Consider the following 115,343-nt stretch of genomic DNA (forward strand, 5'->3'; position numbering starts at 1 on the left):
ATCAGGATCGCCACCGGCTCGCCGCTGCCCAGCACCGCGGCGACGTCGGAGACGGCCTGTGCGTCGGGGGCGGCCGCGGGAACCGGTTCGACCGGTCCGGCCGCCTGCGCCCCGTCTTCCCAGGAGATGTCGGCGGGCAGAATCAGGTTGGCCACCTGCGCCGGGCTGGCCATCGACTCTGCGACCGCTTCGGCGGCATCGCGCCCGAGGTCGTCACCGGAGTTGGTGCGGCGCACCCAGCCGTGAGTCCAGTCGGTCAGGGGCTCGATGTCGGATTCCAGCGGTGCGTCGTACTTCTTGTGGTAGGTGGCGTGGTCCCCGATGACGTTGACCACCGGCACGTGCGCGCGGCGGGCGTTGTGCAGGTTGGCCAGGCCATTACCCAGGCCGGGCCCCAGGTGCAGCAGGGTGGCGGCCGGCTTTGCGGCCACCCGGGCGTACCCGTCAGCGGCTCCGGTCACCACACCTTCGAACAGGCACAGCACCCCGCGCATCTGCGGCACCGAGTCCAGGGCGGCCACGAAATGCATCTCCGAGGTACCGGGGTTGGCGAAGCAGACCTGCACTCCGCTGTCGACCAGGGTGGCGATCAGGGCCTGTGCTCCGTTAGTCATGTGGTTGCCTTTCTTCATGGGCACCGAAGTACGCGGGATGGGCGCGATCTTCCGCCTATAGAAGCACGCCCGGATTGAGGATCCCGGCGGGGTCGAAGGCCTCCTTGATCCGGCGCATCAGCGCAATCTTTGTCGGGTCCTCCAGCTCCAGGAAATGCTGCGTCTTGACGCGTCCCAGACCGTGCTCACCGGAGATGGCACCGCCGAGGTCCATCGCGGCCGCGAAGATGTCGTGCAGCAGCCGGTGGCGGACCTCGTCGTCTGCGCAGAACACCGCCAGGTGGACGTTGCCGTCACCGGCATGCCCGCAGCCGACCACACCGGCCCCGGCCGCCTGGGCGAATCCCTGTGCCTTGGTGAGGAACTGGTGCATCTCGGCCCGCGGGACCACCACGTCGATGACGTCGTGGGCACCGGCGGCCTTGGCCGTCCAGAACGCCTTCTCGCGGGCCTCGATCAGGGCATGCGCTGAATTGCCCTCCAGCACATAGACATCCTCGGCGCCGAGCGTGGCGAGCAGTTCGCCCAGCATGGCCACGTCGTCGTCGAGGCGCTCACGGTCTCGGTTCTCCACCCCCACCACCAGGTAGGCCTCGGCGCTCTCACGCACCGCGTCGGGGATCCCCAGGTTCAGGTTCTGCGAGTAGCTGATCGCCGCCAGGGTGAGCTTGTCGACGTATTCGAGGATCACCGGGTCCACTCCGCTGCGCACCACCGCGGGAACGGCGCGCATCACCGCGGGCAGATCGCGGAACGGCGCCAACAATGTGGCGGAGTGCCCGAGCCGAGGGTAGAGCCGCACGGTGACCTCGGTAGCCAGCGCGCAGGTGCCCTCCGAGCCGACGATCAGCTGAGTCAGGTCATAACCGGTGGACAGCTTCGTGATTCGCCCACCGGTGCGGATCAGCTCGCCGGTCGGCAACGCGGCCTGCAGGCCGAGCACATTATGCCGCGTCACCCCGTATTTGACCGCGCGCATACCGCCGGCGTTGGTACCTACGTTGCCTCCAACGCTGGCGGACAGCTCCCCGGGGAAGACGGTGTACATCAGCCCCGCCTCTGCCGTGGCGGTGTCGAGGTCGGCCAACGTGACGCCGGGTTGCACCACCGCAACCTGATTGTCGGTGTCGATCTCCAGGATCGCGTTCATCTGCTCGAAGGAGATCAGCAGTCCGTCGGGGCACGGCCGCGCGCCGGCCGACATGCCGGTGCCCGAACCGCGGGCGGTCACCGGAACTTTCGCCTCGGTTGCCGCGGCGAGCAACGCCGCAACCTGCTCGGCGGTCTGCGGGCGGGCGACGTAGCTCGGTGTCACCGGTGCTCCGACCAGCGCCTCGTCGTGGGCGTAGTCGGGGGCGATCTGCTCGCCGGTCAGCAGTGCGCCGGCCCCGACGATGTCGGCGAACTTGCGCGCGGCCGCAAGGGATGAGCTGTCTACCGTGGCCATCCGTCCCTACTTTCCAAATCCGGCGTCACGCAACGCCTGAGCCATCGACCCGCCTGCCGGTGCCGCATCCCGACGCCCGGCGCTGTTGCCGGGACGCCGCCCACGATTCTGCTTGGCGTTGTCACTGCGCGCAGCCGGTTTGGCACCTGGGCCCCCGGAGGATGCGGCGGGCTTGTCCGCCGGCTTGTCCCCCAGTCGCAGGGTCAGCCCGATGCGCTGGCGTTCGACGTCGACATCGACGACTTTGACCTTCACCACCTGGCCGGAGCGCACCACCTCGTGCGGGTCGGAGACGAAGCGGTCGGCCATGGCCGATACGTGCACCAGACCGTCCTGGTGCACCCCGACATCGACGAAAGCTCCGAAGGCCGCGACATTGGTGACCACCCCTTCCAGCACCATGCCCACCTTGAGGTCGGCCACCTTCTCCACGCCCGCGGCGAACGTCGCGGTGGAGAACGCCGGCCGCGGGTCCCGACCGGGCTTCTCCAGTTCAGCGAGGATGTCGGTGACGGTCGGTACCCCGAACCGGTCGTCGGCGAAGTCGCCGGGTTGCAGCGATCGCAGCGTTCGTTCGTCGCCGATGATCTCGGCCAGCGAGACGCCCGAGCGGTCCAGGATGCGCCGGACCACCGGGTAGGCCTCGGGATGCACCCCCGAGGAATCCAGCGGGTCGTCGCCGTCGCGGATGCGCAGGAACCCGGCGCACTGCTCGAATGCCTTGGGGCCCAACCGTGGCACGTCGAGCAGGGCGGCCCGGTTGCGGAAGGGCCCGGCCTGGTCGCGGTGCGCCACGATCGCTTCGGCCAGCGACTCCGACACCCCTGACACCTTGGCCAGCAGCGGGGCCGAGGCGGTGTTGAGGTCCACACCCACGGCGTTCACCGCGTCCTCGACCACCGCATCGAGGCTGCGCGCCAGGGTTCCCGGTGTCACGTCGTGCTGGTACTGGCCGACGCCGATCGACTTCGGTTCGATCTTGACCAGTTCGGCCAACGGATCCTGCAACCGTCGCGCGATCGACACCGCCCCGCGCAGCGTCACGTCCAGGTCGGGAAGCTCATGGGCGGCATAGGCCGACGCCGAGTACACCGACGCGCCGGCCTCACTGACCATCGCCTTGACCGGTGCCGGGGCGCCGGCCGCCTTGAGGTCGGCGATCAACTCGGCGGCCAAGGCGTCGGTCTCGCGCGACGCGGTGCCGTTGCCGACCGCGATCAGGTCCACACCATGGCGGGCCACCAGTGCGGCCAGCGCCGCCTTGGCCTGATCCCACTGCTTCTGCGGTTGGTGCGGGAAGATCGCGCAGGTGTCGACGACCTTGCCGGTGCCGTCGACGACGGCGACCTTCACCCCGGTACGAAAGCCCGGGTCGAGACCGAGTGTGGTGCGGTTGCCCGCCGGCGCCGCCAACAACAGGTCTTTGAGGTTCTTGGCGAACACCGCCACCGCGTCCTGCTCGGCACGCTGGCGCAACCGCATCCGGGCCTCGACGGCCGCCGAGAACGCCAGTCGGGTGTCCCATGCCCACCGCACGGTGTCGGCCAGCCAGGGCGTGGCCGGGCCGGGCGCGGTCATGTTCACGCCCAGCGATTTGGCGACCATCGCCTGGTAGGGCTCGTTGTCGCCACCGTCGAAGGCCAGCGCCAGGGCGTCTTCCTTCTCGCCGCGCAACACGGCCAGCACCCGGTGCGACGGCATGGTCTCCAACGCTTCACTGAACTCGAAGTAGTCCCGGAATTTTTGTGCCGCAGCACTTTTCGCTGCCTCTTCGGAGCGCGGCATGGTCCGCAGCGACCCTGCCGACCAGAACTTCTCCCGGACCGCGCCCACCAATTCGGCGTCCTCGGCGGCACGTTCGACCAGAATCGCGCGCGCACCCTCCAGTGCGGCCGCGGTGTCGGCGACCGCCTCTCCGGTGTACTCCGCAGCGAGCTGCTGGGGGTCCAGGGTGGGGTCGGCGAGCAGCCGGTCGGCCAAGGGCTCCAGGCCCGCCTCGCGCGCGATCTGCGCCTTGGTGCGGCGCTTGGGCTTGTAGGGCAGGTAGATGTCTTCCACGCGGGCCTTGGTGTCGGCCGACAACAGCGCGGCCCTGAGCTCGTCGGTGAGCTTGCCCTGCTCCTCGATTGAGGACAGCACCGCGGCCCGACGGTCGTCGAGCTCACGCAGGTAGCGCAGCCGCTCTTCCAGGGTGCGCAGCTGCCCGTCGGTGAGGCTGCCGGTGACCTCTTTGCGGTAGCGGGCGATGAACGGCACCGTCGCCCCCTCGTCGAGTAGCGCGACGGCCGCCGCGACCTGCCGTTCGGCTACTTCCAGTTCGTCGGCAAGGCGGGCATTCACCGGTTTGAGGGTCACGTTCGCGGTCACGCCGACGGACCCTACCGAACGCCGCTGACAGTTCCTGGGTGCGGCACGGCGCGACTTTTCACTGCGCGAAGGGCGGCTACGATGCCGTCCACGTCGGCCTCGGCCGAACATCGGTACCGACAGGATTACAACCGGTGAAGCACTCGACGGCCGGCTCTATCCACAGTTGCCCGATTCATCCACAGACAACAATTTGACCTCCGATATTCGAACATCTGTTCGATACATTGGAGACATGTCCGATCAGGTCCTTCCTCCCGCCGCAGCCGCCCGTGCGGCCATCCGCGCGGACCTGGCTCTGATCGACGACGCCCAGGCCCGGCTCCGTGGCGCTGACACCGACCTGGTCGGCAATGCGTTTCGCGTGGAAGTCGCCGAACACCTCGAAACTCAGCACCGCGTCAATCGCGGCTTGTCCTACCGCATCTTCGGCGAGATCGCCGACCCCGCCGACGGCGCCGAGGACCCCCGACTGCCCGCTGACACCAAGATCACGGACCTGCTGTGGTCGCGCCTGCGTATCACCCGGGCCGAGGTCCGACGCCGATTCCGCGTCGCCGCCCGGATCCGGCCGCGGCGCAACCTGACCGGACCGCCGGCCCCGCCGGAGCTTGCCGAAGTCGCCGCCGCTGTCGAGGACGGCCGTATCGGTGACGACCACATCAAGGCGGTCACCAAGGCCCTCGACGAACTGCCCGCGAAGGTCGCACCGGCCGATCGCGCGGCCGCCGAACGCACCCTGGTGCGCCACGCCTCCGAGCAGGACGCCGCCTTCGTGACCGCGATAGGGCACGCGATCGCCGATCACCTCAATCCCGACGGCAACTTCACCGACGAAGACCGGGCACGGCGGCGCAATCTCGTCCTGGGCCGCCAAGGCCCCGACGGGATGAGCTCACTGTCCGGCTGTATCGACCCCGAAACCCGCGCCTACCTCGAGGCAGTCACCGCCGCGGTTCGCCCCGGCCACCGCCAGCCCGAGGGCGCTCAAGAACGCGATACCCGCTCGTCGGGGCAACGCGACCACGACGCACTGAAGCTGGCCCTGCGCCATGGCATCGAGTCCGGTGCGATGGGCACTCACCGCGGTGTACCGGTGACGGTCATCGTCACCACCAAACTCGCCGACCTCGACCAGGCGGCCCGCGCCATGGCCAACCCGGAGATCCCGATGCCGGGACCTGCCCGCACCGGTGGCGGCAGCCGCCTACCGATGCGTGATCTGATCCGCATGGCAGCCAACTCGATTCACTACCTGGCGGTCTTCGACAACCACTCCGAGCGGCCGCTGTATCTGGGCCGCAGTAAACGGATCGCCACCCTGGATCACCGGATCATCTGCCACGCCCGCGACCGCGGTTGCACCAGACCGAACTGTCCGGAGCCCGGCTACCACTGCGAGGTTCACCATTCGACCGACTGGGCACGCGGCGGGCGCACCAACGCCGACGAGCTCTACTTCGCCTGCGGCGGCGACCACGGCGGTGCCACCCGTGGCGATCTAGAGACCGTGGTCACCGAGCAAGGTCGACTGGCCTGGACCGACGGCACCAGCCCACCACGCATCAACCACCTGCATCACCCGGAGGAACTGCTCGACGACGATCTCGACGACGGCCCAGATCCATAGCCGCGACCTCAGGTATCGCGGCCCGAACCGCGAGAAGATGGCACCGTGACGACCTACGCCGAGATCCGTAACAACGCACCGCTGTGGCCGGGCGTGATGGACCGCTCGCTGCTGGGCAACCGGCAGGCGCAAGCCGCGTTGTATCTGGCCGACATGGCCAAGCGGGGCAAGTGGAGCACGGTGATCCGGGAACTCGACCGCGGTGATCACGTGGTCGATACCAAGTCGTGGCGGCCCGGCGGCAAGACCTGGTTGACGGTGCTGCATCAGGCCGGCTGGCATGGCGCGTCTCCCGACGTGGCGACCTGGCTGATCGAGCAGGGTGCGCTGCGCTCGCAACCGGATGCCGCCGGTCGGACCGCCTATGACCTGGCCGTCGAGCACCAACGGTCGGCCGAACTGCTGGAGGTGCTCAAGCCTCCCCCGGCCGCCCTCGACCACGACCGGATCGCCGCGCTCAACACCCAGCTCACCACCGTGCTCGACGACCTGATCCAACACCTGTTTCGCGGCGGCGACCTGCGCCAGATGCTCCGCTATCCCCCGGTCGAGGTGCTGCACGAGCTGCCCGGAAAGCAACTGTGGTTCCCGGTGCCCTACCTGTGGGGCGGGTTTCGGATCGGTCTGCACGATAACGACATCGAAGTGATCGGCGGTTATCGAGAACTCGACCCGGTCGGCGATGTGCACGTCGCGACGGTCGGCTACCTCATCACACCCGAGGGGCCGTCGCAGGTTTACGAAGGCTACGAGTGACCGCTGATCTCGCGCAACTGTCCCTTGGCGATCTTGCCGCCGGATGAGCGCGGCAACTCGTCGATGACGACAAGGCGTTCCGGCAACAGCTCTTTGGACACCCCGAGCGCCAGCAGGTGTTCGACAAGCTCGGCCAATTCCAAGGTGCCGGCGCCCGCGCGCGCCACCTCCGCGAGTTCGGCGTAGACGCACACCTTCTCGCCGAACACCTCGTCGCGCATCGGCACCGCGGCGGCCACCGCGATCGCCGGATGGGTCATCACCGCGTCTTCGACCTGGGCGGCGCTGATGTTCTTGCCGCCGCGCAGAATGAAATCCGACGTCCGGCCGGTGACGCTGAGATAGCCGTCGGCGTCGATCTCGCAGATGTCGCCCATCCGCATCCAGCCGTCGGCGGTGAACAGCTTGTCGTGATCAACTCCGTTGAGATAGCCGAGGCTGGTGGCCGGGCCACGGCAGGCGGGCTGCCCCCGGCCGGTGTCGGTCACGTCGGTGTTGCCGTCCTCGCCGCCGAACAACCGGACCGCCATCTCGGGCACGATGCGCCCACCGGTGCGCAACCGCCGCTGCAACGTGTCGTCGAGCGTGGTGGCGCTGAGCACGCCGGTCTCATTGGATCCGTAGAACTGCAGGATTTTCGCGCCGGTCAGCTCCTCGAACTCCGCGGCCGGCCGGTAGGGCAACGCCTCGCCGCCGGTGAACACCACCCGCAACGAGCTCAAGTCGAACTCGCGGCTGGCCGGATCCGCCATCATCATGGTCAATTGAGTGCTGACACAGCACAATACGGTGACCCGATGACGAGCTATCGCGGCACAGGTCGCGGCTGCGGTGAAGCGGTCCAACAGGATTGCCGTGGCGCCGAGGTGGATCGGAGTGGTGTGGCTGGTCCAGAGCCCGAAGCCGAACGGCGTGGGAATGACGGGCAGGAAGACGTCGTCGTGACTCAACCGCCCGTTGGCGACGGCCAGCTGGTGAAAGTAGTGCCAACGGTTCTGGGTGTGCACCACACACTTGGGCAGCCCGGTGGTACCGGAGGTGGAGTTGATCAAGAAGACGTCATCGGCGCCGAGTTGCGGACCCGGTACGCCGATTTCGGCGGCAGCCTGCAGCTCATCGATGCTCAGCGTCGCGATCTCGAGTCCTGCCGCGGCGGCGTGCCGCTGCTCATCGGTGATCAGTAGCCGGGCCTGCGAAGCGGCCAGAATCGCAGCCACCTCACGAGTTCCGGCCCGGGCACCGATACCGACCACGATCGCCCCGCAGCGCTCGATCGCCACGAACAGCACATGGATGGCCACGGCATCGCGATGCCATACCGCGATCCGGTCTCCGGTGCGCACTCCGGCTCCGGCCAGCCGCGCCGCCAATGCGTCTGCCGCGGTGTCGAATTCCTGCCACGTCAAGCCCGCGCCGAGATAGTCCAGATAAGCGTCCCGGGCAGGGAATCGTCGGGCGTTGCGGCGCACCGCATCCGACAGCGTGGTCTGCGACCACCAGCCGACGGCGTGATACCGGGCGGCCTCGACGGCGGTGTAAGCCGGTGTATCCCAGTGAGGCACGGGCCGCCTCCGATCAGTCAGTAGATGTAGTCTTCGCCGCTCGCTCGCACGGTGATGTCACTGATACTGATGCCCCAGGGCTGGTCGATGACGTGCACCACCGCCTCGGCGAGGTCTTCGGGGGTGATCAGCCAGTACTTCACCGAGTCGATGTCGGTCTGCTCAGGCTCCAAGGTGCCCTCGGCGAACGCGGTGACCGACCGCATGTAGCTCTCACCGCGTGATCCCACGATGCCCATGATCGCGGAGCCGTTGACCACGCCGCTGCCGAGATTGGTGCCCAGCACACCGGTCGGCTTGACCGTGGTCACCTTGATCTTCCCCTTCGCCTCGCTGCGCAGCGAGTCCGACAGGACGGCGACCGCGGCCTTGGTCGCGCTGTAGACCCCCGAGCCGGCCACACCGGCGTTGCCGTAGATCGACGAGATGTTGACGACGTGGCCGCGGCCTTGGGCGATCATCTGGTCGTAGACGGCCGAAATGCCGTTCACCACGCCCTTGATGTTGATGTCGATCGCCCGGTGCCAGTGCTGCCAGGCCTTGTCGTGATCGGCGAAATAGGCCAGCGGCATCACGCCGGCATTGTTGACGATCACGTCCACCGCGCCGAAGGTCTGCACCGCGTGCTGCACGGCGGCCTTCATCTGCTCGATGTCGGTGACGTCGGCGACCTGATGGGTGCCCGACAGGCCGGCCGCGCGAATCCCGTCGAAGACGGCCGCAAGGTTCTCGGCGCCGATGTCGACGCCGACCACGTGGGCTCCGGCGGCGGCGCACTTCTCGGCGATCAGTTTGCCGAATCCACCGCCGGCACCGGTGATGACGACGACTTTATCCTTCAGGTGCTGCGACATAGTCGGCCAGTTTAGGTGGCCGCTGTCGCCCCGGGTGTCACCGCCCGATTTGCTCGGCGACAGGCCGGGCGTTCGAACGCCCGCCGACGGGATTGGAAGCTATGGTCACTTCGTGAAGCGTCGAACGGCACTGGGGCTCCCCCTTCTGCTGGCGGCGGGTCCCACTTTGAGCCGGCTCCCGCTCGCCGGCGCGGACCCCGGCCGGTGGTCGATCGACCGGGTTAATCGCTGGTATCAGGCGCAGGGTTGGCCGGTCGGCTCCAACTACATCACCTCCACCGCGGTCAATCAGCTCGAGATGTTTCAGCCGGGCACCTTCGATCTGCGGCGGATCGACTCCGAGTTGGGCTGGGCCCGATCGGCGGGGTTCAACACGGTGCGGGTGTTCCTGCACGACCAGCTGTGGGCCGCCGATCAGCGGGGCTTCCAGTACCGTCTGGGCCAGTTCGTGGCGGTCGCGGCCCGCCACCGCATCAAGCCGATGTTCGTGCTGTTCGATTCCTGCTGGGACCCGCACCCCAAGGCTGGGCCACAGTTGGCCCCGCGAGTCGGCATCCACAATTCGCGATGGGTGCAAAGCCCCGGTGCCGACCGACTGGGTGACCGCAACTACTACCGCACCCTGCGGGACTACGTCACCGGCGTGATGACCCAGTTCCGGTACGACGAACGGATCCTGGCCTGGGACCTGTGGAACGAGCCGGACAACATGGCCCGCGAATACAGCGCCGTCGAACGGTCGGACAAGCTGGATTACATCAGCGACCTGCTGCCGCAGGTGTTCAGTTGGGCCCGGTCCGTCGATGCGCGTCAGCCGCTGACCAGTGGGATCTGGGAGGGCTCGCGTCAGGGCAGCACGATCGTCAACACCCAACTGGGCAGCTCCGACGTCATCACGTTCCACTCCTACGACAAGCCGGCCACATTCAGTGACCGCATCGCCGAATTGGCGCCCCTGGGCCGGCCGATAATGTGCACCGAGTATCTGGCTCGTACCCGCGGCAACACCATCGACGGGATTCTGCCGATCATGAAGCGCCACAATGTGGGCGCCTACAACTGGGGCTTCGTCGCCGGGCGAACCCAGACCTACCTGCCGTGGGACTCCTGGGACAATCCCTACACCGCCGAGCCGCAGGTCTGGTTCCACGATCTGGTGCAACCAACCGGGCGCGCATACCGGAATCTGGAGATCCTGACGATCAGCAACCTCACCGGCCGCTGACCGGCAACGTACCCGGCACGCCACCAGGGAATCGGGCGATGTTGGCGCTACCGGCTGATAGCGGCGCGGTTCAGTGATGAAATCATGGGCGGCAATGTCGTGGTGAGGAGTCGGTGATGAGCGAGACCGCGTCGGGTCCGCGGGCTGGGTCACGGGTGGGGCGTTATCTTCTCAAACAACTGCTGGGACGCGGCACCACCGGTTCGGTCTACGAGGCGGTCGACACACACAAGGACCGCACCGCCGCGCTCAAACTGCTGGCGCCGGCGTTGGGCGGGAATCCGGCGTTCCGCGAGTGGCTGCAGCGCGAGGTGCTGGTCGTCGGTCGGGTGCAGGAACCGCACGTGGTGCCGGTTCGCGACTACGGCGAACTCGACGGCCAGGTGTTCATCGATATGCCGCTGGTGGCCGGTGACGACCTGGCCGCGGTGCTGAAGCGCAACGGGGTGCTGCCTCCCTCACGTGCGGTGAACGTGGTGTGGCAGGCGGCCTCGGCCCTGGATGCCGCGCACAGCGCCGGGGTCATCCACCGCGGCATCAAGCCGCGCAACATCCTGCTGACCAGTGATGATTTCGTCTATCTGGTGGATTTCGGATTGGCCGGCGCCCCCGGTGCCGAGGCGGCCGATGCCGAGAACGCCGGTGCCCGCTGGAAGTACGCGGCGCCGGAGCTGTTCTCCGGCAGTGATTTCGGGCCGGCCGTCGACGTCTATGCGCTGGCATGTGTGCTCTACCAGTGCTTGACGGGTTCTCCGCCGTACCGCGCCGACAGCCTCAAGATGCTGGCCAACGCGCATCAGAACAAACCGATTCCGCGGCCCAGCCTTGCCGGCGCCACCATCCCGGCCGGCTTGGACGAGGTCGTCGCCAAAGGCATGGCCAAGGACCCGCAGGAGCGTTATGCCAGCGCCGCGGAGCTGGCGACCGCGGCCTATCAGGCGCTCAGCGCGCCCGACCAGCACCGGACGCTGCAGATCTATGAGACCAGCCAGCAGTCCACCCCGCCGCTGATCGAACCGTCACAGCCGAGCGCGCCGCCGGTGGCGGCGACCGAGGTGGCGGCGACCGAGGTGGCGGCGGCCGAGGTGGCGGCGGCCACCCCGCCGGTGCCCCCCGCTGCGGCGGCCGAGGATCCCCCGGCCCCGGTGCGCGAGGTGCCGGCGGTACCCGAGGTGCCGTCGACCACGCCGCCGGTCCCGCCCGCCCCGATTCCCGAACCTGTGACCGCGGGCCGTCCCGCCGGGCAGCCCGGCCTGCCGCGCGTCTCGACGGCCGCCGACGACTGGTTCAGTTCGTCACGACGACTGCGCCTGTACCCCGAGCCCGCCAAACGCAGGCTGCTGCTGCGGATCGGGGCGGCGCTGATCGTGGTCGTCGGGTTGATCGCCTGGATGACGAACCGATCGGGTTCTGACGAACTGGCCGCCGACGCCGACACCTCGCAAACCGCCGCGGGAGCGAGTCAGCCCACGACGACGGTGTCCTCGGCCGAGGCGCAGGCTCGCCTGCTCAAGCTGCTGCCGTCGGGCTATCCCCAGGATGCCTGTACGGCATCCGCGCCGTCGGGCGGGGCCATCGCCGAGGTGACGTGTGGCCGCAACACCGACCCCGGCGGTCCGCCGGCTGCGACCTACACCTTGTTCTCCGACGCCACTGCGCTGCGCCAGAGCTTCGACAACACCGTGCAGGCCACCACCGTCGTCAACTGCCCGGGCCGGATCCAGTCGCCGGGCGCCTGGCATCGCACCGCCACACCGGACAAGACCGCCGGAACACTGCTGTGTGGCATGCGGCAGGGGTCTCCCGTGCTGGTCTGGACCAATGACACCAACCTGGTGATCGGCTCACTGCGGACTGAGCGAAACACGCCCACCCTGGAGCAGTTCTACACCTGGTGGAGTTCGCACTCCTGACCGTCGATCCTGCAGAGGCCAATAAACGCGGCTGTCAAATCCGTTAGGATTTTCGACTTGGAGTCACTGCATCACCCGGCGGTTCAGCGAGGCTCGACGAAGGAGAGGCGAAGCGCCAACCGCCGCAGGAAGCCCGAGATCCAGTCGAACCGAGGAGTCAGCCAATAATGAAGTTCTTCACTACTGCCGTGGCAGCCGCAGGCGCGTTGGCCGCAGCCGGAGCCGTGACCGCCGCAACCGCCAGTGCGGACGGCGACGCCGCCCCCTCGACCCACCCGATCGGCACCCAGGGCACCGTGGAGAACGGCGGTGTCATCCAGGGCTGGACCGTCAGTGACCTGCGGCCCAGCTCCGACGCCATCCCCTACCAGCCGCGCGGCACCCTGTGGGAGGCCACCGCCACCGACGTGGCCATCCAGGGCAACGTCACCCCGGTGATCGCCAACCTCGGCGCGCGCTCAGCGAGCGGTCAGACCTACCCCGCGTTGTTCGGGGTGGCCACCGCGCAGGGCGTGAACCCGGCCAACCTGACGCAAGGCCAGAAGACCACCGGCAAGGTCTACTTCGACGTCACCGGCGACGCGCCCAACAGCGCGGTCTACCAGGGTGCCGGCCAAGACCTGCTGGTCTGGACCCCCGCCGCGCCGACCACACCGGCCGGCGGTTCGTCGGGCCCGGCGGCCACCGGTTCACAGCGGGCCTCCGGTCCGGCGGCCACCGGAACCAAGCCCGGCGCCGAGGGCGCCGCGGCCGCTACCGAGACCACGCCGGCTGCCGCCGGTAGCCAGGGAACCCCGCTGCCCGCGAGCAGCCAGGGCACCCCACTGCCGGCCGAGGCCGGCGGCACTTCCGCCGCGGCCAGCGACTCGGAGGTTCCGGCCGCCACGGGCACCTCGGGGTCACAGACCCAGGCCGGCGCGGGCAGCGCGGAAGCGGCGGCTCCCGCCAGCGGCCCGGCGCCGTCCTCGCAACAGACCCCGGGTACGCCGGCCCAGTCCGAGGCGTCGGCTGCCGCCGGCAGCTCGGGTACGCCGCTCCCCGCGGAGGCGCCCGGCGCGTCGACGACGGAAGCGACCGGCACGGCTGGTACCGCGGGTACCGGTTCGGAAGGCACCACGTCGGCCGGCGCCGGAAACCAGGGCACGCCGATTCCGGCCGCCACCGCCGGTACTCCGGCAGCCAACGGCGCGAACGGCTCGACCACGTCGAACTGACCGAAGTTCATCGCCAGTGCGGCCCGGCCTCGCTACCGCGAGCCGGGCCGCACTCGTTCCTGGGTAGCCTGGTCCCCAGCCCGTTACGATGCAGTACTTGAGTACCAATTTGTCGGCATGCAGCCGATTTGAGGAGACAGTCCCATGAAGTCCATCTCGACCGCCCTGGCCGCGGGAGCACTGGCCGCCGCGGGCGCCCTCAGCATCGGGATCGCCGGCGCGGACCCTGACCCGGCGCCCGCCCCTGTCACCCACCCGATCGGCACCCAGGGCACCGTTCCCGAAGGCCCCGGGGTGCATGGCTGGACGATCACCGATCTGCGCCCCAGCTCGGACGCTATCCCCTACCAGCCCCGCGGCGCCCTGTGGGAGGCCACCGCCACCGACGAGGCGATCCAGGGCACCGTTTTCCCGATCGTCGCCAACCTCAGCGCCCGTTCGGCCAGCGGCCAGAACTACCAGGCTTTGTTCACCGTGCCCACCGCGCAGGGCATCGCTCCGGCCGCCCTGACTCAAGGCCAAAAGACCAGCGGCAAGGTCTATTTCGACGTCACCGGCGACGCCCCGAACACCCTGGTGTACCAAACCGGCGGCGCGGACCTGATTCGCTGGGTGACCCCGGCTCCGCAGGCACCGGCGCCCGCCGGCGGCGCTCAACTCCCGGCGAGCGGTGGCAGCAACCGGGCCCCCGCTGCACCGGCTCGCCCCCCGGCGTCGCGGCCCGCGCAACCCGCACCGTCGGCTCCGCCGTCCGGCAGCTCGGGGACTCCGCTGCCCGAGGGCAGTTCCGGCACACCACTGCCCTGATTCAGCGGCTGCTCACAGCCCGAACTGGTCGTCGATCAGCCCGAGCCAGATCTGGGCCGCGTCAATGGCGACCTTCTCGCTGATGAACGCGTGCTGGGTCCCGGTGTAGATGTCTCGGAATGCTCGCTCGAGGCGGCTGCCTTCGCGGATCGCCGTGGTTCCGGCCGCCAGATGTGCCCACTCGGCGCAGCTTCTGGCGGTATCGGTGGCGTAGACGGCTGCCACCCGCATGTCGGCCCGCAGTAGTGGCGTCAGGTCTTCGCCTGCCGCGACGGCGGTTTCGGCTGTGGTGAAGGCCTCGAGCACCAGTAAGCGAGCGGCCCGCCACGCGGCGACGTGGTGTGCCAGATCCTTCTGAAACGTAGGACGGCTGGCCAACGCCGCCATGTCGCTCATCCGGTACTTGGTGGCTGCCAGCTCGGTCACGTCGTCGAGCATGCTTTTGGCCACACCGAGCGCCCAGGATGCGTGGCCCGCGGCGGTCACCGGCATCAGGCCCATCCGAGCTGCCGGCGAGGCTCCTCGAAGGGGGGAACGGCAGAACAGTGGAAAGGTCCGGCTCCCTGGTACGAACACGTCCTGGGCGCTGTAGTCGTAGGAGCCGGTTCCCTTGAGCCCCTGGACATGCCAGCCGTCGTTGAAGGAGATCTGCGCACGTGGGAGCACCGCGACCTGCATGTCGGGTATTCCGTCGCTGACCCAGCGCATCTCGCCGTCGTCCATCGGGAGGAAGCCGGCCGCCACATATTGGGAGTGGCCGATACCCGAGCCGAAGCTCCACGATCCGCTCAACCGGTAGCCGCCGTCGACGGCAACGCCCTGGCCGTTGGGGAAGTATTGGCCGCCCAGTGTGACGTGATTGTCGTGGGAAGTGAACACCTCAGCGAAACCGTCGTCGGGCAGGTACGCGGCCGCCGCGAACGACGAGGGCATGTTGGCGATACCAACCCAGCCGAATGAGCCGTCCTGCCATGCCATTTCGATCCAGGTCTCGATCATCTCGGCGAACGACGGCTCGGCGCCGCCGGCGGCGGCGGGATTGAACGCCGACATCAAGCCGGTGCGCCACATCTCGTCGACGATGGGATCGGTCAGCGTGCGACGCTGCTCGGATGCGACGGCCTCGGCCGCCACCAGCTCGCGCATGCCGCGCGCCAGCGCGGCAAGGCCGCCGGGCTTGCTCACCTGCGAAATCTCCCGGCGAATCCGCGCAGCGGCAGGTCCGCACTGGTCAGCAGGCCCGGCGGCGCCGCCACCACCGACTTGATCGCGTTGAGGGCGGGCAATCCGGTCACGGTCATGCCGATCGAGGCGAAGTTGTCCGGGTTGGAAAGGTCCACACCGGGTTTGGGAAAGATCATGTGCTTGTTGTAGACGCACGGATCGCCGGTGACCCGGGTGATGTAGCAGCCCTTGATGTTCCAGTTCGGCTCGGTGAACGGCGTCATCTGCCACTCCAGGTGCGTCTCCACCCGCGGCACGCCGTTGACCATGCCCTGGTACTTGATGTAGTTGCCGCCCAAGGAGCCCTTGGGCAGGGTGTACCAGCCCAGGTCGACGTCCCTTGTGCAGGCGCCCAATTCGTAGCTGAACGTGACCTCGTCGAGAGTCAGGTCGAAGCAGTCCGCCATCATCAACACACTGTCGGCGAACACCCGGGTGAACTTCTCCAGCTTGGCCGGGATCTCCGGATCATCCACCGGCTGGCCGTAGCCCACCTCGATCCAGGTGTCCTTGGAATGGTGGCAGGACACGTCCACCGACTCGATGGTGGTGATGTTCTCGATCTCGGCGACATCGGCCGAACACACCACGCCCAGAATCTGATTGACTCCCGGATTCATCCCGGTGCCGTAGAAGGTCGCACCGCCCTTCGCGCACGCCTCGGCCAGCAGCTGCGTCACCGGCTTGCCCGACGGGTGGGGGTGGTTGGTGTCGCGGTGCCAGCCGGTGATCCAGTCGGCTGTGGTGACGATGTTGATGCCCGCTTCCAGGATCGCGACGTAGAGGTCCTCGTCGGGGAACACCCCGTGAAACGTCAGGACGTCGGGCTTGGCGGCGATGATCTCTTCGACGCTCCCGGTCGCGATGACACCGTTGGGCGCGATCCCGGCCAGCTCGCCGGTGTCTTTGCCGATCTTTTCCGGCGAATAGCAGTGCACGCCCACCAGTTCGAGGTCGTCGCGGGCGGCGAACCGCCGGATCATCTCGGTTCCGACGTTGCCGGTGGCGACCTGGAAGACCCGGATGGGTGCGGCGGTTGTGTTCATGCGGTGGAACCTCTCTGCGCTGTGAGTTCAGCGACCTCAGCGGCACTGCCACCGATGCCGTCGGGATAGAACTGTTTGGCCCACTGCCGAATTGCGGTGAAGCCCTCGTATTCGGCGGTCGCCAGCGCCGGCGGATCCGAGTAGCGCTGATGCGACCAGATGTGGATGTCCTGTTCGAACTGGCGGATGACTTCACGCCCGAAATCGGCCGCCCGGGCCTCGGCCCGCGTCGGGTCGCCGGGTTTATGCGGCGGTCCCGGCTTCGCCTCTCCTCCGTCGGGCCTCGCCGAACCGCCGGACGGTGAGCGGCCGATGTAGACCATGAAGCGGACGTCGGAGGTGGAGTCGTCGACGGGCGTGATCGCCGAGATGGTGCGGTTGTCGATCATCCCCCAGCTCTTGGTAACCGCAATCCCCAAGCCGCCGTTGATGGCTTCCACGCCACTGTTGACGTCCTCGATCTTCTGGCCGTCGTCGCCTTCGAAGGTGATGGTGAAGTCGACGTAGGACACCGGTTCGGCGAAATCGTGCCGGGTGAAGACAGGCACGATGGGGGTCTGGTGCACGTACTTGAAGTGGGCGAAGTCCACCCCGTTCTCCAACACGTACTGCGGGTGCAGCTCAAGTCTCGAGCGGTACAGCCGCTGTTGCGGGTAGTAATCGGCGGCACTGCGATCGTCGAAGCTGGCGAAGACATCCGGTGCGTCGAAGAACGGCGCGCGCCCCTGCGCGTCGTTCCAGATGTAGACCGACTCGTTGCGTTCGGTGACCGGATAGGTGGTGATCCGTCGGCCGCGGTTGGGCTTGTCCTGGTATGGGATGCAGACGTTGCGGCCCTGGGAGTTCCACTGCCAGCCGTGGAACGGGCATTGCAGAACCTCGCCGTGAACGGTGCCGCCGAATCCCAGGTGCGCGCCGAGGTGTTCGCAGTAGGCGTTCATCACGGTGAGCTGACCCGACTCAGCCCGCCAGGCCACCATCTCCCGGCCGAAGTACTTCATGGTGTGAACATCGCCGATGCCGATCTCGTCGGACCAGGCGACTTGAAACCAGCCTGTCGGGTTCATCGACAACGGCGGTTTGGCCATGTCAACGTGTCCTCTCTGTGGTCTCCGAGCGGGCCGACTGTCGCAGCATAGTGCGCCTCGAAGAAGAATCATAGTGGGCACTATGTAAACGTTGTTAGGATTCCCCGGATGGCTCAATCAGAGACGCGGCGCAGCAATAAGCGGGGGCTGGCAACCCGCGAGGCGATGCTGGACGCCGCGGTGCGCTCGCTGGCCACCGGGGACCCCGGCGCGGTGTCGGCCAGCCGGATCGCCAAGGAGAGCGGCGCCACCTGGGGCGCGGTGCAGTATCAGTTCGGCGACGTCGACGGGTTCTGGGCAGCGGTGTTGCACCGCACCGCCGAACGCCGCGACGCCGCGATCTCGGCGTTCGGCAGCGTGAAATCGGATGCGCCGCTGCGGGAACGGGTCGCGGCCATCATCGACACGCTCTACGACGGGCTGGCGTCACCGGATTCACGCGCCATCGAGAACCTGCGCGCCGCACTCCCCCGCGACCACCGTGAATTGGAACGGCTCTACCCGCGCACCGCAGCCGAGTTGCACTCCTGGGGCAAGAGCTGGCTGACGACGTGCCATGCGGCCTTCGCCGATCTCGGCGTCGACCCCCAGCGGGTGCGGGAGGTGGCCGCGCTCATCCCGGGTGCCATGCGCGGGTTGGTCTCCGAGCGCCAACTGGGCTCCTATGCCGACCTGGACGAGGCCCGCCGCGGCCTGACCAATGCGCTGGCGGCGTATCTCGAGCAGTCCCGGCCCGGCTGAAATCGGGGGCTGCGCAAATCGGGCGGCCACGCAAGGATGTGATGGTGTTTGGTCTCGTCGTTGTTGTCACACTTGTCGCCACCGTGCTCGGCGGCACGATTGTGGGCAAGCGGTATCGCGTCGGCCCCCCGGTGTTGCTCATCCTGCTCGGCGGCATGCTGGGCCTGATTCCCAGCTTCGGCGAAACCCAGCTCGACGGGGAGATCGTGTTGCTGCTGTTCCTGCCGGCAATCCTGTACTGGGAGAGCATGAACACCAGCTTCCGGGAGATCCGGGCGAACCTGCGGGTAATCGTGCTCATCAGTGTCGGCCTGGTGATTGCGACCGCGGTGGCGGTGTCCTGGACGGCACGTTCGCTGGGCATGGAACAACATGCGGCGTCGGTTCTGGGCGCCGTGCTCTCGCCCACCGATGCCGCCGCGGTAGCCGGGCTGGCGAAGAAACTGCCCCGCCGGCCGCTGACCGTGCTGCGCGCCGAAAGCATCATCAACGACGGCACCGCGCTGGTGCTGTTCGCGGTGACGGTCGCGGTCGCCACCGGCAGCCCCGCGATCGGCCCCGTCGACCTGGTGGGCCGATTCGTCGGCTCGTACCTCGGCGGTATCGCGGCCGGACTGCTGGTGGGTGCGGCGGTCACCCTGCTGCGCCGCCGCATCGACGCGCCGCTCGAGGAAGGCGCCCTGAGCCTGTTGACGCCGTTCGCGGCGTTCCTGCTCGCCCAGACTTTTCACTGCAGCGGCGTCGTCGCGGTGCTGGTGTCGGCACTGGTGCTGTCCTACGTCGGCCCGCGAGTGATCGGAGCTCGTTCGCGGCTGCAGGCATTCGCTTTCTGGGACATGGCGACGTTTCTGATCAATGGCTCACTGTGGGTGTTCGTCGGCGTCCAGATTCCCGGTGCGGTGCACGGGATCGAAAATGTCGGCGACGGCATTCCGCATGCCACGGTGCTGGCCCTCGCTGTCACCGGTGTCGTCATCGTGACAAGAATCGCCTGGTCGGAAATCACCAGCATGCTCGTGCGCACCCTGGACCGGCGTGCCGTGCAGCGCGCCCGTCGGGTGGACTGGCGCCAGCGCGCGGTATCGAGTTGGGCGGGCTTCCGTGGCGCGGTCTCCCTGGCCGCCGCGCTGGCCGTCCCGTTGACCACCCACGCGGGCACCCCCTTTCCGGATCGCAACCTGATCATCTACGTGGTCACCTTCGTCATCCTGGTGACAGTGCTGGTCCAGGGAAGCACCCTGCCCGCCGTCGTTCGATGGGCGCGGATGCCCGAGGACACAGCGCACGCCGAGGAGTTGCAGCTGGCGCGGACCCGAGCTGCCGAGGCCGCCCTGACAGCGTTGCCGCGGGTGACCGACGAACTCGACGTCGACCCGGATCTGGCGGCTCGGCTGCTCAAGGAGTACCAGGATCAGGCCGAGCTGGTGGCGGTGGCCGATCAGCCCAACGCGGCCACCGAACGTGACGACATGGCGCGCCGGGTGCACCTGAGGGTCCTTGAGCACAAGCGCGGTGCCGTCACCGAGCTGCGCGACCGAAATCAGATCGACGACATCGTATTACGCGAGCTGCAGGCGGAAATGGACCTGGAGGAAGTGCGCCTACTGGGGCCGGCCGACGCCGAATAGCTACCGGAGAAGTCGATGTACATAGTCTGCCGACTTCGATCCCGGTCGGTGGCGACAGGGTGGCCGCGGACCACTACTATCCACTCCGTGAGCGATTCCTCGGCCCGACGACTGCGACTCGCAAGTTCAGGCACTGTACTGGCGGCGGTCTTGCTGACCGCTCCCGTTGTCATTCCCGCGGGAACACCCGGTGCGGTCGCACCGGCCGGCGCGGCCTGCCCCGACGTCGAAGTGGTGTTCGCCCGTGGGCGTCTGGAATCGCCCGGGGCCGGCGCGGTCGGCAACGCCTTCGTCAGCGCGCTGCGCTCCAAGACCTCCAAATACGTCAGCTTGTATGCGGTGAACTACCCCGCTGACAATGAGATCGACCGGGGCGCCAACGACATGAGCGCCCACATCCAGAACACCATCAACGGATGTCCCAACACCCGCATCGTGGCCGGGGGATACTCGCTGGGCGCGGCCGTCACCGACGTCGTGCTCGCGATCCCCTTCTCGGCGTTCGGCTTCACCAATCCCCTGCCACCGGGCGCCGACGAGCACATCGCCGCGGTGGCCCTCTTCGGCAACGGCAGCCAATGGGTCGGACCCATCACGAACTTCAACCCGATCTACAACGATCGGACCATCGAGCAGTGCCACGGCGCCGACCCGATCTGCAACCCGGCCGACCCGAACACCTGGGAAGAGAACTGGCCGCAACACCTGGCCAGCGCCTACATCTCGTCAGGCATGGTCAACCAAGCAGCTGACTTCGTCGCCGGAAAGCTGTAGCCGCTCTGCGCTGACCGCCGCCGTCAGCCCTTCGAGAGTTCGGCGGCCTTGCGGCCCAGGCCACGAAATCCCGCGCAGGGCTCCTTGGCTCCGATCGCGAACGGCAGCGCCTTCCACCGAAACCGCATCCTGCCGCGAAATCCCATGGAGTCTGGCGGCGGTTCTACCGCCGACTTCGCCAGGTCCAGATAGTACGTCGACGTTTGGCCCAGGCCTTCGAAGTCGTGCACCAGTGGTGTGCACACCGCCCGAACCGGTTCGTCAAGCCGCTGCGCGATGGCATCGGTCATCAAGACGTATTCCGGAACCGGCACCAGGTTCTTGAGCATCCGGTGCACCAGGATGACGTCGACGCCGGCAAGTTCGGTGTGGCGCTTGACCTTCTGCTCGGCCACCTCGCCCTCGTGCGCGACGAACTTCAGCGAGAGATTCATCAGCTGCTCGCAGCTTTCGCAGTGACAGTTGCGGCCATTCTCGATAAGGGCCCGACGATTCAGGAAGGCCTGGTGCATCCGCGACAACCGCTCGCTGACCAAGACCTGGGCATCGCCGTTGGGCGCCCAGAAAAAGGCGGCGTCGCCCTCCAGCTTCGCCAGCTTCATGCCCTTGGCGGCGTCGATGACTGATTCCAGCAGCGTGGCCACTGCCAGCTGGGCATGCACCAGATGGGTCCGGTTCCAGTTCATGTAGGCGGTGTATCCGCCGATGTCGGCAATGACGAGCACCGCGCGCCGGATGGCCATGAGCTCAACAGTCTAGTCCGGGTAGCTATCCGTAACCACGTTTCACCAGATGCCGTGCGGCGGCCTCCATGGCAGCTGGGCCGGCCACCTCGAAGCCGAATGCGTTGGCCAACCGATCGGTGATGTTGAAGGCCAGGCCGACCGCCAGTGCGTCTTTGACCTGCCCGGGTGTGACGCCGGCTGCCAGCACGGCACGTACGTCGTCGGCGTCGACGCGGTGCCGGCGTGTCAGTTTGTCGAGCAGGCGAAGGGTGGCCCGCAGCTCTTCGGGGATCGGGGCGGTGTCCAGATCGGCGAGGGTGGCGGCCGCGGTCTCGTCGTCGTAGCAGATGTTGGAGGTGGCCGTGTGCGCGGCGACGCAGAACGGGCAGTCGTTGGCCTTCGAGACGTAGGCGGCCATCAGTTCCCGCTCCCCGATGGTCCACGCCGATGGCCCGCGCATCGCCTCGTTGGTCAGGGGCCCACCGCCGTAGAAGTCCGGGCGATAGAAAGCGAGCTTGACGGCGTCGACCACGGGCTGGCGTGAGATCAGCCGAATGATTCCCAGCAGGGCCTTGGTGCGCAACCGGTGGCCGCGATCGAGGATGGCCAGCCTCATGGCGCTCCGCGGTCCGCGGTGGCATCGGCGAGCGCTTCCAGCGCGCTGGCGTACTGCCGGGTGGCCTGGCCGACCGCGGCGCACACCGCGATCTCGAAGATCTGGTCTTCGCTCAGACCTGCGGCTCCGACCGCGGCAACGTCCTCGTCGGTCACCTCGTAGGAGCGCAGGGTCACCTTGTCGACCAGGGTGCTGAGCGGTTCCTCGAGTCCGGCGTTGTCGTAAGCCGCTCGGCGCAATTCGAGGGGCGCTGTCCCGCCCCGACCCAGAACGCGGCCGAGCAGCGCTTGATGCAGTTCGGTGATGTCGGACATAACGTTTCGTGGACCTCCTCCCCCGCGCAGGGCCACATCGGTTGGTCACTGCCGTCCATTGTGCGACCGCAGGGCCCTTTCGGTCCAGATCAGTGCGACAGATCCGCCGGCGGGGTGTCGACGAGGCCGGCATCGGGTGCTCCCGACATGCGCAGCAGACCGCGCACAACGCGGATGACCAGCAGCCAGGAGCGCGGGGCACGCAAGTTGATGCCAGCGATCAGCTGTTTGACCATGGACAGCGTGTCGAAGTAGATACGCTCGATCGCCAGGTTCTCCTGCTCGTCGAAGACGAAGTAGGCGGTCATCCGGGTGCGGTGGCGTGATCCGGTGGCCGGAACCGTGCCTAAGGGTCCCAGATGTGTTCCGGTCAGCCAGAATTCGACGATCACTGCGTCGGCACTGTGACGCAGTGCGATGATCTCGTGGTTCTGGTCCGGGAATGCCACTCGGGTGTCGTGGTAGTAGCCGCGCACTTCCGCGTCGCCGTCGTGCACGGTCAGCGTCGGGATGATCTCGTAGTGGGGGTGGCCGAACGTGGCGAGCACGTCGTCCCAGTGCTGACGCACTTCGTCCCGAAAATGGTCGAGTACCAGCTGCTCACGGGCGCGCAAGACCTCGATGGACGGGATGGCGTAGCGGTTGGTCACGGTGTCCCCCTCATGGAGTCAGGCGTTGTCCTGCACGCGCTCCTCTTACTCGTGGCTCGCCTGCCGATACTGCCGCAACTCGGCGCGCACCGCCGCATCGAATGCCCGGTCCAGACTGGCGTGCGCCGCCCGTCGGGCCACCCTGCGCATGGCGTTGACCAGGTCGGCAGCCCAGGCGAGTTCGTCGTCATTGGCCGGTAACCACCCGGGCCCGCGCTGGCGGACCACCTCGGCATGTCCGCTGCGGGTCAGAAGTCCGGCCGCATCGTCCAACTTCTGGTCGACGGCAATCACGGTCTCCAGCATCACCGCCAAGGGCATCCCCCGCGACATCAGCGTGGCGAGATCATCGATCTGATCGGTGTCGGTCACCCGGTAGACGTCGTCGGTGTCGGTCGGCTCGATGACTCCACTGGCGGTCAGGCGCCGCAACAAGGGGGCGTCCAACTGGCCCAGCCGCGCCTCCAATTGTTCGCGCGTCATCGTCCTCGACACCGGACGCGACCATGGCGCAGTCACCAACTCTCCCAGATCAGCCAGATCCAGGACCTCGACCAAAGCCTCACCGCGCTGCAATCCGGTCAGGAACTTCAGGATGTGTTTGACCGTGAATCCCTCGCCGAGCAAACGGATGATCGCCTGCAACTGCTTGAGGTGCCGGTCGGTGTAGATCGCCACCCGGCCGCGGCGCTGGGGCCGGGGCAGCAGGCCGCTTTCCTGGTACACCCGGACGTTGCGAGTGGTGGTCCCAGCCTGTCTCGCAAGATCGTCGATCCGGTACTCGGTCACTACCACATCCTAGGCAGTCAGGACCGGGTCGCTGCGGGTCTTCTCGGCGGTGATCTTGAAGTCTTCCAGCTCCAGCGTCTTGAGTTGGTTGACGAATTGCGTGGCGAAGCCCGGGAACATGGTGGCGTTGAAACCGTCCTCGGTCAGATACCAGCTCTGGCATCCGGAATTCCACGTGGTGGTCTTCAGGCGCCGCTGGATGTCCTGGTTGTAGCGGTCCTGCACCTCGGGCCGCACGTCGAGCGACTTCCATTGGTACTGAAGCAATTTCGAGATCGCGCCGACGATATAGTCGATCTGCGCCTCCATGTAGACCAGAGCCGAGCTGTGGCCGGGTCCGGAGTTCGGCCCGAAGGTGAAGAACAGGTTCGGATAACCCGATACCGCGACACTACGGTAGGCGTAGGCACCCCTGCTCCACTCCGAAGCCAGGTCACGGCCATCGATTCCGGTGATCGGAATCGGGGTGCCGGTTTTGGACACCTCGAATCCGGTGGCGAACACGATGGCGTCGAACTGGTGCTCGATGCCTTCGACGGTGCGAATCCCCTTGGGCGACAACCGAGCGATGGGCCAGGTGACCAGTTTGCAGTTGTCCTTCTGCAGCGCTGGATAGTAGTCACTGGTCATCAGCAGGCGCTTGCAGCCGGCGGAGAAGTCCGGTGTGAGCTGTCGGCGCAGCCACGGATCCTTCACCTGCGCGCGCAGGTTCGCCAGGCTCAAGGCCTCCACGAGCCGGGTGAACGGGCTGTCCCACACCACGCCGACCGCAACAGACTCATGGCCCCAGAACCAGGCGGACCGCATCAGCTTCTCGGCCAGCGGCACATCCTTGTAGATCTTCTTCAGCCAGCCACTGGTCGCTGCGTTGAGCCGTGGCAGCACCCATCCCGGGGTGCGCTGGAACACCTTGACCGACTCCGCCACCTTGACCAGTTCGGGGATGATCTGCACCCCGCTGGCGCCGGTGCCGACCACGGCCACCTTCTTGCCGGTGAAGTCGTAGTCGTGATCCCAGCGGGCGCTGTGGATCGTGCGCCCCTCGTAGTCCGCCAGGCCGGGGATATTCGGGAAGCTGGCGTTAGCCAGTGGCCCGGAGGCGAGGATGACAGACTTGGCCCGCACGGCTTCCCGGCCATCCAGGTCGATGGTCCACTCACCGGCGTCCGCGTCGTAGCTGATCCCGGAGACGTTGTGTCCGAACCGGATATACGGCGCGATCCCGAAGGATTCGACCATGGTGTCGATATAGCCGAGGATCTCCGCGCTGCCCGAGTAGGTGTGCGACCAGTCGGGGTTGGGAGCGAAGCTGTAGGAGTACAGCCGCGACGGGATGTCGCAGGCCGCACCCGGGTAGGTGTTGTCGCGCCAGGTGCCACCGACCCGCGTACCGCGTTCAAGGAGGACGAAGTCGGTGATTCCCTGGTCTTTGAGGCGAATGGCGGCACCGATGCCGGCGAAGCCGGCGCCGATGATGGCTGTTGAGATAGTCACAGTGATCGTTCCTCTTACTTACGCGACCGGCTCGTAGGTCAGTTCCTGCGACCAGGTGGGGGTGTTGTGCACCAGCGCGGGCGGGATGATGCCGGTGATCCTGACCAGGGAATCGGCCAGCCAGTGGTACTTCGAGCTGCGGTCGATAACCTTCTTGCCGTGCCAGGAGATCAACTGATACATCGGCACCCGGCGCGCGAAAGAGCTTCGTTCGCCGACGCTTTGGAAGCGTCGCATGGCCTGGTAGAGGCGTTCCTCGTTGACGCCCATCGCCACGATGTTGTCGCGCATCTTGTTCAGCAGCGGGAAGTAGCTCAAGGTGCCGAGCAGCAGCGCGGGGTTCATCCAGCTGCCCACCAACTCGACGGCCAGCTTCCGAATGCCGGCGTGGCCCAGGATGTCCATCACCTCGAAGTCGACCGCCAGGTGACGCGACTCGTCTGAGTTGATCCGCTTGAAAACCTCTTGAGCCACCGGGTCTTTGACCTCGTCGGTGATGAACTTGATCAGCGCGCCGTCCAGGGCCACTTCCAGCATGGGGATGACGGTGCCCAGGATCGACAGCGACATGCTGTCGGAGAACTTGTCCAGCCAGGTGATCACCAACTGGACGTTGACGCTCGGAGCCGGAATTTCGTCGTCGTCCAGCATCCCCCACCGTCGCATCAACGCGAGCTCGGCGTTGGCGTGCTTCTGCTCCTCGGCGTGGAAGTGCTCGTAGATGCTCTTCAGGGTCGGGGTGGGAGCCTTCTTGGCGAGCGCCGCAAAGCCCCGGGCGCCGACGTTCTCGATCCACATCAGGTCGGTCATGAAGGGCTTGAGCTTGGCCCACAGCTCCGGCTCGATCAGCTCGGCTCCGGGGGCGTCCCAATCGATGTCGACCAAGGCCCACTGCTTGTCCTTGATCTTCTGCAGCATGTCGTCGAGGTTCATCGCCATGATCAGTTCTTTCCTTTCACAAGACGGTCATTCGCAGGTCAGTTCCGGGGAAGGAGGCGCGCAAGCAGCCGCCGCGAGCTCGTCGGATCGCTGGTCGGCGTAGACACCGGCGATGAAGGCCGCCACGCGGCGCAACGCGGGCTTTGCCTCCGGGGCCAGCCGCGGCAGCGCCTGGAAGACATGCACCATCCCCGGCCATACCTCCAAGGTGGAAGCTCCGCCGTTTCGGCGTATCTCGGTGTCCAGGTGGCGCGCGTCGGCGCTGAGGATCTCGAAGCCACCTACCTGGGTGAACACCGGCGGCAGCCGATCCGCCCGGGCGAAGTCGAGCCGGAGGCGCACATGGTCGGGGTCTTGGCCCCGCACGTAGAGCTCCACCAGCCGGCGCGCCGAGGCCGCCGACACCGCGGGGTCACGCCGCACCTTCTCCTGCTGCTCGGCGAGCTGGAGCGTGAGGTCGATCAACGGCGAGAACAGCACGACCCCGGCCGGTTGAAACCCCGGCTCATCGGCATGTGCGAGCAACATGTCGCAGCTCAGGTGGCCGCCTGCGGAGTCCGCACCGATCACGACCTCGGCGGCGGCATACCCCTGAGCCAGCAACCACCGGTAGCCGGCTTCGACATCGTCGGCGGCCGCCGGGAACGGGTTCTCGGGAGCCAAGCGGTAGTCCACGGAGAACATCGGCAGGCCGGTTGCCTCCGAGAGCCTGGCGACCAGCTTGCGGTGGGTCCGCGTCGAGCACAACACGTATCCGCTGCCGTGCACGTAGTACCCCGCCCGCCGGCCGAACTCGACTCCGGGGCCGAGCACCCATTCGCCGCGCACCCCTGCCTCGCGCACCGGAATGACTCGGGTGCCGGCCGGCGTAGAGCCGAGCGTTCCCATGATGGTGGCGATCAGACCGCGCGCGAACGCGATACCCGGTCGATTCATCGGAATCATGTTGTTCAGAACGTGCAACGTCCAGCGCGTGGACGTACCGGCCACCACGGCGCGCATCGACGCACGCGTGGGCACCGGCGGCAGGGGCAAACCATCGGGTTTCGTCACGGCACATACAACACCAATTATTGTGCCATTTGTCAATGGCACGATTGGCGATGTAGGCGTGGCGGCCGGAGTCAGGACACCGTGACCGGGCCCAACAGCTCGGGCACTTCGGCCTGGTACGGCGGCAGGCTCAGTATGGCCGGCCTGAGTTGGGTCGACGGGGCCGGCGGAGGCGTGGATCCCATACTCCAGTTGCCGTCGTTGCCGGCGGTGTAGGCCAGCCAGACCCGGTCGACACCGGCTTGGGCCTTGGCTGCCTTGAGCAGTTCGTTCTGATACCCGGTGCGGGGTACCGCGAATGCGCCCTGCCCGACGCATGCCAGGGCACCACCGGCGAACTGGCCGGCGCCGGAACTGATGTGCCAGCCGTCAGGAGCCTGGCAGGCGTAGTGCAGGAACTGGCCGCAGGCCTCCGCCTGGAAGCGACCGTCGCCATTATGCACGGCGCATTGCTGGGTGGGGCTGGACAACGGCTGACCGTAGGACCAGCTCCAGGCGAAGCCCGCCAACTGGTCGGCCTGTGGGTCCACAAAGTTCGGGCCGGGCGCGTTGGCACCGCATTTCATCATCTCGTGGATATCGGCGGACGTCATCGGCTGGGCGTTGCCGCCGCCGGCGAGCACATCGACCAGCGTGCTGGAGTCGAAGAACCGCGTGTAGGAACTTTCGTACTGCGCTCTGCTGAAGTAACAGTCCGGGTACTGCACGGTGACCGGCCTGCCCTTCTCCGCCACATTGCTGTCGTTGAACCCGAGCGCGTCCCACGCCGCATTCCGGCCACACCCGCTGTTGGTGAAGAGCAACACCTGCTTGCCGCTCGCCAGGATCTGGGCCATGGTGACGCCCAGCGGGATCGGCTGGGTGTCGCAGGATGAGCCGGGCTGCACCTGAGAGGGGCGGAACAACAGGTCACGCGCGGAGGTATTGCCCAGCGTGCTCTCGATGACCGCAGCCCCGGCAGGCAGCGACTTGGTGGTGTCATCGACCGGGTCGTCGAGCCGATTCTCGATGTAGAGGACCACCACCTGGTCGGGGTGCGCATCCAGCCAGCGCCTGATCTGCTGCAAGCCCGAGACCGCGGGCTGTTCGAAGGTGCAGCCCAGGTGGTTGTCGAAGCCGTGACACAGAATGGGTGCGTAGCCGCCGGGGGCGCCCAGGCTCGGATACCAGTGCAGGTCGAGCTCAAGGAACCTCATGTCCAAGTCGAGTTGATCGACCAATGAATAGAGCTGGTCGGGGTCCATGCCCGACAACGTCGGCGGCACGTTGGCATTGGTGTAGTTGAAAGAGTTATGGGTGGCGGGGATCTGGGCCTCCCCCAGCGGCAGCGTCATGCTCAGCCGGTACTGCTGTACCAGCGCCTTGTGGACCGGACCGGCCAGGTAGTTCTGCACCGACCGCTGGCCGATGGGGCTGCCGTTGCGCAGCGCGCAATAGTCGATCGGGCCATTGATCACCCGACACTGGCTGGCCACCAGTTGCGCCGCTGCGTCGAGCGTCTTACAGGTCGCCGCCAGCTGCCCGGTGGCGACATCGAAGCAGGCGCTGATCAGCCCGTGCTTGTTCCCGCCGAACCAGCTGCACGCCTCGACGGAACCGACTGTGCTGCAAGCGTTCACGATCGGGTTGGTGACATCGCCGATCGCCTTGCACACCGGGGTGAAGGCCGGACCCAAGTCGGTACAGGCGGTAGCCAGCGACGGCGGAGCGGAGGACGGGGACATCACGGTGATACCGACGGTGGCCGGCGTCGAGACCGTCACGCCGTCGGTGGTGGCGTAGCTGAAGGCGTCGGTGCCGACGAAGCCGTTGACCGGGGTATAGGTGAAGGTAGCGCCCGTGATCGTCGCCGTGCCGTTCGCGGGAGGGCTGACGATGGCGAACTGCGTGGCCGGGTTCGCCGGAACGGCAACCAGTCCGGCGCTGACCGGACTGGCGGTGGTGGTCACCGCCACCACGTTCTGCGGCTCCGCGCTGGCCGCCGACGCCAGTCCGGGAAGTCCCACCGCGGTTCCCGCCCAAGCGATGAGCACCGACAACACGGCGAGGATCGCCGTCCAGCGCAGGCGGCGCGTTGCGGTGGTGGTAGCGGCCGGCCACCGGAAGTGGCGCCGAGAACGCTCAATTGCCGCCCCAAAGACCACCGACCAAACTCCTTATTCGGTTACGACACCGACTCGCTCTCGGAACACTCAGGCAACTTCCGTAACAATGGGCAACAGAAATCACACCGGCAACACGACACGATCACAGATCGGGCTCAATGAATTCTTCGGCTTAACTTGGCTTGCGCTCACTCAAAGGAGCGCGCCGTTCCCTCCGGCGCGAACGCCGACTGGCTCAGAAGTCCAGAAGTAGAGCGCTCGGCTCGACCACGTCCCCCAGGTCGAAGTCGCCGAGGTCCGGCGGCGGCGAACCATCGATCGGCGAGTACGAAGCACCGATCGACTCGGCGACAGCGCGCGGCAGATAGTTCACCAGGGCATCGACGAAACCCGTTTGGTCAACGTCTTCGAAGGGCGCCAGAATGCCGGCCAGGCCCGGCGCGTCACTGTTGAGATAGGCGTTGAGGAGATCGGCCGGTGCGCCGATCAAGCCGAAGAGTGCGCCGGTGATATCGCCGGCCGCCAGATCATCGACGAAGTTGCGGGCGAGCGTCTCGAATTCGACGACCACGGCCTGCAGTGAGCTGAGTGCGGCAAGCCCGACCGGCACCTGCACCGCGTGCAGCGTGGCCATTGCCGCGTTCACGATGTTCCCGACGATGTCGATGGGGATCGCCACCAGGCGGTCCACCAGCCCCAGGACCGGAAAGGCACTGATCACGATGATGATCGCCTGCCCCAACGCCTCGGTGATATCACCCGACGAGATGGCGCTGAACAGGGTGTCGAGCTGGTCGGGCAGGTTGATCAACCCGTCGACGAAGGACTGGGCGGTGGCCCCGAACGCCTCGAACGTGCGTTGCGCGTAGTCGAACCAGTTGGTGGCCAGTTGGACGACTGTGGGCAGCGGGTCCTCCAGCCAGTGCGCGCCGATGGTGCCCAGGTTGTTGAAGGTGTTGGTGACCAGGTCGATATAGGGGTCGAATGGACTGGCCGTCAGCTCGACTACGCGCGCGACGACGTCAGAGGGCGGCGCCGCCACTGGCGGCGCGATCAAGGTGCTCGCGGCCAGTGCTGCGATGCCGACGGCAATCCGGGGTTGGCTGACTGATCCCACAACACTCATTTCATGACTGGAGCCACTACGGTAACTCTGGGCACGCTGGTCAACGGTATAAACGGGCGTTTTGCGATTGCCACGTGCCAGCCAGGCCGCCTTTGGAGCGCCGGGTGCATCCGCAGCTGGGGGCACGTACCGCCGGCGGCCGAGCCCGCACCGGATACCGGGCAGCGAGCGGATCCGCACCGGTCAGTTTTCCTGTCGCCGAGTACCCAAGAAAGGACATAAGTCTTTTTATTCCCGACCTGCGGCTCCTTTAATGCATCAGCCGACGGGACATCGGCTATTTCATTCAGGGAATGTTTCAGATCCGAATACGAAAATTGACACGGCTTGCAATAATCCTGTGAGTTGCCAACTGACGGCACGGCGTACGGCCCGACATCTGCTGGGGGCATGTCGGAGACGTAATCGCCTGCCGCGCAAACAGCTTGGCGACCACCACCAGTGATCGCTCCGAACGAGGGGATTCGATGAAGAAAATCATCTTCGGCGTTGCATTTTGTGGCGCTGCGCTGGCGTTCGCCGGTGCGGCCAACGCCGCCAACGACAACCAGTACGACTTCCTCTACGGCTCAAGCGATGCGCTTATTCTCGGGCCGACCGGCATCGCGACACCGAGTGTCGGCTACATCAACAGCGCGGTGGACCGGTATCTCGATCCGCTGGGATACGACGGCACTCCCGCAACGACGTTGCCGCTGACCCTCCCCAACACCTGGGAATTCTTCCAGAGCGTCCCGGCGGGCCAGGCCGTCCTCGTCGACGCGATTCTTGCCGACTACGCCGCCGGCGAGATGGGCTGCGACGCTTCCGGCGTGTGCAGCGACCCGCTGACCATTTTCACCTACTCGCAGAGCAGCCTGGTCGCCGCCTATGCCCAGCAGGAACTCTCCGACGCCGGCGTGCCCACCGATGCCTTACGTTTCGTGATGCTCGGCGCCAACCCCGCCCCCGTCCCCACCGACCTCTACCCCACCGAAGTGTTCAACATCCAGGGCGATATCTACACGAATCCGCTGGGCCAAAGTTGGATAGACCTGCTGTTCGGTGGCACAAGTTGGCAGGACCTGCTGTACGGGCTACTAGTCCATAACGCCTACCTCGGATTGACGGCAGACCAGATCGACTCGGCCACCTCGGTCGTCGACGGGATGACCACCTTCAACGAGATCCCAGCACTGGACACCGGCGAATTGTGGCAAGCGCTGTTCACTTCGTTCTTTGGCTTGTGACGCCTAGGGGAGGAGTTGAGCCGGGCGGAACTCGGCTCAACTCCCTCACCCGCGGAGCGTCAAGGATCAACCGAAGCCGCTGTCAAGCATCAGCCGAAACACCTCAACCGACGCCCGAAGCCATACACCTCTGAAGTAGGGCGGGCGGGGCTCGAACCCGCGACCAATGGATTATGAGTCCACGGCTCTAACCAACTGAGCTACCGCCCCTGATACGCATGTGCGCGGGAACCATCGTGCCATGCCGCACCAGCGGCGTCTCCATGCACCGTGGCCCCCGATCCACGCCGTGACGATGTATCCGTCGACGACTTCGTCTCCCCTGCCTGTCCCGCTGATCGCGGACGCCTCCTGCCGATTGGCGTTGCGTCCCGGCCACAGGATCAGCACCGCCGGCCGACGTGACATCCGGCCGATCGACCTCCTTAATCATAGTATTATTGCAATATATGCATGATTACGGTAGCGTCGCCGCCATGAACACGACAGCGCATCAGACCCACTCCCACAGCGAACACACCCACGGCGCCGACTGCGGGCACGAGGCAATCCAGCACGGCGACCACGTGGACTACCTGCACGATGGTCACCGTCACGCCGCGCACGGTGACCACTACGACGAGCACTGATCACTGACCAACCAGCAAGCGGCACAGGCGTGTCCGCAACGTGGGCAACCGACCGCACGCAACCGATGGGGAAGGCTCCGCAACAGCGGGGCCTTCCTCATCAGCAAGCGGGGAACGCTGGCTAAGTGCCGCTGTCCGGCTCTTCGGAAGGACGGGGCAGATCCATGCCGGCCAAGCGGACCGGGTCCGCGATCGACACGATGCCCACCAGCCGACCATCTCGCACCGTGCACGCCATCAAGGCCAGCGGCCGGCCCGTCGGCCCCCAGCCCAAAATCCCGGGTTCGCCGTTGACCAGGACACGACGCGCGGTGAAGCGCGCCCCCTGACCTCGACGGACGGCCTCCACCACCGCACTGGCCCCAGTGGTCACGCTCACCCCGCGCACCGTGTGCCGACGCCAGCTGACCTCGGGGTCGAGCACCCGCAGCAGCGCCTCGAAGTCCCCTCCTTGCGCGGCCGCCAGAAACGCATCCACGACCTGGCGCTGCGCACGCCGATCCCCTGCCGGCGTCGGGACGTCCTGGACCTTGCGGCGAGCCCGGCTGGCCAACATCTTCGCGGCATCAGCCGATCTCCCCACGATCGGGCCGATCTCGGCGAACGGCACCGCGAACATGTCGTGCAGCACGAACGCCAGCCGTTCGTCGGGGCGCAGCGACCCCAGCACCACCAGCAGCGCCAATCCGACTGAATCCGACAGCACCGCCGCATCTTCGGGAGTGTCGCGGTCATCGGTCACGACGAGGTCGGGAAACTCCTGATCGATCGAGGCTTCGGGCCGCGCCGCACGCGACCGCAGGGTGTCGATGCAGATCCGGCCGATCACCGTCGTCAACCACCCCGACAGGTTGTCGATCGCATCGACGTCCTGGCGAGCCAACCGCAGCCAGGCCTCCTGGACCGCATCTTCGGCGTCCGCCCCCGAGCCCAGCACTCGATACGCCAACGCCCGCAGGCGATGACGCTGCTGATCGAAGGCCTGTGCCAGCTGCGTCTCGGTCGTCATCGGTTACCTCTCGAGGTGTCGGTCCGTCATAGGTAATGACGAACCGCACCCGACCGAGGTAACCACGAACACAAAGGAGCGCGCCATCAACACCACGCTGTGGATCATCGCCTGCGTCGCCGCCGCCGCGTATGCCATCGGCGGCGCCACCCTGCTACTGCTGCCCCGGGCGCGGTACCGCGCATTGGGCGCGAATCAGCACTGGGTCGACGACTTCGCCGACGGCCACCTCAAGGCGATCGGAACGATCAAGCTGCTCGGCGCGATCGGCCTGATCCTGCCGGCAGCTGTCGGAGTGGCACCACTGCTGGCGCCCCTGGCCGCCACCGGTCTGATGCTGTTCATGGCGGGCGCGGCCACCACCAGGTTCCGCCGCAGCGAGTGGATCGCCATGGCCGGCGACGTCATCTTCATCGCGATGTTCGCGTTCCTGGCCTGGGGCCGATTCGCGCTGCACCCGTTCGCCTGAACCCACCGGGCACCAGCATCGGCACCTGGCGGCGATACTGCCGGTATTCCTCGCCGAGCGCGGCCACCAGGTCTCGCTCCTCCAGCTGCACCGCGACCAGGATGAAGCACGTGGCCGCGACCGCGAACAACAGGTGACCGGCAGTCATGGTGGGCGTGGCCCAGAACGCGATCACGAACCCCACCATCAGCGGGTGGCGCACCACCCGGTACAGCGCGCGGGCGTGAAAACCGACATGGGAGTATGGCCGTTCCCGCCATGCGAGGTAGACCTGGCGCAGTCCGAACAGGTCCACGTGACTGATCATGAATGTCGACGCCAGGGCTATCGCCCAGCCGATCCAGAACAGTCCCCACAGCACCGTGCGCTCCGCGGGCATCGTCAGATTCCAGACGGTTGTCGGGATCGGCCGCCACTGCCAATACAGCAGGACCAGAACCAGATTCGACGCTAGAACATAGGTGCTGCGTTCGATGCTCTCGGGCACCAATCGGGTCAACCACCGCTTGAATGCCGGGCGCGCCATCACGCTGTGCTGCACCGCGAACAGGGCCACCAGCGCGACATCGATGACAACCGCCCACCCGAGCGGCGCGGGCGGGCCGTGGTCGACGCTGCGCGGCACGACGAAGTTCCCGAGAAAGCCAACCAGATACAGGAAGACAGCGATGAAACCGAGATAGTTGAGTGCCCCGTAGGCCAGGGCGAGATAACGGGGCATGGCGCCCTCCCGAGTTTGCCGACGCCGCCATCGTAGTCCCCCGAACCCGCAGGTCACCATAGGTTTCGTCGGGCAAGTGACCGACCGTTAGCAAGGTCGGCTTACTATCCCAGGATGACCGCGGAAACCTTCGTCACCCACGCGCCCGGCGACGTCCGGATCATCGCCGACCGGCACGGTGACCCCGACGCGCGCGCCGTGGTGTTCCTGCACGGCGGCGGTCAGACCCGCCGATCCTGGGGGCGGGCGGCCGCGGCGGTGGCCGAGCGCGGCTGGCAGGCGGTCACCGTCGACCTGCGCGGCCACGGCGAGTCGGATTGGGCACGCGAGGGCGACTACCGGTTGGTCAGCTTCGCCGCCGACGTTCACCAGGTGCTGCGCACCCTGCCGCCGGACCCGGTGCTGGTCGGCGCCTCGCTGGGCGGATGCACCGCGATGCTGCTCGGCGGCGAACTGGCGCCGGGCGCGGCCAGTGCGGTGGTCCTGGTCGACATCGTGCCCAACATGGACGCCTCAGGCGCGCAGCGCGTACAGGCGTTCATGGCCGAGAACATGGAGTCCGGCTTCGACTCTCTCGACGAGGTCGCCGACGCGATCGCCGCCTACAATCCGCACCGGCCCCGCCCCGCCGACCTCAATGGGCTCACTACCAACCTGCGCCGGCGCGGCGACCGCTGGTACTGGCACTGGGACCCGCAGTTCATCAGCGGCCCCGAGCACCAGGGACCGATGGAGATCCACGATGTCGAGCGGCTCAACGCCGCGGTGCAGACCATTCTCGACGGCGGCGTGCCGATGCTGCTCGTCCGCGGCCAGCTCAGCGACCTGGTCAGCGCCGCCAACGCCGAGGAGTTCCTAGCCCGGTTCCCGCAGGTGGAGTTCGTCGACGTTGCCGGGGCCGGTCACATGGTCGCCGGAGATCGCAACGACATCTTCGCCGACGCCATCCTGGCCTTCTTGGCGCAGCACTCCGCCTGAACTCAGCCGAACACGGTCTGGCCGTCTGCGTCCAGCAGATAGCGCTCGGTGCCGTCGGCAACCCGCGGTGCGTCGGCGGCCAGTGACACCGCAATCTTGTTGCCGGCGTTGCGCATCACATCCAACGTCAGCTCGACGGCCTGCTCATCGGTGAAGTGCCGGCGCACCCCGGCGGCCACCTCTGCGTCGATATGCGCCGGTGTCCAGACCAGCGCGTCGACGTAGCGCAGCGCCACCTTCTGCGCCTCGCTGAGTAGCCGGGACTGCTCGAAACGTTCGATGTCGTCATAGAGCGACTCGGATCCGCCGGCATTCAGGGCGGTCGTCTCTCGCAGCGACTTGCACAGCCGGCAGTTGTGCTGGGCCGCTCCACGCAGCCGCACCACCTCAGAGGTCACCGGATCCAAGGACCGCAATCGGGCGACGGCGGGCATGAACCCGTTGAACAACGCGTCGGCCGGGTGGCCTGAGTTATCCCAGACGATCACGTCCGGCCATGACACCTCGACGCCGACGGCGTCCAGCCCGGCACGCACCCGGGGCACGAAGTCACCGATGTACATCTGCACGACGGCGTCGAAGGCCTTGTCCCCCAGCGCCTCCCGCAGCCGATCCCGCTGGGCATCGGAGATCATGGAGACGTCCACACAGAACTGTTCGGCGAATTCGGTCACCGCCGGATCGGCATCGGACGCCTCGGCGCTCACCTCGGCCGGCAGCGGCGACAGGCCCAGCGTCCGCCCGCACACCTGGCGGACCAGGGCGCCCAGCCGGCCACCCGAGCACGCCACCAATCGGTTCAGCTCACCGAGTATCTCCATCTCGCTGAGTTTATGCCGCCCACATAGGGTGAAACCCATGCGCGTCGTCGTCATCACCAAAACCGGTCCTCCGTCAGTGCTGCAGGTGCAGGACCGGCCCGACCCGCCGCCGCCCGCCAGCGGACAGGTACGGATCGGGGTGCGAGCCGCGGGGGTGAACTTCGCCGATCACCTCGCCCGGGTCGGGCTGTATCCCGATGCGCCGAAGCTGCCCGCCGTGGTCGGTTACGAGGTCGCGGGGACCATCGAGGCCGTCGGTGACGGTGTCGACCCGGCCCGCATCGGTGAGCGAGTGTTGGCCGGCACCCGGTTCGGCGGCTACGCCGAGATCGTCAACGCCAACGCCGACGACACGGTCACCCTGCCGCCGGCGATGAGCTTCGAGGAGGGCGCAGCCATACCGGTGAACTACGCGACGGCCTGGGCGGCACTGCACGGCTACGGGTCGCTGCAGGCCGGCGAGCGGGTGTTGGTGCACGCCGCGGCCGGCGGCGTCGGCATCGCGGCGATCCAGTTGGCAAAGGCCGCCGGTGCCGTCGTGCACGGCACCGCGTCACCGGGCAAGCACGCCCAACTCGATGCCCTGGGCATCGACCGCGCGATCGACTACCGCCGCAAAGGCTGGTGGGACGGTCTGCCGCCGTATGACATCGTGCTCGACGGGCTCGGCGGCACCTCGCTGCGGCGCTCGCTGACGTTGTTGCGTCCCGGCGGACGCCTTGTCGCCTACGGTCTTTCGTCATTGCAGCAGGGCGAGAAGCGGTCGCTGCTGCGGGCGGCGCCGCAGGCGCTGGCCATGCTGCGCGGCTTCAGCCTGATCACGCAGATGGAGCAGTCCAAGACCGTTATCGGCCTGAACATGCTGCGACTGTGGGACGACCGCGGCACGCTCGGACCCTGGATCGCCCCGCTCTCCGAGGCGCTGGCAGACGGGACCGCGGCCCCGGTGGTGCATGCGGCGGTGCCATTCGCGGACGCACCAGAGGCCCACCGCATTCTGGCCGCGCGGGAAAACGTCGGAAAGGTGGTGCTGGTGCCCTGAGGGCGGTACGCCGGCTCACCGGTCGCCGCTGGCTATCCCGCGGTGGGTGGCCTCGGCATCCGAAATCGGCGGTCCCGCATCCGGAACACCGGGGTTGCGTGGTTGCGGGCGGCCGAGCGCCCCATCGGCCCCATCATTCCCATTGGGGCGTGGTTTCCGGTGGCTCGCAGCGGGCTGGCGGGTTCCGCAGCCAACCCAGGGAGACCTCCCAGCCGGGATGCACCGCCGGCGGGATCGGCGGAGTCGATCATCTGAACCGCTGTGAACCAGCGCTGCGGCACCGTCAACTTCCCCACCGGTGCCGATCGGCCGGTGCTCGCCAGCACCGCGTTGGGGAACTGCGGCGATCCGGGCGGACCGTCGGGAACGGCCGGGTTGGGCAACGCGGTTCCTGCGGCCGCTTTTGCCTGCGCATTCAGAATCGCCACAGCGAAGATGCCCTGCGACCCGGTGGTGAACACCACTTGTTGAGCGACCCCGAGCACCCCCAACGTGGGTCCCAGCACCGCAAGCTCGGCGACTATCGGCCACGTCTGTGGCGACGAGGCCGCCGCAAGACCCGCGTGCGCTGGCTGTGTGGAGGTAGCGGCCAGGAGTTGGGGGGACTCCAGCACGCCAGTCAGCGGCTTAAGTACCGATAGTTGCGGCTGCCCGGTGACAGCGTCGGCTGCCGCACGCGCCGCCGCGGCGTGTTGAGCGAATTGCCCGCCCGCGTTGGTTGTCTCCGGCGGCCGCTGAAACGGTGTGAGCGCGTGAGCCTGCGCCGAAGCCGCGGCGTAGCCATACATAGCGGAGGCGTCTTGAGCCCACATCTCGGCGTAGACGGCCTCGGTGGCAGCAATCGCCGCCACATTCTGCCCAAAGAAATTGGTGGCCACCAGCATCAACAACTGGGCCCGGTTGGCTGCTACCGCGGTCGGCGGTACGGTCGCCGCGAAGGCAGTCTCGTACGCGCCCGCCACCGCTCGGATCTGGGCCGCCGTCGCTTCGACTTGCGCCGCCGTGGCCGAAGCCCACGCGACGTATCGTGTGGCTGCCGCCACCATCGCTTGGGTGGCAGGACCCGACCACGCCTGGCCCTGCAGGCTCGAGATCGTCTCGGTGTAACCGGCGGCGAGTGAGTCCAGTTCTCTCCCGGTGGCGTCCCAAGCCACGGCAGCCGCCATCATCGGCCCCGAACCCGGACCGGAATACATTCGGGTCGAATTGATTTCGGGAGGCAGAGCGCCGAAGTCAAACACCACAGATCCTGCCGCTGCGGCAGCGGATCACTTGAAACGCTTCGCGGAAACTCCCGCGGCGCACCAACATCAGCTAGCCGCCGAGGGACGGGCGGGGCATGGTGAATCGACTGGGCGCCACACGCAGAGCGCTGGACACGGTCTGGCGCCCCGTCGCCGCCGCGCCGCCCATCATGGCGGCCATCGGGCCCATACCCAATGCCGGAGCAGCCCCGGACAGCTCAGCCGCCGAACCCTCCGGCACCGCCAGTTCGCCGGCAAGCTCGTCTTCGGACAACCACACCGGATCGGTGGAGGCGGCTGCCACCGGGGTGGCGTCGGCCCAGGCCGGGGGCACCGACAACTGGCCCACCGGGACCACGTCGCTCCCCATGTGGGCCAGTACCGCGCGACGGTCCGCGACTTCAGACTCCGCTGCCAGCCTATCGTCGTTCACCAGGACGTGCCTGCCGTCTTTTGGCTCACCCGCGCCGGCGTCACCATGGGCGATCAGATAAGCGTTACCGGCCAGCGCGAAGGAACCCACCGACGAGATGGTCCGCGCTGTCTGCAAGGCGAACGAGGTCGGTCCCAGCACGATGTTGAGGGCAGCGATCACATCCAGCGGCAGCCACGGATCCGCCTGAGCGGGCAGCGCCGCGGCCTGCCCGGTCGAGAGGCCGCCAAGCTGCTGCGGCAACTCGGCGAGCAGCGGCGAGAGCAGACTCTGCGTGTCCGAGGCAGCAGTGGAGCCCGCGGCACCGGCGACCGCGGCGGTCTGGGCCGCGCCGCCGACGGGGTTGGTTGTCTGCGGCGGCTGCTGAAACGGCGCCAACTTCGTAGCCGTCGCGGCCGAGGACGCATACCCGAACATCGCCAGGGCGTCTTGGGCCCACATCTCGGCGTATGCGAACTCGGTGGCCGCGATCGCCGGTGTGTTCTGCCCGAAGATATTGGCTGCAGCCAGGCTCGCAAGCTGAGCACGGTTGGCTGTCACGACCACCGGTGGAACGATCGCGACACGCGCCTGCTCATAGCTGGCCGCCGCCGCGCGCGCCTGGCCGGCGGCCCGTTCAACCTGGACAGCCGTTACCGCCGCCCACTCGGCGTAGGGCATTGCCGCTGCGGCCATCGCCGCAGACGCCCTGCCAGTCCAACCGTCGCCCTGTAAGTCCGCGATCACCGAGTGATAGCCGGTCGCAAATGCACTCAGTTGCGCAGCAAGCGCATCGTAAGCGGCCGCAGCGGCCAACAGTGGTCCCGAGCCGGGGCCGACATACATTTTCGCCGAGGTGATCTCGGGCGGAGACGTTCCAAAATCCAACACCGCGCATATCCCCTCTAGTTGCCGTTCTATCGGCGACCAGCGGTGCCGGGCTCCCCCCGCGTTTGCAGTTCATGGAGCTGATCGACCAACGCTGGTTCCACCGGACCGGATCATGTGACGGCGTCGCCGCCCATCACGGGGAATGCCTTCCGGACAATGACTCCGGCCCGGTGGAAATCTGCTTCCACCTGAGTCCAGCTTCATCGCCGTGCTCGCCCTGCGCCATCGGAGCTGACACCCAATCGCGGGGGGTGAAAACCTGTAGAAAAGAGCTGCGACCGGCAAGAGCCGCCGGCCGCACCGGCTGCCCCTGGCGAGCTCAGACGGTGCGGGCCAGCCGGTGCGCCAGCAGTTCGGCGAAACGTGCCGGATCGTCAAGCGCCCCGCCCTCGGCCAACAGTGCAGTACCGTAGAGCAACTCCGCGGTCTCGGCCAGGTCGGCGTCCTCGCCGCCCCGCTCGCCGTGCGCCTGGCGCAGACCGGTGACCAGCGGATGGCTCGGGTTGAGCTCGAGGATGCGCTTGCCGACCGGGACCTCCTGGCCGTTGGCGCGGTAGATGCGGGCCAACGCCGGCGTCATCTCGAAGGTGTCGGTGATCAGGCACGCAGGCGACTCGGTCAGCCGGGTCGACAACCGCACCTCTTTGACCTGCTCGGCCAAGGTCTGTTCCAGCCACGCGATCAGGTCGGCGAAGTCCTTCTGCTGCTCCTCGCGCTCGGCCTCGTGCGCAGCCTTGTCCTCCTCGGAGTCCAGATCCACCTCCCCCTTGGCGGTCGACTGCAGCGGCTTACCGGCGTACTCGGCGACGGTGTTCACCCACACCTCGTCGACCGGGTCGGTCAGCAGCAGCACCTCGTAACCCTTGGCCTTGAACGCCTCCAGGTGCGGTGACTTCAGCAGCTGCTGGCGGGACTCGCCGGTGGCATAGAAGATCTGCTCCTGGCCGTCTTTCATGCGCTCGACATACTCGGCCAGCGTGGTCGGCTCGGAGTCGCTGTGCGTCGAGGCGAACGAGCTGATCGCCAGCAGCGCCTCCTGATTGTCGAAGTCGGACAGCAGCCCCTCTTTGACGACGCGACCGAACTCGGTCCAGAAGGTGCGGTAGTCATCGGGCCGCTGTGACTGCAGCTCCTTGATGGTCGACAGCACCTTTTTGGTCAGCCGCCGCCGAATCGCGTTGATTTGGCGGTCCTGCTGCAGGATCTCCCGCGAGACGTTGAGGGACATGTCCGCCGCGTCGACGACACCCTTGACGAAGCGCAGGTATTCGGGCATCAGCTGGTCGCAGTCGCCCATGATGAACACGCGTTTGACGTACAGCTGCACGCCGACCTGGGCGTCCCGGTTGAACAGGTCGAACGGCGCGTGCGACGGGATGAACAGCAGCGCCTGGTATTCGAACGTGCCTTCGGCCTTCATCGCGATGACCTCAAGCGGGTCATCCCAGGCGTGCGCGATGTGCTTGTAGAACTCGTTGTATTCCTCTTGCGCGACTTCATCTTTGGGGCGCGCCCACAGCGCCTGCATCGAGTTCAGTGTCTGGGTTTCGACGGTGACCGTCTCGTCTCCACCGTCTTCGGTGGCCGGAGTCACCCGCTCGATCTGCATCCGGATCGGCCAGGCGATGAAGTCGGAGTACTTCTTGACCAGACCCCGGATCGTCCACTCCGCGGTGTAGTCGTGCAGCGCATCGTCGGCGTCTTCGGGCTTGAGGTGCAACGTGATCGACGTGCCCTGCGGTGCTTGCTCGCCCGGGTCGACGGTTTCGATGGTGTAGGTGCCATCACCACTGGATTCCCACCGGATGGTCTCACTCTGACCGGCCTTGTGGGTGACCATCTCGACCTTGTTGGCGACCATGAACACCGAGTAGAAGCCGATCCCGAACTGGCCGATCAGCTCTTCGGACGCCTTGGCGTTCTGCGCTTCACGCAGTTGCTGGCGCAGCTCGGCGGTGCCGGAGCGGGCCAGGGTGCCGATCAGGTCCACCACCTCATCGCGCGACATGCCGATGCCGTTGTCGCGTACCGTCAGGGTGCGCGCCGCGGTGTCGACCTCGATCTCGATGTGCAGGTCGGAGGTGTCTGCCTCGAGGTCCTTGTTCCGGAACGACTCGAGTCGCAGCTTGTCCAGGGCGTCGGAGGCGTTGGAGATCAGCTCCCGCAGGAACGCGTCCTTGTTGGAGTAGACCGAGTGGACCATCAAATCCAGCAGCTGCCGAGCCTCAGCCTGAAACTCCAGCTGCTCCACACGTGCGCTCATAAGTCCCGAATTTTAGCGACGGCCCCATCGCGTTCTTCGGGGGGCCACGGCACGCCCGACGGCGCCACGACGGCCGCGGACCGCGTCTTTACCCAACCTTGACCAGCTGTTGAATCAACCCCCCGACGATTGCCACGTGACTACCATTCAAGCCGTGGAGCTGGGGGTTTTGGGACCTCTTCAAGCCCGGCGGGACGGCGCCCCGGTCGCAATCCCGGGCGCCAAACCGCGTGCGATCCTCACGCTGCTCGGTCTGCACGGTGGTGCGGTCGTGTCAGCCGAAACGCTGATCGATCTGCTCTGGGGTGATGCGCCGCCGCGTACCGCGGCCAAGGCGCTGCAGACGCACATCTCCTCGTTGCGCCGGGCGTTGGGCGATGGCTTCGTCCTCACCGAGGGCACGGGCTGGATCCTCAACACCACCGAGGTGGATGCCCCGCGCTACAAGCGGGCCATCAAGGCCGGACGAGACGCCGCGGTAGCCGGCGATACCGGTCAAGCGGTGGTCCGCTTCGAAGAGGCGCTGGGCCTGTGGCGCGGAACTCCGGAACTGCCCGATTCCCGCCGAGGCATCTCGGAAAGGACGCGCTGGCTCGAGGGCCACGCTGCCCTGGTCGAGGACCGTGCCGACGCGTTGCTGGCGACGGGCCGGGCCGCCGAGATCGTCGGCGAGCTGGAAGCCGCGGTGGCAGACGCACCGTTGCGCGAGCGGCGATGGGCCCAGCTGATGCTGGCGCTCTACCGCGCCGGCCGGCAGGGTGACGCGCTGGGCGCGTATCAGCGAGCCCGGTCGCTGCTCGCCGACGATTTGGGGGTCGATCCCGGGCCGGAGCTTCGACGGCTGGCCGCCGCGATCGTTGCCCAAGACGCCGCACTCGACCACCCCGCAGCCCAGCAGCTTCGGTCGGTGACCCGCGCGGTGACATTTCTGCTCACCGATATCGAGGGCTCGACCGCCGCGTGGGAAGCCGATGCCGACGCCATGGCGACAGCGCTCGCGCGCCACGACGAACTCGTCGAGCAGGTGGTCACCTCCCGCGGCGGCCGGCTCATCAAAACCCGTGGCGAAGGCGATGCCACCTTCTCGGTCTTCGACCGGCCCTCAGCGGCGGCCGCCGCGGCTATCGAACTCCAAGACGCAATCCTGCACGAGCCGTGGGCTTTGCGTGAACCCATGCGGATCAGGATCGCCCTGCACACCGGCGAGGTAGAGCTGCGCGACGGTGACTATTTCGGTCGCGCGGTCAACCGTGCCGCCCGTCTGCGGTCGCTGGCCGCCGGGGGCCAGATTCTGTGCTCCGGCGCGACGGCCGAGCTCGTCATCGACACCCTGCCCGACGACGTCGGCCTCGCCGACCTCGGGATGCGTGCGCTGCGTAACCTGCCGCGCCCGGAGCACGTATTCGAGCTTCGCCTCCAGACCGCCGAGCGAGTCGAGGAGACCGTCGACGCGCCTCTGGAGCGTCCCGAGCTTCCCGCGGTACTGACCGGTCCCGGTCGGTTCGTGGGGCGCGGCCTGGAACTGGAGCGACTCGCCTCCGCATGGCAGGCCGCGCTCGCGGGTGGCATTCACGCCATGCTGATTGCCGGTGAACCCGGCGTGGGCAAGACACGCCTGTCCGGCGAGTGGGCGCAACAGGCCTTCAAGCAAGGCGCCGTCGTGCTGTACGGCCGATCCGACGAGGACCTCGGTGCGCCCTATCAGCCGTTCGCCGAAGCACTGCGTTCGCTCGTCCCCTGCATCGGCGGACACAGACTGCGGGGATTGCGGGGCGTTGAAGCACTACTTCCGTTGATTCCTGGTCTGACCGAGGTACTCCCCGATCTGTCCGCGCCGCCCCGCGCCGACCCCGACACCGAGCGTTATGCGCTTTTCGACTCCGTGGTCGCGCTTTTGGAACTCGCCTCTGCCAGTGCGTCCATCGTGCTGATACTCGACGATCTGCACTGGGCGGCCAAGCCGACGCTGTTGCTGTTGCGCCATCTGCTGCGCTTCGGTGATCACACCCGAGTGCAGATCGTCGCGACCTACCGCAACACCGACCTCGATCGATCCCATCCTCTGGCGGCGATGCTCGCCGATCTTCACCGGGACGGCACCGCAGACCGCCTTGCGCTGAGCGGCCTTGGTGCCGACGATGTGAGCGCCTATGTCGTCGATGCCGGGTACGACGATGAACAGCTGGCCCGGGCGCTGGCCTCGGTCACCGGCGGGAACCCGTTCTTTTTGATCCAGGCACTGCGGCATGTGGACGAAAGTGGCGGGGTCTGGGATCCCAACACCTTGCCGCAGGGGGTTCGTGAAGCCGTGAGCCGCAGGCTTTCGCGGCTTCCGGCGGAGACCAACAAGGCCCTTGCCGCCGCCGCCGTGGTGGGCAGCCGCTTCGCGGTGGACCTCGTGGAGCGGGTGGTCGAAGAAGACCTCGTCGACGCTTTCGACGAGGCCTGCAAGGCCGGCATCGTCATCGAAGAGTCCGGCGGGCGGTACCGGTTCAACCACGCCCTCGTCCGGCAGGCGCTGATCGCCGAGCTGGCCTCGGTGCGGCGCATGCGACTGCACCAACGTATCGCCATCACACTGGAGTCCATGCCCGGCGCAGACGAGGAGCTGCTGGCGGAACTGGCGTATCACTACTTCGAATGTGCGTGGGCGGGAAACGCGGCCAAGGCCGTCGAGTATTGCCGACGAGCCGCGGATCAGGCGATGTCTCGCCTGGCCTACGAAGGCGCCGCCGATCTGTACGACCAGGCGCTGCACGCACTGGAGGAGATCGACGACGAGTTGCCCGATCGCGCCGATCAGACCGCCGATCTGCTGATCGCGCGCTGCGAGGCGCTGCTCGCCGCGGGAGAGGTGGCATCGGCCACCCATGCGTTCTCGCAATTGCAGGCAGCGACAGTCGATTCGGCTCGCCTGGCGGCGTGGGCGACATGTTTTGACGGCCAGCTGTCGATGCTGGTGCATCCGGAACGATTGGACGAGATCGAGGCTGCGCTGAGCGTGGCCGCCGACGCGCTGGCCAGGTTGGGCGATGCCGAAGGCCAAGCAAAGGCCCACACTGTACGGGCCGGATGCCTTGCGCGCCTTGGACGAATCGGCGACTGCGAGATCGCCCTCGACAGCGCGCTGACCGCAGCTCGGCACGCCCGTGAACACCGTCGCGTGAACGCGGTGCTGGCGGGAGCGCCCCTGGCGGCCCTGTGGGGCCCGAACCCGGTTCCGCGCGCCGGCGGGCGTTGTCTTGACGTGGTGCGACTGTTGCGCATCACGACGGACTCCCCTGCGGTCGAGGTGACGTCGACGCGATGCCAAGCCGTGTTGGAGGCCTTCCGCGGCCGGGCCGCCACCGCCCGACGAATGATCGACTCGGCGCGGCGCACGGTGACCGAAATCGGCCTGCGCCATGCCCTGCTCGAGGTTGAGCAGTTCGCCGGAATCATTGAGCTGGTCGTCGACGAGCCCGGTGACGCCGAGCCACATCTTCGTCAGGCCTATCAGGGCTTTCGCCGCATGGGACTGGACGCCGACACCGCCGAGACCGCTGCCCTGTTGGGCCGTACCTGCCTGGCTCTCGGCCGAGACGTCGAGGCCGAGGAGTTGTGCACCGAGAGTGAGCGTCTCGCCGGCCACGCGCTGAAGGCGTCGATCGCCTGGCGCACGCTTCGGGCGCTGCTGTTGACGCGACGCGGGGATCATGCCGCCGCCCGGCGGACGGCCGAGTCCGCGGTCGCCCTGGCTGAACGCACCGACGCCTTGGTCGACCACGGCGATGCCTGTCTGGCCCTGGCGACGGTGTTGAATGCCGCCGGCGACGGTGCGGGAGCGCGGGCCGCCGCGGAGCGAGCGACGGGACTCTACGAGCGGAAAGGCGCCGAGGCGCTTGCCGCCAAGGCGCGCGAGATGTTGGACGAACGGGGGTGCGACCGCGACGACAGCCACGTGGCGATCGCCGAACTCGAGGCGCGGCAGGCGGAGCCCGAGAAGGCACGTCCTCGACTGCCGCTGGGAAACTTGGCAGGCGCGGTGGCCAAACACTGGCGGGAAAGGTTCGCGGCGCGTGATTGGGCCGCCATGACAGCTATCGCGGCCGACGATATCTGCACCGATGACCGGCGGGGCGTGGTGGGCGCCGGGGTCCGACGCGGGCGAGATGTCGCAATCGCCGACATGCGGGTGCTCGCCGAGCTTGATACGAACATGATGTCCACAGTCGTGGCCACCCGCGGCGAGCGTCTCGCCCTCTGCCTTGACCGACTGTCGGAGCACGATCCCCGGCCCGACGCGTTTCACGGCGAGATACTCAGCCTCGTCGAGATCGACACCGACGGACGGCTCGCGGCCGGTGTCATCTTCGAGGTTGACGACTTCGCTGACGCCCTGGCCGAACTCGACGCGCGCTATCTCGCCGGCGAAGCCGCCGCCTGCGCACACGCGTGGTCGGTGATAACGGCGGCTTTCGGTGCGATGAGTAGACGCGAAATGCCTCCGACCGCGCCCGGCTTCACCGACGTAGACCGCCGTACGCTGGCGGCGGTCGGGTCCGCAGACCTGATGGCATACCTCAGCGTCGCGCTGAAAGACACGGCACACAACACCATTTACGTCGAAGCCGTGCATCGGCTGACCGACCGCGGCGCGGTGATCACCCACGTAGCCAAAGGGAGTTCGCAGGACGGGCTGGACGCCGAGTGGCGCGTTGTCGATACCCTCACGATCGACGGCGATCTCATCAGCCACTGCGAGATGTTCGACGAGGCAGATCTCGACGCGGCTCTTGCGCGCTTGGACGAACTGCACCCGCAGCCGCAGCGGCTGCAGAACGCGGCAAGCCAGGTGTCGGAACGCGTCCTGACGCACTTCGCGGCCCACCAATGGGACGCCCTGGCGACCGTATTGGCCGAGGATTACCACTACGTCGATCACCGAAGCGTGGTGAATGCAGGGATTCGACACGGTCGAGATGCAGCAGTCGAGAATCTGCGCGTTGTCGCGAATCTCGGCATCTCAGACCTCAACACCACCGTCATCGCGACCCGGGGCGAGCGACTCGTGCTGACCCGCAGCGGCTATTCGTTCCGAGATCAAGGACCCGGGGCTTTCGGCGGTGAACAACTCGATGTCGGTGAGATCGATGAGGAGGGGCGGCTGGTGGCGAGCGTTACGTTCGACTGCGATGACTTCGACGCCGCCATCGCCGAACTGGACGCCCGTTACCTGGCCGGCGAGGCGAGCGCCTGCGCACGCGCGTGGTCGGTCATAGCGGCCGGCTATGCAGCATTCAACCGACACGACTTTCCCGATCTCGACTGGGTGAACATCGATCACCGTCGCGCGCGGGCGTTCGCACCCGGTGAATTGACGGCGTATATGCGCGCGACATGGGATCTAGCGCCTGACGTCGGGGGGTACAGCCAGGCCGTGCATCGGCTGAGCCCCCTGGGCGCGGTCGTCACCCACGTGGTGCGCGGTACCTCACACGAGGGGTTCGAGGCCGAATGGCGCGAAGTCGTTCTGCTCACGGTTGAGGGCGAAATGATCAGCCGCTGCGAAGTATTCGACGAGGCCGACCTGGACGCCGCGCTCGCCAAATTCGACGAGCTGAGCCGGTCGAGTCCGACGCTGGAGAACGCAGCGACCCGAACCTGCGTACGCATTGCCGAGGCATTCGACCGCCGTGACGCGGAAGCGATCTTCGCGCTTGCCGACGACGACGGCCGCTACGAGGATCGGCGGAAAGGCCTGCGCTCGGTCCTCGACGGCCCCGAGCGGCGGAAAGTCATCGACGCCACGCTGCAGACGGTCCCGAGCACCTGGCGGTTGGAGGTCGAACCGATCGCAGTCCGGGGATCTCGGCTCTCGCTGACCCGCGACTGTTATCGCGACGCCGGTGATCCCGATCGAACCGTCCTCGTCGAGATATTGCATCTCGTGGAAGTCGACACCACCGGTCTTATGCAGCACACGGTCACATTCGATCTCGACGACATCGACGCTGCCCTCGCCGAGCTCGACGCCCGTTACCTCGCCGGCGAAGCGGCCGGTTACGCGCAGACGTGGTCGCTCGTCACCGACGCGTATGCCGGTTTCAACCGGCGCGAGGTCTTTCCAACCACGCCGGACTGGATCAGCATCGACCACCGACGGGGAGCGGGCTTCGAGTCCGGCGACATGATCGCCTACCTGGAGGCCGCCTGGGCCGATTCGCCGGACACCACCATCCACATCGCGGCTGTGCATCGACTCAGCCAGATCGGCGCCGTCGTCACCCATGTGGCGCAAGGGATCTCACAAGACGGTTTCGCCGCCGAGTGGCGCGATATCGTCGTCATGACTGTCGACGGCCGCCGGGTCAACCGTTCTGAACTGTTCGACGGGGACGATCTCGACGCCGCGCTGAGCCGGTTCGACGAACTCAGTTGATCGCGGCCGCCGTCACTGCGCCTGACTCACCGACGACATGTGGAAGTCGGGGATCCGCAATGACGGCATCGACGCCCGGGTCGCCCAGTCGCCCCATTCCCGGGGCAGCGTCGGCTCGGCGATGCCGGCCTGGGTGGCGCGGCGCAGCAGGTCCAATGGGCTCTCGTTGAACCGAAAGTTGTTCACCGCCGCGGTCACCGCGCCGTCCTCGACCAGATAGACGCCGTCGCGGGTCAGTCCGGTCAGCAGCAGCGTGGTCGGATCCACCTCGCGGATGTACCATAGCGTGGTCAGCAGCAGCCCGCGCTCGGTCGAGGCGATCATCTCGTCCATGCTGGCCGAACCGCCCGTCATCAACAGGTTGTCGGCGGCCAGGGCGACCGGGACGCCGAACTCGGCGGCCGCGGCGCGCGGGTAGGCCAGCGCGTTGATCACCCCACCGCGGATCCAGTCCACGCAGCCGATGTCCAAACCGTTGTCGAACACCGACACGGTCTCCGATGAAGTGCCGGTCGCCACGAACGGCGCGCACTCGAGCCCGAAGGCGTGTGGATCGGAATACAAGGTCAGGGGTAGTTCGGACAGCCGCTCCCCCACCCGGGTGCCACCGCCGGGTGCCGACAGCGCGGTTCGGCCTTCCTGGGCGCCGCGGCCACCCATCGTCCAACCGAGGTAGATCATCATGTCGGCGACAGTGGAAGGCGGCATCAGTGTCTCGTAGCGTCCGGCCGGCAATTCGACGCTGCGCGCAGCCCAGCCCAATCGCGTCGAGAGCTGTTCCAGCAGGGAATCCGTTGGCACGTCGACGAAATCCGGGGTGCTGACGCCAGCCCAGGCGCTGGCGCCGGCGCGTTTGGCGTTGATCTCCACCGTTCCGGTGGGTTGGGTGAAACGTCGCCGCAACCCGGTCGAGGACGCCAGAAACGTTGTCGCCACCTCGTGGCGGGCGAAACCATAAAGCTGGTCGGCGCCCCGAAAACCTCGACTCAGCGAGCCGGCCAGCTCGGCGAAGGCCTCCGCGCCGGTCTGCGGGACCGCGGCGTCCCAGTCGTCCGGCGCGGCCGTGCCGCCCAGCAGGTCCGCGGCGTCGCGAGCCTCCGGTGCGCCCGCAGCGGCCTCCGCCGAGGCCGTCACCAGCTCGGGAATCAGCGCCGGATCCACCTCCGCCGAGCTCAGCGAGCCGACCCGCGCTCCCTCGTCGTCGGAAACGATCGAGATGACCGTGGTGGTCCGGCTGCTCGACACCCCATTGGTGGTCATCGAGTTACCGGCCCAGCGCAGCGACGCCTCAGTCCGGTCGGTGACCAGCACGATGGTCTCGGTGTTACCACTCTTGGCCGCCGCCAGCGCGGTGTCGATGACGTCTTGCGGCCCGATCATTCCCGGCCCCCCTCGCTGCGTGTGTTGAGCACGTTGATCCCCCGGAACAGTGCTGACGGGCAGCCGTGGCTGACCGCGGCGACCTGACCGGGCTGCGCCTTGCCGCAGTTGAACGCCCCGCCCAGCCGCCACGTCGAGGCGCCGCCGACAGCTTCCATCGCATTCCAGAAATCGGTGGTGGTCGCCTGATAGGCCACGTCGCGCAGTTGCCCGTCGAGGCGGCCGTCGCGAATACGGAAGAACCGTTGCCCGGTGAACTGGAAGTTGTAGCGCTGCATGTCAATCGACCATGAGCGGTCCCCGACGATGTAGATGCCGTTAGCCACCCGACCGATCAGATCTGCGGTAGACAGGTCCTCGGTACCGGGCTGCAGGGACACGTTGGCCATCCGCTGGATCGGGACATGGTGCGGCGAGTCGGCGTACGAGCACCCGTTGGAACGTGACTGCCCCAACCTGGGCGCGAACACCCGGTCCAGCTGATACCCCACGAAACGCCCGTCGCGCACCAGATCCCAGCTCTGGGCCGCCACGCCTTCGTCGTCATAACCGATGCTGGCCAACCCATAAGGCACCGTGCGGTCAGCGGTCACGTTCATCACCGGTGAGCCGTATTGCAACGTGCCGAGCTTGTCCGGGGTGGCGAACGACGTCCCGGCGTACGCCGCCTCATAACCGATGGCCCGGTCGTATTCGGTCGCGTGCCCGATAGATTCGTGGATGGTCAGCCACAGGTTGGTCGGGTCGATCACCAAGTCGGTTGGTCCGGCGGCAACGCTGGGCGACTTGACCTTCTCCGCGAGCAGCACCGGAAGCTCGCTCAGCTCGCTCGACCAGTCCCAGATCTGGTCGCCGGCGACCGCTTCCCAACCGCGCGCGGTCGGCGGCGCCAGCGTTCGCATCGAGTCAAAGCCGTGCGGGCCGACGGTGACCGCCTCGCAGACCGGCATGAGCCGCACCCGCTGCTGGGTGATCGCCGAGCCGGACGTGTCGGCGTAGAAGGTCTGCTCCTTGACCGCGGTGAGCGAGGCCGACACATGGTGTACCCCGTGGGACGATAGGAGGCGGCCCGAGTAGTCCTCCAGCACGTCGATCTTGTCCGCGGCAGGCACGTCGAACGGATCGATCAGATAGTCCGACACCCATGTCGCGTCGCGGTACACCGGCTCAGCCGCCAGCTCGACACGTTCGGTGTTGAGCACCGCCAGCGTCTTGGCGACCTGCACCGCTCGCCGGGCGGTGTCCGCCGCGACGCCCGGCGCCAGCTCGGCATGTGAGGCGAAACCCCAGGTGCCGTCGACCACCACCCGCACCGCGAAGCCGAGCTCACGGTTGAGCACGGCGGTCTCCAACTCACCGTCGCGTAGCCGGATGACCTCGGTGGCGATCCGGTGGATACGCAGGTCAGCATGCTCGGCACCGGCCGTTCTGGCCGCCGACAACGCGGCGTCGGCCAGCTCGTGGCGGGGCAGGGCCAGAAACTCGGCGTCGATCCCCCGGTTCGCTGTCACCCATCCACCGTAACGACGTGCCGGAGGTTGACCTCGGAATAGGTGTCCATAATGATCACGGCGTGACTGCGCCGCAGCGACTGGTTCAGGACGGTGTCCGCCACTACGGCAGGTTCGACGGGCGAGTCCGCAACGTCAATCCCGTCGACGGGCACCGGGGTGTCGCGCGACTGTGGCGTGAGTTTCGGCTCAAGGAATGGATCGGTGTCGGCTTGATTCATCCCGAGATGTCGGGCGCGATGATCATGCAGGACGTCAAATACCTGGCCTCGTCGGAGCTGTTCGTCCACGATCAGGCCAGCGGTGTCCTGGTGGAGAAGAGCGCTCGGTTCCGGGGTGCCACCCTGGACCTGCCAGACGACCTGCTGCACGGCGGCCGCTGCCGAGTCAAGACGCGCCGCTACCTGCTCGCCTACGACTTCGACGCCGACACCGGCACCATCGCGGTGCGGTTCGACTGTGCCGCAGACCGGCACGGGCCGGCGATCACCGGTGCGCTGACGCTTTACACCGATGGGGCCGCACCGCCGCTCAGCCTCAGCGCCAGGCTCACCCCGACGATGGACTACTACACGTTCAAACAGCCCTTCCCGGCTGACGGGGCGCTGACGGTCGGCGACCGCACCTACGTCTTCGATCCGGCACGCGACTTCGCCATCCTCGACGAACATCGTTCGCAGTTCCCGTATTCGACGACGTGGACGTGGGGCACGTTTGCCGTCCGCATGGCCGGTGGTGTGGTCGGGTCCAATTTCGTCGAGCGGCAGGAGTTCAGCGACGACGATGACGAGTCCTGCAACTGGGTTCCCGGTGGGGTCGAGCCGCTCGCGGGCGTCGAGTTCGCGGTCGAATCCGAGCACCCGCTGTCGAGCGCACAGGTCCGCGACCGTGACCGTCGCCTCGATGTGACGTTCACTCCGACCGGCCGCAAAGCGGTCAAGGCCAATCTGGTTGCCACCGGAATCGACTATTGGCAACTCGCCGGAACCTACCGGGGAACCGTGCGATCCTTGGCAGGAGAATGTTTCACCTTCGATCACGTGCCGGGGGTGCTTGAGCGGATGAAGGCCCGCTTTTGAGTCCACGCGATCGCCGGGGCGTCCCGACGAGCCCAATGCTGGGTTACGCGCTGCTCGCTCCCAGCCTGTTCGGCGTGGTGGCATTCCTGCTGCTGCCGATGCTGGTTGTGGTGTGGCTGAGTCTGCACCGCTGGGACCTGCTGGGGCCGATCAGTTATGTCGGCGCGGAGAACTGGCGATCGGTGCTCACCGATCCGGTGTTCGGCAATTCCCTTGTGGTGACCGTGCTTTTCGTCGCCCTCGTCGTCCCGCTGCAAACCGCACTCGGGCTGGGCGTGGCGGTCCTGCTGGCCCGCGGGTTGCCCGGCAGCGCCGTGTTTCGCACCGTGTATGTGCTGCCGTGGATCTGCGCACCCCTGGCCATCGCGGTGCTGTGGCGCTGGATTCTGAGCCCCACCGACGGCGCGGTGAGCACGGTGCTGGGGCATCGCATCGAATGGCTGACCGACCCTGGGCTGGCACTGCCGGTGACCTCGGCGGTGGTGGTGTGGACCAACGTCGGCTACGTGGCGCTGTTCTTCCTGGCCGGGATCCTGGCCATCCCCACCCAGGTGCTGTCGGCGGCGCGCATCGACGGGGCGAACGGGTGGCAGCGGTTCTGGCGGGTAACGCTGCCGATGCTGCGGCCCACCATGTTCTTCGTACTGGTCACCGGCGTGGTCAGCGCGGCCCAGGTGTTCGACACCGTGTACGCGCTGACCGGCGGCGGGCCCGGTGGCCGCACCGACCTGATCGCCCACCGCATCTATGACGAGGCGTTCGGGGCGGCTGCGATCGGCCGGGCCGCGGTGATGGCACTGGTGCTGTTCGCCGTACTGGTTTCAGTGACGGTCGTCCAGCAGCTTTCGTTGGGCCGGCGGGTCAGCTATGACCTCACGTAAGCCCACGGCGTCGGGGTGCGTGCGTTCTAACCACCGTTGAGTGCGCTGTGACGCCGACCCCACACCAGGTAGAAGACCAACGCGATTGCCAGCCAGCCGGTGAACACGATCCAGGTGTACCGGTGCAGGCTGCACATGATCCATCCGCAAACCACCACCGACAAGACCGGCGTGATCGGATAGCCGGGCACCTTGAATCCGCGGGGCAGATCCGGTTCCCGGACCCGGAGCACAACCACCGCCACGGACACGACGACGAACGCGCTCAAGGCGCCGATGGAGACCGTTTCGGCCAGACGCTGAAGCGGTACCAGACCGGCGAGGGCGGCCGCCACGACCGCGACGATCATGGTGTTGGTTGCCGGTGTCCGGGTGCGCGGGTTGACCTTGGCGAACGTCGCCGGCAGCAGGCCATCGCGACCCATCGCGAGAAGGATGCGGGTCTGGCAGTACATCGTGACCAACGTGACAGAGAAGATCGAGATCACCGCGCCCGCGGCCAAGACGGTGCTGCCGAAGCGGTTTCCGGTGATGTGGTCCACGATCACGGCCAGGCCCGCGCTTTGCCCCTCGAAGTCCTGCCAAGGCTGGCTGCCCATCGCGGCCACCGCGACAATCACGTAGACACCGGTCACGATCAGCAGTGCCGCGATGATCGCCCGCGGGATCGTGTGCTGCGGGTCTTTGGCCTCCTCCCCGGCGGTCGATACCGCGTCAAGGCCGACGTAGGAGAAGAAGATGGTGCCCGCTGCCCAGCTGATTCCGGAGAATCCGAACGGGGCGAAGTCGGTGAAGTGGTCCGCTCGAAACGCCGTTGACGCGATCACCGCGAACATCAGCAGCACGCCGAGCTTGATCACCACCATCACGGCATTGACCTTGGCCGATTCGCTGGTGCCGCCGATCAGCAGCGCCGCACACATCGTCACCAAGACGATGGCAGGCAGATTGACGAAACCACCGTCGGAATCCCATGGCCCCGATGAAATAGCTTGCGGTACCGAGAATCCGAAGGTATTGAGCGACAGTTTGCTCAGGTACTGACTCCACCCCACTGACACCGCGGCGGTGGACACCCCGTATTCGAGCAGCAGGCATGCCCCGACGACCACGGCCATGAATTCACCGAGGGTGGCATAGGAGTATGAGTATGCCGAACCCGAAATCGGCACCGCTGAAGCCAACTCCGCGTAGCACATCGCGGCCAGACCCGCTGCGGCCCCGGCGATGAGGAACGAAACGACCACTGCCGGGCCGGCTTGGGGTACCGCCACCGGGAAGACAAAGAAGATCCCTGTTCCGACGGTCGAGCCGACGCCGAACATGGTGAGCCGAAAGCCGCCGAGCCTGCGTCGCAGGTGGTTAGTGCCCCCGGCGGGGGTCGGTCCACCGTTCACCGGCCGACGCCGCAGCATCTGCCGTGACAGGCTGAGCGCCGGCGTTGACATGGTGCCCCTAGCTGGACGGTACGTGTCCATCATTGAACACGGCCCGATGGACGCAAGGGGCTTACAACACGACGAACCGGGTTAGGAACAGGTTACGTCGATTTCGAACGGCTTGTTCACCGGCTGCATCGGGTTGGCGGTATCGATCCCCGTCGCGGTGCCGCTGATCTTGTATTCGTTGCCGTCCTTGGTCGCCTTGGCATCGCCCTGACCGGTACCCGCGGTGTAGGCCAGTGTCACCCCGTTGACGTTGCCCAGCCCGACCGACTTCACCTCCGGCGGGTTGGCATCGGTGAGCACCGCGGCGATGCCGGTGGCCGCTCCACCGATCGCGATGTTGACGTCGCCGCCCATCGTGGTGCACACGGTCGTGCCGGTGACGTTCTGGTCTTGACCGTCGATGGTGACTTTCGTGTTTGCCGCGGTACCGCTGACGTTCACCGACGCACTGGTTCCACTTGAGGCGCTCGAGGAGGACGCGGGGGTGGTTTCCGACTTCTTGTCGTTCGAGCACCCAGACAGACCTACGACCGCGATTGCTGCCGCTGCTGCGACAACCGTTATTGAACGCTTCACCGGTACTCCTTTGTTGTGGGTGGTCACGTGCCTGGTTTCGTGCTGTTTGGTGGGCGCGGGCGGGGGCCGGCGGGCTAGGCTTTACCCCGCATCCTGATCAGATGGCGGTGTGCTGACGCCCGTGGCAGACCGCCCGCCACGCTCATTTGGGAGTGTGCTGGGCGGCCCAACCTCGGCGCATCGGGTAATTACCTGATATTTGCTCCGGGATGCGCGGTCTCGGACCCGACGCGGGAGGGGGTTGGCCGTGGTGAGCCGCCTGCTCGAACGCGATACGACGCTGACCGCCCTTCATCGCTGCTATCGGACCGCCACCCGCGGGCAGGGGCAGCTGGTTTTACTGCGTGGCGAAGCCGGGGCGGGCAAGACCACGGTGATCGCCCAGTTTCTCGCCACCCTCGATCCGGGCATCCGGGTGCTGCGCGGCTGGTGCGACGGCCTGGCCACCCCGCGGCCACTGGGTCCCTTCATCGACATGCTTGCCTACCTACCCGCGAGCCGGGCTGCCTCGATACGCGCGGCCATCGATGCGGGAGACACCGAGGCGGTCTATTCCGGGCTGGCCGGCGTCGTCGGTGACGGCACCCCTTCGGTGGGTGTGATCGAGGACCTGCACTGGGCCGACAGCGCCGCCCTGGATCTGCTGCGCTACCTGGCCCGGCGCATCGACACACTGCCGGTGCTGATGCTTGCGTCCTACCGCGACGACCAGGTCGGCCCCAGCCATCCGCTGGCCGTGTTTTTAGGCGATGTGGCTACCTGGGCGACCGTAACGCGCATGGTGTTGGATCCGCTCAGCGCCACCGCGGTGGCTGCGCTGGCCGCCGGTAGCGGCATCAACGCCCAAGCGTTGTACCGGCTTACCGACGGAAACCCGTTCCTCATCACAGAGGTGTTGGCAGCGGGACCCGATGCGCTGGGCGAGGGCGGCCTGCCGTGCAGTGTCTCCGAAGCGGTGCGGGGCCGACTCGCGCGACTGTCGGACGCTGGGCGCGAAACCGCGCACGCGGCAGCGATCTGCGGGCCGCGGGTGCACCCCGCCCTGCTCGATGCGGTATCGCCGGGTGCAACCGGCACCCTGGACGAATGCCTCGCCGCCGGGGTGCTGGTCGCCAGTGCCGACGCGGTGGGATTCCGCCACGAGCTGACCCGTCGTGCCACCGTCGAGCAGATCCCCGACTATCAACGCCGAGTGCTGCACAAGCGAGCGCTGACCGTATTGGCCGAACCCCCGATCGACCCGGACACACTGGCGGCGTTGACTTTTCATGCCGAACAGGCCGGCGACACCGACACCGTCATCAGCCACGGCCCGGCAGCCGCCGAGCGCGCCGCAGGATCTGGCGCCCATCGGCAGGCCGCAGACCTGTATGCATTGGTGCTGCGCCACGCGGGCACCATCCCCGACGAGCAGAAAGTGTTGTGGCTCGAACAGCACGCCTTCAACAGTTATCTGAGCGGGCAGGCCGAATCTGCGGTGCTGTCATGGCAACAGGCGATCGCGCTTCGCCAGCAGTTGGGGGATCCCCGCCAGGAGGCTGAGGACCTGCGCCGGCTGTCACACGTCCTGCAGCTGCGGGGACGCCCTACCGAAGCCTCGGCGGCCGCGCACGCGTCGCTTCGGCTGCTCGAAAACCTGGGGCCGTCCCCACAGTTGGCCTGGTCGCTGATCAATATGGCGCACATCGCCGCTCTTTCCCTCGACCCCGCCTGTGCCCGATATGCGACCCGCGCGAAGGCTCTCGGTGCCCGATTCGGGGACCCTGCCGTGGTGATCCACGCCCGCGGATACGCGGCGCTCACCACGGTCTTCTGCAGCAACACCGGCTGGGACGAGTTCGAGCAGGTGTGGCGAGAGGCGGCGGCGTGTCCTGGGATCGAGGAGCACAGCGGAATTTTAGGCATTCTCCTCGGCACGTTCGCTGTGGTGCGCGGCGATGTCCGTCGCGCAGAGCGCTACCTCGCCGAGGTCGCGGCCTACCTCGACCACCGCGACCTTGGCATGTTCCAGGCTTTGGCGGCGGGACTGCAGGCACTGACCGGCCTGGCCGGCGGCGACTGGACGTCCGCCGCGCTGGCGGCCGAGCACATCCTGACCCAGCCCGAATTGGCCCCCCAACACCGGATCGCGCCGTTGATCACGGTGGCCTTGATCCGGGCACGCCGTGGCGAGGAACCGGTGTGGCCGCTGCTCGACGAGGCCCTTGACGCTGCGACGGGCAGCCTGCTGCGCCTGCCCGTCTGCGCCGCGCGCGCCGAGGCCGCCTGGCTGGCCGACGACGACGAGGCGGCCCGCCGCTGCGCGTCCGAGGTCCTTACGGTGTCCGGCACGGCGTACGCGTGGCTGGGGGGTTCGCTGCGGCGCTGGGCTCATCTGGCCGGCGACCGATCCGCTATTGACGTCATCGCTGCCACGCCCTATGAGCTTGAGATCCATGGGGATTGGAGCGCAGCCACCCGGGAGTGGATCCTTCGCGACTGTCCCTACGATGCCGCCATCGCTCAACTCGGTGGTGACATCGACGCCGTTGAGGCCGCGCTGGGCACCTTCCGCCGGCTGGGCGCCCGGGCCGCTGCCCGGCGCGCCCAGCAGCGTCTCGCCCACCTGCGCGGCCGCGATCCCGACCGCCGCCGCAAAGACACCAGCGCTGACCCACGCGGCCTCACCAAGCGCCAGCGCGACGTCCTCGAACTCCTTGCCGCCGGACGAAGCGACGCCGAAATCGCCACCGCCCTCTACATCAGCGCTAAAACTGCCAACACCCACGTCTGCGCCATCATGGCCAAACTCGGCGTCCACAACCGCACCCAAGCCGCCGCCTACGCCCACCAACAACCCCAGTGAGCCATCCACGTCAATGTTGAGCAGCACTTCACACCTCCCGCACAACTACCTTCGCGCCTCCGCGATCTACGCGTTGCTGACGCTCGGCGCGCTGATCACCCTGGCGCCCTTCGGACTCGGGCTGTTGACGTCGTTCACCCCGGCGCGCCAATTCGCCACCAATACCCCGCTGTCGTGGCCACACCCGCCGACGCTGGACAACTACGGCGATCTCGGCGGCGCCGGGTTCGGCCGGGCGGCGGCGGTCACCGCGCTGATGACGGCGGTGATCATGGTGGGACAGTTGAGTTTCTCGGTGCTGGCCGCCTACGCGTTCGCGCGGCTGGAGTTTCCCGGCCGAGACACGTTGTTCTGGGTCTATGTGGCGACCCTGATGGTGCCGGCCACCGTGACGGTGGTACCGCTGTATCTGATGATGGCGCAGCTGGGGCTGCGGAACACGTTCTGGGCGTTGGTATTGCCGTTCGTATTCGGTTCGCCGTATGCGATCTTCCTACTCCGCCAGCATTTCCGCAGCGTCCCCAGTGATCTGATCAACGCCGCGCGACTCGACGGAGCCAACACCCTGGACGTGATCGTGCACGTGATGCTGCCGGCCAGCAGGCCGATCCTGGTCACGCTCGGGCTGATCACCGTGGTCTCACAGTGGAACAACTTCATGTGGCCGCTGGTGATCACCAGCGGGGACAAGTGGCGGGTACTCACGGTGGCCACCGCCGCCCTGCAGTCGCGCTACAACGCGCAGTGGACGCTGGTGATGGCGGCAACAACGGTGGCGATGATCCCGTTGATCGTGCTGTTCATGGTGTTCCAGCGCCGAATCGTGCAGTCGATCGTGATCACGGGGATCAAGTGAGCCGGCCGCGGTTCTCCACCATGTTCGCCGCGGCGGTGGTGGCCCTGGCCGCCCTGCTCGGCGCCGCGGCGGTGCTGCTCAACGGAGTCTCGAACCGATCGGCGGCCGGCGCGACGCTGGTGACGCTACGACTGTGGGACGAACAGGTCGCCAACGCCTACCGGCAGTCGCTGACCGCGTTCCACCGCACCCACCCCGAGATCGAGGTGCGCGTCAACGTCGTCGCCTACGGAACCTATTTCGACACGCTGCGCACCGATGTGGCAGGTGGCGGCGCCGACGACATCTTCTGGCTCTCCAACGCCTACCTGGCCGGCTACGCCGACAGCGGACGGCTGATGAAGATCGATGCGGCGGACACGGATTGGGAACCATCAGTGGTAACTCAGTTCACCCGTGACGGCACGCTGTGGGGCGTCCCGCAACTGACCGATGCCGGGATCGCGGTGTACTACAACGCCGATCTGCTGGCCGCCGCGGGGATCGCTCCCGCGCAACTGGAGCAACTTCGCTGGGATCCCCGGATCACGCACGACACCCTGCGGTCACTGTTGGCCCGGCTCACCCGCGACAGCGCCGGACGAAGCGCCGACTCCCCCGGTTTCGACCACCGCCGAATCCGGCAGTGGGGCTACAACGCCGCCAACGACCCGCAGGGCATCTACCTGAACTACATCGGCTCCGCCGGCGGGGTGTTCCAGCGCGGCGAGGACTTCGCCTTCGACAACCCGGCGGCGATCGGCGCCTTCGGTTACCTGGTGCAGCTGATCAACGACGACCATGTGGCACCGCCGGCCTCGGAGACCAACACCAACGGCGACTTCTCCCGCAATCAGTTCCTGGCCGGCAAGATGGCGCTGTTTCAGTCCGGCACCTACAACCTGGCGGCCGTCGCCGAGCAGGCGGGGTTCTCCTGGGGGGTAGCGATGTTGCCCGCCGGGCCGGTAGGACGAGTCAGCGTCACCAACGGGATCGCCGCCGTCGGCAACGCCGCATCGCCGCACCCCGCGGCGGTGCGGGAGGTGCTGAGCTGGCTCGGCAGCCGCGACGGCAACGCCTACCTGGGACGCCACGGGGCGGCGATACCGGCGGTGCTCAGCGCACAGCGGGTCTACTTCGACTATTGGGCGCAGCGCGGGGTCGACGTCACACCCTTCTTCGCGGTGCTCAACGGGCCCCGCATGCCCGCCCCGGGCGGCGGCGCGGGCTTCGCCGCCGGAAACCAGGCCATCAAGCCATATTTCGATGAGATGTTCCTCGGCCGCTCCGCTGTCGACACGGCCCTACGCCAAGCCCAGGATGCCGCGAACGCGGCCGCACGCCGGTAGTTGCCCGCGAATCGGGTGGACGCACAAAACTGCGGGTGGCTACCTGCGTGAGCGCGTTCCGGCTCTCAGGGCGTCGTCAACACGGTCAGTTCAACAGCCACTGCCGCACCGCACATCACGACCACCACCGCCAGTGCCACCAGGTCGGTCCACCCGGGCCGCGCCGGCGACGCCGAAATCTGGCCGATGCCACCACGAGCGGTGATCGCGTCGCCCATCTCGTCGGCACGGCGAAGAGTCACGGTGATGGCCGCAGCCATCAGGTCAATGGCCTCACGTGCCCAGTGGCGCAGGCGTTGCCGCCGGGTCCGCGGCCGGTGCCGGGGCCGCAGGCGCCGCGCGGCATAGAGCACCCGGAACTCATCGACGAGCATCGGAAAAGCCCGCAGCGCCAGCGCCAACGCCACCGCCCACTCATCGACGGGAATGCGAAGCAGCCGCAACGGTCGCCCCAGCGTGGCCACCGCGGGAGCGATCTCCGCGACATTGGTGGTCCACGACACCATCGCGCCCAGCCCCAGCAATACGATCGACAGCGCGGTGATCCGCAGGAAGTACAACAGCCCGCCCAGGCCGGCCGGATCACCGCCGGACATCGCCGCGGTCCCACCGCCGACCACCAGCAACACCCACAGCCAGCGCGGCACTGACGGCAGCGCGCCCCGGGGAATGCGAGCGATCCGGGCCGCGCCGAATACCAGCAGCGCCACCGCACCGATCGTCACCCAGCCGGGATAGAAGGTCAGCAGCACCGAGATGCCGAAGACCACGACCAGCTTCGTCCCGGCCCACAGTCGGTGCACGGCCGAGTCGCCGGGCACCGGCCGCAGCAGCACCACCGGCCGAGGGGCGCTGCGCGCCTCCCGCGTCACGCCGCACCTGCCGGCGCCGACACCAAGACACCGTTGTGCAGGTGCAGGGTCCGTGGGCACAGGTCGCCCAGGCCGGCGAAATCGTGCGAGATGACCACCACCGTCAGACCACTTTGCCGCCGCAGATCCTCCAGCAGTCGCAGCAAGCCGTCGCGGCTGGCGGCGTCAAGGCCGGCCAGCGGCTCGTCGAGGATCAGCGCCCGCGGCGACCGGGCCAGTAAGCCGGCCAGGACCAGCCGGCGCATCTGGCCGCCGCTGAGCTGGTCGATGCGCCGTCCAGCCAGCGCCGGGTCCAAGCCGACGGCAGCCAGCGCGGCGCTGACCTTGGCGTGGTCACGCGGCGAAAAGCCCGCGGCAGAAGCCACTTCCCGACCAACGTGGCTGCGCATCAGCTGCAGGCGAGCCGCCTGGAATGACAGCGCGACGGCCCCCACCTGCTGGTCGGCGGGCCGACCCCCGAGCAGGCAGCGGCCGGCGGTCGGGGTGGTCAGGCCGGCCATGATCCAGGCCAGGGTGGACTTGCCCGAACCGTTGCCGCCATGGATCAACAAGCCATCGCCTTCGTCGACGCTGAAGCTGATGTCCCGCAGAGCGGTCTTGGCCCACGGTGTGCCGCTGGCGTATTCATGTCCCACGCCGGACAATTCGAGCACCGGCTCGCCCACGTGCGCCGGGGCGCCGCCACCGGATGCGGCGGGAACCTCGGCGGTCTCCACCATGGCGGTGTTGTCGCGGGATCCGGACAGGTCGATGGTGCGGTCGGCGCTGCCGGCCTCGTCGTTGTAGTGGGTGATGTGCACCAAGGAGGTGCAGCGCCGGCCGGAGCAGCCGGCCAGCTCCGACAACACGCCCAACAGCACCTCGCGTCCTTGCGGGTCGACCATGCTGGTGACCTCGTCGGCGATCAACAGTGCGGGTTCGCGGGCCAGCGCCGCCGCCACGGCCAGCCGCTGCAGCTCGCCGCCGGACAGGCCGCCGGTGTCGCGCTCGGCGAAGCCCGCCAGGCCGACCTCACCGAGCAGCCGCTCGACGTCGGTGCTGGTTCCCGGCGGCAGGCCCCACACCACGTCGTCGGCGACCCGGGTGCCCAACACCTGGCTCTCGGGATGCTGCATGACGACCGCGGTGCCCCCGAGCGCACCAAGCCCCACCGCGCCGGGGCGCTCAACGGTGCCGGCCGTGGGGGGCCGCCCGGCCAGCAACAGCATCAAGGTGGTCTTGCCCGACCCGTTGGCGCCGGTGATCGCGACATGCTCGCCGGCGACGACTTCCAGGCTCACCGGACCGAGGGCGTCATGGTCGGACTGCGGATAGCGGAACCGCACCTGATCCAGCCGGACCGGGACCGGCGCTACTGGACCGCTCTCGGCCAGAAGGTCCAGCTTGTGCACGTCGGGCACCCCACGGAGCCGGTGGAGCACCCGCGACAACGCCCACCACCCGAGCAGCGAGACGGTCATGACGCCGATAGTCATCTGAGCCAGGATGAGCCACTGCCAGTAATGCAGCAGCACCCCGAGAAATCCGTTCAAGTCCTCAGCGGCCCGCTGGAACTCCGGCAGCGGGATCCGCGCCATAGCGGCCGCGACCCCGTGCACATTGGCGGTGATCGCGTCGAAGATCAGGTGGCGCAGCCGGGACAACACGGTCAGCGCCAGCACCATAACGGTGCCGAAGATGCCGCCGGCCACCGCGGAGGCCACGATCACGGTGGGCAGGCCGCGACGATGACGCTTGATGACGCCGGTCAGGCCGCCGATGTAGGCGCTGTTCACCACCGTCATGAAGCCGCCCATCCCTGCGATCAGAAACGCGATGGTCGCGGCGGCGACGGTGGCGGCGATCAACACGCGAATCCGGTAGCGGTAGGCCAGGAGCCCCATCGGCACCGTGCCGAGCATCGCCAGACCGGCGGCGAAGGGGACCACGACCGCGATGATCGCCGTCGCCGCGCACAGCGCCGCCATCACAGCGGCCTGCGCAATCTCGAAGGGCTGCATCGACCGCGCCCGGACTCGGTTCTCGCCCTGGCCGGTCTTGGTCACCCGTCGATTCTGCCAGTCGCTCGGAGCGTCCCACGCTGAGCGGACCGACGTGGTCCACTTTCGTGCACGCTTGTGAAATACTGGCCCGATGGTAGCCCCCGCCCAAGCCAGCCTTGGAGCCGATTTGCTCAGCGTTGTCTCCCGGCTCAACCGGCTCGCTACCCAACGAGTCGCACTTCCCATCCCGGCCGCACAGGCGCGACTTCTGTCCACTATCGAGGACCTCGACGTGGCCCGGATCTCCGACCTGGCGGCGGTGGACCACTGCTCCCAGCCGACGATGACCACCCAGGTGCGCCGACTCGAGGACGCCGGGCTGACCACTCGCACCCCCGACCCGCTCGATGCCCGAGCCGTGTTGATCCGGATCACCGATAAGGGCGTGGACACCATGGCGCGGGTCCGCCAGGACCGGGCGGCGGCGCTGGACCCCGAATTGGACCGGCTTTCTACCGAAGACCGCCAGACGCTTGCCGACGCCGTCGAGGTGCTTCACCGATTCCTGGCCGAGGCCGGGCCGACCCGACCGGCCCGCTGACACCCTCGCAATCGGGCCGTAGTTCCACTGAGAAGTTTCCAGCCTGAGGGGCTTTTCGCATATGCTCAACAGCGGCATCGGCCCGAAGCGAAGCTAGGCCTCCTGCGGCCCTCGCGGCTCGCCCACTGGGCTGCCGGTCTTCGGGGGAAGGACATCGTGGCGGATAGATTGGCGCTGGTCACCTCGATCGCCGCCCAACTGATGGCTACCACACCGTCGACGGCTGCTGCGGTCAGTGAACGCGTGCTACAGACGTTGGTGGAGCAACTCAACGTCGACGCCGGATTCCTGCGTCACAACGACCACGAGATCAGAGCCTCCAAGCTGGTGGCCGAATGGCCGCCGCGCCCGAACGCCCCGGAGCCCGACCCGTTGGCGGTCGTCTCGTTCACCACCGCCGATCCGGTCTTCACCACCTGCGCGCATGGCAAGCGGGTGGCGGTTATCCGGCCGGAGCCGAACGAGTCCGGCTATGTGCGCCAGATGTCGATGGACCACGCCATCGAATCGCTGTCGGTCGCCACCGCGCCACTGATCTCCGGTCCGGTGACCATCGGCATGCTTGGCCTGGTCAAGTTTCGCCGACCCAAGTGGCGTCCCGAAGAGCTCAACACGATCGAGGCGATCGCCTCGCTGTTCGCGCAGTTGCAGGCCCGTGTCGCGGCCGAGGAGCGGCTGCGCTATCTGGCCGACCACGACGACCTGACCGGCCTGCACAATCGTCGTGCGCTGGTCGCTCACCTGTCCGAACGACTCGTCGCCGGCAAGCCCGGTCCGGTCGGCGTCTTCTACATCGACCTCGACCGGCTCAAGCCGATCAACGACTACCTCGGTCACGCCGCCGGCGACTGGTTCATCCAGGACTTCGCCCGGCGACTGCGTGCGTACGCCGGAAACCGGACCATGGCGGCCCGCATCGGCGGGGACGAATTCGTCGTCATCCCGGACTGGCCGATGTCGATGGCCAGCGCCGAGACCTTCGCCGACCGACTGCAGGGCGCGCTTCGCGAACGGGTGGAGATCCAGGGCCATACGGTCAACAGCACGGTCAGTGTGGGCGTGACCGTCGGGCTACCCGGGGAAGACACCAGCGCCGGTCTGCTGCACCGCGCCGACGAGGCCGTCTTGGCGGCGAAACGCGGCGGCGGCAACCAGACCGTCAGCTCCACCGACGATATGTCCTTGAAGAGCTTGTTCCGCAAGGACATCGAACTGCACATGCAGGGCAAGATCGATGACGAGTCGTTGTTGTTGTACTACCAGCCCGAGGTCGATCTGTGGAGCGGCGCGATCGTGGCAGTGGAGGCGCTGGTGCGCTGGCGTCATCCCACCCGCGGGTTGCTGTTGCCGAGTTCGTTCATCAGCATCGCCGAATCCGCCAACCTGGCCGATGATCTGGGCCGGTGGGTGATGCGCACCGCGTGCGCAGAATTCAGCCAATGGCAGACCAATGGCGTCCGGACCAGCGCGACGCTGCGCGTCAATGTCTCGCCCATCCAGCTGGCCGCCCGCGGTTTCGTCCAGAACGTGGTGGAAACCATCAACGAATTCGGCCTACGTCCCGGCTCGCTGTGCCTGGAGATCACCGAGCGGGCGGTGGTGCAGAACATCGAGAGCACCCGTCGAACCCTGGCGGAACTGCGCGAAGCCGGGGTGCAGATCGCCATCGACGACTTCGGCACGGGTTACGCCGTCTTGTCACATCTGAAAGATCTGCCGGTCGACACCCTGAAGATCGACACCGTCTTCGTGCGCGAATTGGGCGTCAATCCGGGCGATCTCGCCATTGTCCGAGCGATCATCGCGCTGGCCGAGGCATTCGGTCTGCAGGTGGTCGCCGAGGGTGTGGAAACGTCGGCGGCCGCGCTCACCTTGATGCGGCACGGCTGTCACCGCGCGCAGGGCTTCCTGTTCTCCCGCCCGGTGCCGGGGCCCGCCGCCGAAGCAATGCTGGCGTCACGCTGGATGGCGATGCCCTTCCTGGCCGACAGCCAAGCTTTGGTGATCTGACAAGAACATCGCCCGGTAGAAAGTGGCACACAACCGCACCCCCGTCTGCCTGCCGGCGAGCGCGGCAGTCGGTGCGGTGCACCAACGCGGCTCGGCGTGCGGCGACACACGGCGATGCGGACCCCTCAAGGTGCCCCGGGCGAAGCTTCGGGAGGAACTCGACGGCCTCGGCGCACGCCGCAGCGCGCCCGATCCGTACAAACCAATCCCTCGCATAACCGGAGATAGTACATACCTTTTGGATGATGTTCAATCAATACGAGACTGTGCGTCTCGTCACGTCGATCGTCTATGTGTCGGGGCGACGCGGTCCGTGCCCGGCCGTGGCCAACACCGCCCACGCCCTCGGCGGCGCCCGTCATAATCAGAGCCATGGAGCGACGGCGGAACGCGCAAACCCCTCAGGCACCGATGGACACGCTGCGGCAGTTGCCGGCCCTGGTCGCGCTCGAGCGGATCCCCGTTCCGGTGCTCGCAATCGCCGACGACGGCACCATCTTGTTCGCCAACAGCGGGTTCGCCGCCATGCTGGGCTACACCCAGGAAGAGGTGCTGGCCCTGGAATTCCGGCAGATCTTCGGCCAGGTTCCACCGGCTGAGGAATCGGCCTTGTCGGTGATGCATTCGCTGGCAAATCTGGTTGTCTCCCTGGAACATCGGGACGGCTCGACGGTGCGCGCCCTGATGAGCAAGTCAGCGCTCGAACGTGCCGACGACCGGGTTGCGCTCGCCACGTTCCAAGACCTCACCGAGCAGCTCTGGCTGGAGGAACGCTAGCGCTTCAGCGCTCGGTGCCCGACGCGCCGTCACCGCCGTTCTGATAGCGCAGCGTGTTGCGGGCCAGGAACTGCCGGAAATACGACAGTGAGTCGGCCACTACGATGGCGGGCAGCAGCGTCTCCCACATCCGCGTCACCCGTCCGATGCTGTCACCGGCATAGTGCGTCAACAGCCACGTCCCAAGCATCGCCGAGGTGATCGACTCGGCAACCTGGCGGGCATCGAGCTCCTCGCGGAGGTCGCCCTCGGCGATCGCGCGCGCGGTCTGAGCGGCGACCGCGTTCGCCCATTCGCCGCCGACCTCAGCCCCCAATTCATTGGATTCGGCCAGGGCGAAGACCAGGTGACCCGCCGCCCGCGCCTCCTTGTCGACGGACAACAACTCCGTGACGGCGAACATGCCGTGGATCATCCCCTCCAAAGCGGGTGAGGACGGCTGACACATGCTCCGAAACGTGGTCAACACCGTGGCGAAACCGCCCTCGATGATGGCCGTCACCAACGAATCCATCGAGTCGAAGTGGTGGTAGAGCGCCCCCTTGGTCACCCCGGCCCGCTCGATGATCGCGGTTCGCCCGGCAGCGACGTAGCCGGCCTCGCCGAACACGTCGATGGCCGCATCGAGCAACTTGCGCCGAGTCGCCTCGGACCGGACCTGGCGCGCCATCAGCCGACCTCCCCTTCAGGCACCGCCGACTTCGCCACCGCCGTCGTCTTGACTGCCAACGCAGTACGCCGACGAACGAACTGAACGAAATAGTCGATGCGATCCGCAGGCACCACACTGGGCAGCACAACCGACCAGACCCGCTCCAACTCACGCAGGAACTGTTCGGGCTCATCGAGATTGCCGGCCTGCCGCAAGCCCAGGTACAGCGCCACCATCATCCGGGCCACATCGCGCGGATCGCGGTCGAGGACGTCGCCTTCGGCGATCGCCCGCTCGGTCACCGCGCTCAGCGCCTGAATCGCATTGTTGAGCACGGTGGCCTGCAACCCCTCGGCGCCGCCGACGACCGGCAGCAGGTGCAGCATTGCTCGGGCACCGTCACTGGTGAGGTCTTCGACCGCCATGAGGTAGCCCACGTCAAGCAGGGTTTCCAAGCCGGAAAGCTTGCGGTCCACCAATGCCCGCATCGCTGTGCCCGTCTTGGCGAGTTGTTCGTCGATGACGGCCAGGGCCAGCGCGTGCTTAGATCGGAAATGAAAATACATCGCACCCTTGGTCAATTCTGCTTCAGCCAGAATGTCGTCGAGGCCGACGTCGTGAAATGGCCGCTGGGCGAACTGATGCGCAGCGGCACGGATGATCTGCTGGCGCGTCGCATCGGCGCGCCGGTCGGTCGACTCAGCCAACGCGTGATCTCAGCCTCGTCGCTGACCAGCAGTCGTACCACACCCGGGTTACGGTATCAGTCGAATGACGAAGTTGACTCATTTCTATACTGTAAATCGTCATTCAGCTTTGCTGGCATTCTGAAAAACGCCAATTCCGTGGTGCCAGATTGCATTCGGTCTGTCGAGGCTGTCGCACCGGCGATCACCGTTGTCTGGCTAGCCGGCGGGTATCGCGAAGGCGACGAACTGGGTTACCTGACGCGGTGAGAAGTTGTCGTCACTGACCAGCACCACGGTCTGCCGGCCATCGGGCAGCCGTGGGCCGAGCGTCAACCCCTCGATGTTGTCCAGCGGATCCAGCCCGGGTGTGGTGGACAAGTCGGCCACCAACGTCTTGGTCATCGGAGTCACGGCTGCAGCCGCGAGCGCCGGCATACCGAGCACATCGGTTGCATCGGCGATCTCGGCGCGAAACAGGCGTACCGTCGGGCGGTCACTGAACGCACGCTCGATCACCAAGAACGCGGTGTCCGACAGTGCCACCAGATCAGTGAGGCCGTTGGTTTTGGCCGGGACGGCCGCAGGCTCCAGCGGATAGGCGTACTGCGCGACCGGAGCGTCGGCGTCGAGGCGGTAGGCGGTGATGCGAGTCAGCGCACCCCGGTCGCGATCCGGCAGCGGGCCGTCGTCATACCCCGGGCCCTCCATTGCGGCGAACAGCATCCGTCCGTCGTCGGTCACCGTCAGGCCCTCGAGAGTGGTGTTGCGGCGCGGCCCGGTGGGCTGCGCCGACATCGCCAGCTGCGTCGGCAGGGTAAACCGGCCGAGGTAGCTACCGTCCAGCCCGGCGATACGCACCCACGGGTCGGCCAACACCGCACCGCGTGGGCCGTCGGTGCGCCGCTCCCCCTCTGAGGACCAATACAACCGTTGGCGGCCGGCATCGAAGGCGATGCCTTCGGGGTCCGGCGGTATGACGGGCGGCGTCGCATCGAAGGCCTGGGGCTCGAACGGACGCCCGTCGGAGTCCAGCAGCGGGTTCATGGCACTGACCGCCAGCCCGTCGACGCCGCGGTCGGACACCGTGAGCCGCACCGTATAAAAGCGGGCGGGGCCGTTGGCCGAGCGGTCATCGCTGATCACGTAGTAGCAATCACGGCCCGGGTCGTAGCTGATTCCGGACAGGCCACCCACGACAGTGCCGGCGAACCTGGTGTTCGGTGCCAGTAGTGCCTGGCCCAGATACTGCAGTCCGGCGGTCGTCGTGGGGTTCTCGCACGGCGTGCAACCCGCAAGTGCAGCACCAACGGTCAGCAGCGCACCGCACAGCGCCGGTAACCGGCTCCACGTCCTACGCACCTCGGTAATCTAAAACGCGGTTTACCGGCGGCCTCACCTGGATACGGTGCATGAGGTGACCACTTCCGATGCCCTGCGCGACACTTTGGACGGCCGCTGGCGGACGGTGAAAAACCAGGTCCGGGCCACTCTGTGCGATGAGAAGTTTCGTCCGCACTACACACCGAACACGGCTATCGCCCGCGCCAAGGTCGCCGAACAACTCCGGATCATGGCCGGCTCCGGCGTGGCGGCGGACAGTTTCCGCAAGGAACACGGCGGCACCGGCGACGTCGGCGCGGCGATCACCATGATCGAGATGTTGGCGATGTCGGATCTGTCGCTGATGGTCAAGGCCGGGGTCCAATGGGGGCTGTTCGGCGGCGCAGTGGAGAACCTGGGCACCGAACGACACCACCGCGCCTACGTCGAGAAGATCATCGACCTCGACCTGCTCGGTTGTTTTGCGATGACCGAGACCGGCCACGGCAGCGACGTGCAGTCGCTGGAGACCACCGCCACCTACGACCCGGCCTCCCAAGAATTTGTGATCGACTCCGCCACGGGATCGGCACGCAAGGACTACATCGGTGGAGCCGCCGAAACCGCCACCGTTGCGGCGGTTTTCGCCCAGCTCATCACCGGTGGCGAATGCCACGGCGTGCATTGCTTCCTGGTGCCGATCCGCGACGCGCAGGGCAACGATCTGCCCGGTGTGGTCACCTCGGACTGCCACTACAAGGGCGGTCTACCGGGGGTGGACAACGGACGCATCGTCTTCGACCATGTTCGGGTGCCCCGGGAGAACCTGCTGAATCGCTATGCCGATGTCGAACCGGACGGCAGTTATCGGTCATCGATTGAGAGCGACGGCCGGCGGTTCTTCACCATGATCGGCACCCTGATCCGAGGGCGGGTCTCGGTGGGCGGAAGCGCAGGCGCCGCCGCCCGGGTCGCCCTGGACATCGCTACCCGATATGCGTTGCAGCGCAGGCAGTTCAGCGCCCCAAGCGACGACGGGATCGAACACGAGGTGCTCATCATCGATTACCTGGTTCACCAGCGCCGCCTGTTCCCGCTGATTGCCCGCTCCTATGCCCTGCAGTTCGCCCAGAACGAGCTGGTGGGTCGCTGCCATGATCTGCAGACCGCCGACGAACCCGACGCCGAAGAACAACGCGAACTGGAGGCACGAGCAGCCGGGCTCAAGGCCGCCAACACCTGGCACGCGTCCCGGGCCATCCAGGAGGCGCGCGAGGCCTGCGGCGGCGCCGGCTACATGGCCGAGAACCGGCTGATCGCACTGCGCGCGGACGTTGATGTGTTCACCACCTTCGAGGGCGACAACCACGTGCTGACGCAACTGGTGGCCAAGCAGCTGCTGACCACCTACGCCGACGACATCGCCGACATGAGCCCAGTCGGGTGGGTGCGATTCGCGGCTGAGACTGTCGGGGATCGGGTGCTCAAACGCACTGCCGCCGAGACGATCATCCAGACCATCGTGGACGCCCGGCAGGACAGCGAGGAGGAGGGCAGCCTGTTCAACCGCGGCACGCAGGTGCACATGTTCGAAGACCGCGAGGAATATCTGCTGACCTCGGTGGCACGGCGGCTCAGAGGCAAGGCCCAGGAAATGAGCGACTTCGATGCCTTCAACGCGGTCCAGGACCACCTGCTGCATGCGGCCACCGCGCACATCGACCGCGTCGTGCTGGAGGCGTTCGTCGCCGGGATCGACTCCTGCCCGGATCCCGACGCCCGCGAACTGCTGGAGCTGGTGTGCGACCTCTACGCGCTCAGCGTCATCGAGGACGACAAAGCCTGGTTCATCGAGCACCGGTATCTGTCCACCGATCGAGCCAAGGCCGTCACCCGCGGCATCAATGACCGGTGCCGGAAATTGCGCCCGCACGCCCAGACTCTGATCGACGGGTTCGGCATCCCCGAAGAATTGCGGTACGCCGAGATGCTGCACCCCGAACACCTGTCGGTACCGCCCGCCGGTGCGTCCACCGGGTAGCCGTCTTTATAGGCTGTCTGGACCCCAGACCGAACAAAGGAGTACCTCTCATGGCGTGGTTCCTCGCCCTGAATGCCACCCCCACCAAGGGCGTGCAAGCGCCCACCTATGAGCTGCACGAAACCGCTGATCTCGAGCGGATCACCGAGGAGATGGCCACCTTCGCGGCCACCGACCGGGCCGTGGCAGTTCCCGCCGTCTTCAACAACGGCCGCCAGCAGGTCACCGTGTACGTGCGGCCGGCCGCCTGGGGCGCGTGGGCGATCTACGAGCTCAGCGAAGAAGAGCGTCGCGAGATGATGGCCAACAATCCGCTGGTCAACGCGCTCGCCCAGGCCCGTGCCGCCAAGCAGCAGGGACAGCCACAGCAGGCGCCGGCGATGTTCGCACCGCAGCAGCCGCCTTCGCAGGCGGGTCCGTCGGCGATTCCCCGGCTGGACTAAACGCCGCCGGCCTCAAACGTGGCTCCCCCGGGTGGACTCGAACCACCAACCCTCCGGTTAACAGCCGAATGCTCTGCCAATTGAGCTACAGGGGATTGCTGTCCTCGCGGACTTGCAAGACTCTAGCGCATACCGAAACCACCGCGGTGCAACGGGGGTCGCACCCGGCCCCCGTCGCACCGCGTGAGGCAGGATGGAAGCACTGCATCGACTGTTTTAAGGGGCCGCATTGATCGGGTATGTCGTGGTGATGGGGGTCGGCTACGTGATGGGCACCAAAGCCGGCCGCCGCCGCTACGAGCAGATTGTCAGCACCTATCACGCGGTGACGAGCAGCCCGGTCGCCAAGGCGCTGATCGACAAAGGACGGCGCAGCATCGCCGACCGGATCCATCCCGATCCGACGATGGTGACGCTGACCGAACTCGAGGACGGCATCACCGTGGTGCGGCCGGAGGAGCCAGACGACGACAACCCGCGGCGGTGAGCTCCGCGACCTCAGGCGGTCAGATCGTCGCCGCTGGCCTGTTCCAGCAGGCTTCGCCGGTAGGCCTCCATGGCCACCAGATCGCCGAAGAGCGCGTGGTATTCGTCGCTGTGCTCCACCGGAGACATGCGCTGCAGTTTGGACTTGACCTCGGCGATCTGGCGGCCCACCCACACCTCCTGGAGGCGGGCCAGCACGCCGCCGATATAGCGCGGCAGCTTGTCCTCATCGACGCGGATGGCCTCCACGCTCAACTCGTGGATCAGCGCGGTGGTCAGCGACGAAGGCGTCTGCTCGCGCACGGTCTCGATCCACTGCGCGCCGCCGGTGCCGGCCACTCCCGCCGTCCCCCCGGCCGCATCGATCGCCGAGCGCACCGCGGCATAGCCGGGGTGGGTAAAGCTCTCCACCGTCAAGGTGTCGAACACCGGCCCGGCCAGCGCCGGGTACTGCAGAGCCGCTTTGAGCGCCTCACGCTGCGGCCACAACGTCGGATCGGTCGGGTTCGGTCGGGCGACCGCCGGCTTTTCGGCCGGGCCGGCGGCCGCGGGAGACGCCGGACGGTCCCGAGCCGGCCCGCTGCTTTTGGCATCGCCCTTGGCCTCGTTCTTGGCCCGCGCACGCACCCGGCCGATCACCTGCGCGACGTCGTCCCAGCCCACCCAGCCGGCCAGCTGGCGCGCGTATTCGTCGCGCAGCGTCGGGTCCTTGATCGCAGCGACCATCGGCACGCAACGGCGCAGCGCAGCGACCCGGCCCTCGGCTGTCTCCAGGTCCATCTCCGCGAGCGCGGTGCGCACCGCGAACTCGAACAGCGGGGTGCGGCGTGCCACCAGGTCGCGCAGCGCTTCGTCGCCGTGTGCCAGGCGCAGATCACACGGATCCATGCCGTCGGCGGCGACCGCGACGAATGACTGTCCGGCCAGCTGCTGCTCACCCTCGAGCGCCTTGACCGCGGCGGCACGGCCCGCCGCATCGCCGTCGAAGACGTAGATCAGTTCACCTCGAAAGAACTTGTCGTCCATCATCAGTCGGCGCAGCATCGCCAGGTGCTCATCGCCGAAGGCGGTACCGCACGAGGCGACCGCGGTGGTGACGCCTGCCAGATGCATTGCCATCACATCGGTGTAGCCCTCGACGACGATCGCCTGGTGTCCGCGGGCGATGTCTCGTTTGGCCAGGTCCAGGCCGAACAGCACGTTGGACTTCTTGTACAGCGTGGTTTCGGGGGTGTTGACGTACTTGGCCTCCATCGGGTCGTCGTCGAACAACCGGCGCGCACCGAACCCGATCACCTCCCCCGCCGACGAACGGATCGGCCACAGCAGCCGGCGGTGGAACCGGTCCATCGGGCCGCGACGCCCTTCGCGGGACAGCCCGGCGGCCTCCAGCTCCTTGAACTCGAAACCCTTGCGCAGCAGATGTTTGGTCAGGCCGTCCCACCCGGATGGGGCGAAACCGCACCCGAACCGCTCGGCGGCGGCGGCATCAAAGTTTCGCTCGGTAAGATACTTGCGCGCCGGTGCGGCCTCAGGGGTGCTCAGCGCCGCCGCGTAGAACTCGGCAGCCGCCGCATTGGCGGCGATCAGCCGGCTGCGGCCGCCGCGCTCGCGCTGGATGTTGGTCGCCGACGCGCCGGTGTAGGTGATGGTGTGGCCGACCCGGTCGGCCAGCAGCTCGACCGCCTCGACGAAACTGGCGTGCTCGATCTTCTGCACGAAGGCGTAGACGTCGCCGCCTTCCCCGCAGCCGAAGCAGTGGAACAGGCCGTGGTTGGGCCGGACGTGAAACGACGGCGACTTCTCGTTGTGAAACGGGCACAAGCCCTTGAGCGAGTCGGCGCCGGCGCGTCTGAGCTGCACGTAGTCACCGACCACGTCCTCGATTCGGACACGTTCGCGGATAGCGGCGATGTCGCGATCGGAGATGCGGCCTGGCACGGGGTCAGTGTAGAGCGCGCCGCCATCTGCACCACCGCGATCGCGTGCACGGCGGAGCCGGGCGAAGCGGATCGCCGCCATCTGCCCAGCCCTCGGTACCGGAACCGCCCATGTTTTAATGACGGGTCAACTGCTGCGTCAGGGGCGTGAATGAACTCGAAACGGGTCTGGTTGCTGACCCTTGTCGCCGTCGCCGTGCTCGCCGCGGCCGCGGTGACGACCTGGCTGGTGCTGCCCGACCGGTCGCGTAGTGCGGCCGGCGTCACCGGCGAGACCGTCAAGCAGGTGCTGCTCAACGGCACCGAGTTGACCGCAATGCTGGACCAGCCCTTCACCACTGTCACCGGCCCGCCGTCCTACGGCGGCCTGGAGGCGATGGACGACTCAGCAACCCCCGGCGACTGCGTGGGAGTCCTCGACGTCGCGCAGCGAAGCGTGTATGCCTCGGCCCCCGTCCAGAGCTACGCGCGTGAGACCTGGATCGACCCCGAGCCCGCTCACGACGGCTTCAAGCCGCTCGACACCCGGGTGATGTTCGTCAAGGAGGCCGTGGTCGCCCTGCCCACCGCCGACGACGCGCGGCAACTGTTCGATAAGTTCACCGAGCAGTGGAAGCACTGCGACGGTCAACCGGTCAACGCGGCCGACCCGGACACGGCCGGATCGCCGCACCTCCGCGGCACCGAGATGCACATCACCGACGTGCGGATCACCGACGATGTCCTGGCCGCATCGATCGTGCTGGACAAGAGCCCTAAGGCGCCGGACACCCGCGCGATCGGGCTGCAGGACAACTGCATCGTCGGTGTCCTGATCGCCTTCACCGGAACCGAGAACGCCAGTGGTTCCGGTGACCCGCAGACCAGCAGCACCGATGTCGTGCGGGCGATGATGGACAAGGTCGCCAAGCTCGGCTGAGTTCATCCGCGGTGGCCGCACGCACGGCGAAGCCGGGTGCTGGGCGCTCCCCTACTTGCGGGGGCGGGCCCGCCGCTGTGTCACTAGCCCGCGACGAGGCGTTCCAGCCGCCCCTCGGTGCATGACGCGATCTGGTCGACGACCACCCGCAGCCGTGCATTGTCGTCAGCCGCGGCGTTGAACGCCGGAACGAAGATCGGGTCCAGGCTCTCCGGTGCCGTGGCGAGCAGCCGGTGCGCGACCTCGTGCACCTGCTCACGCTGGGCGGCCTGAATCCTGCGGTGCTGGTCCGACGATATGATGAACTGCACCGCAAGGGTTTTCAGCACGGCTACTTCAGCCCGCACTAGTTCAGGCACTTCCAGGTTTGCCTGGTAACGGGTCAGCGGTCCCGGGCCGGCGGCGTCGTGGGTGGCGGTGATCGCCGCGGAGGCGAAGCGCCCGACCAGTTCACTGGTCAGCCGTTTGAGTGCCACCGACGCCGACAGTGTCGCGTCGTAATCACCCACAGCGGCCACCACCGGCAGTTCGGTGAGCCGGCGAGCCGCCCCGGCCAGATCGTGCACCCCGTGGGGGTCGCCCAGACGCGTCAGTTCGGCCACGGTCGAGGCGTCGGCGAGCACCCGCAGGTCGATCCGGCCGGAGATGACGCCGTCTTCAACGTCATGCACCGAGTAGGCGACATCGTCGGCCCAGTCCATGATCTGCGACTCCAGACAGACGCGTCCCTCCGGTGCGCCGCGGCGCATCCAGTCAGCGGCCTCCCGGTCGTCGTCGTAGAAGCCGAACTTGGTCCGTACCGAGCCGTCTGTCGCGTGGCGGAACCACGGGTATTTGGTGACCGCATCCAGCGTCGCCCGGCTCAGATTCAGGCCCGCACTCGCACCGTCCGGACCCAGGACCTTGGGCTCCAAACTGGTCAAGATGCGGAAGTTCTGCGCGTTTCCCTCGAATCCGCCACAGCTCGCAGCGATTTCGTTGAGCGCCTGCTCACCGTTGTGTCCGTAAGGCGGGTGGCCGATATCGTGAGCCAGGCCGGCCAGGTCCACCAGGTCAGGGTCGCAGCCCAATCCGATCGCCATCCCCCGCCCGATCTGCGCGACCTCCAGCGAGTGGGTCAGGCGGGTGCGCGGGGTGTCGCCGTCTCGGGGGCCGACCACCTGGGTCTTGTCGGCCAGCCGGCGCAGGGCAGCACTGTGCAGCACCCTGGCCCGGTCGCGGGCGAAGTCAGTGCGGTGCTGGCCGCCGGTTCCGGGCAGGCCGGCGGTTTTCGACGACTCCGCCACGATGCGTTCGCGGTCGTGCGCGTCGTAGCTGTCGCAGGAGTTGGTAGCCACCGCCGCCAGTCTATTTTGACCCGACCCGAGACCATGACACCGCGGGCCGAAGTTCGGCATCCGACCGCTGCGAACCGAGTGGGCCGGTCGCAGAATTCCGTCGATCACCCCCCGATCACATATAGATTTACCGGCATGCGCATTCCCCGGCTGGCCGCTGCCGCCCTGGCGTTTCTCCTCGCAGTGCTGCTGGTAGCCCCAAGCGCTGCGGCGCAGCCTTCGATGCGTCTGCCCACTTTGATCACCGACAGCGCCGGGGCGCTCTCGCAGTCCGATCGCGCCGAGGTGCAGAACGCGATCGACAAGCTCTACGCCGACCGGCACATCCGGCTGTGGGTGGTCTACGTCGAGGTGTTCTCCGGGCAGACCGCTGAGGACTGGGGACGCAGCACGGCGCGACTCAGCGATCTCGGCAGCAACGACGCCTTGCTCGCTGTTGCCACCGCCGACCGCAGCTACGCCTTCCTGGTTTCCAACGCCATCTCCGAGATCAGCTCGGACAAGGTCGACGCGTTGCGGCGCAACCAGATCGAACCGGCCCTGCACCGCAACGACTGGGCCGGTGCGGCCTCCGCGGCCGCCACCGGACTCGACGCCGCCGCCGCACCCACGCAGGTGAGCTGGACACCGATCCTGATCGCCCTGGCCACGGTGGCGCTCGCCGGCCTGGTGTTGCTGCTGGTGGTCCGTCACCTGCGTCGCCGCCGCCGCGCCGCGGCACTGGCGGCGGCCCGGCGGGTCGACCCCACCGACCCCAACGCGCTGTCCGACGTGCCGGTGTTCGCGCTGGACGCCTTGTCGCGCGAGAAAGTCGTCGAGGTCGACAATGCGGTCCGCACCAGCGCCAACGAATTGGAGCTGGCCCTCGAAGAATTCGGCACGGAACGCGTGCGACCGTTCGCGCAGGCCGTCTCCTCCGCCAAGGCCGCTATGGAGCACGCCTTCACGGTGCGCCAGCAGCTCGACGACGATATCCCTGAGACACCGGCACAACAGCGCGACTTGCTGACCGGGGTGATCGTCACCGCTTCAAAGGCCGACCGCGAACTGGAGATCCAGCGTGCCGCGTTCGAGCAGTTGCGAGATCTCGTACTCAACGCCGGCGACCGCCTCGACACACTGACCCAGCAACTGGTCGAGCTGACCGGGCGCATCCCGGCCTCCGAGCAGCACCTGGTCGAACTGCACACCCAGTTCGACGCCACCGCGCTCAGTACGGTGTCCGGCAACGTCAAGACCGCACAGGATCGGGCCGCCTTCGCCGAACGCAACATCACCCGGGCCCGCAGCCTGGCCGACCACCCGGTGACCGGCGGGCAGAGCGAGCTGGTGGACGCGGTTCGGGCCGCCGAGTCGGGGCTCGGCCAGGGCCGAGCCCTGCTCGACGCGGTCGACAATGCCGCAAGCGACATCCGTCACGCGGTCGCCACACTGCCCGAGACCATCGCCGACGCCGAAGCCGGCATCGCCCAAGCCACCGCACTGTTGCAGCGCGGGGCGGGCACGCATAAGTCCGAGCTGGTCACTGTTCGTGATCGCGTGGTCAAGGCCGTCGCCGCCGCCCGCGCCTCCGGAGATCCCCTGGGGGCCTTCACCGCGTTGCTCAAGGCGGACGCCGACCTGGACCAGCTGCTGGACACGGTCGCCGAGGAACACGCCGCCGCTGAACGGTTGGCTCGCACGCTCGAGCAGGCCCTGTTCACCGCGTCGTCGCGCATCCGCGCCGTGTCCGATTACATCGATACCCGCCGCGGTAGCGTCGGCCCGGAAGCGCGCACCCGGCTGGCCGAGGCACGGCGCCGCCTCGACGCCGCCCAAGACAAGCGCAGCACCGATGTCGCGGGCGCCATCACCCAGGCCAACGGCGCGGCCACCCTGGCCGCCGCGGCGCAGTCGCTGGCCAAAGCCGACGTACAGGACGCGCAGCGCGCCTACTACGGGCGTTACGGCAACGACCGCGGCGGTGGCAACGACACCGGCGCCATGCTGGGCGGCATCATCATCGGCAACATCCTCTCCGGCGGTGGCGGCGGCTTCGGCGGTGGCGGCTTCGGTGGTGGTGGAGGGGGCGGCTGGAGTCCCACCTCGTTCGGCGGCTCGTCTTCGGGCGGGGGCTTCTTCGGCGGCGGCGGCCGGTTCTAGAGTTCCGGTACACCCATGTTCGATCTCATCAACGTCGCCGTGGCGGCGGCCCTGGCGGCATCCGGGTATGCGCTGTGGGTCCGCCGCCACACCTGGGGATCACGCTGGGACACCAATCCTTCGCGCATCCTGATCTTCATCGGTGGCGCGGGTCTTCTCATGTCCCCCGTCGGGTGGGGGCTGCTCGACCCACTCATATACCGCGTGCTCGGGGTTTGGAACGTCGCCGGCCTGGTTGCTGCGCTGTGCATGTTCGCCGCGGTGGCCACCATGTTCGGGCATCTGACGACGCGACTGACCGATCAGGATCGTGCCAGGCTTTGGGAGCGTCGCTACATCAAGGCGCCGCTGAAATTCGTTCTGCCGTTGACGATCATCGTGTATTTCATAGCCGACCGTGGACAACCGCAGTATCAGGATGTCTTTGCGACCCGTGGCCCATGGTTCACGGTCTACTGGACACTGATCTGCGTCTTCGCGCTCTACCTGTTCGGGCTCACCGGCCGGGTGTTGCTGACACTGCGCGACGATACACGTTCCAAATCCTCCGCCGACCAGTACCTGGCCTGGATCGCCTTGAAGGTTGCGGCGATGTCCTACCAGCTGATCAGCGTTCTGATCGGAAGTACCTTCACACTGCCCACCTGGATCTGCGCGGGCGCGGCCAGCCTGGCTTTCGCCTACGCGGCCGCGCAGTCCTGGCGGGCTCGCACCGACTGGCTCAAGCCCGCCTGGCCGCCAGCCCCCGAACCCGCCGGGGACTGAACGCGTTCAGCAACCCTTGAGGCGCACGGCCAGGTAATCGGAGACCGCATCGATGGCCACCCGCTCCTGAGACATCGTGTCGCGCTCCCGCACAGTGACAGCGTGGTCTTCGAGCGAGTCGAAGTCGACGGTGATGCAGAACGGGGTACCGACCTCGTCCTGGCGGCGGTAGCGCCGGCCGACGGCCCCGGCGTCGTCGAACTCCACATTCCAGGACTTGCGCAACTCAGCGGCCAGGTCGCGGGCCTTCGGCGACAGGTCGGCGTTGCGGCTCAGCGGCAACACGGCGGCCTTGACCGGGGCCAGTCGCGGGTCAAGACGCAGCACGGTGCGCTTGTCCACCCCGCCCTTGGCATTGGGGGCCTCGTCCTCGTGGTAGGAGTCCACCAGGAAGGCCATCAGCGAGCGGGTCAGGCCGGCTGCCGGTTCGATCACGTAAGGCACGTAGCGGGTGTCGGATGCCTGGTCATAGAACGACAAGTCCACCCCGGAATGCTCCGAATGCGTGGTCAGGTCGAAGTTGGTGCGGTTGGCGATGCCTTCCAGCTCACCCCACGGGTTGCCGGTGAAGCCGAATTTGTACTCGATGTCGGTGGTGCCGGCGGAGTAGTGCGACAGCTTCTCGAGCGGGTGTTCGTAGAGGCGCAGGTTCTCACGCTTGATACCCAGGTCGACGTACCACTGCAGGCGCGTGTCGATCCAGTACTGGTGCCATTCCTTGGCCGTGGACGGCTCGACGAAGAATTCCATCTCCATCTGCTCGAACTCGCGGGTCCGGAAGATGAAGTTGCCCGGGGTGATCTCGTTGCGGAAGCTCTTGCCGATCTGGCCGATGCCGAACGGCGGCTTGCGGCGTGCCGTGGTCACCACGTTGGCGAAGTTGACGAAGATGCCCTGCGCCGTTTCGGGCCGCAGGTAGTGCAGGCCCTCTTCGGATTCGATGGGGCCCAGGTAGGTCTTGAGCATCATGTTGAAGTCGCGGGGCTCGGTCCACTCGCCCTTGGTACCGCAGTCCGGGCAGGCGATCTCGCTCATCGGCACGTCATCAGGGTTGCCGCCCTTCTTCAGCGCCACCGCTTCCTGCATGTGGTCCTGCCGGTGCCGCTTGTGGCAGTTGAGGCATTCCACCAGGGGGTCGTTGAACACCGCGACGTGACCGGAGGCCACCCACACCTGCCGCGGCAGGATGATCGCACTGTCCAAGCCGACGACGTCGTCGCGGGAGGTCACGACGGAGCGCCACCACTGTCGCTTGATGTTCTCCTTGAGTTCCACCCCGAGTGGGCCGTAGTCCCACGCCGACTTTGTGCCGCCGTAGATTTCGCCCGACTGGAAGACCAGGCCACGTCGCTTGGCCAGGTTGGCAACGGTGTCGATGATGGACGCCACGAGGGGGTGCACTCCTGTCTTGACGGGACCGCGCCGGCAACGCCGACACGCAAAACATCAGTCATCGTATCGATACCGCCCAAGTTCTTTGACATGCATCATCACGCATGGAACAGTGGAAGCCAGCTGAAAACGATTTCCAACACGTGCGGAGGTGGTGCTGTGCCCTCCTCAGCGTCTGGCCTGGTGGCCGACGGCCACCAACACACCGGTCCTGCCTTCCCCGCGACACCACCTCGGGAGATCCTCGACGCCGCTGGGGAATTGCTGCGTGCGCTGGCCGCTCCGGTGCGCATCGCGATCGTGCTGCAACTGCAGGAGTCGCATCGCTGCGTGCATGAACTCGTCGACGCGCTCGGAGTCCCCCAGCCCCTGGTCAGTCAGCATCTGAAGATCCTCAAGGCCGCCGGGGTGGTCGCCGGGGAACGCTCCGGCCGCGAAGTGCTCTACCGGCTGGCCGATCATCACTTGGCGCACATCGCCATCGACGCCGTAGCCCATGCCGGTGAGGACCGTTGACCGCCCCCGGTGTGCGCTCCACCCGGCAGCGAGCGGCGATCTCGGCGTTGCTGGAGACCGTCGAGGACTTCCGGTCGGCCCAGGAACTGCACGACGCGCTGCGTGAGCGCGGCGAGAACATCGGCCTGACCACCGTCTATCGCACGTTGCAGGCCATGGCCACCGCCGGACAGGTCGACACGCTGCGATCCGACACCGGCGAAGCGGTCTACCGGCGCTGCTCGGAGCATCACCACCACCACCTGGTGTGTCGGGACTGCGGGGCCACCGTCGAGGTGGGCGACCGCGAGGTCGAGGAGTGGGCGGCCCGCATCGCCGCCGAGCACGACTACTCCGACGTCGGGCACACCATCGAGATCTTCGGCACCTGCGCCGACTGCCGGAACTGAGTTCGTCAGCCGATCAGCGCGTCCCGGATATCGACGCCCTTGGTCAGCACCAACAGCACCAGTGTGCGAAGCGCGCCGTCGGTCAAGCCCGATCCGGGAAAGTTGTAGCGCAGCATCACATCTGCGGACTCGGCGGCCTTCTCGACCAGGGTCACGGTCCCGAGCTGACTGAGGGCCGCCTGCTCGGCGGCGCGCTCACGCAGCTGCTTGGTCAGCGGCAGATCCCACCCCAGGATCTGGGTGAGCGACACCAGCTCAAGGTCTTCGGCGATCGGCACCACCCGCAACGACGCCAGTGTGCCGTCATGGCGGACGGTCAGCGCGCCGTCCGGCTCGGCGTCAACGGTCACCACCTCGGCGAGCACCGCGGTGAGGCGATCGGCCAGGTCCGTCATCAGGCCGTGCCGAACCGGCGCTGCCGAGAAGCGTACTGCTCGCAGGCCTCCCACAGGTCGCGGCGGTCGTAGTCCGGCCACAGCTTCTCTTGGAAGATGTATTCGGCGTAGGCGGCCTGCCACAACATGAAGTTGGATGACCGCTGCTCCCCCGAGGTGCGGATCAGCAGGTCCACATCGGGCATGTCGGGCCGGTGCAGATGCCGCGCGATGGTGGCCTCGTTGATCCGGCTCGGGTTCAGCTTGCCCGCCACCGCCTCTTCGGCGATGGCCCGGGCAGCTTCGGCGATCTCGGTGCGGCCCCCGTAGTTGACGCAGTAGTTGATGGTGATGACGTCGTTGCCGACGGTCATGGCTTCGGCGATCTCGAATTCCTTGATCACGCTGCGCCACATCTTCGGCCGCGAACCCACCCAGCGCATCCGCACGCCCATCGCGTTGAGATTCTCCCGGCGCCGGCGCACCACCTCGCGGTTGAAGCCCATCAGGAAGCGCACCTCTTCAGCGGAGCGCTTCCAGTTCTCGGTGGAGAACGCGTACACGGTCAGCCATTTGATACCGAGTTCGATCGCACCGCAGGTGATGTCGATGAGCACCGCCTCGCCCATCTTGTGCCCCTCGGTGCGACCCAACCCGCGCTGGGTCGCCCAGCGGCCGTTGCCGTCCATGACCACGGCAACGTGGTTGGGCAGCGCCTCGGCGGGGATCTGCGGGGCAACAGCCTTGGAGGTGTGCTGTGGGGGGCGACACGGCCCCCCGCCCGGCGGCGACGGCAGCTGCGGGAACACCACCGGCCAGGTGGACTTGTCCGGGAATACCGGATAGTCGTCGGGTGCCGCGGGCAGTTGGGGGAAGGCAGGCTTCCGATTGGCCCGATGCAACACCATGCGCCCTATCCTGCCCGACCGGGCCGGAGCCGCCCGCGGCGACCATGCGGTCGCCGCGGCGGCTTACCGGCTATGCCGACGATCGGGAACCGGCACTCAGATCGATCGCGACGAAGTCGAGGCGCCACAGCGACTGGAACAACTTGCGACCGAACTTCTCCAGGTCCGCCGCACTGCCGCGCGCCGGGCCGGCGGCCTGCGCCAGGTCCGCGGCGATCTGACGAATGCTGCGACGACCGTCGATGCTCTGAACGAACGGCAGCTGCGCCGGGTTCAGCGGCATGCGCCAGCCCGAGCGGAAGATCTCGTTGCCGTTCAAGCCACACTTCCAACGGAACAGCGGCACGTAGTCGAGGCTCTCGGGCGTCGAGAAGTCGATCTGGTAGCTGCTCTTGGGCCGCTCGGGCCGCGTGGCGATGAAGAAGTGCCGAGCGTTGAGGGTGTGGATGCGCTCCATCACCGACCAGATCTTCTCCTCCGGCAAGGCGTTCACCTTGTCGTAGAAGCCGGCCGACGGCACCGCCACATCGTGGGCGTAGTACGGCGCCTTGAGCAGCCAGCCCTGGAAGTCCAGGCCGGCCGACTTGGCCAGGTCGATGCAGCCGTCGACGTCGTAGCTCTTGGCCCGACCGTGCAGGAACGTGTCCACCAGACCCGAGTCCGAGGCCAGGTCGCCGGCGATCTTGAGGTACGGCTGGACCGGGTGGTCCTGCGACAGCAGGCGGATGGCCTGACGGACGGTCTGAATCGACTCGTCGTTCTGTTCCAGCCCGAGGTCCTGGAAGACCGTCTCCAGGATTTCGATGCCGATGCGGCCGTAGCGCGCGTAGAGCATGATGCCGGCGACGCCGTCGGGCCGCAGGCGGTCCGCGATCGCCTTCATGCCAACCTTCGGGTCGGCCATGTGGTGCAGCACGCCCGTCGAGATCGCCAGGTCGAAGTCACGGTCGAGCGTGGACAGCTCCTCGATCGGCAGCTGGTGCAGCTCCAGGTTCCACAGCCCGTGCTTGTCCTTGAGGTACTGCTGGTGCCCCAATGACGACGCACTGATGTCGACGGCCACCACCCGCGCCTGCGGGTTGTTGTAGGCGAAGACCGCCGCCTGGTTGGTGCCGCAACCCGCGATCAGGATGTCGAGGTCAGGGCGGTATTCACGATCGGGCCACAGCACCCGGTGCGCGTGGCTCGGGTCGAACCACTCCCAGTTTCCGGCCGACCATGCCTGCAGGTCGTTGATGGGCGGCGGGTAGGTCCACCGCTCGTACTGCCGGGAGACGACGTCTGCGCGTGGATTATCGGTCACTTCTTTGTGGCTCCTTGTCGAATTGCCCCCCGCCGGATCGGATCAGACTTTAGCGGGGCTGGTTGTGCCGGTGCGACGCGGCTCACATCGAAGCACGCCGCCCGGTGGTTGAAACGGTTGTGCCGAACCGGCTCAGTGAGCGTGGCCGGTCTACCCGGGCTGCCCGGGCTGGCCGGGCTGGCCGGGCTGGCCCGGTGTTCCACCGGGTCCGGCCGCGCCGCCGGCCCCGCCGGCACCACCCAGGCCGGGTTGGCCGCCTGCACCACCTGCACCACCGGCACCACCGGCACCACCGTTCCCGCCGCGCCCGCCCATACCGCCTTGGCCGCCGGCACCACCCTTGCCGCCCTGACCGCCCTTGCCACCTTTACCGCCCTGGCCGCCCTGGCCGCCCAGGCCACCGGCACCTGGGGCACCGTCGGCTCCGGGCGCACCGTCAGCTCCGTTGGCACCGTCAGCACCGTCAGCACCATCGGCACCGGGGCCGTTCGCCGGCAACGGCGCCGTAATCCCGGAGACCGGAGCGGGTTCGGCGGCCCGCGCACAGGAAGTCACCGCCGGGATCATTCCCACGACGAGTAGCGCTCCGGCCGCCGCACCCATACCGGCTCCGTAGCCCGGTGTCGTCCTGTGCGCCCAGCGCCCCCACCCGGTGTCGTGAAACATTCGGCCTGCCTTCCTGATTGAACCTAGGGATCGTGAAGTCGCATCAGCCTACCGCCGACGCCCGCATAGTCCACCGAAACGGACGCAATCCCCAGGTAGGTGCCGGTCGATCAGCCGTCGCTGCCGGTGGCCCGGGGTTGAACCCGCTCCACCAGCGGCAGGGTCCGAAGCCGTCGCTCCAGGTGCCACTGCAGATGGGCGGCCACCAATCCGCTGGCATGGCTACGATGCGACGCCGTGGAAAGCTCCGCGACCTCCCAGTCGCCGTCATGCAATGCCGCCATCAGATCCAGCACACCCATCGGCGGGGTGGTCGACCCAGCCGGACGGCAATGCCCGCAGACGCTGCCGCCGGCCGCGACATGAAATGCCCGATGCGGACCGGGGGTGGCGCAACGGGCGCACTCGGTCAGTGCCGGCGCCCACCCGGCCACCGACATGGCACGCAACAGATAGGCGTCCAGCACCAGCTCGCGAGGGCGCCGACCGTCGGCCACCGCGCGCAGCGCCCCAACGGTGAGCCGGTGCAACGCCGTCGCCGGGGCTCGCTCGGCACCGGCCAAACGTTCCGCGGTCTCCAAAATCACGCAGGCGCAGGTGTAGCGGCCGTAGTCGCTGACGATGTCGGAGGCGAAGGCATCCACCGACACCACCTGGGTGACGATGTCGAGATTGCGGCCGGGGTGCAGCTGAACGTCGATGTGGGCGAACGGCTCCAGCCTGGCACCGAACTTGCTGCGGGTACGACGCACCCCCTTGGCCACCGCGCGGACCAGCCCGTGGTCGCGGGTGAGCAAAGTGACGATCCGGTCGGCTTCGCCGAGCTTGTGCTGGCGCAGCACCACCGCCCGGTCCCGGTACAGCCGCATCGGACCAGTTTCGCATCGCGAGGGGGTGTTTCGACGACACCCACCCGTACGGCACGCCGATACTCTCATCACCGATGACCCACCCGCCCGCGGCGTCCGGCACCCGCTTCCCCACCCTCACCGAGCAGCTCTACCAGCTGGCCAGCGGCGAGGCGACCTCCGTCGACCTGGTGCGTCGCGCGCTACACGCCATCGACGCCAGCCAGTCCACCCTGAACGCCTTCCGGGTGGTGTTCACCGAGTCTGCGCTGGTCAGCGCCGCGGAAGCCGACCGGCGTCGGGCCGCCGGGCACCGCGCCCCGCTGCTGGGCATCCCGATCGCGGTCAAAGACGACACCGACATCGCGGGGGTCGCCACCTCGTTCGGCGCCTCCGGCTATGTCGAGCCCGCCGGCCACGACGCCGAGGTGGTGCGCCGGCTGCGGGCCGCCGGCGCGGTGATCGTCGGCAAGACCAACACCTGCGAACTGGGACAGTGGCCGTTCACCAGTGGCCCCGGGTTCGGCCACACCCGCAATCCCTGGTCCCGTCGGCACACTCCCGGCGGGTCGTCCGGAGGCAGCGCCGCGGCGGTGGCCGCGGGTCTGGTCGCCGCGGCCATCGGATCCGATGGAGCCGGCAGCGTGCGTATCCCCGCCGCATGGACGCACCTGGTCGGCATCAAGCCCCAGCGTGGCCGCATCTCCACCTGGCCGCTGCCGGAGGCGTTCAACGGACTCACCGTCAACGGAGTACTGGCCCGCACCGTCGAGGACGCCGCGCTGGTGCTGGACGCGGTCTCCGGCAACGCCGACGGGGACCTGCACAAACCGCCGCCGATGAAGGTCTCCGACTATGTGCGGACCGCACCGGGTCAACTGCGTATCGCGCTGTCGACTCAGTTCCCCTACACCGGGTTCCCGGCTCGCCTGGATCCGGAGATCCGGGCCGCGCTGGAACGCACCGCCGAGCAGCTGCGGCTGCTCGGGCACGTCGTCCTCCCGGGCAACCCCGATTACGGGCTGCGGCTGTCGTGGAATTTCCTGTCCCGGTCCACCGCCGGGGTGTGGGCCGCCGCCAACAGGCTCGGCGGCGGTGTCAACCTGGACCAGCGGACCTTGGCCAACATGCGCACCGGCCGGCTGCTGTCGCAGGCCGTGTTGCGCAAGGCCCGCGCCCACGAGGCGCAGGATCAGCGTCGGGTGGGCTCGATCTTCCGGATCGTCGACGTGGTCCTGGCGCCCACCACTGCCCAGCCGCCACCACTGGTGAACACATTCGACGACCTGGGCAGCTGGGAGACCGACCGCACCATGATCGCGGCCTGCCCCGTCACCTGGCCGTGGAACCTGCTGGGGTGGCCGTCGATCAGCGTGCCTGCCGGGTTCACCTCCGAGGGCTTGCCGATAGGAGTGCAGTTGATGGGGCCGGCCAACAGCGATGGCCTGTTGGTCTCGCTGGCCGCTGAGCTGGAGGGCATCAACGGCTGGGCTGCCCGGCAACCCACACCGTGGTGGCGCACCGAGCCCGGCCACGGCTCGTAAGCACCCCAGATCGCCGCTAGCTGCGACTTCAGCGAGTTGCGCGGTGGTCGGCTAAGCTTGGCCAGTCTTGACTAGGTCTTCAGTTCCCGTAAAAGTGCATTGGTGAAAGGCGTCCGCAAAATGGCCTCTCTGTCGTTGACCAGGTTCGCAGTCGCAGCGGGCAGTCTGGCTCTGTCGCTCTCAGCCGGAGCCGGGTTCGCAGCTGCGAGCCCCGACCTCGGCCCGATCATCAACACCACCTGCAACTACTCGCAGGTTCATCAGGCGCTGGTCGCAGAGAACCCCTCCGCAGCCGCCGAGTTCGACGCCAACCCGAACGCGCAGGGCATGCTGCAGATGTTCCTGAACGCTCCGCCGGCCAAGCGCCAGCAACTGGCCACCATGGTCCAGGGCATGCCGGAGGCTCAGCAGTACGTCGGCACCATCACTTCGGTCGCCAACTCCTGCAACAACTACTGAGCGGGACCCCCGCGGTGGACCCGCGCGGAAAGGTCCTGATCACCGCCGCGGAGCTCAGCGAGCTCCTGCGGACCGGTGATCCGGTAACCATTCTCGACGTCCGCTGGAGCCTGGAGGCACCGGACGGGCGTCAGGCGTATCTTCACGGCCACCTGCCGGGTGCGGTGTATGTCTCGCTCGAAGACGAGTTGTCCGACCACACCGTGCCCGGTCGGGGCCGTCACCCCCTGCCGACCGGCCGCAATCTGGAAGCCGCCGCCCGGCGATGGGGCGTGCGGCGTGATCGGCCGGTAGTGGTCTACGACGATTGGAATCGGGCCGCTTCCGCGCGGTTGTGGTGGCTGCTGACCACCTCCGGAGTGGCGAACGTTCGTATTCTCGACGGTGGCCTACCGGCGTGGACTCGGGCCGGCGGCGAATTGCAGACCGGAGAGGTCTCCCCCGAACCGGGCAACGTCACCCTGCTGCCCGAGGATCTCTATGAAGGCCTGCGGCCCACGCTGACTGCCGACGAGGCCGGCGAGGGCGCCCGCACCGGCGCGGTGGCATTGCTCGACGCCCGCGCCCCCGAACGGTTCCGCGCCGAGGTGGAGCCGATCGATGCGGCCGCCGGTCACATCCCGGGAGCCAAGAACCTGCCGTTCACCGCCCTGTTGGACGGCGACGGAACCTTCCTGCCCGACGACGCGATCGCCCGGTTGCTGGCCGACCGGGGTGTCGGCTCCGACGACGCGGTGGGCGCCTACTGCGGTTCTGGGATCAGTGCCACCGTGATCGTCGCGGCACTGGCCGCCGGCGGCCGCTCTGCGGCCATGTTCCCGGGATCATGGTCGCAGTGGAGTGCGGAACCCTCCCGGCCGGTGGCACGCGGCGAGGACTGACGGCCGTACCAGCCGAGATGGCCGGGTCAGCCGAGGTGGAAGTCCGCCGGATCGGGGCTGCCCAGCATGGTCTTCATCCTCGCGCGGTCGAACGGCCACAGATCCACCGCGCCGCCCTCGGTGAGGTACCAGGAGTTACAGCCGGTGTTCCACACCGTCGGGCCCATCGCGATCGCGACGTCGTCGTTGAACCGCGTCGTGGCCTGATCGGTGACCTCCACGGTGGACAGCTCGCCGGCCCGGAACCTCGCCAGCCACTGCGCGATGTAACGCGCGGTCAGCTCCGAGGTGTACTGCAGGGAGATCGACCCGGTGGGCGAATTGGGGCCCAACACCGTGAACAGGTTCGGGAAACCGGGAATCGCGGTCATCTGGTAGGCGCGCGGACCCTTCGCCCAGGCGTCGTCGATGCTGACCCCGTCCCGCCCGTGCAACCGCATGGGGCGCATGTAGTTGTGGGCATGGAAGCCGGTTGCCAGCACGATGACATCGGTGTCGCGGTGGGTGCCGTCGGTGGTGCGAATACCCTGCGGAGTGATTTCGGCGATGCCGTCGGTGATCAGGTCGGCGTTGTGGGCACGGATGGCCCGGTAATAGCTTCCCGACACCACCTGGCGTTTGCACAACGGCTCATAGTCCGGTTCGAGTTTGGCCCGTAACGTTTTGTCGCGCACCTGGATTCGCAGGCAGGCCCGAGCGTAGGCCTGCACCGCCCGGCGCCGCCAGGTGGGACGGGTGGTGACGTCGGTCAGCACTCGCGACCCGCCGAACGCCATCAACCGGTAGAGCGTGCGGTGCAACTTCGGAAAGCGTGCCAGTACCGCGGCGACGCCGGGCAGTTGCCGAAGCGACGTGGGCGCCCACAGGATCCATTGCGCCGAACGCACATAGTGGTCGATCGCTGCGGCATCGGGCTGCAGGGCGGAGACCACCTGCACGCCGGTGGAACCGGTGCCGATCACCGCGATTCGCTTTCCGTCGCTGTCGAGCTCGTCGTCCCAACGGGCGGTGTGCACCACCGGGCCGGCGAAGTCGGCCAGCCCGGGGATCTCGGGAACGAACGGGTGATGCAGCACGCCGGTCGCACAGATCAGGAAGTCGGCGACCAACTCCTCACCGGCGGCGGTGGTGATAGTCCAGTGCCGCTGCTCATCCCATCGGGCGTCGGTCACCTCGGTGTCGAGCCGGATCAGCTCCGCCAGCCCGAGCTCGTCGACGACGTCGCGGTGGTAGCGCTGGATCGCGGCGCCGGTGGCCCAAGCATGTTGCCAATCGGGCTTCGGCGCGAACCCGAACTGGTAGATCTGCGACGGCACGTCGCACCGCAGACCCGGGTAGTGGTTCCAGTACCAGACCCCGCCGACGTCGGAGCCCTTCTCCAGCACGGTGATATCGGTGAAGCCCTGCTCACGCAGCACGTGGGCGGTGGTGATACCCGCGACGCCCGCCCCGATGATGACGACGCGGGGCTCACGCTCGGTCATGAGGCTGACTCACCTGATGCGCGCGGGCCTGCCGGTCCACCCGCTCGAGGTAGGCGCTGCGGGCTGCGGTGTCGATGGACGTCAACGCACGCCGATCATCGACCAGCCGCCGGGCCAAGCTCTGCAGCCGCTCGGGCACAAACGCGGTCATCGACCACGCGGGAGCCACCCAGCGGGGCACCGACCGGCGAGCGGCACGGGATCGCAGTACCGCGACGATCGCCGCAGCTACGTCCCCGGGATCGACTGTGGGCATGCCGCCGCCCAGCGGGGCGCCAGAGGTGAGTTCGGTCCGCACCGCCGAGGGCAGCACCGCCGAGACCGCGACACCGGTGCCGGCGTACTCGCGCCGTGCCGACAGCGACGCCCCCAGGACCGCGAATTTGCTCGCGTTGTAGGTGACCATGCCCGGCACCGGAACCATGCCGGCCATCGAGGCCACGTTGACGACGTGGCCGCGACCGCGCCGGACCATGCCGGGCAGCACCGCCTTCATGCCGTTGAGCACACCGCGGACATTGACGTCCAGGGTCAGGTCCCGGACCTGCTCGGTCTCGGCGTCGAAGGCTCCGAGCGGCATGACCCCAGCGTTGTTGATCAGGATGTCCAGTGGGCCGTCAGACGCCTCGATGCGCGCAAGCAGTTCCTGCCAGGACGCCGTACTGGTCACGTCGAGCCGGCCGCCGCGGACGCCGAGTTCAGCGGCGGTCTGCAGGCAGGTGTCCTCGTCGACGTCACCGATCCACACCCGGGCACCGCGGGCGGCGAGCAGTTTGGCGGTGGCCGCCCCGATCCCACGGGCACCGCCGGTGATCAGCACCCGGGCGTTGCCGACCGACTGCTTCGTCGCCATGGGTCAGTCGCGCAGTGCCGACACCGCGTCGACCAGCAACTGGCGGGCCCGGTCGGCGTCGACCATCGCCGGCGGCTGACCCTTGACCGGCTGCGGGTTCGCGGTGACCTGCACCAGCGCGCTGCCCAGGTAGGCGGTGAACGTGTAGGACTCGCGGGACTGTTGCTGGCCGTCCTTGCCGGTGAGCTCGATCTCCGAGTGCGAACCGGTCGTCTTCGCGTGGTCGATCTGCGGCGCGTCCACCTCGTCGAGGTAGCCGGTGAGCTTGCCGGCATTGAACGAGACGTGCCTGCACTTCTCGGCGTCCGTGTCGTCGTAAGGCAGGTCCTGGTCGGACTGCATGGCAATGGCCACCAGCTGGTTACCGTTGCCCAGAATCGAGACCATCGACATCTTGCCCCGGATGCCCTTCGGCGGCCGGCCGGTGTTGGCCGCGTAATCGGCGCAGTCGGCGGGATCGAACGTCACCCCGGGGGGCATCTTCTGCGGCCCGAGGATCTTCGGGTCGATGTCGTTAGGGCCCTTGGTCTGGGTCTTGAAGTCCGAGCCGAACGTCGACTGGACGTTGAACAGCTTGGTGGTGTCGACCGGCTTCTGGCTGCCCCCGCAGCCGGCCAGTGCTTGCGCACACACGATGAGGCCAACCGAGGAGATGAGCAACGACTTGCGTACGGGCATCCAAGGAATCTACCAATGCCGATTCCCCGGCTGCGGGCGGTGGCCACCCCGATTCGGGCGCGATACGCCGCAAGCCGGCCCGGCTCTAGAAGCCCAGCCGCCCCAGCTGCTTGGGGTCACGCTGCCAGTTCTTGGCCACCTTGACCCGTAGGTCGAGAAACACCTTGGTACCCAACAGTTTTTCGATCTGAGTGCGCGCCGCCGTACCCACCTCGCGAAGCCGGGCGCCGCCGCGGCCGATCACGATTCCCTTCTGGCTGTCGCGCTCTACGTACAGCAGCGCATACACCTCGATCAGATCCTCGCGGTCTTCGCGCTGGCGCACCTCTTCGATCACCACTGCCAGCGAATGCGGTAGTTCGTCGCGCACACCCTCCAGGGCGGCTTCCCGGATGAACTCGGCCATCAGGGTCTCTTCGGGCTCGTCGGTCAGTTCACCGTCCGGGTAGAAGGCCGGCCCGACGGGCAGGGCGGCGGCCAGCACGTCGATCAGCACGTCGACCTGTTCACCGCTGACCGCCGACACCGGAACGATCTCGGCTTCCGGCGCCAGTTCGCCGACCGCGACAAGTTGTGCGGCGACCTTGTCGCGAGTGGTCTTGTCGATCTTGGTGACGACCACAACCAGCTTGGTTCTGGGTGCGACGACCCGGATCTGCTCGATGATCCAGCGGTCCCCCGGCCCGATGGCCTCGTCGGCGGGGATGCACAGGCCGATCACGTCGACCTCGGAATAGGTGTCTTTGACCAACTCGTTGAGCCGCTTGCCCAGCAGCGTCCGGGGCCGGTGCAGGCCGGGCGTGTCCACCAGGATGATCTGGAAGTCGTCGCGGTGCACGATGCCGCGGATGGTGTGCCGGGTGGTTTGGGGACGGTTCGAGGTGATCGCCACCTTCGCGCCCACCAGGGCGTTGGTGAGCGTCGACTTGCCGGTGTTGGGCCGGCCGACGAAACATACGAAGCCGGAATGGAACCCGGAATCTGATCCAGTCACGAGTCGCCTTTCGCCGAACGTGTTCTCAGCGCGAGATTTCGGGTGAGTTGTCGTGGTGCGTGCACGTTCGATGCACGCCCGGCTGGTGCGTCACTGCTCAACTACGGCCTCCTCAGCGGCGGGCTCGACCGGGCTGACCAAAACCGTGCTGATCCGCACTCGCCCGCGACTGTCGCGGCTGCCCTCGGCCCGCAGACGCAGGCCGTGTGAGGTTACCTCGGCGCCGGGCAGCGGAACGCGGCCCAGCTCCAGCGCGAGCAGCCCACCGACCGTGTCGACGTCGAGACCGGGGTCGAACTCCACCCCGTACAGCTCACCGACGTCTTCGATCGGCAGCCGCGCCGAGACCCGAAATCTGTTGCCGTCCAGCTCCTCTACCGGAGCGACTTCGCCTTGGTCGTACTCGTCGGCGATCTCGCCGACGATCTCCTCCAGGACGTCCTCGATGGTGACCAGTCCGGCGATCGCGCCGTATTCGTCGACCAGCAGGGCCATGTGATACCGGCTGCGCTGCATGTCTTCCAGCAGCGCGTTGAGTGCTTTGGAGTCGGGCATGAAGACCGCCGGCCGCATCACCTGCGCCACCGTGGTGTCGCGCCCCCCGTTGGTCGAGTAATAGGTTTGTTGGACAAGGTCTTTCAGGTAGACCACACCGAGGATGTCGTCGACGTTCTCACCGATCACCGGGATGCGGGAATGCCCACTGCGCACCGCGAGCGACGTCGCTTGGCCTGCTGACTTGTCACGTTCGATCCACACCATCTCGGTGCGCGGCACCATCACCTCGCGGGCCGGGGTGTCGGCGAGTTCGAAGACCGACTGGATCATCCGGCGTTCGTCGGCAGCCACCACCCCACGCTGCTGCGCCATGTCGACCACTTCACGCAGCTCGATTTCGGAGGCGAACGGCCCGTTGCGGAAGCCGCGCCCCGGCGTCAGCGCGTTCCCCAGCACCACCAGCACGCGGCTGATCGGGGCGAGCAGCACCGACAGGACTTGCAGCGGAAGCGCTGCGGCCAGCGCGATCGAATAGGCGTTCTGCCGGCCCAGGGTCCGCGGCCCCACCCCGATCACCACGAAGCTGACCACCACCATGGCCGCCGCGGCGGCGAACAGGCCCCAGTCCAAGCCGAGCACGGCGCTGAGCAGATACACCAGCAGCGCAGTCGCGGTGACCTCGCAGGTGATGCGCAACAACACCACCAGGTTGATGTAGCGCGGACGCTCGGCCATCAGTTTGACCAGCCACCCCGCACCGGGTCGTTTCGCCCGCACCAGCTCCTCGACCCGCGCCGGCGAGACGGTGCTGACCGCGGCGTCGATCGCGGCGAACAACCCGCCCAGACCGATCAGCGCAATCACGCCGAGTAGCAGCGGTGTTTCGGTCACGATTCGTCGAAGTACCTGGTCTTGTCCAGCAGCCGGCGGTCCTTCTCGCTCTGGGTCTCGGCCCGGTAGGTCTCCACCTGATCGGCGACCCATTCCTCGAGCAGGCGGCGCTGCAACGCGAACATCTCTTTTTCTTCGTCCGGCTCGGCGTGGTCGTAACCGAGCAGGTGCAGCACGCCGTGCACCGTCAGCAGCGCCAGTTCCTGGCCCAGCGAATGGCCCGCCGCCGCAGCCTGTTCGGCGGCGAACTCCGGGCACAGTGCGATGTCGCCGAGCATCGACGGACCGGGGTCAGGAGCATCCGGCCGGCCGCCGGGCTCCAATTCGTCCATCGGGAAACTCATGACGTCGGTGGGCCCGGGCAGGTCCATCCAGCGCATGTGCAGGTCGGCCATCGCGGCGGTGTCCAGCAGCACCATCGACAGCTCGGCACCGGGATTGACGTCCATCTTGGCCAGCACGAACTTGGCGACGCTGATCAGCTCGACTTCGGAGACGTCGAGGCCGGACTCGTTGGAGACCTCGATGCTCATCGGCGTGACCTGCCTTGCGAGGCGCGCCGTGACGCCCGGTTCATGGCCAGCCCCGGCCGGTCCTGCTCGGATTCGTGGCGTGAGTAGGCGTCGACGATCTCCGACACCAGCCGGTGCCGGACGACGTCGACGCTGGTGAGCTCGGCGACGTAGATGTCGTCGATGTCGTCGAGGATGTCCACGGCGGCCCGCAGCCCCGACCGCGCCCCGCCGGGCAGGTCGATCTGGGTGACGTCACCGGTGACCACGATCTTGGCGCCGAAGCCCAGCCGGGTGAGGAACATCTTCATCTGTTCGGCGGTGGTGTTCTGCGCCTCATCGAGAATGATGAACGCGTCATTGAGCGTCCGGCCGCGCATATAAGCCAGGGGCGCCACCTCGATGACACCGGAACTCATCAGCTTGGGAATCAGCTCCGGGTCCATCATGTCGTGCAACGCGTCATACAGCGGGCGCAGGTACGGGTCGATCTTCTCGCTCAGCGTGCCGGGCAAAAACCCCAGCCGCTCACCGGCTTCCACCGCCGGACGGGTCAGGATGATGCGGGTGACCTGCTTGGTCTGCAGCGCTTTGACCGCCTTGGCCATCGCCAAATACGTCTTGCCGGTACCGGCCGGGCCGATGCCGAACACGATGGTGTGGGCGTCGATGGCGTCGACGTAGCGCTTCTGGTTGAGCGTTTTGGGCCGGATGGTCTTGCCACGCCGCGACAGGATGTCGAGGCTGAGGACTTCGGCGGGCGACTCATTGCCGGTGCCCACCAGCATCCCGACGCTGTGCCGTACCGTTTCGGGCGTCAGCGATTGCCCGCCCGCCACGATCGCCACCAGCTCGGAGAGCACCCGCTCAGCAAGGGCGACATCGGCCGGCGCTCCGGAGATGGTGACGGCGTTGCCGCGCACATGCAGGTCGGCACTCAGCAGGCGTTCAATGGCGCGCAGGTTCTCATCTGCAGAACCCAGCAGGCCCACGACCAGGTCGGGTGGAATATCGACGCTGCTGCGAACCTGCGAGGCCGGCCCGGCAGCGGGGGTATCGCGGGGCGTCACGGGGTTTCCGATGCCTGCTTCCTGGGGGTTTGTGCCGTGGGTACGGCGACGAGTCGGACGCTTGAGTCTACCGCCTACCGTCACCGATGAGCGGTTCGTTCACGACGGGGTGCTGCCGGGCGGGCGAATCCGCCGGGCTAGGCACTCTCCCAGCGGGGCGTGAGCACCCCGAGCGCGCCCAGCGCAACGGCCGCCGCGGTCGAGGTGCGCAACACGGTGGGGCCCAGCCGGACGGCAACGGCACCGGCGCCGGTCAACGCCGCCAGCTCCGCCTCGGTGATGCCGCCTTCGGGGCCTACCACCACGGCCAGTGCCGACGCGGTGGGCCCCACCGCGTCGGCCACTGCGACGCGGGCCGCGTCGTGCAGTACCAGCACGGTCGCGGCGGCCGCCATCTGTTCACCGACCCACGACACCAGCTCGGCGCCGGTCAGCACCCCGTGAACGGGCGGAATGTGGGCCCGGCGGGATTGCCCGGCGGCCGCCTGGGCGACCGCCCGCCAGCGCCGCACGCCCTTATCGGCGCGGGCACCGTCCCAGCGGGCCACGCACCGGTCAGCCTGCCACGCAATGAAGGCGTCGGCGCCGGCCTCGGTGGCCAGCTCGATCGCCAGCTCGGATCGTTCGGACTTGGGCAGCGCCTGCACCACGGTGACCGGCGGACTGGGCGGCTCGACCTGGCAGCGCTCCAGCACCCGGGCCCGCAACCCGCCGCGGTCGACCTCCTCGACCTGGCATTGCGCCACCACCCCGGCACCGTCACCGAGAGTCAGCTGCTCACCGGGCCGGATCCGGCGCACCGTTGCGGCATGAAACCCGGTGTCGCCGCCGAGTACCGCGAGCGCACCCACCTCAGGCAGCGCATCGACGTAGAACAGGCCTGCCACCGCGGGCTCAGCGCCCGGTGAAGGTTTCGCGCAGTCGATTGAACAGCCCGCCGCTGTTCGGCGGGTGCGCCGAGCGGACCTCGGCGGTGTCGCGCTCGCGGTGCTGTTTGAACTTGCGCAGCAGCTCGGTGTCCTGGCTGTCGAGTCGCTCGGGGACCACCACCTCGATGTGGGCGTGCAGGTCACCGCGCGCCCCGGTGCGCACCTGCGGCATACCCTGGCCGCGCAGCACGATGGTCGCCCCGGGTTGGGTGCCGGCCGGGATGGTGATGTCGGTGGCGCCGTCGAGGATGGCATCCACGGACACGGTGGTGCCCAAAGCCGCGTCGACCATCGGCACCGAGATGTGGCAGTGCAGGTCATCGCCGTCGCGGGCGAAGATGTCATGTTGCTGTTCGTGCACCTCGACGTAGAGGTCACCGGCCGGTCCCCCGCCCGGGCCGACCTCGCCTTGAGCGGCCAGCCGAACGCGCATGCCGTCGCCGACTCCGGCCGGGATCTTGACGCTGATCTCCCGGCGCGAGCGCACCCTCCCGTCGCCGCCGCACTGGTGACAGGGGTCCGGGATCACCTCGCCGACTCCGCGGCAAACCGGGCACGGCCGCGACGTCATGACCTGGCCCAGCAGCGAGCGCTGCATGCTCTGCACCTCGCCGCGGCCGTGGCAGGTGTCACATGCCATGGGTCGCGAGTCCCCGTTGGTGCCGCGGCCCTGGCAGCGATCGCACAGCACCGCGGTGTCTACGGTGACGCGCTTGGTCACACCGGTGGCGCACTCGGTGAGGTCCAGGCGCATGCGTAACAGCGAGTCCGACCCCGGCCGGACCCGTCCGATCGGCCCGCGGGAGGCCGCACCGCCGCCGAAGAACGCCTCGAACACGTCCCCGAGGCCCCCGAAGCCGGTGGATCCGCCTCCGAACCCGCCGAAGCCATTGCCGCCCCCGCCGCTTTCCAGCGGGTCGCCGCCGAGGTCGACGATGCGACGTTTCTCCGGGTCAGACAGCACCTCGTAGGCGGCGCTGATCTCTTTGAACTTGGCCTGCGCCGCCTCGTCAGGGTTGACGTCGGGGTGGTAGGTGCGCGCCAACTTGCGATAGGCGCGCTTGAGCTCGGTGTCGGTGGCGTCCTTATCGACGCCCAACAAGCCGTAATAGTCGCGTGCCACGCCTGACCCTTCCCAACTTCTGCCGACCGGAGATTAGCGAGCCCCGAGCACTTCACCGATGTACATAGCAACCGCTGCAACACTGGCGATCGTTCCCGGGTAGTCCATCCGGGTGGGACCGAGCACCCCCATGCCCCCGTACACGGTGCCCTGCGACCCGTAGGCGGTGGACACCACCGAGGCGCCGGCCATCTCCTGCGCCTCGGTCTCGTGACCGATGCGCACCGTGACTTTACCGGCTTCCTGCTGCACGGCGAGCAGCCGCAGCACCACAACCTGCTCTTCGAGCACTTCCAGCACCGACCGCAGCGAGCTGCCGAAGTCCGCGGCATTGCGGGTCAGGTTGGCAGTACCGCCGAGCAGCAGGCGTTCCTCACGGTGCTCGACCAACGATTCCAGCAGCACGGTCGCCGAGCGCCCCACCGCGTTGGCCAGGCCTGGCGACAGCCCGCTGCGCCCGTCCAGATGCCCGGCGAGTTCGGCGACGGCGGTGGAGGCCGCCGAGATCCGTTTGCCCTCCAGTGCGGCGCCGAGGATCTCACGCAGCTGGCTGAGCTGGTGGTCGTCGATGGGCTCACCCAACTCGACGATGCGCTGATCGACCCGGCCGGAGTCGGTGATGACCACCAGCAACAGCCGTGCCGGGGTCAGCGCGATCACCTCGAGGTGGCGCACCGTGGACACCGACAGCGTCGGGTATTGCACGACCGCCACCTGGCGGGTCAGCTGCGCCAGCGTGCGCACCGCGCGGCGCAGCACGTCGTCGAGGTCGACCCCGGAGTCCAGGAACGACAGGATCGCCCGGCGCTCCGCGGACGACAGCGGCTTGACGTCGTCGATTCGGTCGACGAACTCCCGGTAGCCCTTCTCGGTAGGCACCCGCCCGGAACTGGTGTGCGGCTGGGCGATGTAGCCCTCGGCCTCCAGCACCGCCATGTCGTTGCGCACGGTGGCCGGAGAGACCCCTAGGTTGTGCCGTTCGACCAGCGCTTTGGAGCCGATCGGCTCCTTCGTGGCGACGAAGTCGGCGACGATGGCACGCAGTACCTCGAAGCGGCGGTCATCGGCCACGCCCATGGATGCTCACCTCCTACTTCGGAACAGCTACGGCCGCTCTCGATTTTACGGTGAAGCCGCCAGCAGCCGGTGTTCGATGCCGTGCACGATGCCCGGCTCGCGATCTCGCACCAAGCGGGCGACGTCGACGAAGCGGGAGACGAGCTGGGACGGTTCGTGTTCGATCCAGCCCACCGCGATCGCCGATCCGGGCCAGTCCTCGATCGGCAGGAACCGGACCCCGGTCACCGGCAGGAAATGCGCGGCCGCTGCGCTGGTGACTGCGATGGCCGCCCCGGCGGCGACCACCTGCGCTTCCTCCGTGACCGAATCGGCGCGCACCACATCGACCTTGGCCGCATCGGTGCGCGCCGAGGCCAGGCTCCAGAACGCGTGGTGGACTTCGTCGACGCTGGACGACTGGGTGATCGGGTCGTCGAGAAGGTCGCGCACCGACACCGATGTGCGTCCGGCGTGGCGGTGCGAGGCCGACACCATGGCGACGACGGGATCGACCGCCAGGATCTCGGTGTTGATGTTCGGGGTGCTCTGGGGCAGCCGCAGAAACGCCACGTCGGTGGCCCGCGACGCGAGCCCGGCCGACGGATCGCTGACCTGGAATTCCCGCATCTCGATGGTGACGTCGGGGTGACGTTCCCGGAACTCGGCGATGATCGGTGCGGTCAGTTCCAGGGCGGCACCCGGTACGTACCCCAGCCGCAGCGTGCCGACTACCCCGCGGGCGGCTTGTTCCGCTGCGGCGGCGGCGCTGTCCAAGGCGGCCAAGACGCCGCGCGCGCCCTCCAGGAATACTTCGCCGGCGGGGGTCAGCGTCACGTTGCGCGTGCTGCGTTCGAACAACTTGACGCCGAGTTCTTCTTCGAGGTCCTTGATCTGGCGGCTCAGTGCCTGCTGCGCCAGAAAAACCCGCGCCGCGGCCCTACTGAAGTGCAGTTCTTCAGCAGCCACCAAGAAGTGGCGCAGCTTTCGCGTGTTGATGTCTATGGCGGTCGATCTTAAGACACCACGCGCGGATCGAGCGTGGTTCGCTACGGCGGTTCAGCGAGGCTCGACGAAGGAGAGGCGAAGCTGGGACCGCCGCATGGACGCGGTCCCGGCCCGTGCAGCGCATCCACCGACGGCGCCTTCAAGTCGACGCCCGATCGGCCCAGTTGCCGTGCGCCGGTGATCAGGGCATCGATGACGCGCGCGGCCTCGAAGTAGCCGAGACCGTCAGGCGGGTGCACGTTGGACACGCAGTTGCGTTCGGCGTCGGTGCGTCCCGGCCTCGGCAGGTGCGTCAGATACAGCCCGAGGCTGCTGGCCACCGACAATCCCGGCCGCTCACCGATGAGCACCACCACGGTCTGCACGCCCATCGCCGCGCCGATATGGTCGCCGAGCGCCACCCGGGCTCCGGTGGCGATCACCGGTGCGGCGACGGTGCGGTGCGCGCCCACCACATCGGTCAGCGCGCGCAACAGCGGAACACCGTGCTCGGTCAGCGCCGCCGGAGACAGCCCGTCGCACAGCACGAAGCCCACCTGCGCTGCACTACAAGGAATTTCACTCAGATCGCTCGGTAGGCGCCCCAGGTCGGGGCGCCGCAGGTATTCCTCACGGCTGCTCGCTCGGCTGGTCACCGCCACGGCTTCACCGAGTCCCACCGCGGCCACCTGCCGTGCCAGGTGCTCGACGTCGAACGGTTGACGCACTGCGTCGCGGGCCACGGCGTGCGCCGCCCGGAACTCCAGCACGCTGCGGGTCGGCTGCGCGTCACCGGAGCGGCCGAGCCCGATCCGCGCCTGGGTGTGGCGGCGCAGGCTCTGCCAGATGTCCTCCTCCGGTTCAGCGACGAGGCTCATGCCGGCGCCGCCAGCGAACGCAACGGTGAGCGCTCCACCGCATTGGGAAGCACCCGGCCGGACTCATCGGCGATACCGATCCCCTGCAGCCAGGTCTCGAACTCGGGAGCTGGACGCAGGCCCAGCACCCGGCGCGCATAGAGCGCGTCGTGGAAGGACATGCTCTGGTAGCCCAGCATCACGTCGTCGGCGCCGGGGACCGTGATCACGAAGTTGCAGCCGGCGACGCCGAGCAGCGTGAGCAGGGTGTCCACGTCGTCCTGGTCGGCCTCGGCGTGATTGGTGTAGCAGACGTCGACACCCATCGGCAGGCCCAGCAGCTTGCCGCAGAAGTGGTCCTCCAGCCCGGCCCGGACAATCTGCTTCCCGTCGTAGAGGTATTCGGGTCCGATGAACCCGACCACCGTGTTGACCAGCAGCGGCGAGAATTCGCGGGCCACCGCGTAGGCCCGGGCTTCGAGGGTCTGCTGATCGACCGGCCGGCGTCCGCTGCCCAGGTGGGCGTGCGCGCTCAGCGCCGAGCCCTGGCCGGTTTCGAAGTACATGACGTTGTCCCCGACGGTCCCGCGCCGCAGTGCACGCCCGCCCTCGTGGGCGGTCCGTAGCAGATCGAGGCTCACCCCGAAGCTGCGGTTGGCCCGCTCGGTACCGGCGATCGACTGGAACACCAGGTCGACCGGGACACCGCGCTCCATCAGCTCGATGGTCGTGGTCACGTGCGAGAGCACGCAGGACTGCGTCGGGATCTGGTAGCGCAGCCGGATGTCGTCGAGCAGATACAGCAGCTCGGCGGTGGCCTGCGGTGAGTCGGTGGCCGGGTTGATACCGATCACCGCGTCGCCGCAGCCGTGCAGCAGCCCGTCTAGCGTGGCTGCGGCGACGCCGCGAGGGTCGTCGGTCGGATGGTTGGGCTGCAGCCGGGTCGCCAGGCGGCCCGGCAGGCCCAGCGTGGTGCGAAACGCGCTGGTGACCGTTACCGATCTCGCCACCGCGATCAGGTCCTGGTTGCGCATCAGCTTGCTGACCGCGGCCACCACCTCGGGGGTCAGCCCGGGCGCGACCCGGCGCAGGGTATCGGCCGCGGTCGGCGTCGCGGCCACCTCCAGCAGCCAGTCCCGCAGGCCGCCGACGGTCAGATGCGACACCGCGGAATAGCTCGCACGGTCGTGGCGATCGACGATCAGCCGGGTGACCTCGTCGGTCTCGTAGGGCACGACAAGATCGCGCAGAAAGGTGTCCAGCTCGACCTCGGCCAATGCCCATTGCGCCGCGGCTCGTTCGGCGTCGCTGACGGCGGCACAGCCGGCCAGCTCGTCACCGGATCGGCGTGGGGAGGCCTTGGCCAGCAGGTCGATCAGCCCGTCGAACTGGTAGGTGGCGCCGGCCAGCGTCTGGGTGTAGGTGGTCACCGCTGGCCCCTTCCGCTGTGCCGGGATTCCCCAGATCGCGTCGACGACGGCACGCTGGTGCGACGAGGAAATGTCGTGGTGCCGATATGAATCGCGGGCAAGAATTGCAACCCGCTGCCCCAGTTTTACATATCGGCGACGCGATCCCATAATTCGCCAATTTCGTCGGGGAGCAGAGAAACACCTAACTCGGTGGTACTGTCCCCCGCTTGTGGGAATTGCAGCGGAATCCATGAATGACGATCTGACCCTGGCGCTGAGCCTGGCGGACCTGGCCGACGCCATGACGATGGACCGGTTCGGGGCACTGGACCTGCGGGTCGACACCAAGCCGGACCTCACTCCGGTCACCGACGCCGACCGCGCGGTCGAGGTCGCCCTGCGCGACGCCCTGGCTCGCGACCGGCCCGGCGACGACGTGCTGGGCGAGGAGTTCGGCGGTAGCGCGACCTTCAGCGGCCGCCAGTGGGTCATCGACCCGATCGATGGAACCAAGAACTTCGTGCGCGGTGTGCCGGTGTGGGCCACCTTGATCGCCCTGCTCGACGACGGTGTGCCGCGCGTCGGTGCGATCAGCGCCCCCGCGTTGGGCAGGCGGTGGTGGGCCGGCGACGGCCTGGGCGCGTTCGCCGCGGTCAACGGGGCGCCGCCGCGACGGCTGTCGGTCTCCGCGGTGGCAGATCTGGGCTCGGCGAGCCTGTCGTTCGCCGGGCTCACGCAGTGGGCGCACCTCGGGCTGCGTCAGCGATTCCTGGATCTGACCGACTCCGTATGGCGAACGCGCAGCTACGGCGACTTCTGGGCCCATTGCCTACTTGCCGAGGGAGCGCTCGACATCGTGGTCGAGCCCTCATTGTCGCTGTGGGATATGGCAGCTCTGGACATCCTGGTACGCGAGGCGGGTGGCACCTTCACCGATCTCAACGGCACCGCCGGCCCCCACGGCGGCAGCGCGGTGGCCACCAACGCCAAGCTGCACGCGGCGGTCTTGGACCGTCTCGGCGTGGCCTAGCCCTGGCGCGCACTCCCCCGGCACCGCATTAACAACAAAATCTTGTTAATGCGTTCGCTTTTTGGTGTTGGAACTCTCTCCTGCAATTTGACATTATAGGCCCGCGGCTATTCAACAAATGGCGCGGCAATTCTTACCGCCCCGCCCGCAGCCGATATTCGGATACGTTCAGGAGACCATGAATTCGAGTATTTCACTGCGGGACCACGGGTGGGCCAGCCGGGGTGCCACCCCCGGAGTGGGCGCGACGTGACGTGACACCACGTCGGGCGACCATGGTTAGCTCAGCTACTGCGCGTGCGAACAACAACACGATGATCCCTCGGGGTTTCTGACCCGGAGGGGTCCTCAAGATGGAGGATCTGCTCTCACCATGTCCGATTTTCCCTACACGGACCGCTTCACCGTCAACCGCACGCTGCCCGAGCAGGGCCGGCCGCGTGACGAAGTGCTCGCGGAACTGCGTGAGATGGCGCAGGCCGAAGACCCCACCTGGGAAACCGGCAAGGTATCCGGGACCATGTACTGCGGTGACCACGAGCATTACCGCTTCCTCGATGAGGCATTCGGACTGTTCGCCCACGTGAACGTGCTGCAACGCGACATCTGCCCGTCGGCGACCAAGTTCGAGGGCGAAATCATAGCGATGGCCCTGGACCTGATGCACGCGGAGGCCGTCACCGACACCGAGCCGGTCGGAATGGTCACCACCGGCGGTACCGGCAGCATCATCCATGCGCTGCTGGCCTACCGGGAGCACGCCGCCAAACACCGGGGCATCACGCGACCCAATTTCATCAAGCCCGAAACCGGTCACCCGGCCTTCGACAAGGGCTGCCATCTGTTCGGCATCGAGCTGCGCACGGCGCCGATCGATCCGCAGACCACCCAGGTGGACGTCGACTGGGTGGCCGACAACATCGACGAGAACACCATCGCGATCATGGGCTCGGCCTGCAATTACGGCTACGGCACCGTCGACCCGATCCCGGAACTGGGCCAGCTGGCCCTGCAGCGCGGGGTGGGGTTGCACGTCGACGGCTGTCTGGGCGGGTTCGTCCTGCCTTTCGCCCAGGAGCTGGGCTACGACGTCCCACTGTTCGACTTCCGGGTGCCCGGAGTCACCAGCATCTCCGCGGACAACCACAAGTACGGCTACGCGTTGAAGGGCTCCTCCACGCTGCTCTTCCGCGACAAGGCCTACCGCAACGCGCAGTACTTCTACCTGCCGGAGTGGTCCGGCGGTAAGTACCACTCGCCCGGGATCGAGGGCTCCCGCTCGGGTGGGCTGATCGCCGCCGCGTGGGCATCGATGGTGCAGCTGGGCCGGGAGGGCTACCGGACCTACGCCAAGGCAATCCTCGAGACGGCATCGACCATGCAGGACGCCGTGCGCAGCCACCCCGAGCTGACGATCTTGGGCTCACCGACGTTCTGCTTCAGTTTCCGCTCCGACGAATTCGACATCTACCACGTCGCGGACGCGATGAAGCCCAAGGGCTGGCGCTTCAACGGCCAGCAATACCCCAACGCCATCCACATGGCCGTCACCCGGCCGCAGACCCAGCCCGGGGTGGCAGAGGCATTCGCCGCCGACCTCGACGACGCGGTCGAGTACGCCAAGAAGAAGACCGCCGCCGGCGAGGCGCCGATCAGCGCCGCGATCTATGGCGGCGTACCCGGTGGAATGACCGATGAGGCGGCCCAGTTCATCGAAGGGTTCATGGAGCACATCCTCGACACCCAGCAGTCCTTGCCGCCCCTATGAGCAGTGCGCAGCACGTCGATCGCGTCGTTCTGGCCGTCGACCTCGGCACTGGTGGCCCCAAAGTCGGTTTCGTGTCGCTGGACGGCACGGTGTTGTGGTCGGACCTCATCGCGGTCGCGACCGAGTACGGGCCGGACGGGGCCGCCATCCAGGACGCCGGCCTGTGGTGGGAGATCATCCGCGACGCCACCAAACGCGGGCTGGCGGAGAGCGGAATACGCGGCGAGCAGGTGGCCGGGGTGTCGATCACCGGCCAGTGGGCCAGCACCATCCCGGTCGACGCCGAGGGACGGCCGGTGGGCCCGTGCGTGATGTGGATGGACACCCGCGGTGCGCCCTACAGCCGCAAGGCATTCGGCGGGCGGGTGGCCAGCTACCGGCCGCGGGTCCTGCTCAGTTGGCTTCGTCGCAACGGCGGCGTGCCCTCGCCCAGCGGCGACGACCCGGTCGGCCACATGCTGTACCTGCAGCACGGCGACCCGGACGTCTTCGCGGCAACCCGCTGGCTTCTGGAGCCGGTCGACTACCTCGGCATGTGTTTCACCGGACGGGCGGCAGCCTCGCGGGCCTCGATGATGGGCACCTGGCTCACCAACAACCGCAACCTGGGCGTGCTCGACTACGACGACGTGCTGGTGCGGCTGTCCGGTGTGGACCGGGCCAAACTGCCGCCGTTGCTGCCGACCGGCTCCATCATCGGCCCGGTGGCACCGTCGATCGCCGCCGAACTCGGCATATCACCCGCGGCCCAGGTGGTTACCGGCACGCCAGATCTGCACAGCGCGGCGGTGGGCGCTGGTGCGGTGCGTCAGGGTGAGCTGCACCTGACCATCTCCACCACATCGTGGATCAGCTGCCCGGTGGCGTTCAAGAAGACCGATGCGTTCCACCAGCTGGCTACCGTTGCGGGCCTCGACCCGGCGTCCTATCTGCTGGTCAACAACCAGGACACCGCGGGCCGGGCGCTGCAGTGGTTGCGCGACACCGTTTTCGACGACCTCACCTACGACGATCTGACCGCGGTGGCGGCGGGCGCACCGGCCGGCTCGAACGGAGTGATCTTCACGCCCTGGCTCAAAGGCGAGCACTCCCCCGTCGACGACCGCCGCGCCCGCGGCGGGTTCCACAACCTGTCGCTGTCCACCACCCGAGCCGACCTGGTGCGTGCGGTGCTCGAGGGCGTCGCCTACAACAGCCGCTGGCTGCTCGAGTTCGTGGATCGGTTCACTCCCAGCGCCGGACCGATCCGGATCGTCGGCGGCGGGGCGCGTTCGGACCTGTGGTGCCAGATCATCGCCGACGTCACCGGCCGCACCTGCGAGCGAGTGGCCGATCCGATGAACGCTCAGTTGCGGGGCGCGGCCCTGTTCGCCGGGATCGGGATGGGCGAGCTGGATCGCGACGCGTTGCGTGATCTGATCCCGCTCGACGGCGTATTCGAGCCCGTGGCCGCCAATCGCGAGGTCTATGACCGGCTCTTCGCCGAGTTCCCCGGGCTCTACAAGGCACAGAAGGGCATGTTCAGCCGCCTCAACCGCTGACCGACCCGTTCTGCGGGCTAGTGGGCCGCCATGATCTGCATCAGCTGTGCCGCCGAGTCATGCGACAGCACCCAACGACCTTGGTCGACGAGCTGCAGCGGGATGGTCTGCGGCGCAGCCATCTTGGGACCCGTGATGGTGACGTTGGCCAGCCCCTGGCCCTCGCCGGTCTGCACGACGTTGATCACGTCGAAGTTGTAGGGCAGCTCTCCGTCGCGATAAGCCTTGCGCAGCTCGCTGTCGAGCCCGTGGCCCTCGTGCTGCGTGATGCCGTTCTCGACCAGGTCGGCCTTCTCCTTGTAGCCGATGCCGGCGTCGCTGAGCCTGGTCAGCATGCCCGACACCTCCCCCGTCGTGGGCAGCGGCACACCCGAGGGCTGCGGCGGGGCCGGCGCGGGCTCCAGCGGGGCGGGACCACCAGTCACCGAGTCCTGCGGTGCGGCCGGTTCTGCGGACGCCACACCTCCCCCGAACAACCCGGACACTCCGACCGCAGCCAGCGCCGCAGCGCTCAGGAGTAGAAGTCTTCCAGTCACGGTTCCCCCTTTTCAACGACGGATACCGGAGCCAGGCTACCCCCGTTCGGCCGCCATGGCATCACGAAGACTCTTGGGCCGCAGGTCGTTCCAGTGCTGCTCGACGTAGTCCAAACAGGCCGCGCGGTCGGCACCCTGTTCACCCCCGTAGACCACTGACCACCCAGCGGGAACAGTGGCGAACGTCGGCCACAGGCTGTACTGCTCCTCGTCGTTGACCAGCACGTAGAAGCTGCCGCTTTCGTCGTCAAAGGGATTGGTGCTCATCGGATCTCCTCGGTATCGGTGGCGCAGCGGAAAGGTGGGCGCCCAGCACCCGGTCGGACAGCAGTCCCAAGCAGCTCAGGTTGGGAAAACCAGGCCCCTGAGTGAGCCCGGCCAAGTTCGGCAGGAAGAGCTTCGGAGTGACGTCGGTGATGGCCAGGTCGTGCCCGATCGCTTCGGCCAGCCGGTCGCCGGAAAGCGGTCCGCCCAAGCCCAGCTCGAGCAGGTCCAAGGTGTCCTGGCCGAACAGCGATACGAACCACAACGGATCGGCGCCGGAGCCGTCGATCACCAGATCGAAACCGTGCACGGTCTCGAAATTCTCGCCGCCGCGGTTGGTGCTCAGCGTCAAACGGATTCGGCCATCGCGAGCCACCGCGTGCGCGACCCGGCCCCGCAGGTGGCGGATCCGGTCGTCGGCCAGCAGCGCGTCTTGCACCCGGGCCGAGAACACCCCACGGTCAGTGCGGGCCAATGCATCTCGACGCTCCGCCAAGGTCAGCGCGGTCCAGTCGGTGGGATCTGAGAACAGGGCGTTCTCGAAGAATCCCTCGCCACGGGTGAACAGAGTCACCTGTGGGGAGATCACGGTGATCGTCGAAACCCGGTGCCGGAAAAGCTCATTGAGCATCGATGCGGCTGTCTCACCGCCGCCGATGACGGCCACGCGCTCGGCGCTGATCCGGTCGGCCGCAGCGCGATGCCAGAACTGCGCGATGGACAGCACCAGCGGGTTGCCGGGCAGGATCGACTTCTCGGCCTGCCCCGGGCCGGTGATCATCACCGCGTCTGCGGCGACTGTAGTCTCCCGGGAGGCCTCCCTAGTGTGCAGCACCCAGCCTGCGCCGTTCACCCCCAGCCGCTCCACCTCGCCGGGAATCACGTTGAGTTGCACCGCGTCGGCGACCCAGCGCAAGTACTGGCTCCACCGCAGGTGGGTGGGGGCCGGCCGGCCGCGGTCGACCCACTCGGCGAACTGGCCGGTGGCGATCAGATAGGACTGCCAGCCGTAGCGGGTCATGCGTTCGTCGAGTTCGGCGTTGCGGCCGGCCACCAGTGCCGAGCGGTACGGGAAGCCGACGTCCTTCTCCGGGCTGGTGCCCAGCCGGTGCGCGCCGTCGGTCCAGCCGCCGGTCGCGCGCCAGTTGGCGGCGACCTCGGTGCGCTCGACGGCAACCACATCCGGTGCGGCGACACCCATCTCGCGTAGTGCGGCGGCCTTGGCGGCCACCGCGACCGCTTTGGCCCCGGCCCCTACCACCGCAAGTGTGCTCATCGCAGTTCCTCCACCAGGTCGCCCAGGCTGTCGGTGAACAGCTCTTGCAGTTGCACGATCTCGGCGTCGCCGAGGATATCGGGCAGTGTGCGCCACTGGGTCATCAACGCCTGTCCCGCCCCGAGGTCGGCCACCGCAGCGAAGACGCTGAGCTCGTGACGTACCGCCTGACCAGGTTCGGGCACCGACGGCAGACCGGCGATCAGGTCGGGCGCCACGGCTGGCCCGCCCCCGGCACGGTCGACCCGGCCCAGGTAGTTCAGCAGCACCTGCGGCCCCGGCTGAGCCGCCAGCCGCTCGGCGGTGTCGGCACGCAGGTAGGCCAGCAGTCCGTAGTCGATTCCGCCTCCCGGGATGCCAGCAAGTGCGCCCGCCACCCCGGCCGGGTCGGCCTGGGGCACCCGCAGCGGATAAATGGCGGACAGCAATCCGGCGATGTCGGCGGTGTCGACACCGGTCACGACCTCCTCGGCACGTCCGTGGGTCTCCAAGGCCAGCAGTGGGACCGGCCCGGCCTGTCCGCGGCGGGCCCGCCAGGCGGTGACCATCCGCGCGATCGCCGCGACCAGCAGGTCATGCATCGGAACGGGCAAGGCCGACAGCGCGGCGGTGAGCCCCGGGTCGGCGACGGTCACCGACACGGTGAGATCACTGGCGCGATCACGCGCGGGGTCGACCCGCCGAGCACCCAGATCCGGGTCGCCGCCGGCCAGCTGGGCGGCCCAGAAGTCGACGGTGTCCAGGGTCTGCGCACGTTCCTGCAGCGCCGCCGCCCAGCGCCGGTAGCCGCTGCGCTCCGGCAGCGGCTCCGCCCCGGTCAGCGCGGCGTGCAGCTCACCCAGGATCACCTGCCACGACACCGGGTCCAGTGCCAGCACGTGCCCGCATAACATCAGCACTCCCGCACTGTCCGGCGCGCGCAGCCACACTGCGCGCAGCATGACTCCGTTCTCCGGATCCAGGCTCTCCAACAGCCGGGTGCCGTGCGCGGTGACCACCGAAAGGTCGGCCGCCGCGACCGTGACCTCGGTCAGGACGTCGACGGGCTCGATCGGGTACAGCGTCAGCTCCGCGGTGTCGAGTCGGGCACGCAACAACGGATGCGCGGCGACGATCGCGGCCAGGGCGGCCCGCAGCTGCTCGGGCGCGGTGTCGTCGGGCAGGCGAATCGCTTCGACCTGCCCCAACCGGCGCGGGTCGCCGTACTGATAGAGCCAGCGGCCCGCCGGTAGCAGCGGAATCGGCCCGTCGGGCGCCTGCGATCCGTCGCGCTGTGCCGCTTCGCCGGCTTCGGCCATCTCGCGGTCCAAGTCGGCAGCCACGTCCCGAATCGTGTTGCAGCTCAAGATGGTCCGCGGACGCAGCGGCAGGCCTCGCCGGCGGGCCGCCCGCACCATCGACAGTGCGACGATGCTGTCCAGACCCAGCTCGCGCAGATCGGTCTCGACTCCCGGCGCCGCACCTGCCACCGCGTCGGCGCCCTCCGGGCCGGCGAACACCTCGGCAAGCAGTTCCACCAAGACCCGTTCGGTGTCGGTGGCCGCCGCTACCCCCCCGCTGACGAAGGGACCGGCGAGCTCCAGCAACACCGCGGTGTCCAGCTTTCCGTTCGCGGTCAACGGCATCGACTCCACCGCGGTGATTCGGGCAGGCATCAGGTAGGACGGCAAGCGGCTACCGATCTCGGCGCGCACCCGGGTGATGTCCACCTGCGCGCCGGTGACGAAACCGGCCAGCTGGGTGCCGGCCGGCCCCTGCACGGGAAGAACCGCCGCCGCGGTCACCCCGGGCACGGCGGCCAGCGCGGCCTCGACCTCAGCGATCTCGACCCGGTACCCGCGCACCTTGACCTGGTCGTCGGCGCGGCCGAGATAGACCAGGCGGCCATCGGTTCGGCGCCGGACCAGATCCCCGGTGCGATACATCCGGCCGCCGGCGCGAAACGGGTCGGCGACGTAGCGGGCCGCGGTCGCCCCGGCGCGGCCCAGATAGCCGCGGGTGACCTGCACTCCAGCCAGGTACAGCTCGCCGGCCACCCCATCGGGCACTTCGCGCAGGGCAGAGTCCAGTACGTGGGCGCTCATGCCGCGCACCGCTTCTCCGATCACCGGCACATCGGTGTCGGCGACGTCGGCGACAACGGCTTCCACCGTGGTCTCGGTGGGTCCGTAGCAGTTGTGGACCGCAGTCGAGGGCGCCGCACGCAGTCGTGCCCACGTGTGCGGTGCGATCGCCTCGCCGCCGAGCGCCAGCACAGTCAGGCGGTGGTCGGAGCCGGCATCCAGCAGGCCGGCGTCGAACAGTTGGGTGAACATCGACGGTGAGGTGTCGATCATGTCCAGCCGGTGCCGGCGGATGCCGTCGATGATCGCCTCGGCGTCACGCATCTCGTCGGTGGAGAACAGATGTACGCACTGACCACCTAGCAGACCGACCAGCGGCTGCCAGCTCGCGTCGAAACTCAGTGACCAGGCGTGCGCGACCCGTAGTGGCCGGCCCAAGCGCGCGACGGCGGGCGCGTACATGCGTTGCTGGTGGTCGGCGAAGTACGACGCCAGCGCGCGGTGGGTGCCGACAACGCCCTTGGGTTCTCCGGTGGATCCGGAGGTGAAGATCACGTAGGCGGCCGAGTCGGGGTGGATCACCACCGGAGTCGGCATCTGCACCGCGTCTTCGGCGCGCAACTCGGACAGCAGTGGGACGGTCAGTGTCAGCTTCGGGCCGGCTTGGCGCAGAATCGAGTCGATGCGCACCTCGGGCAGGCCGATGTCGACGGGAACGTAGGCCGCCCCGGCCTGCAGCACCGCCAGAATCGCAATGACCGAGTCCAGCGAGCGCGGCAGCGCTATCGCGACCCGGTCTTCTGGGCCGATCCCGCGGGCGGCCAATGTTCGTGCCAGTGCGGCGGATTCGGCCGCCAACTCGGCGTAGGTCAGGCTGCGGTCCTCGCCGGTGAGCGCTGGACTGTCCGGATGCGCTGCGGCGGCCGCGGCGAACAGCGCGGGCACCGAGGACTCGGGTTTGATGTGGCGGTCCGCCGGATCGGTGATGCGGCTCCGCTCGACGGGCAGCAGCACGTCCAGGTCAGCGACGCGCGGCCGCGCCGGGTCGGGAAGCTGGCGCAGCACCTGCAGCAACCGCTGCCCCAGATCGGGAACTGACAACTCCCCCAGCGCATCCGGGACCGCCTCGAGCAGCACGGTGAGCCGGCCGTCGCGGGGCGGGTAGCTGACCAGCGTCAGCGGGTAGTGCGTGAGGCTTTCCACCGTCACCGGGATGAAACGCACCCCGTCCGCAGTGGTCACCCCGGCTGTCGCCGAGCCGATGGGCGCGTTCTCGAATACCAGCAGAGTGTCGAAGACCGCGTTGCTGCTGGCCCGCTGCACCGTCGACAGACTCAGATAGCCCAGGTCGCGCATGGCAGCGGTATCGCGTTGCAGCGCTTGACAGGTGGCGACCACCTCGGCGCGCGGCGGCGTCGACGCGGCCACCGGGACGGTGTTGATGAACAGACCGACCATGGTCTCGACGCCGGTGAGCTGTTGCGGGCGGCCCGACACCACCGCGCCGAACGCCAGGTCGGTCCGGTCGGTGAGCCGGCCGAGCAGCACCGCCCAGGCGAACTGCAGCACCGTGTTCAGCGTCAGGCCGTGGCGGCGAGCCCACTCGGTCAGCCGCGCGGTGGCCTCGCTGTCCAGCGCGACCTCGTGGGTCTGCGGGAGCGCACTGCCCACCGCGAGCCGTTCTCCGCCGGCCAGCATGGTCGGGCCGCTCAGCGGAGCTAGGTAGTCGCGCCACCGCTGTGTCGCGGCGGCAGTGTCTTGGCTTGTCAGCCAGCCGATGTAGTCGCGGTAGGGGCGCGGGGCAGGCAGCGGGTCGACACCGCCGGCGCGGTAGATCGCCACCATCTCGTCGAAGAACACCGCCATCGACCACCCGTCGATCAGTAGGTGGTGCACGGTGAGGATCAGCCGGTACTGCTCGGGGGCGGACCGGGCCAGCACGAAGCGCAGCAACGGTCCGCGGGCCAAGTCGAAATTCGTGGTGCGTTCGATGCGCGCAAGCTCATCGAACTCGCTTGGTGCAGCCTCAATTTCCCGCCACGGAAGAACCGCTGTCGCCGGGATGATCTGTACCGGGTGTGGCAGGTCGACGTCCCAGAACGATGCCCGCAGATTCGCATGCCGGGCCAGCATCGTCTCGGCACTGCGGCGTAACAGCCCTGCGTCGACGGGACCGACGATGTCGATGACGAACTGCACGGTATAGACATCGATGCCGTCGACACCGCCTCCGTCATCGGTGGCGAGCTTGGCCAGCGAGAACAGTCCCTGCTGCAGCGGGGAGAGTGCCAGCACGTCCTCGATCGCCGCAGGGCGCGCAGTGCTGTGCGCAGACGCAGTCTCGGTCACGGCGAATCACCCCATGCCGCGGTCAGATCGGCCAGTGCATCGCTGCTCAGACCCGAGACGCTCATCGGCTCAAACGCCGTGTCGGCGGCTTCCGGTGTGCCACCGGCCGCGGCCGCAGCGTCGACAGCGGTGGCCAGTTCGGCGAATGTCGGGTGCTCGAAGATCATCCGCGGGTCGACGTCCAGCCCCGCCGCGCGCGCCCGCGCGGCCAGCTGCACCGACAGGATGCTGTCGCCGCCGACTTCGAAGAAGCCGTCGCTGCGCCCGATCGCCGCGACACCCAAGAGCTCGGCGCAGATTCCGACCAGGGTCTGTTCCGTGGCAGTGACCGGTGGGTCCGATTCCCCGCGGGTGGCCACCGCCGGCTGCGGCAGCGCGGGCCGATTCAGCTTCCCGGAGTCCGTCAACGGCATGGCGTCGAGCACCGTCAACGATGACGGGACCATGTAGCCCGGCAGCGTCGCGGCCACGGCCGCACGCACTGAAGCGATGAACTCCGCCGCGTCCGAGACCGGGGCCGCAGGTACCAGGTAGCCGGCCAGGGTGCTCACACCGCGCTGCTCCCAGGTGCGGGCAGCGGCCGTCGCCACTCCCGGTGCGCCACGCAACGCGGCCTCCACCTCGGCCAGCTCCACCCGGAAGCCACGCACCTTGACCTGGTGGTCGGTGCGACCCACAAACTCCAGCACCCCGTCGTGGGTCCAACGGGCCCGGTCGCCACTGCGGTAGAGCCGATCACCGGGTTCGTCTGAGAAGGGGTTGGCGACGAAGCGGGTCGAGGTCAGTCCCGGCCGCTTCCAGTAGCCGCGGACGATCTGCGGGCCCGCGTAATAGACCTCGCCGACCACCCCCGGCGGCACCGGCTGCAACGCATCGTCGAGCAGGTAGGCCTGCGATCCGGGGGTGGGCCGGCCCAGTTTCGGGGTGGGCGGCTCCAGTTCGCCGCGCACTGCCGCACCGGAGGTCTCAGTGGCACCGAAGTTGTTGAGCAGCTGGGCATCCGGATCAAGTGCCGCGCCCAGCCGAGCCAGCAGGTCCGCCGAGACGGGTTCACCGCTGCACACCAGCCGGCGCAGGCCGCGCAGCGCGTCGGGTGCCGAATCGGCCAGCACCGAGATCAGGCTGGCCACCGCGGTCACTTGAGCCACCCGCTCGTCCACGATCAGCCGTGCCAGTGCTTCGGGGTTACGGAATTCGTTGTCGTCGGCCAGAATCAGCGTCGCCCCGGCGGCCAACCCCGCCAGCATCTCCATGCCGCCTTCCAGGAACGTCATCGACGACTGGGCCAGCCGGATGTCCTCGCCGGGGACCGGATAGTGGGCGATCTGCCAGTTCAGGCGTGCGCTCATCGACCGGTGGGTGCCCAACACGCCCTTGGGCACGCCAGTGGATCCGGAGGTGAACACCAGATACATCGGGGCATCGGGGTGCGGCACCGGAAGGTTCACCGCGGCAGCGTCTTTGGCCAGATCCGACTGCACGTCGGCGTCGTCCAAGCAGAGCAGCGTGACACCGTCCGGCGCGGGAATCACGTCCCGGGTGGCCTCGCTGACCAGGATCACCTTCGGCGCGACATCCTCGATCATGAATTCGAGGCGCTGACGCGGATAGCTCGGGTCCAGCGGGAAGTAGCCGGCGCCGGCCTTCATGATGCCGACCAGCGCCACCGGCAGATCCAGGTCCCGGCGCACCGACAGACCCACCAGGGTTCCGGGCTCCACGCCGGCGGCGATCAACAGTTCGGCAAGCCGGTCGGAGCGAGAATGCAGCTGCGGGTAGCTGAGCTCGGCTCCGGCGCAACGCACGGCGACGCCGTCGAAGCTCCGGCTGGGCGCCAGCACGTCGGCGATGGTTTGCGGATCGCCCGCGGGAATCTCGGCACCGCGACTCCACTGCTGCAGGATGCGCTCGCGTTGCTGCTCGTCGACCAGGCTGATGTCGCGCAGCGCCCGACCCGGATCGCCTGCCATGGTCGCCAGCACCCCGCCCAGCCAGTCGGCCAGTCGCTGCACGGTGGCACGCTCGTAGAGGTCGGTGCGGTAGATCAGATGTCCGTCATAGCCTTCCCCGTCGGAGTCGGCTGTGGTGAACAGATTCACCGACAGGTCGGCGTGAGCGATGTCGAACGTCGGCATCACGGTGCGGAACACCAGGTCGCCCTCGGGTCCGGTGTCGACGACGT

96 protein-coding genes and 2 tRNA genes (2 of these 98 only partly in view) are annotated in these 115,343 nt (G+C 67.7%); 37 read left to right on the forward strand and 61 right to left on the reverse strand.

What is annotated here, in order from left to right; genetic code table 11:
- The 3 genes in view from N416_RS0102745 to N416_RS0102755 are tightly spaced (at most 55 nt apart) and all read right to left on the reverse strand, a layout consistent with a single transcriptional unit that may run on beyond the window.
- A protein-coding gene (locus N416_RS0102745; protein WP_024440605.1) for an acetolactate synthase large subunit crosses the window boundary here: on the reverse strand, positions 1-614 show its 5' end (the start). 946 nt of this gene lie to the left of the window's left edge; only the first 614 of its 1,560 coding nucleotides appear in the window; the start codon lies at positions 612-614; its stop codon lies beyond the left edge, outside the window.
- 55 nt (positions 615-669) lie between these two features.
- Complete coding sequence (locus N416_RS0102750) at positions 670-2,061, reverse strand: FAD-binding oxidoreductase (RefSeq protein ID WP_024440606.1); 1,392 nt, start codon at positions 2,059-2,061, stop codon at positions 670-672.
- 6 nt (positions 2,062-2,067) lie between these two features.
- Entirely contained in the window at positions 2,068-4,428 is a 2,361-nt protein-coding gene (locus N416_RS0102755; protein ID WP_024440607.1) for a Tex family protein, read from the reverse strand.
- Positions 4,429-4,663: 235 nt separating this feature from the next.
- On the opposite strand from N416_RS0102755, the gene N416_RS0102760 reads away from it, so the two are divergent.
- Entirely contained in the window at positions 4,664-6,058 is a 1,395-nt protein-coding gene (locus N416_RS0102760) for an HNH endonuclease signature motif containing protein (protein ID WP_024440608.1), read from the forward strand.
- 45 nt (positions 6,059-6,103) lie between these two features.
- Positions 6,104-6,814, forward strand: a complete 711-nt coding sequence (locus N416_RS0102765) for an ankryin (protein WP_024440609.1) — start codon at positions 6,104-6,106, stop codon at positions 6,812-6,814.
- On the opposite strand, the gene N416_RS0102770 is transcribed toward N416_RS0102765, so the two are convergent.
- Both N416_RS0102770 and N416_RS0102775 read right to left on the reverse strand, forming a co-directional pair.
- Positions 6,805-8,376, reverse strand: a complete 1,572-nt coding sequence (locus N416_RS0102770) for a class I adenylate-forming enzyme family protein (protein WP_024440610.1) — start codon at positions 8,374-8,376, stop codon at positions 6,805-6,807. The genes N416_RS0102765 and N416_RS0102770 overlap by 10 nt on opposite strands.
- 17 nt (positions 8,377-8,393) lie before the next feature.
- Positions 8,394-9,230, reverse strand: a complete 837-nt coding sequence (locus N416_RS0102775; protein ID WP_024440611.1) for an SDR family oxidoreductase — start codon at positions 9,228-9,230, stop codon at positions 8,394-8,396.
- 112 nt (positions 9,231-9,342) lie between these two features.
- On the opposite strand from N416_RS0102775, the gene N416_RS0102780 reads away from it, so the two are divergent.
- From N416_RS0102780 to N416_RS0102795, 4 genes are all read left to right on the forward strand, one after another.
- A complete protein-coding gene (locus tag N416_RS0102780; protein ID WP_024440612.1) occupies positions 9,343-10,455 on the forward strand; it encodes a cellulase family glycosylhydrolase in 1,113 nt (370 codons plus the stop codon).
- Between the two features lie 116 nt (positions 10,456-10,571).
- Positions 10,572-12,368: a serine/threonine-protein kinase gene (locus N416_RS0102785; protein ID WP_024440613.1), complete on the forward strand. Its 1,797-nt coding sequence runs from the start codon at positions 10,572-10,574 to the stop codon at positions 12,366-12,368.
- Positions 12,369-12,535: 167 nt separating this feature from the next.
- The gene (locus tag N416_RS0102790) at positions 12,536-13,582 is read left to right on the forward strand and encodes an MPT63 family protein (protein WP_024440614.1); all 1,047 of its coding nucleotides are present in this window, start codon (positions 12,536-12,538) and stop codon (positions 13,580-13,582) included.
- Positions 13,583-13,726: 144 nt separating this feature from the next.
- Positions 13,727-14,389 (forward strand): MPT63 family protein, encoded by a 663-nt coding sequence (locus N416_RS0102795; protein WP_024440615.1) that lies wholly within the window; start codon positions 13,727-13,729, stop codon positions 14,387-14,389.
- A 12-nt stretch (positions 14,390-14,401) separates the two neighbouring features.
- On the opposite strand, the gene N416_RS0102800 is transcribed toward N416_RS0102795, so the two are convergent.
- The 3 genes from N416_RS0102800 to N416_RS0102810 are packed head-to-tail and all read right to left on the reverse strand — an operon-like array spanning position 14,402 to position 17,747.
- Positions 14,402-15,535, reverse strand: a complete 1,134-nt coding sequence (locus N416_RS0102800) for an acyl-CoA dehydrogenase family protein (protein WP_046299945.1) — start codon at positions 15,533-15,535, stop codon at positions 14,402-14,404.
- A gap of 35 nt (positions 15,536-15,570) precedes the next feature.
- Entirely contained in the window at positions 15,571-16,659 is a 1,089-nt protein-coding gene (locus tag N416_RS0102805; RefSeq protein WP_024440617.1) for a dihydrodipicolinate reductase, read from the reverse strand.
- Complete coding sequence (locus N416_RS0102810; protein ID WP_024440618.1) at positions 16,656-17,747, reverse strand: Rieske 2Fe-2S domain-containing protein; 1,092 nt, start codon at positions 17,745-17,747, stop codon at positions 16,656-16,658. Before N416_RS0102810 ends, N416_RS0102805 begins: the two co-directional genes overlap by 4 nt.
- A 108-nt stretch (positions 17,748-17,855) precedes the next feature.
- Between N416_RS0102810 and N416_RS0102815 the strand changes: the two genes are divergently transcribed.
- The 3 genes from N416_RS0102815 to N416_RS0102825 all read left to right on the forward strand — a co-directional run bounded on the left by N416_RS0102815 (position 17,856) and on the right by N416_RS0102825 (position 20,890).
- The gene (locus tag N416_RS0102815; protein ID WP_051190153.1) at positions 17,856-18,488 is read left to right on the forward strand and encodes a TetR/AcrR family transcriptional regulator; all 633 of its coding nucleotides are present in this window, start codon (positions 17,856-17,858) and stop codon (positions 18,486-18,488) included.
- Between the two features lie 44 nt (positions 18,489-18,532).
- Positions 18,533-20,116, forward strand: coding sequence for a Na+/H+ antiporter (locus tag N416_RS0102820; protein WP_024440620.1), 1,584 nt, complete (start codon positions 18,533-18,535; stop codon positions 20,114-20,116).
- An 87-nt stretch (positions 20,117-20,203) separates the two neighbouring features.
- Positions 20,204-20,890 (forward strand): cutinase family protein, encoded by a 687-nt coding sequence (locus N416_RS0102825; RefSeq protein WP_024440621.1) that lies wholly within the window; start codon positions 20,204-20,206, stop codon positions 20,888-20,890.
- A 23-nt stretch (positions 20,891-20,913) separates the two neighbouring features.
- On the opposite strand, the gene N416_RS0102830 is transcribed toward N416_RS0102825, so the two are convergent.
- From N416_RS0102830 to N416_RS0102875, 10 genes are all read right to left on the reverse strand, one after another.
- Positions 20,914-21,633 carry a DUF2652 domain-containing protein gene (locus N416_RS0102830; RefSeq protein ID WP_024440622.1) on the reverse strand — a complete coding sequence of 240 codons (720 nt, stop codon included), beginning with the start codon at positions 21,631-21,633 and terminating at the stop codon, positions 20,914-20,916.
- Positions 21,634-21,658: 25 nt separating this feature from the next.
- A complete protein-coding gene (locus tag N416_RS0102835; RefSeq protein WP_024440623.1) occupies positions 21,659-22,231 on the reverse strand; it encodes a carboxymuconolactone decarboxylase family protein in 573 nt (190 codons plus the stop codon).
- Positions 22,228-22,545: a hypothetical protein gene (locus tag N416_RS0102840; protein ID WP_024440624.1), complete on the reverse strand. Its 318-nt coding sequence runs from the start codon at positions 22,543-22,545 to the stop codon at positions 22,228-22,230. Before N416_RS0102840 ends, N416_RS0102835 begins: the two co-directional genes overlap by 4 nt.
- A gap of 89 nt (positions 22,546-22,634) precedes the next feature.
- The gene (locus N416_RS0102845) at positions 22,635-23,195 is read right to left on the reverse strand and encodes an ester cyclase (protein WP_024440625.1); all 561 of its coding nucleotides are present in this window, start codon (positions 23,193-23,195) and stop codon (positions 22,635-22,637) included.
- 45 nt (positions 23,196-23,240) lie between these two features.
- On the reverse strand, positions 23,241-23,984 hold the full coding sequence (locus tag N416_RS21235; protein ID WP_036457049.1) for a MerR family transcriptional regulator: 744 nt from the start codon (positions 23,982-23,984) through the stop codon (positions 23,241-23,243).
- A 9-nt stretch (positions 23,985-23,993) separates the two neighbouring features.
- The gene (locus tag N416_RS0102855; RefSeq protein ID WP_024440626.1) at positions 23,994-25,478 is read right to left on the reverse strand and encodes an NAD(P)/FAD-dependent oxidoreductase; all 1,485 of its coding nucleotides are present in this window, start codon (positions 25,476-25,478) and stop codon (positions 23,994-23,996) included.
- An 18-nt stretch (positions 25,479-25,496) separates the two neighbouring features.
- Positions 25,497-26,417 carry a reductase gene (locus N416_RS0102860; RefSeq protein WP_024440627.1) on the reverse strand — a complete coding sequence of 307 codons (921 nt, stop codon included), beginning with the start codon at positions 26,415-26,417 and terminating at the stop codon, positions 25,497-25,499.
- Between the two features lie 27 nt (positions 26,418-26,444).
- Complete coding sequence (locus tag N416_RS0102865; protein ID WP_051190171.1) at positions 26,445-27,419, reverse strand: alpha/beta hydrolase; 975 nt, start codon at positions 27,417-27,419, stop codon at positions 26,445-26,447.
- 122 nt (positions 27,420-27,541) lie between these two features.
- Positions 27,542-29,614 (reverse strand): Ig-like domain-containing protein, encoded by a 2,073-nt coding sequence (locus tag N416_RS0102870; RefSeq protein WP_155943305.1) that lies wholly within the window; start codon positions 29,612-29,614, stop codon positions 27,542-27,544.
- 196 nt (positions 29,615-29,810) lie between these two features.
- Complete coding sequence (locus tag N416_RS0102875) at positions 29,811-30,701, reverse strand: hypothetical protein (protein ID WP_155943306.1); 891 nt, start codon at positions 30,699-30,701, stop codon at positions 29,811-29,813.
- A gap of 425 nt (positions 30,702-31,126) precedes the next feature.
- Here N416_RS0102875 and N416_RS0102880 point away from each other — a divergent pair, with 425 nt between their 5' ends.
- Complete coding sequence (locus N416_RS0102880; protein WP_231383966.1) at positions 31,127-31,930, forward strand: PE-PPE domain-containing protein; 804 nt, start codon at positions 31,127-31,129, stop codon at positions 31,928-31,930.
- A 136-nt stretch (positions 31,931-32,066) separates the two neighbouring features.
- On the opposite strand, the gene N416_RS0102885 is transcribed toward N416_RS0102880, so the two are convergent.
- Positions 32,067-32,140 (reverse strand) — tRNA-Ile (locus N416_RS0102885).
- A 266-nt stretch (positions 32,141-32,406) separates the two neighbouring features.
- Here N416_RS0102885 and N416_RS21240 point away from each other — a divergent pair.
- Positions 32,407-32,559: a hypothetical protein gene (locus N416_RS21240; protein WP_036457137.1), complete on the forward strand. Its 153-nt coding sequence runs from the start codon at positions 32,407-32,409 to the stop codon at positions 32,557-32,559.
- Positions 32,560-32,680: 121 nt separating this feature from the next.
- Here N416_RS21240 and N416_RS0102895 read toward each other — a convergent pair whose 3' ends face one another.
- On the reverse strand, positions 32,681-33,568 hold the full coding sequence (locus N416_RS0102895) for a sigma-70 family RNA polymerase sigma factor (protein ID WP_024440632.1): 888 nt from the start codon (positions 33,566-33,568) through the stop codon (positions 32,681-32,683).
- Positions 33,569-33,728: 160 nt separating this feature from the next.
- Here N416_RS0102895 and N416_RS0102905 point away from each other — a divergent pair, with 160 nt between their 5' ends.
- Positions 33,729-34,037 (forward strand): DoxX family protein, encoded by a 309-nt coding sequence (locus N416_RS0102905; RefSeq protein WP_231383978.1) that lies wholly within the window; start codon positions 33,729-33,731, stop codon positions 34,035-34,037.
- Here N416_RS0102905 and mddA read toward each other — a convergent pair.
- On the reverse strand, positions 33,979-34,758 hold the full coding sequence (gene mddA / locus N416_RS0102910; RefSeq protein WP_024440634.1) for a methanethiol S-methyltransferase: 780 nt from the start codon (positions 34,756-34,758) through the stop codon (positions 33,979-33,981). The two genes, N416_RS0102905 and mddA, sit on opposite strands and share 59 nt — an antisense overlap.
- Positions 34,759-34,872: 114 nt before the next feature.
- Between mddA and N416_RS0102915 the strand changes: the two genes are divergently transcribed.
- Positions 34,873-35,736, forward strand: a complete 864-nt coding sequence (locus tag N416_RS0102915) for an alpha/beta fold hydrolase (protein ID WP_024440635.1) — start codon at positions 34,873-34,875, stop codon at positions 35,734-35,736.
- Positions 35,737-35,738: 2 nt separating this feature from the next.
- Here N416_RS0102915 and N416_RS0102920 read toward each other — a convergent pair whose 3' ends face one another.
- Entirely contained in the window at positions 35,739-36,557 is an 819-nt protein-coding gene (locus N416_RS0102920; RefSeq protein WP_024440636.1) for a carboxymuconolactone decarboxylase family protein, read from the reverse strand.
- 37 nt (positions 36,558-36,594) lie between these two features.
- Here N416_RS0102920 and N416_RS0102925 point away from each other — a divergent pair, with 37 nt between their 5' ends.
- The gene (locus N416_RS0102925) at positions 36,595-37,599 is read left to right on the forward strand and encodes a zinc-binding dehydrogenase (RefSeq protein ID WP_024440637.1); all 1,005 of its coding nucleotides are present in this window, start codon (positions 36,595-36,597) and stop codon (positions 37,597-37,599) included.
- Positions 37,600-37,631: 32 nt separating this feature from the next.
- Here the strand turns inward: N416_RS0102925 and N416_RS24210 are convergent, their stop codons facing one another.
- From N416_RS24210 to htpG, 3 genes are all read right to left on the reverse strand, one after another.
- Positions 37,632-38,765, reverse strand: a complete 1,134-nt coding sequence (locus N416_RS24210) for a PPE family protein (RefSeq protein WP_369797562.1) — start codon at positions 38,763-38,765, stop codon at positions 37,632-37,634.
- Positions 38,766-38,913: 148 nt separating this feature from the next.
- Positions 38,914-40,146 carry a PPE family protein gene (locus tag N416_RS0102935; protein WP_036457052.1) on the reverse strand — a complete coding sequence of 411 codons (1,233 nt, stop codon included), beginning with the start codon at positions 40,144-40,146 and terminating at the stop codon, positions 38,914-38,916.
- A 319-nt stretch (positions 40,147-40,465) separates the two neighbouring features.
- Positions 40,466-42,409, reverse strand: coding sequence for a molecular chaperone HtpG (gene htpG / locus N416_RS0102940; protein ID WP_024440640.1), 1,944 nt, complete (start codon positions 42,407-42,409; stop codon positions 40,466-40,468).
- A gap of 154 nt (positions 42,410-42,563) precedes the next feature.
- On the opposite strand from htpG, the gene N416_RS21245 reads away from it, so the two are divergent.
- Positions 42,564-48,830: a BTAD domain-containing putative transcriptional regulator gene (locus N416_RS21245; protein WP_081654434.1), complete on the forward strand. Its 6,267-nt coding sequence runs from the start codon at positions 42,564-42,566 to the stop codon at positions 48,828-48,830.
- Between the two features lie 12 nt (positions 48,831-48,842).
- Here N416_RS21245 and N416_RS0102950 read toward each other — a convergent pair whose 3' ends face one another.
- Entirely contained in the window at positions 48,843-50,210 is a 1,368-nt protein-coding gene (locus N416_RS0102950) for a metallopeptidase TldD-related protein (RefSeq protein ID WP_024440641.1), read from the reverse strand.
- On the reverse strand, positions 50,207-51,721 hold the full coding sequence (locus N416_RS0102955; RefSeq protein ID WP_024440642.1) for a TldD/PmbA family protein: 1,515 nt from the start codon (positions 51,719-51,721) through the stop codon (positions 50,207-50,209). Before N416_RS0102955 ends, N416_RS0102950 begins: the two co-directional genes overlap by 4 nt.
- A gap of 62 nt (positions 51,722-51,783) precedes the next feature.
- Here N416_RS0102955 and N416_RS0102960 point away from each other — a divergent pair, with 62 nt between their 5' ends.
- The gene (locus N416_RS0102960; protein WP_024440643.1) at positions 51,784-52,800 is read left to right on the forward strand and encodes a DUF2804 family protein; all 1,017 of its coding nucleotides are present in this window, start codon (positions 51,784-51,786) and stop codon (positions 52,798-52,800) included.
- A 35-nt stretch (positions 52,801-52,835) separates the two neighbouring features.
- A complete protein-coding gene (locus tag N416_RS0102965) occupies positions 52,836-53,681 on the forward strand; it encodes a carbohydrate ABC transporter permease (protein ID WP_024440644.1) in 846 nt (281 codons plus the stop codon).
- A gap of 26 nt (positions 53,682-53,707) precedes the next feature.
- Here the strand turns inward: N416_RS0102965 and N416_RS0102970 are convergent, their stop codons facing one another.
- Positions 53,708-55,129 (reverse strand): APC family permease, encoded by a 1,422-nt coding sequence (locus N416_RS0102970; protein WP_024440645.1) that lies wholly within the window; start codon positions 55,127-55,129, stop codon positions 53,708-53,710.
- Between the two features lie 81 nt (positions 55,130-55,210).
- On the reverse strand, positions 55,211-55,705 hold the full coding sequence (locus N416_RS0102975; RefSeq protein WP_024440646.1) for a lipoprotein LpqH: 495 nt from the start codon (positions 55,703-55,705) through the stop codon (positions 55,211-55,213).
- Between the two features lie 250 nt (positions 55,706-55,955).
- Here N416_RS0102975 and N416_RS0102980 point away from each other — a divergent pair, with 250 nt between their 5' ends.
- The 3 genes from N416_RS0102980 to N416_RS0102990 are packed head-to-tail and all read left to right on the forward strand — an operon-like array spanning position 55,956 to position 60,734.
- Positions 55,956-58,550, forward strand: a complete 2,595-nt coding sequence (locus N416_RS0102980) for a LuxR family transcriptional regulator (protein WP_036457141.1) — start codon at positions 55,956-55,958, stop codon at positions 58,548-58,550.
- Positions 58,551-58,566: 16 nt separating this feature from the next.
- Entirely contained in the window at positions 58,567-59,406 is an 840-nt protein-coding gene (locus N416_RS0102985; RefSeq protein ID WP_024440648.1) for a carbohydrate ABC transporter permease, read from the forward strand.
- On the forward strand, positions 59,403-60,734 hold the full coding sequence (locus N416_RS0102990) for a sugar ABC transporter substrate-binding protein (RefSeq protein WP_024440649.1): 1,332 nt from the start codon (positions 59,403-59,405) through the stop codon (positions 60,732-60,734). Before N416_RS0102985 ends, N416_RS0102990 begins: the two co-directional genes overlap by 4 nt.
- Positions 60,735-60,799: 65 nt before the next feature.
- Here N416_RS0102990 and N416_RS0102995 read toward each other — a convergent pair whose 3' ends face one another.
- Positions 60,800-61,606, reverse strand: a complete 807-nt coding sequence (locus N416_RS0102995) for an energy-coupling factor transporter transmembrane protein EcfT (protein WP_024440650.1) — start codon at positions 61,604-61,606, stop codon at positions 60,800-60,802.
- Complete coding sequence (locus N416_RS0103000) at positions 61,603-63,606, reverse strand: ATP-binding cassette domain-containing protein (RefSeq protein ID WP_051190173.1); 2,004 nt, start codon at positions 63,604-63,606, stop codon at positions 61,603-61,605. The genes N416_RS0102995 and N416_RS0103000 overlap by 4 nt, the downstream gene beginning before the upstream one ends.
- Before the next feature lie 133 nt (positions 63,607-63,739).
- Here N416_RS0103000 and N416_RS0103005 point away from each other — a divergent pair, with 133 nt between their 5' ends.
- The 3 genes from N416_RS0103005 (at position 63,740) to N416_RS0103015 (ending at position 66,976) form a co-directional block, all read left to right on the forward strand.
- On the forward strand, positions 63,740-64,189 hold the full coding sequence (locus N416_RS0103005; RefSeq protein WP_024440652.1) for a MarR family winged helix-turn-helix transcriptional regulator: 450 nt from the start codon (positions 63,740-63,742) through the stop codon (positions 64,187-64,189).
- A 201-nt stretch (positions 64,190-64,390) separates the two neighbouring features.
- Positions 64,391-66,199, forward strand: a complete 1,809-nt coding sequence (locus N416_RS0103010) for a GGDEF and EAL domain-containing protein (protein ID WP_046300175.1) — start codon at positions 64,391-64,393, stop codon at positions 66,197-66,199.
- A 411-nt stretch (positions 66,200-66,610) separates the two neighbouring features.
- Positions 66,611-66,976, forward strand: a complete 366-nt coding sequence (locus N416_RS0103015) for a PAS domain-containing protein (protein ID WP_024440654.1) — start codon at positions 66,611-66,613, stop codon at positions 66,974-66,976.
- Positions 66,977-66,980: 4 nt separating this feature from the next.
- Here the strand turns inward: N416_RS0103015 and N416_RS0103020 are convergent, their stop codons facing one another.
- From N416_RS0103020 to N416_RS0103030, 3 genes are all read right to left on the reverse strand, one after another.
- A complete protein-coding gene (locus N416_RS0103020; RefSeq protein ID WP_024440655.1) occupies positions 66,981-67,646 on the reverse strand; it encodes a TetR/AcrR family transcriptional regulator in 666 nt (221 codons plus the stop codon).
- On the reverse strand, positions 67,646-68,335 hold the full coding sequence (locus N416_RS0103025; protein ID WP_024440656.1) for a TetR/AcrR family transcriptional regulator: 690 nt from the start codon (positions 68,333-68,335) through the stop codon (positions 67,646-67,648). The genes N416_RS0103020 and N416_RS0103025 overlap by 1 nt, the downstream gene beginning before the upstream one ends.
- A gap of 198 nt (positions 68,336-68,533) precedes the next feature.
- Positions 68,534-69,676: an esterase-like activity of phytase family protein gene (locus N416_RS0103030; protein WP_024440657.1), complete on the reverse strand. Its 1,143-nt coding sequence runs from the start codon at positions 69,674-69,676 to the stop codon at positions 68,534-68,536.
- Positions 69,677-69,731: 55 nt separating this feature from the next.
- Here N416_RS0103030 and N416_RS0103035 point away from each other — a divergent pair, with 55 nt between their 5' ends.
- Together N416_RS0103035 and N416_RS0103040 are read left to right on the forward strand one after the other, a co-directional pair.
- The gene (locus tag N416_RS0103035; protein ID WP_024440658.1) at positions 69,732-71,678 is read left to right on the forward strand and encodes an acyl-CoA dehydrogenase; all 1,947 of its coding nucleotides are present in this window, start codon (positions 69,732-69,734) and stop codon (positions 71,676-71,678) included.
- A 50-nt stretch (positions 71,679-71,728) separates the two neighbouring features.
- Positions 71,729-72,121 carry a hypothetical protein gene (locus tag N416_RS0103040; RefSeq protein ID WP_024440659.1) on the forward strand — a complete coding sequence of 131 codons (393 nt, stop codon included), beginning with the start codon at positions 71,729-71,731 and terminating at the stop codon, positions 72,119-72,121.
- 19 nt (positions 72,122-72,140) lie between these two features.
- Here the strand turns inward: N416_RS0103040 and N416_RS0103045 are convergent.
- Positions 72,141-72,216, reverse strand: a tRNA-Asn gene (locus N416_RS0103045).
- A 134-nt stretch (positions 72,217-72,350) separates the two neighbouring features.
- Between N416_RS0103045 and N416_RS0103050 the strand changes: the two genes are divergently transcribed.
- Positions 72,351-72,608, forward strand: coding sequence for a hypothetical protein (locus tag N416_RS0103050; RefSeq protein ID WP_024440660.1), 258 nt, complete (start codon positions 72,351-72,353; stop codon positions 72,606-72,608).
- A gap of 11 nt (positions 72,609-72,619) precedes the next feature.
- Here the strand turns inward: N416_RS0103050 and dnaG are convergent, their stop codons facing one another.
- Positions 72,620-74,548, reverse strand: a complete 1,929-nt coding sequence (gene dnaG / locus N416_RS0103055; RefSeq protein ID WP_024440661.1) for a DNA primase — start codon at positions 74,546-74,548, stop codon at positions 72,620-72,622.
- Positions 74,549-74,698: 150 nt separating this feature from the next.
- On the opposite strand from dnaG, the gene N416_RS0103060 reads away from it, so the two are divergent.
- Positions 74,699-75,466, forward strand: coding sequence for a sensor domain-containing protein (locus N416_RS0103060; protein WP_024440662.1), 768 nt, complete (start codon positions 74,699-74,701; stop codon positions 75,464-75,466).
- An 83-nt stretch (positions 75,467-75,549) separates the two neighbouring features.
- Here N416_RS0103060 and N416_RS0103065 read toward each other — a convergent pair whose 3' ends face one another.
- Positions 75,550-76,803 carry a deoxyguanosinetriphosphate triphosphohydrolase gene (locus N416_RS0103065; RefSeq protein WP_024440663.1) on the reverse strand — a complete coding sequence of 418 codons (1,254 nt, stop codon included), beginning with the start codon at positions 76,801-76,803 and terminating at the stop codon, positions 75,550-75,552.
- A gap of 135 nt (positions 76,804-76,938) precedes the next feature.
- On the opposite strand from N416_RS0103065, the gene N416_RS0103070 reads away from it, so the two are divergent.
- Positions 76,939-78,945 (forward strand): TPM domain-containing protein, encoded by a 2,007-nt coding sequence (locus tag N416_RS0103070; protein WP_024440664.1) that lies wholly within the window; start codon positions 76,939-76,941, stop codon positions 78,943-78,945.
- Positions 78,946-78,960: 15 nt separating this feature from the next.
- On the forward strand, positions 78,961-79,710 hold the full coding sequence (locus tag N416_RS21250) for a hypothetical protein (protein ID WP_024440665.1): 750 nt from the start codon (positions 78,961-78,963) through the stop codon (positions 79,708-79,710).
- 6 nt (positions 79,711-79,716) lie between these two features.
- Here the strand turns inward: N416_RS21250 and N416_RS0103080 are convergent, their stop codons facing one another.
- Complete coding sequence (locus tag N416_RS0103080) at positions 79,717-81,111, reverse strand: glycine--tRNA ligase (protein WP_196805090.1); 1,395 nt, start codon at positions 81,109-81,111, stop codon at positions 79,717-79,719.
- A gap of 150 nt (positions 81,112-81,261) precedes the next feature.
- Between N416_RS0103080 and N416_RS0103085 the strand changes: the two genes are divergently transcribed.
- On the forward strand, positions 81,262-81,618 hold the full coding sequence (locus tag N416_RS0103085; protein WP_046300149.1) for a helix-turn-helix transcriptional regulator: 357 nt from the start codon (positions 81,262-81,264) through the stop codon (positions 81,616-81,618).
- The gene (locus tag N416_RS0103090) at positions 81,615-82,007 is read left to right on the forward strand and encodes a Fur family transcriptional regulator (protein WP_024440668.1); all 393 of its coding nucleotides are present in this window, start codon (positions 81,615-81,617) and stop codon (positions 82,005-82,007) included. Before N416_RS0103085 ends, N416_RS0103090 begins: the two co-directional genes overlap by 4 nt.
- Before the next feature lie 5 nt (positions 82,008-82,012).
- Here N416_RS0103090 and N416_RS0103095 read toward each other — a convergent pair whose 3' ends face one another.
- The 5 genes from N416_RS0103095 to recO form a co-directional block, all read right to left on the reverse strand.
- Positions 82,013-82,402 carry a hypothetical protein gene (locus N416_RS0103095; RefSeq protein ID WP_024440669.1) on the reverse strand — a complete coding sequence of 130 codons (390 nt, stop codon included), beginning with the start codon at positions 82,400-82,402 and terminating at the stop codon, positions 82,013-82,015.
- On the reverse strand, positions 82,402-83,289 hold the full coding sequence (locus tag N416_RS0103100) for a decaprenyl diphosphate synthase (protein WP_024440670.1): 888 nt from the start codon (positions 83,287-83,289) through the stop codon (positions 82,402-82,404). Before N416_RS0103100 ends, N416_RS0103095 begins: the two co-directional genes overlap by 1 nt.
- 70 nt (positions 83,290-83,359) lie before the next feature.
- Positions 83,360-84,592 (reverse strand): bifunctional 2-polyprenyl-6-hydroxyphenol methylase/3-demethylubiquinol 3-O-methyltransferase UbiG, encoded by a 1,233-nt coding sequence (locus tag N416_RS0103105; RefSeq protein ID WP_024440671.1) that lies wholly within the window; start codon positions 84,590-84,592, stop codon positions 83,360-83,362.
- Positions 84,593-84,742: 150 nt separating this feature from the next.
- Positions 84,743-85,258, reverse strand: a complete 516-nt coding sequence (locus tag N416_RS23445) for a hypothetical protein (RefSeq protein WP_196805091.1) — start codon at positions 85,256-85,258, stop codon at positions 84,743-84,745.
- A 110-nt stretch (positions 85,259-85,368) separates the two neighbouring features.
- The gene (gene recO / locus N416_RS0103115) at positions 85,369-86,127 is read right to left on the reverse strand and encodes a DNA repair protein RecO (protein ID WP_024440673.1); all 759 of its coding nucleotides are present in this window, start codon (positions 86,125-86,127) and stop codon (positions 85,369-85,371) included.
- A gap of 74 nt (positions 86,128-86,201) precedes the next feature.
- On the opposite strand from recO, the gene N416_RS0103120 reads away from it, so the two are divergent.
- The 3 genes from N416_RS0103120 to N416_RS0103130 all read left to right on the forward strand — a co-directional run bounded on the left by N416_RS0103120 (position 86,202) and on the right by N416_RS0103130 (position 88,990).
- Positions 86,202-87,650, forward strand: coding sequence for an amidase (locus tag N416_RS0103120; RefSeq protein WP_125079285.1), 1,449 nt, complete (start codon positions 86,202-86,204; stop codon positions 87,648-87,650).
- A 120-nt stretch (positions 87,651-87,770) separates the two neighbouring features.
- Positions 87,771-88,109 carry a hemophore-related protein gene (locus N416_RS0103125; RefSeq protein ID WP_024440675.1) on the forward strand — a complete coding sequence of 113 codons (339 nt, stop codon included), beginning with the start codon at positions 87,771-87,773 and terminating at the stop codon, positions 88,107-88,109.
- A gap of 14 nt (positions 88,110-88,123) precedes the next feature.
- Complete coding sequence (locus N416_RS0103130) at positions 88,124-88,990, forward strand: sulfurtransferase (RefSeq protein ID WP_024440676.1); 867 nt, start codon at positions 88,124-88,126, stop codon at positions 88,988-88,990.
- A gap of 26 nt (positions 88,991-89,016) precedes the next feature.
- Here the strand turns inward: N416_RS0103130 and N416_RS0103135 are convergent, their stop codons facing one another.
- The 13 genes from N416_RS0103135 to N416_RS0103195 form a co-directional block, all read right to left on the reverse strand.
- Positions 89,017-90,474, reverse strand: a complete 1,458-nt coding sequence (locus tag N416_RS0103135) for an NAD(P)/FAD-dependent oxidoreductase (RefSeq protein ID WP_024440677.1) — start codon at positions 90,472-90,474, stop codon at positions 89,017-89,019.
- Positions 90,461-91,327 (reverse strand): SDR family oxidoreductase, encoded by an 867-nt coding sequence (locus N416_RS0103140; protein WP_024440678.1) that lies wholly within the window; start codon positions 91,325-91,327, stop codon positions 90,461-90,463. Before N416_RS0103140 ends, N416_RS0103135 begins: the two co-directional genes overlap by 14 nt.
- Positions 91,328-91,330: 3 nt before the next feature.
- A complete protein-coding gene (locus N416_RS0103145) occupies positions 91,331-92,005 on the reverse strand; it encodes a DUF5642 family protein (protein WP_024440679.1) in 675 nt (224 codons plus the stop codon).
- Between the two features lie 85 nt (positions 92,006-92,090).
- Complete coding sequence (gene era, locus N416_RS0103150; protein ID WP_024440680.1) at positions 92,091-92,999, reverse strand: GTPase Era; 909 nt, start codon at positions 92,997-92,999, stop codon at positions 92,091-92,093.
- A gap of 90 nt (positions 93,000-93,089) precedes the next feature.
- A complete protein-coding gene (locus N416_RS0103155) occupies positions 93,090-94,388 on the reverse strand; it encodes a hemolysin family protein (protein ID WP_024440681.1) in 1,299 nt (432 codons plus the stop codon).
- Entirely contained in the window at positions 94,385-94,921 is a 537-nt protein-coding gene (gene ybeY, locus N416_RS0103160; RefSeq protein ID WP_024440682.1) for an rRNA maturation RNase YbeY, read from the reverse strand. Before ybeY ends, N416_RS0103155 begins: the two co-directional genes overlap by 4 nt.
- On the reverse strand, positions 94,918-95,970 hold the full coding sequence (locus N416_RS0103165) for a PhoH family protein (RefSeq protein WP_024440683.1): 1,053 nt from the start codon (positions 95,968-95,970) through the stop codon (positions 94,918-94,920). The genes ybeY and N416_RS0103165 overlap by 4 nt, the downstream gene beginning before the upstream one ends.
- A gap of 137 nt (positions 95,971-96,107) precedes the next feature.
- Complete coding sequence (locus N416_RS0103170) at positions 96,108-96,857, reverse strand: 16S rRNA (uracil(1498)-N(3))-methyltransferase (RefSeq protein ID WP_024440684.1); 750 nt, start codon at positions 96,855-96,857, stop codon at positions 96,108-96,110.
- Between the two features lie 7 nt (positions 96,858-96,864).
- Positions 96,865-98,022: a molecular chaperone DnaJ gene (dnaJ, locus tag N416_RS0103175; protein ID WP_024440685.1), complete on the reverse strand. Its 1,158-nt coding sequence runs from the start codon at positions 98,020-98,022 to the stop codon at positions 96,865-96,867.
- Positions 98,023-98,055: 33 nt separating this feature from the next.
- Positions 98,056-99,099, reverse strand: coding sequence for a heat-inducible transcriptional repressor HrcA (hrcA, locus tag N416_RS0103180; RefSeq protein WP_024440686.1), 1,044 nt, complete (start codon positions 99,097-99,099; stop codon positions 98,056-98,058).
- Positions 99,100-99,144: 45 nt separating this feature from the next.
- Positions 99,145-100,083 carry a LysR substrate-binding domain-containing protein gene (locus N416_RS0103185; protein ID WP_346773469.1) on the reverse strand — a complete coding sequence of 313 codons (939 nt, stop codon included), beginning with the start codon at positions 100,081-100,083 and terminating at the stop codon, positions 99,145-99,147.
- A 44-nt stretch (positions 100,084-100,127) separates the two neighbouring features.
- Positions 100,128-100,943 (reverse strand): ethanolamine ammonia-lyase subunit EutC, encoded by an 816-nt coding sequence (gene eutC / locus N416_RS0103190; protein ID WP_024440688.1) that lies wholly within the window; start codon positions 100,941-100,943, stop codon positions 100,128-100,130.
- Entirely contained in the window at positions 100,940-102,352 is a 1,413-nt protein-coding gene (locus N416_RS0103195; protein ID WP_024440689.1) for an ethanolamine ammonia-lyase subunit EutB, read from the reverse strand. The genes eutC and N416_RS0103195 overlap by 4 nt, the downstream gene beginning before the upstream one ends.
- A 232-nt stretch (positions 102,353-102,584) precedes the next feature.
- Here N416_RS0103195 and hisN point away from each other — a divergent pair, with 232 nt between their 5' ends.
- The 3 genes from hisN (at position 102,585) to N416_RS0103210 (ending at position 106,673) form a co-directional block, all read left to right on the forward strand.
- Complete coding sequence (gene hisN, locus N416_RS0103200) at positions 102,585-103,364, forward strand: histidinol-phosphatase (RefSeq protein WP_024440690.1); 780 nt, start codon at positions 102,585-102,587, stop codon at positions 103,362-103,364.
- Positions 103,365-103,737: 373 nt separating this feature from the next.
- Positions 103,738-105,132 carry an aspartate aminotransferase family protein gene (locus N416_RS0103205; protein WP_024440691.1) on the forward strand — a complete coding sequence of 465 codons (1,395 nt, stop codon included), beginning with the start codon at positions 103,738-103,740 and terminating at the stop codon, positions 105,130-105,132.
- The gene (locus N416_RS0103210; RefSeq protein ID WP_024440692.1) at positions 105,129-106,673 is read left to right on the forward strand and encodes an FGGY-family carbohydrate kinase; all 1,545 of its coding nucleotides are present in this window, start codon (positions 105,129-105,131) and stop codon (positions 106,671-106,673) included. Before N416_RS0103205 ends, N416_RS0103210 begins: the two co-directional genes overlap by 4 nt.
- A 17-nt stretch (positions 106,674-106,690) precedes the next feature.
- Here the strand turns inward: N416_RS0103210 and N416_RS0103215 are convergent, their stop codons facing one another.
- The 5 genes in view from N416_RS0103215 to N416_RS0103235 are tightly spaced (at most 36 nt apart) and all read right to left on the reverse strand, a layout consistent with a single transcriptional unit that may run on beyond the window.
- Entirely contained in the window at positions 106,691-107,209 is a 519-nt protein-coding gene (locus N416_RS0103215) for a hypothetical protein (RefSeq protein ID WP_125079294.1), read from the reverse strand.
- 36 nt (positions 107,210-107,245) lie between these two features.
- A complete protein-coding gene (locus N416_RS0103220) occupies positions 107,246-107,476 on the reverse strand; it encodes an MbtH family protein (protein WP_024440694.1) in 231 nt (76 codons plus the stop codon).
- Positions 107,457-108,749, reverse strand: a complete 1,293-nt coding sequence (gene mbtG / locus N416_RS0103225) for an NADPH-dependent L-lysine N(6)-monooxygenase MbtG (RefSeq protein ID WP_024440695.1) — start codon at positions 108,747-108,749, stop codon at positions 107,457-107,459. Before mbtG ends, N416_RS0103220 begins: the two co-directional genes overlap by 20 nt.
- Positions 108,746-113,161 (reverse strand): non-ribosomal peptide synthetase, encoded by a 4,416-nt coding sequence (locus tag N416_RS21260; protein WP_051190160.1) that lies wholly within the window; start codon positions 113,159-113,161, stop codon positions 108,746-108,748. The genes mbtG and N416_RS21260 overlap by 4 nt, the downstream gene beginning before the upstream one ends.
- On the reverse strand, positions 113,158-115,343 hold the final stretch of the coding sequence (locus N416_RS0103235; protein ID WP_024440696.1) for a non-ribosomal peptide synthetase. The gene runs 4,408 nt beyond the window's last position; the window shows 2,186 of its 6,594 coding nt (coding positions 4,409-6,594); its start codon lies beyond the right edge, outside the window — the gene reads right to left on this strand; the stop codon is at positions 113,158-113,160. Before N416_RS0103235 ends, N416_RS21260 begins: the two co-directional genes overlap by 4 nt.

The organism is Mycobacterium sp. UM_WGJ (genome assembly GCF_000455125.1).
In the GTDB taxonomy this organism is placed as follows: Bacteria; Actinomycetota; Actinomycetes; order Mycobacteriales; family Mycobacteriaceae; genus Mycobacterium.

Coding starts and splice junctions, on each gene's coding strand:
- N416_RS0102750 (WP_024440606.1), bottom strand. CDS start 2,061: ATGGCCACGGTAGACAGCTCATCCCTTGCGGCCGCGCGCAAGTTCGCC.
- N416_RS0102760 (WP_024440608.1), top strand. CDS start 4,664: ATGTCCGATCAGGTCCTTCCTCCCGCCGCAGCCGCCCGTGCGGCCATC.
- N416_RS0102775 (WP_024440611.1), bottom strand. CDS start 9,230: ATGTCGCAGCACCTGAAGGATAAAGTCGTCGTCATCACCGGTGCCGGC.
- N416_RS0102785 (WP_024440613.1), top strand. CDS start 10,572: ATGAGCGAGACCGCGTCGGGTCCGCGGGCTGGGTCACGGGTGGGGCGT.
- N416_RS0102790 (WP_024440614.1), top strand. CDS start 12,536: ATGAAGTTCTTCACTACTGCCGTGGCAGCCGCAGGCGCGTTGGCCGCA.
- N416_RS0102795 (WP_024440615.1), top strand. CDS start 13,727: ATGAAGTCCATCTCGACCGCCCTGGCCGCGGGAGCACTGGCCGCCGCG.
- N416_RS0102800 (WP_046299945.1), bottom strand. CDS start 15,535: ATGCGCGAGCTGGTGGCGGCCGAGGCCGTCGCATCCGAGCAGCGTCGC.
- N416_RS0102805 (WP_024440617.1), bottom strand. CDS start 16,659: ATGAACACAACCGCCGCACCCATCCGGGTCTTCCAGGTCGCCACCGGC.
- N416_RS0102810 (WP_024440618.1), bottom strand. CDS start 17,747: ATGGCCAAACCGCCGTTGTCGATGAACCCGACAGGCTGGTTTCAAGTC.
- N416_RS0102815 (WP_051190153.1), top strand. CDS start 17,856: ATGGCTCAATCAGAGACGCGGCGCAGCAATAAGCGGGGGCTGGCAACC.
- N416_RS0102830 (WP_024440622.1), bottom strand. CDS start 21,633: ATGGCCATCCGGCGCGCGGTGCTCGTCATTGCCGACATCGGCGGATAC.
- N416_RS0102835 (WP_024440623.1), bottom strand. CDS start 22,231: ATGAGGCTGGCCATCCTCGATCGCGGCCACCGGTTGCGCACCAAGGCC.
- N416_RS0102840 (WP_024440624.1), bottom strand. CDS start 22,545: ATGTCCGACATCACCGAACTGCATCAAGCGCTGCTCGGCCGCGTTCTG.
- N416_RS0102860 (WP_024440627.1), bottom strand. CDS start 26,417: ATGGCGATGAACCTCGACGACATGCTGCAGAAGATCAAGGACAAGCAG.
- N416_RS0102865 (WP_051190171.1), bottom strand. CDS start 27,419: ATGCGCGCCGTGGTGGCCGGTACGTCCACGCGCTGGACGTTGCACGTT.
- N416_RS0102875 (WP_155943306.1), bottom strand. CDS start 30,701: ATGAGTGTTGTGGGATCAGTCAGCCAACCCCGGATTGCCGTCGGCATC.
- N416_RS21240 (WP_036457137.1), top strand. CDS start 32,407: ATGAACACGACAGCGCATCAGACCCACTCCCACAGCGAACACACCCAC.
- N416_RS0102895 (WP_024440632.1), bottom strand. CDS start 33,568: ATGACGACCGAGACGCAGCTGGCACAGGCCTTCGATCAGCAGCGTCAT.
- mddA (WP_024440634.1), bottom strand. CDS start 34,758: ATGCCCCGTTATCTCGCCCTGGCCTACGGGGCACTCAACTATCTCGGT.
- N416_RS0102915 (WP_024440635.1), top strand. CDS start 34,873: ATGACCGCGGAAACCTTCGTCACCCACGCGCCCGGCGACGTCCGGATC.
- N416_RS0102920 (WP_024440636.1), bottom strand. CDS start 36,557: ATGGAGATACTCGGTGAGCTGAACCGATTGGTGGCGTGCTCGGGTGGC.
- N416_RS0102925 (WP_024440637.1), top strand. CDS start 36,595: ATGCGCGTCGTCGTCATCACCAAAACCGGTCCTCCGTCAGTGCTGCAG.
- N416_RS24210 (WP_369797562.1), bottom strand. CDS start 38,765: ATGGCGGCTGCCGTGGCTTGGGACGCCACCGGGAGAGAACTGGACTCA.
- htpG (WP_024440640.1), bottom strand. CDS start 42,409: ATGAGCGCACGTGTGGAGCAGCTGGAGTTTCAGGCTGAGGCTCGGCAG.
- N416_RS0102950 (WP_024440641.1), bottom strand. CDS start 50,210: ATGATCGGGCCGCAAGACGTCATCGACACCGCGCTGGCGGCGGCCAAG.
- N416_RS0102965 (WP_024440644.1), top strand. CDS start 52,836: ATGCTGGGTTACGCGCTGCTCGCTCCCAGCCTGTTCGGCGTGGTGGCA.
- N416_RS0102970 (WP_024440645.1), bottom strand. CDS start 55,129: ATGTCAACGCCGGCGCTCAGCCTGTCACGGCAGATGCTGCGGCGTCGG.
- N416_RS0103000 (WP_051190173.1), bottom strand. CDS start 63,606: ATGCAGCCCTTCGAGATTGCGCAGGCCGCTGTGATGGCGGCGCTGTGC.
- N416_RS0103005 (WP_024440652.1), top strand. CDS start 63,740: ATGGTAGCCCCCGCCCAAGCCAGCCTTGGAGCCGATTTGCTCAGCGTT.
- N416_RS0103010 (WP_046300175.1), top strand. CDS start 64,391: ATGGCTACCACACCGTCGACGGCTGCTGCGGTCAGTGAACGCGTGCTA.
- N416_RS0103015 (WP_024440654.1), top strand. CDS start 66,611: ATGGACACGCTGCGGCAGTTGCCGGCCCTGGTCGCGCTCGAGCGGATC.
- N416_RS0103020 (WP_024440655.1), bottom strand. CDS start 67,646: ATGGCGCGCCAGGTCCGGTCCGAGGCGACTCGGCGCAAGTTGCTCGAT.
- N416_RS0103040 (WP_024440659.1), top strand. CDS start 71,729: ATGGCGTGGTTCCTCGCCCTGAATGCCACCCCCACCAAGGGCGTGCAA.
- N416_RS0103060 (WP_024440662.1), top strand. CDS start 74,699: ATGAACTCGAAACGGGTCTGGTTGCTGACCCTTGTCGCCGTCGCCGTG.
- N416_RS0103070 (WP_024440664.1), top strand. CDS start 76,939: ATGCGCATTCCCCGGCTGGCCGCTGCCGCCCTGGCGTTTCTCCTCGCA.
- N416_RS21250 (WP_024440665.1), top strand. CDS start 78,961: ATGTTCGATCTCATCAACGTCGCCGTGGCGGCGGCCCTGGCGGCATCC.
- N416_RS0103095 (WP_024440669.1), bottom strand. CDS start 82,402: ATGACGGACCTGGCCGATCGCCTCACCGCGGTGCTCGCCGAGGTGGTG.
- N416_RS0103100 (WP_024440670.1), bottom strand. CDS start 83,289: ATGGTGTTGCATCGGGCCAATCGGAAGCCTGCCTTCCCCCAACTGCCC.
- N416_RS23445 (WP_196805091.1), bottom strand. CDS start 85,258: ATGTTTCACGACACCGGGTGGGGGCGCTGGGCGCACAGGACGACACCG.
- recO (WP_024440673.1), bottom strand. CDS start 86,127: ATGCGGCTGTACCGGGACCGGGCGGTGGTGCTGCGCCAGCACAAGCTC.
- N416_RS0103120 (WP_125079285.1), top strand. CDS start 86,202: ATGACCCACCCGCCCGCGGCGTCCGGCACCCGCTTCCCCACCCTCACC.
- N416_RS0103125 (WP_024440675.1), top strand. CDS start 87,771: ATGGCCTCTCTGTCGTTGACCAGGTTCGCAGTCGCAGCGGGCAGTCTG.
- N416_RS0103135 (WP_024440677.1), bottom strand. CDS start 90,474: ATGACCGAGCGTGAGCCCCGCGTCGTCATCATCGGGGCGGGCGTCGCG.
- N416_RS0103140 (WP_024440678.1), bottom strand. CDS start 91,327: ATGGCGACGAAGCAGTCGGTCGGCAACGCCCGGGTGCTGATCACCGGC.
- N416_RS0103145 (WP_024440679.1), bottom strand. CDS start 92,005: ATGCCCGTACGCAAGTCGTTGCTCATCTCCTCGGTTGGCCTCATCGTG.
- ybeY (WP_024440682.1), bottom strand. CDS start 94,921: ATGAGCATCGAGGTCTCCAACGAGTCCGGCCTCGACGTCTCCGAAGTC.
- hrcA (WP_024440686.1), bottom strand. CDS start 99,099: ATGGGCGTGGCCGATGACCGCCGCTTCGAGGTACTGCGTGCCATCGTC.
- eutC (WP_024440688.1), bottom strand. CDS start 100,943: ATGAGCCTCGTCGCTGAACCGGAGGAGGACATCTGGCAGAGCCTGCGC.
- hisN (WP_024440690.1), top strand. CDS start 102,585: ATGAATGACGATCTGACCCTGGCGCTGAGCCTGGCGGACCTGGCCGAC.
- N416_RS0103205 (WP_024440691.1), top strand. CDS start 103,738: ATGTCCGATTTTCCCTACACGGACCGCTTCACCGTCAACCGCACGCTG.
- N416_RS0103210 (WP_024440692.1), top strand. CDS start 105,129: ATGAGCAGTGCGCAGCACGTCGATCGCGTCGTTCTGGCCGTCGACCTC.
- N416_RS0103220 (WP_024440694.1), bottom strand. CDS start 107,476: ATGAGCACCAATCCCTTTGACGACGAAAGCGGCAGCTTCTACGTGCTG.
- mbtG (WP_024440695.1), bottom strand. CDS start 108,749: ATGAGCACACTTGCGGTGGTAGGGGCCGGGGCCAAAGCGGTCGCGGTG.